93 protein-coding genes and 4 pseudogenes (2 of these 97 cut by a window edge) are annotated in these 115,343 nt (G+C 61.4%); 43 read left to right on the top strand and 54 right to left on the bottom strand.

The genetic code is table 11. The annotated features are described in order from the left end of the window. The 9 genes in view from ACM530_RS07970 to ubiE are tightly spaced (at most 41 nt apart) and all read right to left on the bottom strand, a layout consistent with a single transcriptional unit that may run on beyond the window. Positions 1-654, bottom strand: partial view of a 16S rRNA (uracil(1498)-N(3))-methyltransferase gene (locus tag ACM530_RS07970; protein ID WP_416364549.1) — the 5' portion only. Its footprint begins 54 nt before the window's first position; 654 of the gene's 708 nt are visible here — the first part of the coding sequence; its start codon is at positions 652-654; its stop codon lies beyond the left edge, outside the window. Beyond that, the gene (tatC, locus tag ACM530_RS07965; protein ID WP_106577507.1) at positions 651-1,442 is read right to left on the bottom strand and encodes a twin-arginine translocase subunit TatC; all 792 of its coding nucleotides are present in this window, start codon (positions 1,440-1,442) and stop codon (positions 651-653) included. Before tatC ends, ACM530_RS07970 begins: the two co-directional genes overlap by 4 nt. Continuing rightward, positions 1,439-1,876, bottom strand: a complete 438-nt coding sequence (gene tatB, locus ACM530_RS07960) for a Sec-independent protein translocase protein TatB (protein WP_416364548.1) — start codon at positions 1,874-1,876, stop codon at positions 1,439-1,441. The genes tatC and tatB overlap by 4 nt, the downstream gene beginning before the upstream one ends. 10 nt (positions 1,877-1,886) lie before the next feature. Further along, positions 1,887-2,177, bottom strand: a complete 291-nt coding sequence (locus ACM530_RS07955) for a twin-arginine translocase TatA/TatE family subunit (protein WP_106577509.1) — start codon at positions 2,175-2,177, stop codon at positions 1,887-1,889. A 25-nt stretch (positions 2,178-2,202) separates the two neighbouring features. Further along, positions 2,203-2,535 (bottom strand): phosphoribosyl-ATP diphosphatase, encoded by a 333-nt coding sequence (locus ACM530_RS07950; protein WP_049710425.1) that lies wholly within the window; start codon positions 2,533-2,535, stop codon positions 2,203-2,205. A gap of 2 nt (positions 2,536-2,537) precedes the next feature. Then, on the bottom strand, positions 2,538-2,930 hold the full coding sequence (hisI, locus tag ACM530_RS07945) for a phosphoribosyl-AMP cyclohydrolase (RefSeq protein ID WP_012721796.1): 393 nt from the start codon (positions 2,928-2,930) through the stop codon (positions 2,538-2,540). Between the two features lie 41 nt (positions 2,931-2,971). After that, complete coding sequence (gene ubiB / locus ACM530_RS07940) at positions 2,972-4,576, bottom strand: ubiquinone biosynthesis regulatory protein kinase UbiB (protein ID WP_416364547.1); 1,605 nt, start codon at positions 4,574-4,576, stop codon at positions 2,972-2,974. Then, complete coding sequence (locus ACM530_RS07935; RefSeq protein WP_145159959.1) at positions 4,573-5,196, bottom strand: ubiquinone biosynthesis accessory factor UbiJ; 624 nt, start codon at positions 5,194-5,196, stop codon at positions 4,573-4,575. The genes ubiB and ACM530_RS07935 overlap by 4 nt, the downstream gene beginning before the upstream one ends. Beyond that, positions 5,196-5,966: a bifunctional demethylmenaquinone methyltransferase/2-methoxy-6-polyprenyl-1,4-benzoquinol methylase UbiE gene (gene ubiE / locus ACM530_RS07930; protein WP_106577513.1), complete on the bottom strand. Its 771-nt coding sequence runs from the start codon at positions 5,964-5,966 to the stop codon at positions 5,196-5,198. The genes ACM530_RS07935 and ubiE overlap by 1 nt, the downstream gene beginning before the upstream one ends. 145 nt (positions 5,967-6,111) lie before the next feature. Here ubiE and ACM530_RS07925 point away from each other — a divergent pair, with 145 nt between their 5' ends. The 3 genes from ACM530_RS07925 (at position 6,112) to ACM530_RS07915 (ending at position 7,911) form a co-directional block, all read left to right on the top strand. Continuing rightward, the gene (locus tag ACM530_RS07925; RefSeq protein WP_416364546.1) at positions 6,112-6,387 is read left to right on the top strand and encodes a polyhydroxyalkanoic acid system family protein; all 276 of its coding nucleotides are present in this window, start codon (positions 6,112-6,114) and stop codon (positions 6,385-6,387) included. Positions 6,388-6,492: 105 nt separating this feature from the next. Beyond that, a complete protein-coding gene (locus ACM530_RS07920; RefSeq protein ID WP_416364545.1) occupies positions 6,493-6,915 on the top strand; it encodes a phasin family protein in 423 nt (140 codons plus the stop codon). Positions 6,916-6,927: 12 nt separating this feature from the next. Beyond that, positions 6,928-7,911 carry a phasin family protein gene (locus tag ACM530_RS07915; protein ID WP_242198793.1) on the top strand — a complete coding sequence of 328 codons (984 nt, stop codon included), beginning with the start codon at positions 6,928-6,930 and terminating at the stop codon, positions 7,909-7,911. Between the two features lie 112 nt (positions 7,912-8,023). On the opposite strand, the gene ACM530_RS07910 is transcribed toward ACM530_RS07915, so the two are convergent. The 10 genes from ACM530_RS07910 to ACM530_RS07865 form a co-directional block, all read right to left on the bottom strand. After that, positions 8,024-8,644: a TetR/AcrR family transcriptional regulator gene (locus tag ACM530_RS07910; protein WP_145159967.1), complete on the bottom strand. Its 621-nt coding sequence runs from the start codon at positions 8,642-8,644 to the stop codon at positions 8,024-8,026. Positions 8,645-8,671: 27 nt separating this feature from the next. Next, on the bottom strand, positions 8,672-10,354 hold the full coding sequence (gene phaC, locus ACM530_RS07905; RefSeq protein ID WP_262207982.1) for a class II poly(R)-hydroxyalkanoic acid synthase: 1,683 nt from the start codon (positions 10,352-10,354) through the stop codon (positions 8,672-8,674). Between the two features lie 88 nt (positions 10,355-10,442). Beyond that, the gene (phaZ, locus tag ACM530_RS07900; RefSeq protein ID WP_106577519.1) at positions 10,443-11,288 is read right to left on the bottom strand and encodes a poly(3-hydroxyalkanoate) depolymerase; all 846 of its coding nucleotides are present in this window, start codon (positions 11,286-11,288) and stop codon (positions 10,443-10,445) included. Between the two features lie 152 nt (positions 11,289-11,440). After that, a complete protein-coding gene (phaC, locus tag ACM530_RS07895) occupies positions 11,441-13,120 on the bottom strand; it encodes a class II poly(R)-hydroxyalkanoic acid synthase (protein WP_242198795.1) in 1,680 nt (559 codons plus the stop codon). 249 nt (positions 13,121-13,369) lie between these two features. Further along, entirely contained in the window at positions 13,370-13,747 is a 378-nt protein-coding gene (locus ACM530_RS07890; protein ID WP_416364544.1) for a gamma-butyrobetaine hydroxylase-like domain-containing protein, read from the bottom strand. Between the two features lie 171 nt (positions 13,748-13,918). Beyond that, the gene (hslU, locus tag ACM530_RS07885; protein ID WP_076018085.1) at positions 13,919-15,256 is read right to left on the bottom strand and encodes an ATP-dependent protease ATPase subunit HslU; all 1,338 of its coding nucleotides are present in this window, start codon (positions 15,254-15,256) and stop codon (positions 13,919-13,921) included. Positions 15,257-15,293: 37 nt separating this feature from the next. Continuing rightward, a complete protein-coding gene (gene hslV / locus ACM530_RS07880; RefSeq protein ID WP_010563201.1) occupies positions 15,294-15,824 on the bottom strand; it encodes an ATP-dependent protease subunit HslV in 531 nt (176 codons plus the stop codon). Between the two features lie 258 nt (positions 15,825-16,082). Further along, entirely contained in the window at positions 16,083-16,784 is a 702-nt protein-coding gene (locus ACM530_RS07875; protein WP_053253947.1) for an SPOR domain-containing protein, read from the bottom strand. A gap of 1 nt (position 16,785) precedes the next feature. Beyond that, positions 16,786-18,522, bottom strand: coding sequence for an arginine--tRNA ligase (argS, locus tag ACM530_RS07870; protein ID WP_242198799.1), 1,737 nt, complete (start codon positions 18,520-18,522; stop codon positions 16,786-16,788). A 189-nt stretch (positions 18,523-18,711) separates the two neighbouring features. Beyond that, positions 18,712-20,931, bottom strand: a complete 2,220-nt coding sequence (locus ACM530_RS07865; protein WP_416364543.1) for a primosomal protein N' — start codon at positions 20,929-20,931, stop codon at positions 18,712-18,714. A 438-nt stretch (positions 20,932-21,369) separates the two neighbouring features. Between ACM530_RS07865 and rpmE the strand changes: the two genes are divergently transcribed. Then, positions 21,370-21,600 (top strand): 50S ribosomal protein L31, encoded by a 231-nt coding sequence (gene rpmE, locus ACM530_RS07860; RefSeq protein WP_049710411.1) that lies wholly within the window; start codon positions 21,370-21,372, stop codon positions 21,598-21,600. Between the two features lie 287 nt (positions 21,601-21,887). After that, positions 21,888-23,156, top strand: coding sequence for a malic enzyme-like NAD(P)-binding protein (locus ACM530_RS07855; RefSeq protein WP_056860619.1), 1,269 nt, complete (start codon positions 21,888-21,890; stop codon positions 23,154-23,156). Between the two features lie 149 nt (positions 23,157-23,305). Here ACM530_RS07855 and ACM530_RS07850 read toward each other — a convergent pair whose 3' ends face one another. Next, the gene (locus ACM530_RS07850; protein WP_416365083.1) at positions 23,306-25,771 is read right to left on the bottom strand and encodes a penicillin-binding protein 1A; all 2,466 of its coding nucleotides are present in this window, start codon (positions 25,769-25,771) and stop codon (positions 23,306-23,308) included. Between the two features lie 221 nt (positions 25,772-25,992). On the opposite strand from ACM530_RS07850, the gene pilM reads away from it, so the two are divergent. From pilM to hemE, 10 genes and pseudogenes are all read left to right on the top strand, one after another. After that, a complete protein-coding gene (gene pilM / locus ACM530_RS07845; RefSeq protein WP_145159979.1) occupies positions 25,993-26,646 on the top strand; it encodes a type IV pilus assembly protein PilM in 654 nt (217 codons plus the stop codon). Beyond that, positions 26,646-27,197 carry a PilN domain-containing protein gene (locus ACM530_RS07840; RefSeq protein WP_106577526.1) on the top strand — a complete coding sequence of 184 codons (552 nt, stop codon included), beginning with the start codon at positions 26,646-26,648 and terminating at the stop codon, positions 27,195-27,197. The genes pilM and ACM530_RS07840 overlap by 1 nt, the downstream gene beginning before the upstream one ends. Beyond that, the gene (locus ACM530_RS07835) at positions 27,194-28,165 is read left to right on the top strand and encodes a pilus assembly protein PilP (protein ID WP_242198803.1); all 972 of its coding nucleotides are present in this window, start codon (positions 27,194-27,196) and stop codon (positions 28,163-28,165) included. Before ACM530_RS07840 ends, ACM530_RS07835 begins: the two co-directional genes overlap by 4 nt. A gap of 141 nt (positions 28,166-28,306) precedes the next feature. Further along, positions 28,307-29,560: pseudogene (locus tag ACM530_RS07830) on the top strand (type IV pilus secretin PilQ); the annotation flags it as partial. A gap of 4 nt (positions 29,561-29,564) precedes the next feature. Next, positions 29,565-30,083 (top strand): shikimate kinase AroK, encoded by a 519-nt coding sequence (gene aroK, locus ACM530_RS07825; RefSeq protein ID WP_145159987.1) that lies wholly within the window; start codon positions 29,565-29,567, stop codon positions 30,081-30,083. A 124-nt stretch (positions 30,084-30,207) separates the two neighbouring features. Further along, entirely contained in the window at positions 30,208-31,308 is a 1,101-nt protein-coding gene (gene aroB / locus ACM530_RS07820; protein WP_416364542.1) for a 3-dehydroquinate synthase, read from the top strand. A gap of 10 nt (positions 31,309-31,318) precedes the next feature. Beyond that, complete coding sequence (locus ACM530_RS07815; RefSeq protein ID WP_369301627.1) at positions 31,319-32,893, top strand: SPOR domain-containing protein; 1,575 nt, start codon at positions 31,319-31,321, stop codon at positions 32,891-32,893. Positions 32,894-33,241: 348 nt separating this feature from the next. Next, positions 33,242-37,687: a glutamate synthase large subunit gene (gene gltB, locus ACM530_RS07810; RefSeq protein WP_416364541.1), complete on the top strand. Its 4,446-nt coding sequence runs from the start codon at positions 33,242-33,244 to the stop codon at positions 37,685-37,687. Between the two features lie 32 nt (positions 37,688-37,719). Beyond that, on the top strand, positions 37,720-39,138 hold the full coding sequence (locus ACM530_RS07805) for an FAD-dependent oxidoreductase (RefSeq protein WP_003171228.1): 1,419 nt from the start codon (positions 37,720-37,722) through the stop codon (positions 39,136-39,138). 242 nt (positions 39,139-39,380) lie between these two features. After that, entirely contained in the window at positions 39,381-40,448 is a 1,068-nt protein-coding gene (hemE, locus tag ACM530_RS07800) for a uroporphyrinogen decarboxylase (protein WP_106577532.1), read from the top strand. Positions 40,449-40,505: 57 nt separating this feature from the next. Here the strand turns inward: hemE and ACM530_RS07795 are convergent, their stop codons facing one another. Beyond that, entirely contained in the window at positions 40,506-41,732 is a 1,227-nt protein-coding gene (locus ACM530_RS07795) for an MFS transporter (RefSeq protein WP_277933674.1), read from the bottom strand. Positions 41,733-41,904: 172 nt separating this feature from the next. On the opposite strand from ACM530_RS07795, the gene ACM530_RS07790 reads away from it, so the two are divergent. Next, positions 41,905-42,798: a LysR family transcriptional regulator gene (locus tag ACM530_RS07790; protein WP_242198815.1), complete on the top strand. Its 894-nt coding sequence runs from the start codon at positions 41,905-41,907 to the stop codon at positions 42,796-42,798. Positions 42,799-42,808: 10 nt separating this feature from the next. Continuing rightward, complete coding sequence (locus ACM530_RS07785) at positions 42,809-43,090, top strand: type II toxin-antitoxin system PemK/MazF family toxin (RefSeq protein ID WP_262208246.1); 282 nt, start codon at positions 42,809-42,811, stop codon at positions 43,088-43,090. Between the two features lie 213 nt (positions 43,091-43,303). Here ACM530_RS07785 and ACM530_RS07780 read toward each other — a convergent pair whose 3' ends face one another. From ACM530_RS07780 to ACM530_RS07685, 20 genes are all read right to left on the bottom strand, one after another. Next, the gene (locus ACM530_RS07780; protein WP_145160003.1) at positions 43,304-43,756 is read right to left on the bottom strand and encodes a hypothetical protein; all 453 of its coding nucleotides are present in this window, start codon (positions 43,754-43,756) and stop codon (positions 43,304-43,306) included. Positions 43,757-43,782: 26 nt separating this feature from the next. After that, positions 43,783-45,009, bottom strand: a complete 1,227-nt coding sequence (locus ACM530_RS07775; protein WP_106577537.1) for a beta-ketoacyl-ACP synthase — start codon at positions 45,007-45,009, stop codon at positions 43,783-43,785. Beyond that, positions 45,009-45,737 (bottom strand): 3-oxoacyl-ACP reductase FabG, encoded by a 729-nt coding sequence (gene fabG / locus ACM530_RS07770; protein ID WP_145160005.1) that lies wholly within the window; start codon positions 45,735-45,737, stop codon positions 45,009-45,011. Before fabG ends, ACM530_RS07775 begins: the two co-directional genes overlap by 1 nt. Continuing rightward, entirely contained in the window at positions 45,734-46,195 is a 462-nt protein-coding gene (locus ACM530_RS07765) for a hotdog family protein (protein WP_145160007.1), read from the bottom strand. The genes fabG and ACM530_RS07765 overlap by 4 nt, the downstream gene beginning before the upstream one ends. Next, on the bottom strand, positions 46,192-47,358 hold the full coding sequence (locus tag ACM530_RS07760; RefSeq protein WP_416364540.1) for a beta-ketoacyl-[acyl-carrier-protein] synthase family protein: 1,167 nt from the start codon (positions 47,356-47,358) through the stop codon (positions 46,192-46,194). The genes ACM530_RS07765 and ACM530_RS07760 overlap by 4 nt, the downstream gene beginning before the upstream one ends. After that, positions 47,355-47,837, bottom strand: a complete 483-nt coding sequence (locus ACM530_RS07755; RefSeq protein WP_242198826.1) for a hypothetical protein — start codon at positions 47,835-47,837, stop codon at positions 47,355-47,357. The genes ACM530_RS07760 and ACM530_RS07755 overlap by 4 nt, the downstream gene beginning before the upstream one ends. After that, a complete protein-coding gene (locus ACM530_RS07750) occupies positions 47,834-48,568 on the bottom strand; it encodes a class I SAM-dependent methyltransferase (protein ID WP_242199128.1) in 735 nt (244 codons plus the stop codon). Before ACM530_RS07750 ends, ACM530_RS07755 begins: the two co-directional genes overlap by 4 nt. Positions 48,569-48,579: 11 nt before the next feature. After that, positions 48,580-49,827, bottom strand: coding sequence for an NAD(P)/FAD-dependent oxidoreductase (locus tag ACM530_RS07745; protein WP_242198828.1), 1,248 nt, complete (start codon positions 49,825-49,827; stop codon positions 48,580-48,582). Between the two features lie 33 nt (positions 49,828-49,860). Beyond that, positions 49,861-52,173, bottom strand: a complete 2,313-nt coding sequence (locus ACM530_RS07740; RefSeq protein WP_416364539.1) for an MMPL family transporter — start codon at positions 52,171-52,173, stop codon at positions 49,861-49,863. Further along, positions 52,163-52,861, bottom strand: coding sequence for an outer membrane lipoprotein carrier protein LolA (locus tag ACM530_RS07735; protein WP_242198833.1), 699 nt, complete (start codon positions 52,859-52,861; stop codon positions 52,163-52,165). The genes ACM530_RS07740 and ACM530_RS07735 overlap by 11 nt, the downstream gene beginning before the upstream one ends. Next, positions 52,858-53,283: an acyl-CoA thioesterase gene (locus ACM530_RS07730; protein WP_262207963.1), complete on the bottom strand. Its 426-nt coding sequence runs from the start codon at positions 53,281-53,283 to the stop codon at positions 52,858-52,860. Before ACM530_RS07730 ends, ACM530_RS07735 begins: the two co-directional genes overlap by 4 nt. Continuing rightward, positions 53,276-54,817, bottom strand: a complete 1,542-nt coding sequence (locus ACM530_RS07725; RefSeq protein WP_416364538.1) for an HAL/PAL/TAL family ammonia-lyase — start codon at positions 54,815-54,817, stop codon at positions 53,276-53,278. Before ACM530_RS07725 ends, ACM530_RS07730 begins: the two co-directional genes overlap by 8 nt. Then, complete coding sequence (locus ACM530_RS07720) at positions 54,801-55,736, bottom strand: glycosyl transferase (protein ID WP_145160025.1); 936 nt, start codon at positions 55,734-55,736, stop codon at positions 54,801-54,803. The genes ACM530_RS07725 and ACM530_RS07720 overlap by 17 nt, the downstream gene beginning before the upstream one ends. Then, positions 55,733-56,467, bottom strand: a complete 735-nt coding sequence (locus ACM530_RS07715; protein WP_242198842.1) for a glycosyltransferase family 2 protein — start codon at positions 56,465-56,467, stop codon at positions 55,733-55,735. Before ACM530_RS07715 ends, ACM530_RS07720 begins: the two co-directional genes overlap by 4 nt. Before the next feature lie 206 nt (positions 56,468-56,673). Next, positions 56,674-58,344, bottom strand: coding sequence for an AMP-binding protein (locus tag ACM530_RS07710; RefSeq protein WP_416364537.1), 1,671 nt, complete (start codon positions 58,342-58,344; stop codon positions 56,674-56,676). Then, the gene (locus tag ACM530_RS07705) at positions 58,341-58,886 is read right to left on the bottom strand and encodes a hypothetical protein (RefSeq protein ID WP_416364536.1); all 546 of its coding nucleotides are present in this window, start codon (positions 58,884-58,886) and stop codon (positions 58,341-58,343) included. Before ACM530_RS07705 ends, ACM530_RS07710 begins: the two co-directional genes overlap by 4 nt. After that, on the bottom strand, positions 58,883-59,137 hold the full coding sequence (locus tag ACM530_RS07700; protein WP_106577551.1) for an acyl carrier protein: 255 nt from the start codon (positions 59,135-59,137) through the stop codon (positions 58,883-58,885). The genes ACM530_RS07705 and ACM530_RS07700 overlap by 4 nt, the downstream gene beginning before the upstream one ends. Before the next feature lie 9 nt (positions 59,138-59,146). After that, on the bottom strand, positions 59,147-59,416 hold the full coding sequence (locus ACM530_RS07695) for a phosphopantetheine-binding protein (protein WP_010213712.1): 270 nt from the start codon (positions 59,414-59,416) through the stop codon (positions 59,147-59,149). Then, on the bottom strand, positions 59,394-60,206 hold the full coding sequence (locus ACM530_RS07690) for a lysophospholipid acyltransferase family protein (protein ID WP_242198848.1): 813 nt from the start codon (positions 60,204-60,206) through the stop codon (positions 59,394-59,396). Before ACM530_RS07690 ends, ACM530_RS07695 begins: the two co-directional genes overlap by 23 nt. Continuing rightward, positions 60,182-60,901 carry a beta-ketoacyl synthase chain length factor gene (locus ACM530_RS07685; RefSeq protein ID WP_262207956.1) on the bottom strand — a complete coding sequence of 240 codons (720 nt, stop codon included), beginning with the start codon at positions 60,899-60,901 and terminating at the stop codon, positions 60,182-60,184. The genes ACM530_RS07690 and ACM530_RS07685 overlap by 25 nt, the downstream gene beginning before the upstream one ends. Before the next feature lie 349 nt (positions 60,902-61,250). On the opposite strand from ACM530_RS07685, the gene ACM530_RS07680 reads away from it, so the two are divergent. Together ACM530_RS07680 and ACM530_RS07675 are read left to right on the top strand one after the other, a co-directional pair. After that, entirely contained in the window at positions 61,251-62,021 is a 771-nt protein-coding gene (locus ACM530_RS07680) for a ParA family protein (RefSeq protein ID WP_106577554.1), read from the top strand. Between the two features lie 472 nt (positions 62,022-62,493). After that, on the top strand, positions 62,494-62,715 hold the full coding sequence (locus ACM530_RS07675; RefSeq protein WP_416364535.1) for a DUF6124 family protein: 222 nt from the start codon (positions 62,494-62,496) through the stop codon (positions 62,713-62,715). 125 nt (positions 62,716-62,840) lie between these two features. On the opposite strand, the gene trxC is transcribed toward ACM530_RS07675, so the two are convergent. Then, entirely contained in the window at positions 62,841-63,275 is a 435-nt protein-coding gene (trxC, locus tag ACM530_RS07670; protein ID WP_416364534.1) for a thioredoxin TrxC, read from the bottom strand. Positions 63,276-63,509: 234 nt separating this feature from the next. Here trxC and ACM530_RS07665 point away from each other — a divergent pair, with 234 nt between their 5' ends. After that, positions 63,510-63,749 (top strand): type II toxin-antitoxin system HigB family toxin, encoded by a 240-nt coding sequence (locus tag ACM530_RS07665; protein ID WP_416364533.1) that lies wholly within the window; start codon positions 63,510-63,512, stop codon positions 63,747-63,749. 53 nt (positions 63,750-63,802) lie between these two features. Next, complete coding sequence (locus ACM530_RS07660; RefSeq protein WP_404486520.1) at positions 63,803-64,204, top strand: helix-turn-helix domain-containing protein; 402 nt, start codon at positions 63,803-63,805, stop codon at positions 64,202-64,204. 6 nt (positions 64,205-64,210) lie between these two features. Here the strand turns inward: ACM530_RS07660 and selO are convergent, their stop codons facing one another. From selO to ACM530_RS07635, 5 genes and pseudogenes are all read right to left on the bottom strand, one after another. Continuing rightward, positions 64,211-65,674, bottom strand: a complete 1,464-nt coding sequence (selO, locus tag ACM530_RS07655) for a protein adenylyltransferase SelO (RefSeq protein WP_369301609.1) — start codon at positions 65,672-65,674, stop codon at positions 64,211-64,213. A 48-nt stretch (positions 65,675-65,722) separates the two neighbouring features. Then, positions 65,723-69,061, bottom strand: a complete 3,339-nt coding sequence (gene mscK / locus ACM530_RS07650) for a mechanosensitive channel MscK (protein ID WP_242198854.1) — start codon at positions 69,059-69,061, stop codon at positions 65,723-65,725. A gap of 56 nt (positions 69,062-69,117) precedes the next feature. Next, complete coding sequence (locus ACM530_RS07645; RefSeq protein ID WP_106577559.1) at positions 69,118-70,860, bottom strand: potassium/proton antiporter; 1,743 nt, start codon at positions 70,858-70,860, stop codon at positions 69,118-69,120. A 230-nt stretch (positions 70,861-71,090) separates the two neighbouring features. Then, a pseudogene (locus tag ACM530_RS07640) lies at positions 71,091-71,690 on the bottom strand (methyl-accepting chemotaxis protein); the annotation flags it as partial. Between the two features lie 303 nt (positions 71,691-71,993). Beyond that, positions 71,994-72,650, bottom strand: a pseudogene (locus tag ACM530_RS07635) (MCP four helix bundle domain-containing protein); the annotation flags it as partial. A 343-nt stretch (positions 72,651-72,993) separates the two neighbouring features. Between ACM530_RS07635 and ACM530_RS07630 the strand changes: the two are divergent. Together ACM530_RS07630 and ACM530_RS07625 are read left to right on the top strand one after the other, a co-directional pair. Further along, positions 72,994-73,224 carry a hypothetical protein gene (locus ACM530_RS07630; protein ID WP_038844376.1) on the top strand — a complete coding sequence of 77 codons (231 nt, stop codon included), beginning with the start codon at positions 72,994-72,996 and terminating at the stop codon, positions 73,222-73,224. After that, positions 73,221-73,514, top strand: coding sequence for a cell division protein ZapA (locus ACM530_RS07625; protein ID WP_119738009.1), 294 nt, complete (start codon positions 73,221-73,223; stop codon positions 73,512-73,514). The genes ACM530_RS07630 and ACM530_RS07625 overlap by 4 nt, the downstream gene beginning before the upstream one ends. Here the strand turns inward: ACM530_RS07625 and ACM530_RS07620 are convergent. Both ACM530_RS07620 and putA read right to left on the bottom strand, forming a co-directional pair. Continuing rightward, on the bottom strand, positions 73,511-75,313 hold the full coding sequence (locus ACM530_RS07620) for an acyl-CoA dehydrogenase (RefSeq protein WP_416364532.1): 1,803 nt from the start codon (positions 75,311-75,313) through the stop codon (positions 73,511-73,513). The two genes, ACM530_RS07625 and ACM530_RS07620, sit on opposite strands and share 4 nt — an antisense overlap. Before the next feature lie 228 nt (positions 75,314-75,541). Beyond that, complete coding sequence (gene putA / locus ACM530_RS07615) at positions 75,542-79,495, bottom strand: trifunctional transcriptional regulator/proline dehydrogenase/L-glutamate gamma-semialdehyde dehydrogenase (RefSeq protein ID WP_416364531.1); 3,954 nt, start codon at positions 79,493-79,495, stop codon at positions 75,542-75,544. 463 nt (positions 79,496-79,958) lie between these two features. Between putA and putP the strand changes: the two genes are divergently transcribed. The 6 genes and pseudogenes from putP (at position 79,959) to ACM530_RS07585 (ending at position 87,568) form a co-directional block, all read left to right on the top strand. Further along, complete coding sequence (putP, locus tag ACM530_RS07610; RefSeq protein ID WP_145160050.1) at positions 79,959-81,443, top strand: sodium/proline symporter PutP; 1,485 nt, start codon at positions 79,959-79,961, stop codon at positions 81,441-81,443. A 204-nt stretch (positions 81,444-81,647) separates the two neighbouring features. Next, positions 81,648-83,651 (top strand): annotated as a pseudogene (gene tssI / locus ACM530_RS07605) (type VI secretion system tip protein TssI/VgrG); the annotation flags it as partial. A 379-nt stretch (positions 83,652-84,030) separates the two neighbouring features. Further along, positions 84,031-84,675, top strand: a complete 645-nt coding sequence (locus tag ACM530_RS07600) for a hypothetical protein (protein WP_416364530.1) — start codon at positions 84,031-84,033, stop codon at positions 84,673-84,675. Beyond that, entirely contained in the window at positions 84,672-85,061 is a 390-nt protein-coding gene (locus tag ACM530_RS07595; protein ID WP_416364529.1) for a hypothetical protein, read from the top strand. The genes ACM530_RS07600 and ACM530_RS07595 overlap by 4 nt, the downstream gene beginning before the upstream one ends. A 711-nt stretch (positions 85,062-85,772) precedes the next feature. Next, a complete protein-coding gene (locus ACM530_RS07590) occupies positions 85,773-86,498 on the top strand; it encodes a DUF4123 domain-containing protein (protein ID WP_416364528.1) in 726 nt (241 codons plus the stop codon). A gap of 233 nt (positions 86,499-86,731) precedes the next feature. Next, positions 86,732-87,568 carry a 23S rRNA (adenine(2030)-N(6))-methyltransferase RlmJ gene (locus ACM530_RS07585; RefSeq protein WP_016975658.1) on the top strand — a complete coding sequence of 279 codons (837 nt, stop codon included), beginning with the start codon at positions 86,732-86,734 and terminating at the stop codon, positions 87,566-87,568. Between the two features lie 139 nt (positions 87,569-87,707). Here the strand turns inward: ACM530_RS07585 and msrA are convergent, their stop codons facing one another. From msrA to aceE, 4 genes are all read right to left on the bottom strand, one after another. Then, on the bottom strand, positions 87,708-88,355 hold the full coding sequence (gene msrA / locus ACM530_RS07580) for a peptide-methionine (S)-S-oxide reductase MsrA (RefSeq protein WP_106577569.1): 648 nt from the start codon (positions 88,353-88,355) through the stop codon (positions 87,708-87,710). A gap of 73 nt (positions 88,356-88,428) precedes the next feature. Beyond that, positions 88,429-91,122, bottom strand: a complete 2,694-nt coding sequence (locus ACM530_RS07575; RefSeq protein WP_242198870.1) for a putative bifunctional diguanylate cyclase/phosphodiesterase — start codon at positions 91,120-91,122, stop codon at positions 88,429-88,431. A 318-nt stretch (positions 91,123-91,440) separates the two neighbouring features. After that, positions 91,441-93,105 (bottom strand): dihydrolipoyllysine-residue acetyltransferase, encoded by a 1,665-nt coding sequence (gene aceF, locus ACM530_RS07570; RefSeq protein ID WP_416364527.1) that lies wholly within the window; start codon positions 93,103-93,105, stop codon positions 91,441-91,443. Positions 93,106-93,116: 11 nt separating this feature from the next. Next, on the bottom strand, positions 93,117-95,762 hold the full coding sequence (gene aceE / locus ACM530_RS07565) for a pyruvate dehydrogenase (acetyl-transferring), homodimeric type (RefSeq protein ID WP_124416260.1): 2,646 nt from the start codon (positions 95,760-95,762) through the stop codon (positions 93,117-93,119). 383 nt (positions 95,763-96,145) lie between these two features. Here aceE and glnE point away from each other — a divergent pair, with 383 nt between their 5' ends. From glnE to ACM530_RS07525, 8 genes are all read left to right on the top strand, one after another. Then, positions 96,146-99,085, top strand: coding sequence for a bifunctional [glutamate--ammonia ligase]-adenylyl-L-tyrosine phosphorylase/[glutamate--ammonia-ligase] adenylyltransferase (gene glnE, locus ACM530_RS07560; protein ID WP_416364526.1), 2,940 nt, complete (start codon positions 96,146-96,148; stop codon positions 99,083-99,085). Between the two features lie 219 nt (positions 99,086-99,304). Further along, positions 99,305-100,339: a lipopolysaccharide heptosyltransferase II gene (gene waaF, locus ACM530_RS07555; protein ID WP_404486542.1), complete on the top strand. Its 1,035-nt coding sequence runs from the start codon at positions 99,305-99,307 to the stop codon at positions 100,337-100,339. Between the two features lies 1 nt (position 100,340). Next, complete coding sequence (gene waaC, locus ACM530_RS07550) at positions 100,341-101,402, top strand: lipopolysaccharide heptosyltransferase I (RefSeq protein ID WP_416364525.1); 1,062 nt, start codon at positions 100,341-100,343, stop codon at positions 101,400-101,402. Then, positions 101,402-102,526, top strand: coding sequence for a glycosyltransferase family 4 protein (locus ACM530_RS07545; RefSeq protein WP_242198883.1), 1,125 nt, complete (start codon positions 101,402-101,404; stop codon positions 102,524-102,526). Before waaC ends, ACM530_RS07545 begins: the two co-directional genes overlap by 1 nt. Beyond that, complete coding sequence (rfaP, locus tag ACM530_RS07540) at positions 102,523-103,329, top strand: lipopolysaccharide core heptose(I) kinase RfaP (RefSeq protein ID WP_145160073.1); 807 nt, start codon at positions 102,523-102,525, stop codon at positions 103,327-103,329. The genes ACM530_RS07545 and rfaP overlap by 4 nt, the downstream gene beginning before the upstream one ends. After that, positions 103,329-104,063, top strand: coding sequence for a lipopolysaccharide kinase InaA family protein (locus tag ACM530_RS07535; protein WP_145160075.1), 735 nt, complete (start codon positions 103,329-103,331; stop codon positions 104,061-104,063). The genes rfaP and ACM530_RS07535 overlap by 1 nt, the downstream gene beginning before the upstream one ends. Further along, positions 104,060-104,812: a lipopolysaccharide kinase InaA family protein gene (locus tag ACM530_RS07530; protein ID WP_416364524.1), complete on the top strand. Its 753-nt coding sequence runs from the start codon at positions 104,060-104,062 to the stop codon at positions 104,810-104,812. The genes ACM530_RS07535 and ACM530_RS07530 overlap by 4 nt, the downstream gene beginning before the upstream one ends. Then, positions 104,812-106,263: a lipopolysaccharide kinase InaA family protein gene (locus ACM530_RS07525; protein WP_416364523.1), complete on the top strand. Its 1,452-nt coding sequence runs from the start codon at positions 104,812-104,814 to the stop codon at positions 106,261-106,263. The genes ACM530_RS07530 and ACM530_RS07525 overlap by 1 nt, the downstream gene beginning before the upstream one ends. A gap of 100 nt (positions 106,264-106,363) precedes the next feature. On the opposite strand, the gene ACM530_RS07520 is transcribed toward ACM530_RS07525, so the two are convergent. Beyond that, positions 106,364-108,448 carry a TonB-dependent receptor family protein gene (locus ACM530_RS07520; protein WP_416364522.1) on the bottom strand — a complete coding sequence of 695 codons (2,085 nt, stop codon included), beginning with the start codon at positions 108,446-108,448 and terminating at the stop codon, positions 106,364-106,366. Between the two features lie 179 nt (positions 108,449-108,627). Between ACM530_RS07520 and ACM530_RS07515 the strand changes: the two genes are divergently transcribed. The 6 genes from ACM530_RS07515 to ACM530_RS07490 form a co-directional block, all read left to right on the top strand. Next, positions 108,628-108,957, top strand: a complete 330-nt coding sequence (locus ACM530_RS07515) for a YceK/YidQ family lipoprotein (RefSeq protein ID WP_242198891.1) — start codon at positions 108,628-108,630, stop codon at positions 108,955-108,957. 376 nt (positions 108,958-109,333) lie between these two features. Continuing rightward, entirely contained in the window at positions 109,334-111,091 is a 1,758-nt protein-coding gene (locus tag ACM530_RS07510) for a carbamoyltransferase (RefSeq protein ID WP_119737974.1), read from the top strand. Beyond that, entirely contained in the window at positions 111,075-112,205 is a 1,131-nt protein-coding gene (locus tag ACM530_RS07505; RefSeq protein WP_416364521.1) for a glycosyltransferase, read from the top strand. Before ACM530_RS07510 ends, ACM530_RS07505 begins: the two co-directional genes overlap by 17 nt. Continuing rightward, the gene (locus ACM530_RS07500) at positions 112,205-113,101 is read left to right on the top strand and encodes an antimicrobial resistance protein Mig-14 (RefSeq protein ID WP_145160089.1); all 897 of its coding nucleotides are present in this window, start codon (positions 112,205-112,207) and stop codon (positions 113,099-113,101) included. Before ACM530_RS07505 ends, ACM530_RS07500 begins: the two co-directional genes overlap by 1 nt. Then, a complete protein-coding gene (locus ACM530_RS07495; protein ID WP_416364520.1) occupies positions 113,098-114,513 on the top strand; it encodes a PIG-L family deacetylase in 1,416 nt (471 codons plus the stop codon). The genes ACM530_RS07500 and ACM530_RS07495 overlap by 4 nt, the downstream gene beginning before the upstream one ends. A 58-nt stretch (positions 114,514-114,571) precedes the next feature. Continuing rightward, positions 114,572-115,343, top strand: partial view of a DUF6625 family protein gene (locus tag ACM530_RS07490; RefSeq protein ID WP_242198901.1) — the 5' portion only. Its footprint extends 113 nt past the window's final position; the window shows 772 of its 885 coding nt (coding positions 1-772); its start codon is at positions 114,572-114,574; its stop codon lies beyond the right edge, outside the window.

Raw genomic sequence — 115,343 nt, 5'->3', positions numbered from 1 at the left:
TGCGCCGAGCTGCACGGGTTGCAAGCCGGCTTTGGTCAGCAGGTCCACTTCGTAGGGTATCCAGCCACCTTCCGGGCCGATGGCCAGCGTTACCGGTTCATTCAGCGCACGCGGGCAGGCTGGGTAGTCGCCGGGGTGGCCGATCAGGCCGAGGGTGCCTGCGGTCATGGCTGGCAGGCGATCTTCGACGAACGGCTTGAAGCGCTTTTCGATAACGATCTCGGGCAGCACCGTATCGCGCGCCTGCTCCAGACCCAGAACCAACTGCTCGCGAATCGCCTCGGGCTCAAGGAACGGGGTTTGCCAGAAGCTCTTCTCCACGCGGTAGCTGTTGACCAGCACCACCTTGGGCACGCCCATGGCTGCGACGGTTTGCAGCACTCGGCGCAGCATCTTCGGGCGCGGCAGGGCCAGCAGCAGGGTCAGCGGCAGTTTGGCCGGCGGCTGCAGGTCGAAGCTGACTTGCAGCTCGGCTTCGCCGGGCTCCAGGCGCAGCAGTTGGGCGTTGCCCATCAGCCCGCCAATGCGCCCCACACGCAGGTTGTCACCCACCACAGCGCGGTGGACATCCTGCATATGCACCAGGCGCCGATCACGCAGGATCACCCGGTCGGCCGCGATAAAGTCGGCCTCCTCAAGCAGCAGCAGGTTCACGGCTGGGTCGCTGGCGGCTGATCGTCGTCGGCGGGTTGGTCATCCGGGTGCTCGCCACGTTTGCTGATCAAACTGCCAAACAGGATGCCGATCTCGAAGAGCATCCACATCGGCACAGCCAACAGGGTCTGCGAGAAGATGTCCGGTGGCGTCAGGATCATGCCGACCACAAAGCAACCGATGATCACGTACGGGCGCACTTTCTTCAGGTACTTGACGTCAACCACGCCGATCCATACCAGCAGCACCACGGCGACCGGGATTTCAAAGGCCACGCCAAAGGCGAAGAACAGCGTCATCACGAAGTCGAGGTAACTGGTGATGTCGGTCATCATCTCCACACCGGCCGGGGTGGCGGCGGCGAAAAACTTGAAGATCAGCGGGAACACCAGGAAATAGGCGAAGGCCATGCCGGTGTAGAACAGCAGGATGCTCGACACCAGCAATGGCACCGCGATGCGTTTCTCATGCTTGTACAGGCCCGGCGCGATAAAGCCCCAGATCTGGTGCAGGATCACCGGGATCGCCAGGAACAGCGAAACCATCATGGTCAGCTTCAACGGCGTCAGGAACGGTGACGACACGTCGGTGGCGATCATCGTCGCGCCGGCCGGCAGGTACTGGCGCAGCGGTGTCGAAACGAAGGTGTAGATCTGCTGGGTGAAGGCGAACAGCCCGGCAAAGATGATGAAGATCGCCGCTACGCAACGCAGCAGGCGGGTACGCAGCTCGGTGAGGTGCGAAACCAGCGGCATGTGCTGGTCGTTTTCCGGTTTATCAGCGCTCATGGGGCTCGCGGCGGCAATGTAGGGTCATGGGGAGCGGGCGACGCAACAGGCGTCGGCGCTGGCGCTGGCGCTGTCGGGGCAGGTGCGGTGGGTGCCGGGGTGTGTTCCAACACCGGTGCAGCTTCGGCCACGGGCGGCGGCGCGATGCTGTGCTCGGCCACGGGCTCTGCCGGTTTGCTCGGTTCATTAACCGGCGACAGAATCTTGCGCGCTTCCTGCTCCAGCGAAAGGATATGTTCGTTGTGCAGCTGGCGGCGAATCTCGTCGGCGCCGATTTCCCGTTCAACTTCCTGTTTGATGGCGTTGAAACTGCGTTTCAGGCGCCCGATCCATAGGCCAGCCGTGCGCGCGGCACCGGGCAGGCGTTCCGGCCCCAATACCAGCAGGGCGACGAGGCCGACGAGGAGCAGTTCAGAGAAGCTGATACCAAACATTAGTCAGTGCTCACGAGTCTTTGCGGGTCGGCTCTTGGACTTTTTCAGCCTGCACGTCGAAGGTACGACGTTCGGTGATGGGCTGGGTGGCCTGCGGGTGCACAGGCTGGACCGGCGGCGCTGGGTTAACGACAGGGTTGACCACTGGGTCGGCTGGCTTTTCGTCATCGTTCATGGCTTTGCGAAAGCCCTTGATCGACTCGCCCACGTCAGTGCCCAGGTTTTTTAGTTTCTTGGTGCCGAACACCAGTACCACCACCACCAGAATGACGATCCAGTGTTTCCAGTCAAAAATGCCCATGCTGCAATTCCTCTGTGAAAGTTATTCAGGTGGACGGGCGCGAGGCCTTTTCGGCATGCCCGGACAAGCCGAAGCGACGGTCCAGTTCATCCAGCACTGCCTGCGGATGCTGCCCCAGTTGGGCGAGCATGACCAGGCTATGGAACCATAGGTCAGCGGTTTCGTAGATGACATCGCTGCAGTCGCCGCTGATCTGTGCGTCTTTGGCAGCAATGATGGTTTCGACGGATTCCTCGCCGAGTTTTTCCAGAATCTTGTTCAAACCCTTGTGGTACAGGCTGGCGACATAGGAGCTGTCGGCGTCCGCGCCTTTGCGGTCTTCCAGCACCTGGGCCACGCGGTTGAGGGTATCGCTCATGTCTAGTGTCCTGCCGAGTAAATGGCGTGCGGGTCTTTGAGCACCGGTTCGACCACCTTCCATTCGCCATTCTCGAACACGCGATAGAAGCAGCTGTGACGGCCGGTGTGGCAGGCGATGTCGCCGATCTGCTCGACTTTGAGGATTACCACGTCGGCGTCGCAGTCGATGCGCATCTCGTGCAGGGTTTGCACGTGCCCGGACTCTTCGCCCTTGCGCCACAGTTTGCCACGCGAACGTGACCAGTAAATGGCGCGCTGCTCAGTGGCAGTGAGGCTCAGGGCCTCACGGTTCATCCAGGCCATCATCAGCACGCGCCCGGTCTTGTAGTCCTGGGCAATGGCCGGCACCAGGCCGTCACTGTCCCATTTGATCTCGTCCAGCCAGTCTTTCATGTTCCGCTCCGGCAATTTGCGACAGTGTATAACCGGATCGGCTATCGACGCACGATCAGATAAACACCCACGGCGACCATGATGCCGGCCGGCCAGTGGCCCAGTTGGTTCAACGGCCCACCGATGGCCAGCATTACGCCGCCGACCAGGTGCGCGGCGCCCAGCAGGCGCAGGAACCAATCGTCCTTGCGCTTCTGCCAGGGCGGCGCGGGGTCTTTGGCGTGGGGCTGGGACATGCGCTCGAGCAGGTCGCGCGTCATGTTGGCCAGGTGCGGCAGCTGCTCGACCTGGCTTTGCAGGTTGCCCAGCAAGGTTTTCGGGCTGACGCGCTCACGCATCCAGCGCTCCAGGAACGGCTGCGCGGTGTTCCACAGGTCGAGGTCCGGGTACAGCTGACGGCCCAGGCCTTCGATGTTGAGCAGGGTTTTCTGCAGCAGCACCAGTTGCGGCTGCACTTCCATATTGAAGCGCCGCGCGGTCTGGAACAGGCGCATCAGTACCTGGCCGAATGAAATATCTTTTAACGGTTTTTCAAAGATCGGTTCGCACACGGTGCGGATGGCCGCTTCGAATTCGTTGAGCTTGGTTTCTGCCGGCACCCAGCCCGAATCGATGTGCAGTTGCGCCACGCGGCGGTAGTCACGCTTGAAGAAGGCGAACAGGTTGCGCGCCAGGTAATCCTGGTCTTCCGGGGTCAGGCTGCCGACGATGCCGCAGTCGATCGCAATGTACTGCGGGCTCCACGGGTTGACGGTGCTGACGAAGATGTTGCCCGGGTGCATGTCGGCGTGGAAAAAGCTGTCGCGGAACACCTGGGTGAAGAAGATCTCCACGCCGCGCTCGGCGAGCATTTTCATGTCGGTGCGCTGGTCGGCCAGGGTGGCGAGGTCGGTAACTTGCACGCCGTAGATGCGCTCCATCACCAGCACTTTGGGGCGGCACCAGTCCCAATACACTTGCGGCACGTACAGCAGCTGCGAGCCTTCGAAGTTGCGCTTGAGCTGGCTGGCGTTGGCGGCCTCGCGCAGCAGGTCGAGTTCGTCGTAGATAGTTTTTTCGTAGTCGGCGACCACGTCCACCGGGTGCAGCAGGCGTGCGTCGGCAGAGAAGCGCTCGGCGGCGCGCGCAAGAATGAACAGCCACGCCAGGTCCTGGCCAATGATCGGCTTGAGGCCGGGGCGAATCACCTTCACCACCACTTCTTCGCCAGTCTTGAGCTGCGCGGCGTGCACTTGTGCGACCGAGGCCGAGGCCAGCGGGTCGACGTCGAAACGCCTGAATACTTCGCTGATTTTTTTGCCCAACTGCTCTTCGATCAGCTTCATCGACTGTTGGGAATCAAACGGCGGCACGCGGTCCTGCAGCAGCATCAACTCGTCGGCGATGTCTTCGGGCAACAGGTCGCGGCGGGTGGAGAGGATCTGCCCGAACTTGATAAAAATCGGCCCCAAATCCTGCAACGCCAGGCGCAGGCGCGCGCCACGACTCAGCTCCAGCGGTCTGCGCGGGAGCCAGCGCCATGGCAGCACATAGCGCACCGCCAGCAGAAACCACGGCAAGGGCAGGGCGAACAGCAGGTCATCGAGGCGGTAGCGGATTACGACGCGCTGGATACGAAACAGACGGCGGACGGCGAGCAGCTTCATGCGTTATCGCTTGGATCAAGGGAACGGCTCAGGCGCTCAACGCGCGCCTCGAGGCGTTCCAGGTCGATTTTGGCCTTGTCGAGTTCGCGAAAGCGCGCTTGCGCTTCCCGTTCTCCGACCAGGGTGCGCGATTCTTCGCTCAGGTATTCGGCAAGGTTCTGGTTGAGGGCGGCGAACCCTTGCTGGTACCAGCGCGAGCGGCTGCGCAGGTGCCCGCTGATCAACTGAGTGGCCACGGGGCCGATCCAGCGTGACAGCTCGTATTCCCAGTCCAGTTCCAGGTCTTGCAGCACAGCGGCCAGGTCCATCAGCACCGCGCTGTCGCCTTCCAGTTCCACGTCGGGGCCGTGGAGGATGGCGGTCTTGTTGCGGCTCAGCGCCAGGTGCAACAGGCTCGAGGCGGGCGCACGCAGGGTGCAGTCGGCTTCGGCGGCCCATTGGGTCGCGAGCAGCACGCCTTCATCGCTGGGCAGGATAAACAGCTGCAAGGCGGGGCTCGTGCAGTCGACGGCAATGATTTTGCCGTTCAAGTGCGCGAGCCGCGCCAGGGCGGTGCTGTCCAGGCGCAGCACACGGTTGAGGCCGTGTTCAACGCTGGCGAGAAGGCCTGCGAACAGCATCAGGGTTTGATGCCGCGGTGCAGGGCGACGATGCCCGAGGTCATGTTGTGGTAGGTCACGCGGTCGAAACCGGCGTCTACCATCATCGACTTCAGCGTTTCCTGGTCGGGGTGCATGCGGATCGATTCGGCCAGGTAGCGGTAGCTCTCGGCGTCATTGGTGATCAGCTTGCCCATCAACGGCATGAAGGCGAACGAGTAGGTGTCGTAGACCTTGGACATCAGCGCGTTGGTCGGCTTGGAGAACTCCAGCACCAGCAGGCGGCCACCCGGCTTGAGCACTCGCAGCATCGAGCGGATGGCGTCTTCTTTGTGGGTCACGTTGCGCAGGCCGAAGGCGATGGTCACGCAGTCGAAATGGTTATCCGGGAACGGCAGCTTTTCAGCGTCGGCCTGGACGAATTCGATGTTGCCGGCCACGCCTTTATCCAGCAGGCGATCACGGCCAACCTTGAGCATCGAACCGTTGATATCCGCCAGCACCACCTGGCCGGTCGGGCCGACGAGCTTGGAGAACTTGGCGGCCAGGTCGCCCGTACCGCCGGCAATGTCCAGCACGCGGTTGCCGGTGCGTACACCCGACAACTCGATAGTGAAGCGCTTCCACAGGCGGTGCATGCCGCCCGACAGCACGTCGTTCATCAGGTCGTACTTGGCGGCTACGGAGTGGAACACCTCAGCGACTTTTTCCGCTTTCTGGCTTTCCGGAACGTTCTTGAAGCCGAAGTGAGTGGTGGGTTCGGCATCGCTGCCTTTGCGCTGATCAGTCATATCGCTGTCACCAAAAGAGAATGCGGGACATGATAATCCCCAAGGCTTGCTTTGTCTTGGCAAGGCTGAAGGTAAGATAGACGGTCACCGAGACCTTTTGCCGCATGGCCGGTGTTCTGAGTCGTTATAAAGAGGAGTCATTGCAATGGCCCGTATTACCGTAGAGCGTGCACATTCCCTGGGTAAAGAAGGCGCGCGGGCGAAGGCCGAGAAGTTGGCGCACAAACTCAAAGAGCAATATGGCCTTGAGCCCTCGTGGTCTGGCGACACCCTGATGCTCAAACGGTCCGGGGTTAAAGGCACGGTACTTGTGGCGGATGACTCGCTGCGCATTGATGTGGAACTCGGCCTGTTGATGTCAGCCATGAGTGGCACTATCAAATCCGAAATCGAGAAAGCCGTGGATAAGGCGCTGGCCTGATTCGAGTGCGCTTAGGGTGCCGATTCTAATTTTTCACCCTACTTTGTGCCCAAGCCCTCAACTCCTGTGGGCCGTTCCTCGACCCTGATTTGCGTGAGGTGCACCATGGCCAAAGTTATTTTGAAGAAAAAAATCGACATTCAGCCCACCGCCCTGAGTGACGTTAAAAGCTACGCCCGCAAGATCTGGCTGGCAGGTCTTGGTGCCTACGCCAAGGTCGGCAGTGAAGGCAGCGAGTACTTCAAAGAGCTGGTTAAGACTGGTCAACATGTTGAAAGTAAAGGTAAAAAAGTTGTCGTTGAACAACTTGATGCTGCCAACAGTCAGATTGATCAAGTAAAGAGTAATGTCTCAAGCGTCAAAGGTTTGGTTGAAGTTCAACTGGATAAAGTTGAAAAAGCTTTTGACACGCGTGTTGCCAGTGCCTTGAATCGGATCGGCATTGCGTCTAAACATGACGTTGAGACACTCTCTGCTAAGCTCGAAGAGCTGACGGCATTGCTAGAACGTGTCGCGCGTAAACACTAAGGAGACATCGGGATGGCTGTTAAAAAGACTACTCAGAAAGAAGGCAGCTCGTGGATCGGGGAAGTTGAAAAATATTCCCGTAAGATCTGGCTTGCTGGTTTAGGCGTGTACTCGAAGGTTAGCAGTGACGGCGGTAAGTACTTCGAGACTTTGGTCAAGGACGGCGAAAAGGCCGAGAAGTTGACCAAGACTACAGTCGGTAAGAAAGTAGAAGCGGCAAAGGCGAGTGCGGGTTCTGCCAAGTCGAGCATTTCTGACACGTGGGGCAAGTTGGAAGAAACTTTCGACAAGCGCCTTAACAGTGCCATTTCGCGACTGGGCGTGCCGAGCAAAGCTGAGCTGAAGACGCTGCACGGCAAAGTCGATACGCTGACCCGTCAAATCGAAAAGCTCACGGGCGCAAAAGTGGCCCCGGCTAAAACCGCAGCGGCCAAACCAGCTGCCAAGCCTGCCGCTAAAACGGCTGCGGCAAAACCTGCTGCGAAAGCTGCAGCCAAGCCTCTGGTTAAAGCGGCGGCTAAACCCGCTGCCAAACCTGCGGCCAAGGCTCCAGCCAAAGCCGCGGCTAAACCGGCTGCCAAGCCTGCCGCTAAAACAGCCGCTGCTAAACCTGCCGCCAAGTCTGCTGCTAAACCCGTGGCCGCTAAAGCAACTGCCAAGCCAGCGGCTAAACCTGCTGCCAAGGCGGCTGCGAAACCTGCGGCTAAAACGGCTGCTGCAAAACCCGCTGCCAAGCCTGCCGCGAAATCTGCAGCCAAGCCAGCCGCGGCAAAACCGGCTGCCAAAGCTGTGGCGGCCAAGCCAGCGGCAAAACCAGCCGCCGCCAAGAAGCCTGCTGTAGCGAAAAAACCAGCAGCGGCAAAACCAGCGGTTGCGGCCAAGCCTGCAACGCCGGCGCCGACCGCTTCGACAGCCAACTCGGTGTCCGCACCGACGCACGCTGCTACTGCCCCGACTGCATCGCCGGCAACCCCGACGCCATCCAGTCAGTCCTGATTTTTTCAGGGCACAAAAAACGCCCGGCCTGTGAAGGTCGGGCGTTTTTTATTGGCGATCTTATGACCCACATAGTTCCAATGTGGGAGCGGGCAAGCCCGCTCCCACATTTTCAATCCAGATCATCCAGATATTTCAGGGCAAACTTCTCGGTCGCCTGTCGCGCCGGCAACAACAGATGCGGCGCCACCAGCATCATGATCTGGTACACCACCACGCGCACTTCGCCTTCTCGGTCGAGGATGCGCTGGTAGTCCAGCGAAAACAGCAGCGTCAGGGTGATCTGCTCCACCAATTGCCCCAGTGCCTGGGTATCACTGACCAACTGCCCCGCCGCCTTCAAGCGCGCAAGCAGCGACGCCAGCGTACGCTTGAGCGCCGTGAGCAAGGTGCGAATGCCCTTGGCCAGCTTTGGCAGGCGCCCCGCCAGGTTTGACAGGTCCTGAAACAGGAACCGGTAATGGGCCATGCGCTCGACGATCAAGTGCAGGAACAGCCAGTAATCCTCGGCGCTGAGCTGCGCGTCCGCCGGCGGGTCAAGCAGCGGCGCCAGTTCATTCTGAAAGCGCTCGAACAGCCCGAGCACCAACGGCTCCTTGCCATGGAAGTGGTAGTAGAGGTTGCCGGGGCTGATCCCCATTTCATTGGCTACCTCCATGGTCGACACGTTCGGTTCGCCCTTGTGGTTGAACAACTGCAAGGCACATTCAAGGATACGGTCGCGGGTCTTCATCCAGTCTTCTTAATGTGATCGTTGAGCTCAGCGCACATGCACGTAAGTGCCCGGCGCCGCTTCCATCGGTGGGTAATTCTGGTTGCCCAGGGCGGTCAGGGTTTCGCGCTGCACGCCGGAGCGTTGTTGAATCCACTCCAGCCACTGCGGCCACCAGCTGCCTTCGACGTGGTGGGCGTCGTAGTACCAGGCACGCGGGTCGCTGCTCAGCTTGAGATTTTCGACGTAATTGGCCTTGGGGTTGCCCGGCGGGTTGAGGATGCTCTGCACGTGCCCGCTGTTGGACAGCACGAAGCGCCGCTCACCGCCCAGCAATTGCGTGGAGCGATACACCGCATCCCACGGCGTGATGTGGTCGTTGATGCCAGCCACGCTGAAGCTGTCCACCGTGACCTTCTGCAAATCGATAGGCGTGCCGCACACCTCCAGGCCACCGGGATGGCTCAACGGGTTGTGCTTGAAGAAGTCCAGCAAGTCGCCATGCAGCGCGGCAGGCAGGCGCGTGTTGTCGTTGTTCCAGTACAGGATGTCGAACGCCGGCGGCTCCTTGCCCAGCAGGTAATTGTTGATCCAGTAGTTCCAGATCAGGTCGTTGGGGCGCATCCAGGCAAACACCTTGGCCATGTCCCGGCCGTCGAGCACACCTTGCTGGTAGGAACGGCGCTTGGCGGCTTCCAGGGTCTGCTCATCGGCGAACAGAGTGGCGGGGCTGTCGATCTGGCTGTCCAGCAGGCTCACCAGGTAACTGGCGCTGGAGATGCGTCGCAACTGGCGCTTGGCTTGCAGATGGCCTTGCAGTGCGGCGATGGTCAGGCCACCCGCGCAGGCGCCCATCAGGTTGACTTCGCGGGCCCCGGTAATCGCGCGGCACACGTTCAGCGCTTCCTCCAGCGCGGCGACGTAGGTGGACAGGCCCCATTCACGGTGACGCACATCCGGGTTGCGCCAGCTGACCATAAACGTCTGCAGGCCGTTTTTCAGTGCGTACTGCACAAAGCTGTTGGCTGGGCTGAGGTCAAAAATGTAGTACTTGTTGATTTGCGGCGGCACGATCAGCAGCGGCTTGGCGTACTGTTTTTCGCTCATGGGTTTGTACTGGATCAGCTCCAGCAGCTCGTTGCGAAACACCACCGAGCCGGGTGTGGTCGCCACGGTCTTGCCGACTTCGAACGCATGCTTGCTGACCTGGCGGGGCAGGCCGTTGTTGTGCAGCAAATCATCAACCAGGTTGCTCACGCCGCGCACCACGCTGTTGCCGCCGGAGTTGAGCAGTTCCTTGACGGCCAATGGGTTGAGCAAGGTGTTGGAGGGCGACACCGCATCGTTGAGCAGCGAGAACGCAAAGTGCGCGCGGGCGCGATCGTCAGGGTTGAGGGTGCTGTCGTCGATCCAGTGGCGGGTTTGTTTCTGCCAGCTCAAATAGGCTTGCAGGCTGCGGCGGTACAACGGGTTGAGCTTCCAGGTCGGGTCAATGAAGCGCGCGTCGTTGGGGTTGGGCTCATGCACGGTTTCGCCCAGCAGCACGCGGCCCAGCTGACCACTCAGCGCCAGGGCGTGGCGCGCGGTGTGCACCGGGTTGCGCAAGCCGTGGGCGGCGACGCTGCGCAGGGTCGCCAGCAAATCCCGACCGCGCAGGCCGGTGATTGCATTTTGCGCGTTGATGAACACGGCAGGGGTGGGCGCCGGGTTCGTCACGGGTCTTTCTCGCATGAGCCAACACTCCTTCGTCAAGGCAACAACGGGCACGCCAATTCAGAACCATAGTCGGTTCTCGGCAAGTTGCGCGGCAGTGCGGTCCTTACACGGCCGGTCGCGGGTGAATCACGGCCCGCAGGCGCTCCTCTTCGAGAAACTTCATGATGATCGGCGCCACGGCTTCGGCCCGGGTGATCAGGAACAGGTGGCCGTCATCGATGATGTGCAACTGCGCGTTGGGAATCCGCCAGGCCAGCATGCGCATATTGATCAGCGGAATCAGCGGGTCGTCGTCGCCCGCCAGCACCAGCGTGGGTTGGCGGATCTTGTGCAGCCAGTGAATGCTGGTCCAGCCCAGCCCGGCGAACAGCTGCCAGTAATAGCCGAGCTTGCCGGCCGAGCGCACTTTGCTGGCGTGCTCGGCGGCCAGTTTCGCGTCACGCCGGAACGAGCCGCCATAAATCATCGGCGCGATGCGCACCACGTGGGATGGTTGGATATAGCGCCGTGGGCTTGCCATCAGCCACAGCACCTTGGGCTTGCCCGGCACCATAAATGCACCGGCAGCGGTGGCGGCGAGGATGAGTTTTTTGCAGCGCTCCGGGTAGTCATAGGCGAACTGCTGCGCGAGCGCGCCGCCCCAGGACACACCCACGGCATTCACTTGGCCGTAGTCGAGGTAATCGAGCATGCGCGCGGTGAGTTTGGCCAGGCCAGGAAAGCGATAGGGCCGACTCGGCGTCGAGGAACCACCGACGCCGGGCACATCGAAGGCGATCACTTCCAGGTCCGGGTCCAGCGCCTGGACGAACGGAAACACCAGCTCAAGGTTGGCGCCGATGCCGTTGAAAATCAGCAACGGCGTCAAGTGAGGCTTGCCCGGGCGTACCGCCGTGCGGATGGCTTGGCCATCCAGGTCGATGGTACGGAAGATGAACGGTTGCGGCATGGGCTTACCCTGCAAAATGGCGCTATTTCCCTGCGGGAACACGGTCAATGTGGGAGCTGGCTTGCCTGCGATGCAGGCGCTGCGGTGTATCAGGCCTACCGAGTGGATGCCATCGCAGGCAAGCCAGCTCCCACATTTGATCCCATTCCAGCCTACCTTTCGTGAACGTATGTACCCGGCGCCGCCTCAGCTGCGGCATAGGTTTTGTTACCCAAAATTGTCGGAGCTTTCTTCAACTTGCCCGCGCGCTCTGCCTGCCACACCTGCCAATGCAGCCACCACGAATCAGTATGTTTGGTCGCATTTTCCTGCCATTCCAGCGCCTTGCCCGCCAGGCCATCGCTGGTCTGGTAGCGCGCCTTGGGGTTGCCCGGTGGGTTGAGGATGCTCTGGATATGCCCACTGCTGGACAACACAAACTCGACCTTGCCGCCAAACAACTGCGCCGACTTGTAGCAGGATTGCCACGGCGTGATGTGGTCGTTGGTGCCGGCCAGGGAGTAGATGTCGGCGGTAACCTGCTTGAGGTCGATCGGCGTGCCGCACACTTCCAGAGCGTTGGCACGCACCAGCGGGTTGTTCTTGAACAGTTCGATCAGGTCGCCGTGAAAGGCGGCCGGCAAACGCGTGGTGTCGTTGTTCCAGAAGAGGATGTCGAACACCGGCGGCTCGTTGCCCAGCAGGTAGTTATTGACCCAGTAGTTCCAGATCAGGTCGTTGGGGCGCATCCAGGCGAAGACCTTGGCCATGTCGCGGCCCTCCAGCACGCCGGCCTGGTAGGAGTGGCGCTTGGCTGCCTCCAGGGTCTGTTCGTCGACGAACAGCGCTACCTGGGTGTCCAGCGTGGTGTCCAGCACGCTCACCAGCAAGGTCAGGGCGTTGACCTTCTTCTCCCCCAGCGCCGCGTAGTGGCCCAGCAGTGCGGTGCAGGTGATACCGCCGGAGCAGGCGCCGAGCATGTTGATGTCTTTGCTGCCGGTAATCGCCGTGACCACATCGACCGCTTCCTTGAGCGCCTCGATATAGGTCGACAGGCCCCACTCGCGCTGGGCCTTGGTCGGGTTGCGCCAGCTGACGATAAACGTCTGCTGGCCATTACGCAGGCAGAAGCGCGCCAGGCTCTTTTCCGGGCTCAGGTCGAATACATAGAATTTGTTGATCTGCGGCGGCACCACCAGCAGTGGGCGCTCGTGCACCTGTTCGGTGATCGGCTTGTACTGGATCAGCTCCAGCACGTCGTTGCGAAAGACCACGGCGCCTTCGGTGGTGCCCAGGGTCTTGCCCACTTCGAAGGCACCCATGTTGACCTGGCTCGGCATGCCGCCGTTGTGCACCATGTCCTTGGCCAGATGGGACAAGCCATCGAGCAGGCTTTTGCCGCCGGTTTCAAAGAAGCGTTTGACCGCCGCCGGGTTGGCCGCGCTGTTGGTGGGGGCCATGGCTTCGGTCATCAGGTTGATCACAAAGTGGCCGCGGCTGATGTCTTGATCCGACAGGTTGCTGTCGCCGATCCAGTCGTGCAGTTCCTTGCGCCACGCCAGGTAGGTTTGCAGGTAGCGTTTGTAGAGCGGGTTCTGGCTCCACGCCGGGTCGTTGAAGCGACGGTCATCGCCTTCAGGCACAAGCGCGGATTTGCCGAACATCACGTTCTTCAACTCGACACCGAAATGCGCGACGTGTTTGACGCTGTGTAACGGTTGCTTGATGGCTTGGGTCAGCACCATCTTCGCCGAAGCGAGTAAGTCCTTTTTTCGTAACGCGATGATCGGGTTCAGCCCCAGGGTGTTTTCAGAGGCCTGGCGTTTCAAGTCATCGTTATTCTTGTTACTCATCTACGACGCTCCATTGTCCGAAAGACGAGTACCGGCGATTGCTGCGCACCCAATTTCGATACACGACACCAGCCTGGTACTGCGACTCGGGTGACCGTTGATACCGCATCGTCAAATGCAGGGAACTTGCCAGTTCCATTGGTTACCCGAGTTTAATTTTTTTCGCAAGCGGGCCAATCGTTGACCACGCGACAGGGCATTCAAGCAGATGAAATTAGAAAATGCCCTCTAAAGAGCAAGACGCCTGAGTTAGAGCATCAGCCGCACGACCGACTCGCTCGGGTCGCGGGTTTTGCCGGCTGCTTTGAGCTCAGCAAGATAGTCGGCCCACAGGGCTTCCTGGCGCACGGCCAACTGGTAGAGGTAGTCCCAGGTGAACAGTCCGCTGTCATGGCCGTCGTCGAAGGTCAATTTCAGTGCGTACTGACCGGCCGGTTCTATCTTGATCAGCCTGACGTTGATCTTGCCGAATTGCAGGATGGGTTTGCCGTGGCCCTGGACCTCGGCGGAAGGCGAGTGGGTGCGCAATAGTTCGGCGGGGAGCTGGTAGACCTCGTCGGGCCCGTAGGTGAGGCCGAGGGTGTTGGAGGTTTTGTGCAGGTTTACAGCAGTAGGAAATTTCGACATTGATAATAATCCTGAAGAAACCGGCTCAAAAATGTGGGAGGGCTTCTGTGGGAGCCGGGCTTGCCCGCGATGCAGGCACCTCGGTGTTTCAGAAACACTGAGGTGATGCTATCGCAGGCAAGCCAGCTCCCACAAAAGCCAGGCTCCTACATACGCCTTTTTCTAAAAGGCTTACAGGATATAACGAGACAGGTCTTCGTTCTGCGCCAATTCGCCCAGGTGGCTGTTGACGTAGTCGGCGTCGATCTTGATCGCTTCGCCATTCTGCGCACCGGCCATGTCGCCAGCGCTGAAGGACACTTCCTCGAGCAGGCGCTCAAGCAAGGTGTGCAGACGACGCGCACCGATGTTCTCGGTCTTCTCGTTAACCTGCCAGGCAATCTCTGCCAGGCGCTTGATCCCGTCCGGCAGGAACTCGATCGCCAAGCCTTCGGTTTTCAGCAGCTCACGGTACTGCTCGGTAAGCGAGGCATGCGGCTCGCTGAGGATGCGTTCGAAGTCGCCCGGGGTCAGCGCCTTGAGTTCCACACGAATCGGCAGACGGCCCTGCAGCTCCGGCACCAGATCGCTTGGCTTGCTCAGGTGGAACGCACCGGAGGCGATAAACAGGATGTGGTCGGTCTTGACCATCCCCAGCTTGGTGTTCACGGTGCAGCCTTCGATCAGCGGCAGCAGGTCACGCTGCACGCCTTCGCGGGACACGTCGACGCCACCAGAGTTACCGCGCTTGGCCACCTTGTCGATCTCGTCGATAAACACGATGCCGTGCTGCTCGACCGCTTCCAGCGCCTTGGCCTTGAGTTCTTCCTCATTCACCAGGCGCCCGGCTTCCTCGTCGCGCACCAGTTTCAGCGCTTCTTTCACCTTGAGCTTGCGGCTTTTCTTCTTGCCCTTGCCCATGTTGGCGAACAGGTTCTGCAGCTGGCTGGTCATTTCTTCCATGCCAGGTGGTGCGGAAATATCCACGCCAGACACTTCGGCGACTTCGATCTCGATTTCCTTGTCGTCCAGCTGGCCTTCACGCAGGCGCTTGCGGAACAGCTGACGGGTATTGGAATCGGACGACGGCGCGGCATCTTCGTTAAAGCCCATGCGTGCCGGTGGCAGCAGGGCGTCGAGGATGCGTTCTTCGGCGGCGTCTTCGGCGCGGTGGCTGACTTTGGTCATTTCCTGTTCGCGCAGCAACTTCAGGGCGGCGTCGGCCAAGTCACGGATGATCGACTCGACGTCGCGGCCCACATAGCCCACTTCGGTGAACTTGGTGGCTTCGACCTTGATGAACGGGGCGTTGGCCAGTTTGGCCAGGCGCCGGGCGATTTCGGTTTTACCGACGCCGGTCGGGCCGATCATCAGGATGTTCTTCGGCGTTACTTCAACGCGCAATTCTTCCGGCAATTGCATCCGGCGCCAGCGGTTACGCAGCGCAATGGCAACGGCGCGCTTGGCATCGTCCTGGCCGATGATATGGCGGTTAAGTTCATGGACGATTTCGCGGGGAGTCATGGACATAGTGTTTGGCGGCCTCAAGCGGGAATAAGCCTACGGCTTACTCGGCGAGGTCCTGCTCCTCAATGGTGAAGTTGTGGTTGGTGAACACGCAGATGTCGCCGGCAATGCCCAAGGCAGTCTCGACGATTTCACGGGCCGACAGGTCGGTTTTCTTCAGCAAGGCGCTGGCGGCCGCTTGGGCATAACCACCGCCGGAACCCATGGCGATCAGGCCATGTTCAGGCTCAACCACATCGCCATTACCGGTGATGATCAAGGACGCGTCTTTGTTGGCGACGGCCAACATGGCTTCCAGGCGGCTGAGGGAGCGGTCGGTGCGCCATTCTTTGGCGAGTTCGACAGCGGCGCGAACGAGGTGGCCCTGGTGTTTTTCCAGCTGGCCCTCGAAACGCTCGAAGAGGGTGAAGGCGTCGGCGGTAGCGCCGGCAAAGCCCGCGAGAACCTGCCCGTGGTATAGACGACGCACCTTTTTGGCGTTGCCTTTCATCACGGTGTTGCCAAGGGAAACCTGGCCGTCGCCGCCCATGACGACTTTGCCGTGGCGACGTACTGAAACGATGGTGGTCAAGGGGAGAGTCTCCACGCAGCGGGGCGAAAATGCCCTGATGGAATCTCATATGGGGGTGGCGGGAGGGATTTCAACCGTAGAGGGTTATGGCGGACGGGCGGTGTTTATAGGTCTTACACCTTCTCAAGCGCACCGCAAAACCAAATGTGGGAGGGGGCTTGCCCCCGATGGCGGTGCATCAGTCGCCAAAAATAGTGACTGATCTACCGCTATCGGGGGCAAGTCCCCTCCCACATTTTGATCCGCGTTGACTCTGAATCAGCGGCTCTGGCGTTGTTGTAACAACAGGTTGCTAAACCCTGCGCCGGCCAGTTGCTTCTGCGCTACGGTCAGCTGTTCACGGTTGCTGAACGGCCCCACCAGCACGCGATACCAGGTCGCATCCTTCACCGTGCCGGACTCCACTGTCACCGCCTGGCCCAGCAGGATGATCTGCGCACGCACGCGATCCGCGTCCGCCTGTTTCGGGAACGAGCCCGCTTGCAGGAAGAACTTGGTCACCGGCGCAGCCTTGGTGGTGGCCACGGGCGGCGGTGGCGGCGGGGTGATCCCGGCCAGCGCAGCTTGCGCCCGCGCGGTATCGATTTTCGCCGCTTCCGCTGGCGTCACCGGCGTGGTCGGCACTTGCGGCGTCGGCAGGGTTTTTTCCGGCACGGCGTCGGGCGGCACAATCACTTCCGATTCCGGCAGCAGCGTGTAGAAGTCGTATTTCGGCTTCACCGGTGCAGTCGGGCTTGGCGCCGTCTTGTTGGCTTCGGCCATTTTCGTGGCCTTCTGCTGCTCTTGCTTGACGCGCTTGACGTCATCGCCCTTGCCCGGCTCCAGCTTCATCAGGATCACGACGAACGCACCGACCGCCAGGCCGATGGCCATCCACAACCAGCCCGGAATAGGCTTCTTTGCCGGGGCTTGATAGCGGCTGGCGCCGCGCTTGGGTGCAGGTTTTTTCTTGGCAGCCAACTTACATACGCTCCAGGGTTTCCAGGCCTAACAGTTCCAGGCCTTGCTTGAGGGTCCGTCCAGCCAGTGCGGCGAGGCGCAGGCGACTTTGCTTTTGGGCTTCGTCGTCGGCGGTGAGGATCGGGCAGTTCTCGTAGAAGCTGGAGAACAGGCCGGCGACTTCGTACAAATAGGTGCACAGGATATGTGGCGTGCCTTTCTCACCGACGCTGTTCAGCACTTCGCCGAATTGCGCCAGTTTGGCCGCCAGTTCCTGTTCATGCGCGGCATCCAGCACGATCTGGCCTTCAACTTCGCTGAAGTCCTTGCCCAGCTTGCGGAACACACCGGCGACGCGAGTGTAGGCGTACAGCAGGTACGGCGCGGTGTTGCCTTCAAAGTTGAGCATCAGTTCGAAGTTGAAGCTGTAGTCGCTGGTGCGGTGCTTGGACAGGTCGGCGTATTTCACCGCGCCAATGCCCACCACGCGGGCGATGTTGCGCAGCTCGGCTTCGGCCAGTTCCGGGTTCTTTTCCTTCACCAGGTTGTAGGCACGTTCCTGGGCTTCGTTCAGCAGGTCGATCAGCTTCACGGTGCCGCCGTCGCGGGTCTTGAACGGGCGGCCATCGGCGCCGTTCATGGTGCCGAAGCCCATGTGTTCCATGTGCATCGGGTGGGTGACGAAACCCGCGCGGCGTGCCACTTCAAACACCTGCTGGAAGTGCAGGGCCTGGCGCTGGTCGACGAAATACAGCGCGCGGTCGGCCTTGAGCACGCCGCTGCGGTAGCGCACGGCCGCCAGGTCGGTGGTGGCGTAGAGGTAGCCGCCATCGGCCTTGACGATGATCACCGGCAGCGGCTCGCCGTCGGCGGTCTTGAATTCTTCGAGGAACACGCATTGTGCGCCGTTGCTCTCGACCAGCAGGCCTTTGGCCTTGAGGTCGTTGACCACGTTGATCAGGTCGTCGTTGTAGGCGCTTTCGCCCATCACGTCGGCCATGGTCAGTTTTACGTTGAGCAGCTCGTAGATTTCCTGGCAGTGCGACAGCGAGATCTCGCGGAAGCGGCCCCACAACGCCAGGCATTCCTCGTCACCGGCTTGCAGCTTGACCACCAGGCCACGGGCGCGGTCGGCGAATTCTTCGGATTCGTCGAAACGCTTTTTGGCGGCGCGGTAGAAGTTTTCCAGGTCGGCCAGCTCGTTGCTGGTGATCGGGTTTTCCTGCAGGTAGGCCATCAGCATGCCGAACTGGGTGCCCCAGTCGCCCACGTGGTTCTGACGGATCACGGTGTCGCCGAGGAACTCCAGCACCCGCGCCACGCCGTCGCCGATGATGGTCGAACGCAAGTGGCCGACGTGCATCTCTTTGGCCAGGTTGGGTGCCGACAGGTCGATGGCCACGCGCTGCAGCGGGCCGGCCTTGCGCACGCCGATCCTGGCATCGGCCAGGGCGGCGTCCAGGCGCGAGGCCAGGGCCTGGGTGTTCTGGAAGAAGTTGATGAAGCCTGGGCCGGCGATTTCGGCCTTGGTGACGCTGTCGTCAGCCGGCAGCGCGGCAATGATTTTTTCCGCCAGGTCGCGCGGTTTCATGCCCGCAGGCTTGGACAGCATCATCGCGATGTTGCTGGCGAAGTCACCGTGGGTCTTGTCGCGGGTGTTTTCCACCTGGATCGCCGGCGTCAGGCCTTCAGGCAACACACCTTCGTTGACGAGTTGGGTGAGGGCTTGTTGGATCAGCTGGCGAATGGTGTCTTTCATGGTGTTCTCTTTCGACCGCAAGCGGCGGCGCGCGATGCGCAGGTGGAAAAACTGGGCATTATCCGCGGCGAGGGCGGGCTTGCCAACCGTTCAGACCAGATGGCGGACCTGCGGGCCTCATCGCGGGCAAGCCCGCTCCCACATTTAAAGGTGTTCACATTTCAAATGTGGGCGCTGGCTTGCCTGTGATCAATACAGGTCTACCGGGTCCACATCCAACGACCATCGCACCTGGCGGCCACTGGGCATTTGCTCCAGAGCAAGCAGCCAGCTACTTAATAGCCGATGCAGGGGCGCGCGGGACGTTGCCTGCAAGAGTAGCTGAGCGCGATAACGCCCGGCGCGGCGTTCCATGGGCGCAGGCACCGGGCCGAGCAATTCGATGCCGGTCAGACCCAACTCGCCGAGCAAACGTTCGGCGGCGCTGCACGCCTCATCCAGAAAACCTTCCGCCTGCCCCGGTTTATGGGCTTCGGCCCGCAACAGTGCAAGGTGTGAGAAGGGCGGCAAGCCGGCAGAGCGGCGTTCGCTCAGTGCCTGTTCGGCGAAGGCGAAGTAGCCTTGTTCTGTCAGCTGGATCAGCAGCGGATGGTCGGCCAGGTGCGTCTGGATAATCACTTTGCCCGGTTCTTCAGCGCGCCCGGCGCGGCCTGCGACCTGCACGATCAGCTGCGCCATGCGCTCGCTGGCGCGGAAATCACCAGAGAACAGGCCGCCGTCGGCATCCAGGATCGACACCAGCGTCACCCGTGGAAAGTGGTGCCCTTTGGCAAGCATCTGTGTGCCGATCAGGATGCACGGCTGGCCTTTCTGGATGGTCGCGAACAGCTGGTTCATCGCGTCTTTGCGCGAGGTGCTGTCGCGGTCGACCCGCAGCACCGGGTAGTCCGGAAACAGAATGCCCAGGCGCTCTTCGGCGCGCTCGGTGCCCGCGCCCACTGGGCGCAAATCCACTTTGCCGCACTGCGGGCAGTGGCGCGGCACCCGCTCCACATGGCCGCAGTGATGGCAGCGCAGCTCGCCGTGGCGCTGGTGCACGGTCATGCGCGCATCGCAGCGCTCGCACTCGGACATCCAGCCGCAGTCATGGCACAGCAACGTCGGCGCAAACCCTCGGCGGTTGAGAAACACCAGCACTTGCTGGCCGGCGGCGAGGGTCTGGCCGATGGCTTGCTGCATCGGCCCGGAAATGCCGCTGTCCAGTGGACGGCTTTTTACATCCAGGCGTAGGAAGCGCGGTTGCTTGGCGCCGCCTGCACGCTCATTCAGGCGCAGCAGCCCGTAACGGCCGGTGTAGGCGTTGTGCAGGCTTTCCAGGGACGGCGTGGCCGAGCCCAGCACAATCGGGATGTCTTCCTGGCGTGCGCGCACCAGCGCCAGGTCGCGGGCGTGGTAGCGCAGGCCTTCCTGCTGTTTATAGGAGCCGTCGTGCTCCTCGTCGATGATGATCAGCCCGGGGTTCTTCATCGGCGTGAACAGCGCCGAGCGGGTGCCGATAATAATGTCGGCTTCGCCGTCCCGCGCGGCCAGCCAGGACTCCAGGCGCTCGCGGTCGTTGACCGCCGAATGCACCAGGGCGATGCGCGCGTTGAAGCGCTGCTCGAAACGCGCCAGGGTTTGCGGGCCCAGGTTGATCTCGGGGATCAGCACCAGCGCCTGCTTGCCGGCCTGCAGGGTTTCGCGGATGAGCTGCAGATAGACTTCGGTCTTGCCGCTGCCCGTCACGCCCGCCAGCAGGAACGCGTGGAAGCTGTCGAAGCCTGCGCGAATCGCTTCATAAGCAGCACGTTGCTCGATGTTCAGCGGCAGTTCGGGCTGGGCCAGCCAGTGTTCGTGGCGTGGGTCGGGGGCGTGCTTGCGGATTTCCACCTGCACCAAGCCCTTGGCCAGCAGCAGGTCGAGGCTGTCCTTGCTCAGCATCAGCTTGCTCAATAGCTGATGCGCCACGCCGTGGGGATGCTGCGCCAGCGTGGCCAGGGCTTCACGCTGGCGCGGCGCGCGTGCGATGCGCGGGTCATCGAGGCGCGCGCCGGGCACCATCGACCAGAAGCGCTCCTGGCGTGCCTCGGCCAGCTCGCCCTGACGCAGCAGCACCGGCAGCGCCCAGCTCAAGGTATCGCCCAAACTGTGCTGATAATACTGGGCGGTCCACAGGCACAGCTTGAACAGGGCCGGTGGCAGCGGCGCAGTGGCGTCGAGGATCGCGATGGCCGGCTTGAGCTTTTCTGCGGGTACTTCGCTGTGGTCGGCGACTTCCACCAGAATGCCGATCATTTCCCGGCGCCCGAACGGCACGCGCACGCGCATGCCTGGCTGCAACTGCGCCCGCAGCACGCCGGCGGGGGCTCGGTAGTCGAACAGACGGCGCAGGGGCGAGGGCAGGGCTAGGCGCAAAATGGCGTCGGGCACGCGGGGAGTCTCATATATAGGCAGGCGGTGGCGCAGGGGCGGGAGCCTAGCAGACCTGCGGTAGAGGTGTCCTGTCTCTACTGCACGAGGCAGCGCTTCTGTGGGCGCTGGGCCTTTTGTGGCGAGCAGGCTTGCCCTGCGTTGGGGCGCGCAGCGGCCCCGATGCCCGCAGCAAGTTCCAACTGCAAAATCGCACTAGCCTTATTGGGGCTGCTTCGCGTCCCAGCGCAGGGCAAGCCTGCTCGCCACAACACCACCCGGCTCCCATATTGATCGTGGTGTGTCGGGGGTTTTTCTGATGAAAGGGGCTTATATGTGGGCAATCGGCCGGAAGCGCCGCTTGCGCGTTTAAAAAGGTCTGGTAGAATCCGCGGCCTAATTACGTGCGGTATTCGACAATAGTGTCGAGTGGCGGCACGCTAGCCCGAGGAAGTCACCATGAAAGCCGATATCCATCCAGCGTACGAAACCATCGAAGTAACCTGCAGCTGCGGCAACAAGTTCGAAACACGTTCGAACCTGTGCAAGCCACTGGGTACTGACGTATGCAACGAGTGCCACCCGTTCTACACCGGTAAGCAGAAAACTCTGGACACCGGCGGCCGTGTACAGCGCTTCGCAGATCGCTTTGGTGCTTTCGGCAAGAAGCCTGCTACTCCAGCAGAGTAAGGCTCAAAAGCCCTTCGGGTTTTTGTCAGCTGTTGAAGAAGGCGTCCTTTGGGACGCCTTTTTTGTGCCTGCAATTTGGTCGCGCGTGATTCAAATCAATTTTAATAAAAAAATTGTAGACATTTTTCAATGCGATTGTGAACAGTTGAGCCCTTGTATCCCGTGGCTCTTGGCCAAAAGTCGTAGCGCAGGGCCCTTGACACCTGTGACTGCCCAGTCTTGTAGGGACTTTGCGACACGCGTATCCTCGGCGGTCCGTCGACCAACAGTAAAAGCGGAATGCCGATATGTCTGATTTGAAAACTGCCGCTCTCGAATATCATGCCCATCCTCGTCCAGGAAAGCTGAGTGTAGAGCTCACCAAAGCCACTGCCACCGCCCGCGACCTGTCGCTGGCCTACAGCCCTGGCGTTGCCGAGCCCGTACGTGAAATCGCCCGCGACCCTGAACTGGCGTACAAGTACACCGGCAAAGGCAACCTGGTTGCAGTGATTTCCGATGGCACCGCGATTCTCGGCCTGGGCAACCTTGGCCCATTGGCGTCCAAGCCAGTCATGGAAGGTAAAGGCGTGCTGTTCAAGCGCTTTGCCGGCATCGACGTTTTCGACATCGAAGTCGATTCCGAAAGCCCGCAGGCTTTCATCGACACCGTAAAGCGCATTTCCATCACGTTCGGTGGCATCAACCTGGAAGACATCAAGGCACCTGAGTGCTTCGAGATCGAAAAGGCCCTGATCGAGCAGTGCGACATTCCGGTATTCCACGATGACCAGCACGGCACCGCGATCGTTACCGCGGCCGGCATGATCAACGCCCTGGAAATCGCCGGCAAAACCCTGGCTGACGCGCAAATCGTCTGCCTGGGTGCCGGCGCTGCAGCCATCTCCTGCATGAAATTGCTGGTGAGCATGGGCGCCAAGCTGGAAAACATCTTCATGGTCGACAGCAAGGGCGTTGTTCAGTCCGAGCGTACCGACCTGAACCAGTACAAGGCGATGTTTGCCCACGCCACCGACAAGCGCACTCTGGCTGACGCCCTTGACGGTGCAGACGTGTTCGTCGGCCTGTCTGGCCCGAACCTGCTGAGCGCCGAAGGCCTCAAGTCGATGGCGGCCAACCCTATCGTGTTCGCCTGCTCCAACCCTGATCCGGAAATCTCCCCGGAACTGGCCCACGCCACCCGTAACGACGTGATCATGGCCACTGGCCGTTCGGACTACCCGAACCAGGTCAACAACGTACTGGGCTTCCCGTTCATCTTCCGTGGTGCCCTGGACGTTCGCGCCAAGCGCATCAACGAAGAGATGAAAGTGGCTGCGGCCAATGCTCTGCGTGAACTGGCCAAATTGCCGGTGCCTCAGGATGTATGCGATGCGTACGGTGGTGCTCCACTGGCGTTCGGCCGTGAGTACATCATCCCTAAACCAATGGATAAGCGCCTGATCACCCTGATCTCCGATGCCGTGGCCAAAGCCGCCATCGAGACCGGTGTGGCGACCCTGCCGTATCCGAAGCACTACCCGCTGCAAAGCGTGGATGATGTGTTCAACGGCTAAGTCGTTGTAGCGCCCCAACAAAAAGCCCCGGCTCTTGCGAGTCGGGGCTTTTTATTACCTGCGATTTAACTGGAGCTGTTTAGACATCCAAATGTGGGAGGGGGCTTGCCCCCTCCCACATGTTGCACCTCATCAGCTTGAGGTCGCGATCAGAACAAATCGATCGGCGCCCCTTCATCCGCCGGCAGCGGGCTGCCCGGCGCAACGCCATTGCCCAGTTCGTTGACCGACGGCGGCGTGTCTTCGCTCTTGAACAGCTCGAAGTACGCGTTCGGCGTGCTTGGCGAAGCCGCACGGCCACTCACCGGGTCAATTCGCAGGCTGAGAATGCCTTCAGGCTCAGGCTGGGTGTGCAGCGGCTTGTCCTTCAAGGCCGCGCCCATGTAGCTCATCCAGATCGGCAGCGCGACGGTGCCACCAAACTCGCGGCGACCCAGGCTTTCCGGCTGGTCGTAGCCGGTCCACACAGTGGTCACGTAGTCGGCGTTGTAGCCGGAGAACCAGGCGTCCTTGGAGTCGTTGGTGGTACCGGTCTTGCCGGCGATGTCCGCACGGCCCAGCGCCAGGGCGCGACGGCCGGTGCCTTTCTTGATCACGTCTTCCAGGATGCTGTTGAGGATATACGTGGTGCGGCCATCCACTACGCGTTCAGCGACTGCTGGCGTTTGTGGCTCGTTCGCGGCGGCGGTGTTCGGTGTGGCTGGCGCTGCGTCCGGTGTCGGCTCGATGGTGATGCCGCCGTTGCTCGGCGCCGCGATGCCATCAGGCGCCGCCACGCCGTTGACCACGTCACCCGGCACGCGCGGAGGGTTGGCGGTAAACAGGGTGTCGCCATTGCGGCTTTCGATCTTGTCGATCAGGTACGGTGAGATCTTGTAGCCGCCGTTGGCAAAGGTGCTCCAGCCCGTGGCGATCTCCATCGGCGTGAGAGTCGCGGTGCCCAGCGCCAGGGACAGGTTGGGCGGCAGGTCCGACTTGTTGAAGCCGAAACGCGTCATGTAGTCGATGGTTTTGCCCACGCCCATTGCCTGCAGCAGGCGGATCGACACCAGGTTACGCGACTTGTACAGCGCCTCGCGGATGCGGATCGGGCCGAGGAAGGTGTTGGTGTCGTTCTTCGGGCGCCAGACCTTGTCCAGGTACTCGTCGACAAACACGATCGGGGCGTCGTTGACCAGGCTGGCGGCGGTGTAGCCGTTATCCAGTGCGGCGCTGTAGACGAACGGCTTGAAGCTCGAGCCCGGCTGGCGCTTGGCCTGGATGGCACGGTTGTAGTTGCTCTGCTCGAAGGCAAAACCGCCGACCAGGGCACGGATCGCACCGTTCTGCGGGTCCAGGGACACCAGCGCGCCTTGGGCCACAGGGACCTGGCTGAATTTCAGGCTGTCGTCTTTCTGGCGTTGCACGCGGATCAAATCACCCACCTGCGCCACGTCCGACGGCTGCTTGGGCATCGGGCCCATGCTGTTGGTGTTCAGGAAGGGGCGTGCCCACTTCATACTGTCCCACGCCACATGCGCTTCGCCGGAGCGGGTCAGCACCTGCACGCCATCTTTCTTCACTTGGGTGACGATGGCGGGCTCCAGGCCGCTGATCGGGCGCTGTTTGCCCAGTTCAGTGGTCCAGGCGCTCAACGTCTTGCCTGGCAGGCGGGATTCGGGACCGCGGTAGCCGTGGCGCTGGTCATAGGTGACAAGGCCATCGCGTACCGCGTTGTTGGCAATTTCCTGCAAGTTGCTGGGAACGGTCGTGGTCACGCGGAAGCCTTCGGTGTAGGCCTCGCTGCCGTAACGGCCGACCATCTCGGCGCGCGCCATTTCAGCGATGTACGGTGCGTTCACCTCCGGCGTCGGCACGTGGTAGCTGGCATTCAGCGGTTCGGCCACGGCGCTTTCATAGGCGGCCTGGTCGATCTTGCCCAGCTTGTACATGCGGCCGAGGATCCAGTCGCGGCGCTCTTTGCTGCGCGCCGGGTTGGCCAGCGGGTTAAAGCGCGATGGGGCCTTGGGCAGGCCGGCAATCATTGCCATTTGCGCCAGGCTGGCGTCACGAATCGACTTGCCGTAGTAGACCTGCGACGCCGCCTCGATCCCGTAGGCGCGGTTGCCCAGGTAGATCTTGTTGACGTACAGCTCAAGGATCTCGTCCTTGGTCAGCTGGCGTTCGATCTGCAGGGCCAGCAGGATTTCAGTGGCCTTGCGCGAAAAACTGCGCTCGCTGGTGAGGAAGAAGTTCTTCGCCACCTGCATGGTGATGGTGCTGCCACCGGATTGAATGTGTCCGCTTTTTACCAGCTGGGTAGCCGCACGCACCAGACTGCTGGGGTCAACGCCGTAGTGATTGGCGAAATTATCGTCTTCTGCCGACAGCAGGGCATTGATGAAATTGGGTGGAATGTCGGCGAAACGGATCGGTGTGCGGCGCATCTCGCCGAACTCCGCGATCAGTTTTTCGTCGCTGCTGTAGACCCGCAAAGGAATCTGCAACTGGATACTTCTGAGTGCCTCTACGGAAGGCAAACCCGGACTAAGGTAGAGGTAGGCACCGCTGAGTACGAGCAGCAGCCCGCAGACAATCGCGACAATGGAGTACCCGAAAAACTTCAGCAGACGAATCAAGGCTTTTGGATTTCCAGAGAAAAGAATGAGTTAGGCGTCGGGGCATGCATGGCAAACGATGGATCGACCCGAGCAGCAGATAAATAGCGGGAAAAAACGCTGGGCATTAAAGCATTTTTCGGCTTGGGGCGTCATTCACGCCACTCAAACAAGTCGACCGAATGCACGATGGCCGGCGGCAATCAGGCGGTATGACAGGCAAAGTTTTGGGGAGTTTTATGAGAAAAGGATTTTTCAGGCGCAAAACCGACACCCTGCTGGGCGTCGACATCAATGACACGGGCATCAAGCTGATAGAACTGGGCCATTCGGCCGCGGGTTACCGGGTGCAGGGCTACAGCACCCAGGTGTTGCCGCCGAATGCGATGGTCGACGGCACCTTGTTGGACCTTGAAGAGGCAGGGCGAGCCTTGCACCTGGCGTTATCCCGGCTGCGTACGTCTGCTCGGCAGGCGGCCGTCGCTGTAGCGGGCCCTTCGGTCATCACGCGGGTCATCGACATGGAGGCCGGGCTCAGTGATGAAGAGATGGTCTGGAAGATCCAGATGGAGGCCGATCAGTACATTCCTTACCCGCTGGATGATGTAGCCATCGATTTTCAGGTGCGCGGCCCCTCGGCCCAGGATCCGGCCCGGGTCGAGGTTTTACTGGCTGCCTGCCTGAGGGAGCAGGTCGAGGCGCGCACTGCGGTTTTGGCCCTGGCGGGGCTCGTGACACGGGTGGTGGATGTCGAAGGGTTTGCATTGGAGCGCGCTTGCAGTCAGGATTTCGCCAGCTTCACGCCGGGTCATCAAGTCGATGGCACACAATGGGCCGTGGATGCCCACGGGATGGGAATTGCTTGCGGGTTGGCCCTGAGGAGTTTCGCTTGATGACAAGAATCAACCTTTTGCCCTGGCGCCAAGCCCTGGCGGACCGGCGTCGCAAATACTTTCTGATGTTTTTGCTGGCGTTCGCCTGTGCGGCCTTCGCGGCGTTATGGCTGGCGGACCAGGTGATTGACCAGGCCATCGACCGGCAGGGCGCACGCAATAACCACCTGAGCAAAGAAGTGACTGTCGTCGATTCGCGCATCAAGACCATCGGCGACTTGCAGGAGCAAAGCCAGCAACTGGCCGCGCGCATGAAAGTCGTGCAGGACCTGCATGATGCCCGCTCTTCCAGCGCGCAGATGTTTGATCAACTGGCCCGCGCGGTGCCCGAGGGTGTCCATCTGCATGAAGTGGTGGCGAACGGCGACACCATCAGTGTCAGCGGCAGTGCCGAGTCCAGCCAGGACATTGCTCAGCTGATGCGCCGCCTGGAAGCTTCGCAGGGCACCCACGCCACTCGGCTGCAGCATGTGCGGGCAGAGGGCGAGCGGGGCGGTAACGAATTCCAATTGATGGTGCGCCAGGGGGAATCCACCGAGGCTCAGCCTTGAGCCTGCCCAGGCTCGACTTTTCCACGTTCTCTCACAACGCTTCGAAATGGCCCTTGCCGGGCAAGCTTCTGCTGGGCTGTGCGCTGGCAGGCTTGGTGCTGGCGGTGGGCGATAGCGTTTATTTGAGCCCGTCACGCGAGCGTTTGCACGAGTGGGAGGCGCAGGAAAAGGTCTTAAAACAGCTGCTCGTGCAGAAGGTCGATCTGGCCACCCGCCTTGAGGGCAGCGCCCACCCGGCTCAGGTGATGCAGGAAAAAACCGATGGGGGCTTAGGGCAGTTGTCTGGCGCACCTGACATGCCAGCCCTGCTGGATGAAATGGCGCGGCTGGTGGCTGCCAACGGCGTGGTGGTTGAAGGTGTCACGGTGCTGGACGAGCAAACTCGGCCGTTTTACATCGAGGAGCCGGTGCAGGTCGATGTGTTTGGGGCTTACCACGACCTGGCTACCTTCGTGAGTGCGTTGGGCGGCTTGTCTCGGATTGTTACCGTGCATGACATCACGCTTCGTTCTGAAGGGTCGTTGCTGCGCCTTGGCATGTTGGTGAAGACCTACCGGAGCACGTCGCTGCGCGGCGAACCTGACTCGGTTTTCGAGTCGGCGCCAGCATTTGTCTACGACGCATTTTCCCTGCGTGACCCGTTCCAGCCGGTCGCATTGCAGGTTAATCACCTGCCCGGACGCCCGGTGCTGGCGCCTGACCTTGCCCGGGTCCGCGGCGCCCTGGAAAAGGTCGCCATCGACCAGTTCGAGATGGTCGGTACGCTGTCCCGTGGGGAGCAGAGCTTTGCGCTGTTGCGTGTGGCCTCCACGGTGCACCGGCTGGCCGTTGGCGACTACCTGGGGCCGAACCACGGCAAGGTCACGGCCATTCATGACGGCTACATCGAACTGGCAGAGCTGTTCCCCGATAAACAGGGCGCGTGGCTGGAGCGCCCGCGAACCCTCGTGTTGAAACTCAACTCATAACGGAATCAAACAATGAAATGGACTTTCTCGTCCTTCGGTGTGGCGCTATGGATAGCGTTCACGGCACCGACGGCATTCGCTGTGCCCACTCGTGTGGACCTGATCCAGCTGCCGCCGCCTGGCAGCGCGGCGCCAGGCACCTACCACGGCGCCAAGCTGAACCTCAACTTCCAGAACATCGATGTACGTGCGGTATTGCAGCAGATTGCCGATGTCGCCGGGCTCAACCTGGTTGCCAGCGATGAAGTGCAAGGCTCCATCACCTTGCGGCTCAAGGACGTGCCCTGGGACCAGGCGCTGGACCTGGTATTGCAGACCAAAGGGCTGGATAAGCGGGTGAAGGCCGGCGTTTTGCTGGTGGCACCTGCCGATGAGCTGGCTGCGCGTGAATTGCTCACGCTGGAATCGCGCAGGCAGATGGCTGAGCTGGCGCCTTTGCGCCGGGAGCTGTTGCAGGTCAACTACGCCAAGGCGGCGGACCTGGCCAAGCTGTTCCAGTCGGTGACAGGCCTTGAAGGCGCCGGCGATGAGCGCGGTTCCGTGGCAGTGGATGACCGCACCAATAACATCATTGCCTACCAGACTGGCGAGCGCCTCGAAGAGCTGCGCCGGATTGTGGCGCAACTGGACGTCCCGGTGCGCCAAGTGATGATCGAGGCACGGATCGTCGAGGCCAATGTTGATTACGACAAAAGCCTCGGCGTGCGCTGGGGAGGGCGACTCAACCTTGCCAATTTGGGCGCTGGGGGCATCAGCAAACCCTTGGCCGCCGGTGCCGAGCCACCGCAGAACCCTGTCAGTTCGCCATTTGTCGACATGGGAGCGCTCACCGGTACATCGGGCTTGGGCATCGCCTATATCACCAACAACCTGCTGCTGGACCTTGAACTGACGGCCATGGAGAAAACCGGCAACGGCGAAATCGTCTCACAGCCCAAGGTGGTCACTTCCGACAAGGAAACGGCACGGATCCTCAAGGGCACCGAGATTCCCTATCAGGAATCCAGCTCCAGTGGCGCCACCTCAGTGTCGTTCAAGGAAGCTTCGCTATCGCTGGAGGTGACCCCGCAAATCACCCCTGATGGCTGGGTGATCATGGAGGTCAAGGTCACCAAGGATGAGCCCGACTACCTGAACAAGCTCAACGACGTGCCGCCGATCACGAAAAACGAAGTCAACGCCAAGGTGCTGGTCAAGGATGGCGAGACCATCGTCATCGGTGGCGTTTTCTCCAACACCCAAAGCAAAGTGGTAGATAAAGTGCCATTTTTAGGCGATGTGCCGTATCTTGGCCGCCTTTTCCGGCGCGATGTGATGGCGGAAAGAAAATCCGAGCTGCTGGTATTCCTGACTCCGCGTATTATGAATAACCAGGCGATTGCTGTGAGTCGTTGATTCTGTGCGAAATTTGATTCTTGTAGGACCGATGGGGGCTGGAAAAAGCACCATCGGCCGTTTGCTGGCCAAAGAGCTGCGCCTGCCATTCAAAGATTCCGACAAGGAAATTGAATTGCGCACGGGCGCCAATATCCCATGGATCTTCGATAAAGAAGGCGAACTGGGCTTTCGCGACCGCGAGCAGGCGATGATTGCCGAGCTGTGCGGTTGCGACGGCTTGGTATTGGCCACCGGCGGCGGCGCTGTCATGCGCGATGAAAACCGCCGGGCGCTGCATGCCGGTGGGCGCGTGGTCTACCTGCATGCGTCAGTCGAGCAGCAAGTGGGTCGCACCGCCCGCGACCGGAATCGCCCATTGTTGCGCACCGCTGACCCGGCAAAAACCCTGCGGGATTTGCTGGCGCTGCGCGATCCGCTGTATCGGGAAATTGCCGATCTGGTGGTGGAAACCGATGAGCGGCCGCCGCGAATGGTCGTTCTCGACATTCTCGAGCGTTTACAGCAGCTGCCACCCCGTTAAAGCCAGACCCGAAATGCGCTATTCTCGGCGGCGCGCTAACAGCCTTCGAGGTGTGGCGTAGAGCCATCAGGCAGCGTCAGATCCGAGCGTTGCCGATCGTATATCCATCTTCACGCGGGGACACATGCAGACACTTAAGGTCGATCTAGGCGAGCGCAGCTACCCAATCCATATTGGCGAGGGTTTGTTGGACCTGCCCGAGTTGCTCGCCCCGCATATTGCCGGTCGGCAAGTGGCGATCATCTCCAATGAAACGGTCGCGCCGCTGTATCTTGAGCGCCTGAGCCGCAGCCTTGCGGCGTACTCGGTGATTTCGGTGATCCTGCCTGACGGCGAGGCCCACAAGAACTGGGAAACCCTGCAACTGATCTTTGATGGCCTGCTGACTGCGCGTCATGACCGCCGGACCACGGTAGTCGCCCTGGGCGGCGGTGTGATCGGCGACATGGCCGGCTTTGCGGCGGCCTGCTACCAGCGCGGCGTGGACTTTATCCAGGTGCCGACCACCTTGTTGTCCCAAGTCGATTCGTCGGTAGGTGGCAAGACCGGCATCAACCACCCGCTGGGCAAGAACATGGTGGGTGCGTTCTATCAGCCCCAGGCCGTGCTGATCGACACCGCGACGCTGAACACGTTGCCACCGCGCGAGCTGTCGGCGGGCCTGGCGGAAGTCATCAAGTACGGGCTGATCTGCGACGAGCCGTTCCTGACCTGGCTTGAGGAGCATATGGACGCCCTGCGCGCTCTGGATCAAGTGGCACTTACCGAGGCGATTTCCCGCTCCTGCGCCGCCAAGGCGCTGGTGGTGAATGCCGACGAGCGGGAGTCCGGCGTACGCGCCACTTTGAACCTGGGTCACACCTTCGGCCATGCGATCGAAACGCACATGGGCTATGGTGTGTGGTTGCATGGGGAAGCCGTCGCAGCTGGCACAGTGATGGCGTTGGAGATGTCGCAACGCCTGGGCTGGATCAGTGCCCAGGAGCGGGATCGGGGTATTGACCTGTTCCAGCGCGCCGGTTTGCCGGTAGTTCCTCCTGAGGAGATGACCGAGGCGGATTTCCTCGAACATATGGCAATAGACAAGAAAGTGATCGACGGTCGCCTACGACTGGTGCTGCTGCGCCACATGGGCGAAGCGGTAGTGACCGACGATTATCCGAAAGAGATTTTACAGGCCACGCTGGGAGCGGATTACCGCGCCCTGGCCCAGCTTAAAGGTTAATAAGATCCCGATGACTAGTTTGCATGCCGACGAGGCGTTCCTCGGCCATTACCAGTTAAGCCACGACCCTTTTGCTCCGCGGGTACCTGGCTTCAAATTTTTCCCTGCCCAGCGCAAGCCGGTGCTTGGCCAGTTGCACCATCTGGCGCGCTACAGCCAGCTGTTGCTGGTGGTCACCGGGCCGTTGGGCAGCGGCAAGACCCTGCTGCGCCAGGCACTGGTCGCCAGCACCAACAAGCAATCGGTACAGAGCGTGGTGGTGTCGGCCCGCGGTGCCGGTGACGCGGCGGGCGTATTGCGCCAAGTGGCCCAGGCGCTGAACGTGTCCAATGCCGAGCCGAACGCGATCCTCAAGCAAGTGGTGCAGTTGGGCCTGACCGGCCAGGAAGTCTACTTGCTGGTCGACGACGCCGAGCAGCTCGACGAATCCGCCCTGGAAGCGCTGTTGGCGCTGGCTGCGGGTACGCCTGAAGGCCGCCCGCACGTGTTCCTGTTTGGCGAGTCGTCGTTGATCGCCGATCTGGAACAGATCAGCGGTGATCAGGAGCTGTTTCACGTCATCGAATTGCAGCCGTACGAAGAGGAAGAAACCCGCGAATACCTGGCGCAACGCCTTGAGGGCGCCGGGGCCGGTATCGAACTTTTCTCCGCTGCGCAGATCTCTGATATTCACGAAAGCTCCGACGGCTGGCCTGGCACCATCAACCAGGTTGCCCGGGATGCCTTGATCGAAGCCATGATTGCAAGCCGCTCTGCGGTTAAGCGTCCAAAGATGGGGTTTACTATGCCTAAGAAGCACGTATTGGCTATTTCCGCCGTTGTCGTGGTCGCTGTCGCCGCCGCCTGGTTGATCCCTGGCCGTAGCAAGGCGCCCACCACCGCCGGCGCGCCAACCGAACAGGCGCAGTTGCCACTGGGCAAGCCCACACCAAACGTCGAATTCGCCAACTCCGGCCAACCGACCAACCTGCCGATGGTTGGCCAGCCGGTAATGCGTGGCCCGCTCGCCGAAGAAGCCGGTGGCATTTCCGAAGGCGACGACGGTGTGCCGGTGGAGGGCTCCAGCGCCACGCCGCCGACCGTGACCACTACCGCGCCGCCTGCGGGCGTGCCGGCCGGTCAGCCGGCAGCTCCGGTTGCCAAGCCGACCCCTGCACCGACTGTCGCCACCGCCAAGCCAGCGCCAGCGCCGGTGACCAAGCCTGTTGCACCGGCGCCAGCCGCCAAGCCAGCGCCGGCACCGGCTGCCAAGCCTGCCGAGAAACCTGCGGCGACCGTCGCCAAGGCAGGCGGCGCCGGCAGCAGCTGGTACACCAGCCAGCCAACCGGCAACTTCGTGGTGCAGATCCTCGGCACCAGCTCCGAAGCCAACGCTCAGGCGTTCGTGAAAGAGCAGGGCGGTGAGTACCGTTATTTCAAGAAAGTGCTCAACGGCAAGCCTCTCTACGTGATCACCTACGGCAACTTCTCCAGCCGTGCAGCAGCTGAATCCGCTATCAAGGCCTTGCCAGCGAAGGTTCAGGCTGGTAAACCTTGGCCTCGCACTGTCGCCAGCGTCCAACAGGAACTGGCAACAACTCGCTGAAGATTCGGCGGCCTTACCCAGGCCGCCTCTCCCGGCACCTCAAAAAACTACAAAAGCGTGCAGCCCTGAAGGCCGCGCGCTTTGTGGTGTCTGCGCCCGTTGCTTTTGAGTCGTCGCGGTCAAAATTAAAAAAGTTTTGACTAGCACAGCATATCGCTTTAAACCTTTCATAAATGCGACATAGATTTGCGACATTTCGTCGTTAAATTTGTGAGCGTTCGTGTCGGTGTGTACAATGACCTCCCTTTTGCCCCCGCTAAGCCGGCGTACGTTCGGCGTGGAAGGTAACCGGTTGAATTGAAAAGAAATTTGCCTCGTTATAAGAGGCAGCCTGGTGAGAAAGTGTCTATGAAAGCAGGTCTGTACCAACCCGATGAATTCAAGGATAACTGCGGTTTCGGCCTGATAGCCCACATGCAGGGCGAGCCCAGTCATACCCTTTTGCAAACGGCCATCGAGGCCCTGACCTGCATGACCCACCGCGGTGGGATCAACGCCGACGGCAAGACCGGTGACGGTTGCGGCTTGCTGATTCAAAAGCCCGACCAGTTCCTGCGCGCTGTCGCAAAAGAGCAATTTGCGGTCGACCTGCCCAAGCAGTACGCCGTGGGCATGGTGTTTTTCAACCAGGACCCGGTTAAAGCCGAAGCCGCTCGCGAAAACATGAACCGCGAAATCCTGGCTGCCGGCCTGCAGCTCGTCGGCTGGCGCAAAGTGCCAATCGACACCAGCGTGCTCGGCCGTCTGGCCCTGGAGCGCCTGCCGCAGATCGAGCAAGTGTTCATCGCAGGCGAAGGCCTGAGCGACCAGGACATGGCGATCAAGCTGTTCACCTCGCGTCGTCGTTCGTCGGTGTCCAACGCCGCCGACACCGACCACTACATCTGCAGTTTTTCGCACAAAACCATCATTTATAAAGGCCTGATGATGCCGGCGGACTTGACCGCCTTCTATCCAGACCTGAGCGATGAGCGCCTGCAAACCGCGATCTGCGTGTTCCACCAGCGCTTCTCCACCAACACCCTGCCGAAATGGCCGCTGGCCCAGCCATTCCGCTTCCTCGCCCACAACGGCGAGATCAACACCATCACCGGCAACCGCAACTGGGCCGTCGCCCGTCGCACCAAGTTCGCCAACGATTTGATGGACCTCGAAGAGCTCGGCCCGCTGGTCAACCGTGTGGGTTCGGACTCCTCCAGCATGGACAACATGCTCGAGTTGATGGTCACCGGTGGCATCGACCTGTTCCGTGGCGTGCGCATGATCATTCCGCCTGCGTGGCAGAACGTCGAGACCATGGACCCGGACCTGCGTGCGTTCTACGAGTACAACTCGATGCACATGGAGCCGTGGGACGGCCCGGCCGGCGTGGTCATGACCGACGGCCGCTACGCGGTGTGCCTGCTCGACCGTAACGGTCTGCGCCCGGCGCGTTGGGTCACCACCACCAACGGTTTCATCACCCTGGCGTCGGAAATCGGCGTGTGGGACTACAAGCCTGAAGACGTGATCGCCAAAGGTCGCGTCGGCCCTGGCCAGATCCTGGCCGTGGACACCGAAACCGGGCAGATCCTCGACACCGATGCCATCGACAACCGCTTGAAGTCGCGTCACCCGTACAAGCAATGGCTGCGCAAGAACGCCCTGCGCATCCAGGCGACCATGGAAGACAACGACCACGGCTCGGCTTTCTATGACGTCGACCAGCTCAAGCAATACATGAAGATGTACCAGGTCACGTTCGAAGAGCGCGACCAGGTGCTGCGTCCGCTCGGTGAGCAAGGCTACGAGGCCGTCGGCTCCATGGGCGATGACACGCCGATGGCTGTGCTGTCCCAGCGCGTGCGCACGCCGTACGACTACTTCCGCCAGCAGTTCGCCCAGGTGACCAACCCGCCAATCGACCCGCTGCGTGAAGCCATCGTGATGTCGCTGGAAGTGTGCCTCGGGGCCGAGCGCAACATCTTCCAGGAATCGCCTGAGCACGCCTCGCGTGTGATCCTCAGCTCGCCGGTGGTGTCTCCGGCCAAGTGGCGCTCGTTGATGACCCTGGAGCGCCCAGGCTTCGACCGCCAGATCATCGACCTGAACTACGACGAGAGCCTCGGCCTTGAAGCCGCGGTGCGTAACGTCGCCGATCAGGCCGAAGAAGCCGTGCGCGCCGGCCGTACCCAGATCGTGCTGACCGACCGCCACATCGCCCCTGGCAAGCTGCCGATTCACGCTTCCCTGGCTACCGGTGCGGTGCACCACCGTCTGACCGAAAAAGGCCTGCGTTGCGACTCCAACATCCTCGTCGAAACCGCCACCGCCCGTGACCCGCACCACTTTGCGGTGTTGATCGGTTTCGGCGCCTCGGCGGTGTATCCGTTCCTGGCGTACGAAGTGCTCGGCGATCTGATCCGTACCGGTGAAGTGCTGGGCGACCTCTACGAGGTGTTCAAGAACTACCGCAAAGGCATCACCAAGGGCCTGCTGAAGATCCTGTCGAAGATGGGTATCTCCACCGTCACGTCCTACCGCGGTGCGCAGTTGTTCGAAGCCATCGGCCTGTCCGAAGAAGTCTGCGAGCTGAGCTTCCGTGGCGTGCCGAGCCGCATCAAGGGTGCGCGCTTCGTCGACATCGAAGCCGAGCAGAAGGCCCTGGCAGCCGAAGCCTGGAGCGCGCGCAAGCCGATCCAGCAAGGCGGCCTGCTCAAGTTCGTGCACGGTGGCGAATACCACGCCTACAACCCGGACGTGGTCAGCACCCTGCAAGCCGCCGTGCAGCAGGGCGACTACGCCAAGTTCAAGGAATACACCGCGCTGGTGGATAACCGTCCGGTGTCGATGATCCGCGACCTGTTCAAGGTGAAAACCCTGGACACGCCGCTGTCCATCAGCGAGATCGAGCCGCTGGAATCGATCCTCAAGCGTTTCGACTCCGCCGGTATTTCCCTGGGCGCCTTGTCGCCTGAGGCTCACGAAGCCCTGGCCGAAGCCATGAACCGCCTGGGTGCGCGTTCCAACTCCGGCGAAGGCGGTGAAGACCCGGCGCGCTACGGCACCATCAAGAGCTCGAAAATCAAGCAGGTCGCGACCGGCCGTTTCGGTGTAACCCCGGAATACCTGGTCAACGCCGAAGTGCTGCAGATCAAAGTCGCCCAGGGCGCCAAGCCGGGTGAAGGCGGGCAACTGCCCGGCGGCAAGGTCAACGGCCTGATCGCCAAGCTGCGTTATGCGGTGCCGGGCGTGACCCTGATTTCACCACCGCCGCACCACGACATCTACTCGATTGAAGACTTGTCGCAGCTGATTTTCGACTTGAAACAAGTCAACCCGCAGGCGTTGGTCTCGGTGAAACTGGTCGCGGAAGCCGGCGTGGGCACCATCGCCGCCGGCGTGGCCAAGGCTTATGCCGACCTGATCACCATCTCCGGCTACGACGGCGGCACCGGCGCATCCCCGCTGACCTCCATCAAGTACGCCGGTGCGCCGTGGGAACTGGGCCTGGCGGAAACTCACCAGACCCTGCGCGGCAACGACCTGCGCGGCAAAGTGCGCGTGCAGACCGACGGCGGCCTGAAAACCGGCCTCGACGTGATCAAGGCGGCGATCCTCGGCGCCGAAAGCTTCGGCTTCGGTACCGCGCCAATGATCGCCCTGGGCTGCAAATACCTGCGCATCTGCCACCTGAACAACTGCGCCACCGGCGTGGCGACTCAGAACGAGAAGCTGCGCAAGGATCACTACATCGGCACCGTCGACATGGTGGTGAATTTCTTCACCTACGTCGCCGAAGAAACCCGTGAGTGGCTGGCCAAGCTGGGCGTGCGCTCCCTCGAAGAACTGATCGGGCGTACCGACCTGCTCGACATCCTCGAAGGCCAGACCGCCAAGCAACAACACCTGGACCTGACGCCGCTGCTGGGCAGCGATCACATCCCGGCAGACAAGCCGCAATTCTGCCAGGTGGACCGCAACCCGCCGTTCGACAAAGGCCTGCTGGCCGAGAAGATGGTCGACATGGCCAGCTCCTCGATCAACGACGCCAGCGGTGGCGAATTCGCCCTGGACATCTGCAACTGCGACCGTTCCATCGGCGCACGCATCTCCGGCGAAATCGCGCGCAAGCACGGCAACCAGGGCATGGCCAAGGCGCCGATCACCTTCCGTTTCAAGGGCACTGCGGGCCAGAGCTTCGGCGTGTGGAACGCCGGCGGCCTGCACATGTACCTGGAAGGTGACGCCAACGACTACGTAGGCAAGGGCATGACCGGCGGCAAGCTGGTGATCGTTCCGCCAGTCGGCAGCGTCTACAAGACTCAAGACAGTGCCATCATCGGCAACACCTGCCTGTACGGCGCAACCGGCGGCAAGCTGTTTGCAGCCGGTACGGCCGGTGAGCGTTTCGCGGTGCGTAACTCCGGTGCCCACACCGTGGTGGAAGGCACGGGCGATCACTGCTGCGAGTACATGACCGGTGGTTTTGTCGCGGTGCTGGGCAAGACTGGCTACAACTTCGGCTCGGGCATGACTGGCGGTTTCGCCTACGTGCTCGACCAGGACAACACCTTCGTCGACAAGGTCAACCACGAGTTGGTCGAGATCCAGCGGATCAGCGGCGAAGCGATGGAATCCTATCGCAACCACTTGCAGCATGTGCTGGACGAATATGTCGAGGAAACCAACAGCGAATGGGGTCGTAACCTCGCTGAAAACCTTGATGACTACCTGCGTCGTTTCTGGCTGGTCAAGCCCAAGGCTGCCAACCTGAAATCGTTGCTTTCCAGCATCCGTGCCAACCCGCAGTGATATGCGCCTGAAGAGTTTGATGAGGTTTTAACATGGCTGAACGTCTGAATAACGACTTCCAGTTCATCGATGTCGGGCGCAAAGATCCGAAGAAGAAACTGTTGCGTCAACGCAAGAAAGAGTTCGTGGAAATCTACGAACCCTTCAAACCCCAGCACTCGGCCGACCAGGCCCACCGCTGCCTGGGTTGCGGTAACCCGTATTGCGAATGGAAGTGCCCGGTGCACAACTTCATTCCCAATTGGCTGAAACTTGTGGCCGAGGGCAACATCCTCGCCGCCGCCGAGCTGTCGCACCAGACCAACACCCTGCCGGAAGTGTGCGGCCGGGTGTGCCCGCAGGATCGTCTGTGCGAGGGTGCCTGCACTCTCAACGACGGCTTTGGCGCGGTGACCATCGGTTCGGTGGAGAAGTACATCACCGACACCGCATTCGCCATGGGCTGGCGCCCGGACATGTCCAAGGTCAAACCGACCGGCAAACGTGTTGCGATCATCGGCGCGGGCCCGGCGGGCCTGGGCTGCGCCGACGTGCTGGTGCGTGGTGGCGTGACCCCGGTGGTGTTCGACAAGAACCCGGAAATCGGTGGCCTGCTGACCTTCGGTATTCCCGAGTTCAAGCTGGAAAAAACCGTACTGAGCAACCGTCGTGAAGTGTTCACCGGCATGGGTATCGAGTTCCGCCTCAATACCGAAATCGGCAAAGACATCACCATGGAGCAACTGCTCGCCGAATACGATGCGGTGTTCATGGGTATGGGCACCTACACCTACATGAAAGGCGGCTTTGCCGGTGAGGACCTGCCGGGCGTGTATGACGCGCTCGACTTCCTGATCGCCAACGTCAACCGCAACCTGGGCTTTGAAAAGTCGCCGGAAGATTTCGTCGACATGAAAGGCAAGAAGGTTGTGGTCCTGGGCGGTGGCGACACCGCGATGGACTGCAACCGTACCTCGATCCGCCAGGGCGCCAAGTCGGTGACCTGTGCGTACCGTCGTGACGAAGCCAACATGCCCGGCTCGCGCAAAGAGGTGAAGAACGCCAAGGAAGAGGGCGTGAAATTCCTCTACAACCGCCAGCCGATCGCCATTGTCGGCGAGGACCGTGTTGAAGGCGTGAAAGTGGTCGAGACCCGTCTCGGCGAGCCGGACGCCCGTGGCCGTCGCAGCCCTGAGCCAATCCCGGGTTCCGAAGAAATCATCCCGGCTGACGCCGTGGTCATCGCCTTCGGTTTCCGCCCAAGCCCGGCGCCGTGGTTCGAGCAGTTCGAAATCCAGACCGACAGCCAGGGCCGCGTTGTGGCACCGGAACAAGGCCAGTACAAGCACCAGACCAGCAACCCGAAAATTTTCGCCGGTGGCGATATGGTGCGCGGTTCTGACCTGGTGGTAACCGCGATCTTCGAAGGGCGCAATGCCGCTGAAGGGATCCTGGATTACCTGCAAGTCTGACCCCTGATCCCAGGTTGAAATGGGATCAAAATGTGGGAGGGGGCTTGCCCCCGATAGCGGTGGTTCAGTGACAGAGACTGAAACTGACACACTGCAATCGGGGGCAAGCCCCCTCCCACATTGGTTTTGCAGCGCTTTAATGTCCGCGACAAATTGACCCGATAGACAAAAGGCACGGCTCACTCCGTGCCTTTTGCGTCGCGCTCTGAGAAAATGCCCGCACTTTTTTTGCGGATGCCGACATGACTGCCCTCAAGAACGACCGTTTCCTTCGTGCCCTGCTCAAGCAACCCGTAGACGTCACGCCCGTGTGGATGATGCGTCAGGCCGGTCGCTACCTGCCGGAATACCGCGCCAGTCGCGCCCACGCCGGCGACTTCATGAGCCTGTGCATGAACCCGGAGTTCGCCTGCGAAGTCACGATGCAGCCGCTGGACCGCTACCCACAACTGGACGCGGCCATCCTGTTCTCCGACATCCTGACCATCCCTGACGCCATGGGCCAAGGCCTGTACTTTGAAACCGGCGAAGGCCCGCGTTTCAAGAAAGTCGTCAGCACCCTGGCCGACATCGAAGCCCTGCCGATCCCCGACCCGCACAAAGACCTGGGCTACGTGATGGACGCGGTCAGCACCATCCGCCGCGAGCTCAATGGCCGTGTGCCGCTGATCGGCTTCTCTGGCAGCCCGTGGACCCTGGCCACCTACATGGTCGAAGGCGGCTCGTCGAAAGACTTCCGCAAGACCAAAGCCATGCTCTACGACAACCCACAGGCCATGCACCTGCTGCTGGATAAACTGGCGCAGTCGGTTACCGCCTACCTCAACGGCCAGATCATGGCCGGCGCGCAAGCGGTACAGATTTTCGATACCTGGGGTGGCAACCTGTCGGCGGCGGCGTATCAGGAATTCTCCCTGGCCTACATGCGCAAGATCGTCAGCGGCCTGATCCGTGAACACGAAGGCCGCAAAGTGCCGGTCATCCTGTTCACCAAAGGCGGCGGCCTGTGGCTGGAAAGCATCGCCGACGCGGGCGCCGATGCGCTGGGCCTGGACTGGACCTGCGACATCGGTGAAGCCCGTCGTCGCGTTGGCAACCAAGTCGCGCTGCAAGGCAACATGGACCCGACCGTGCTCTACGCCAAGCCGGAAGCGATCCGCACCGAAGTCGGCCGCATCCTGGCCAGCTACGGCAAGGGCACCGGGCATGTGTTCAACCTCGGCCATGGCATCACCCCGGAAGTGAATCCGGAGCACGCCGGCGCGTTCTTGCGCGCGGTGCACGAGTTGTCCGCCCAGTATCACGAATAAACGCAAAACCAATGTGGGAGGGGGCAAGCCCCCTCCCACATTAAAAGCCAGAAATCTTCAGGCTTTCACATGGCCCAGTGGCGGCAACTTCGCCAACTTCAACGCCACCAACAGCGCACCCATCAACAGCGCCACGATAAACCCGCCAATCCCGTTCCACCCGGCAAAGTGCCAGAAGAACCCGCCCGCCGTCCCCGCAATGCTTGAGCCCACGTAGTAGCAGAACAGGTACAGCGACGACGCCTGCCCCTTGGCCTTGACCGCGCGCCGGCCGATCCAGCTGCTGGCCACCGAGTGCGCGCCGAAGAAGCCGAACGTAAAGATCAGCATGCCCGGCACCACCAGCCACAGCGGGGTGAACAGGGTCAGTAACATGCCCGAAAGCATCAACACGATCGTGCCCCACAACACGCGCCGCCGGCCGAGGCGGTCGGCCAGCGAGCCGATTTTCGCCGAGCTGTAGATGCCCGACAGGTACACCAGCGACAGCAGGCCGACCACGGCCTGGCTCAACGCGTAAGGCGACGCCAGCAGGCGATAGCCGATGTAGTTGAACATCGTCACGAACGCGCCCATCAGCAGGAAGGCTTCGAGAAAAAGCCAGGGCAGGCCGGCGTCCTTGAAGTGCATCACAAAGCCGTCTACCAGGCTGCGCGGCTTGAGGCTGCTGGCGCGGAAGTTGCGCGACTCGGGGAGGATCTTCCAGAACACCGTGGCAGCGATCAACGCCAGGGCGCCGATGATCAGCGTGGCGGTGTGCCAACTGACGAAGTCGATCAACACGCCCATGATCAGGCGCCCGCTCATGCCGCCAATCGCGTTGCCGCCGATGTACAAGCCCATGGCCAGGCCGATGTGTTGCGGGTGGATCTCTTCGCTCAGGTAAGTCATCGCGACGGCTGCCAGGCCGCTCAGGGACAGGCCGACCAGCGCACGCATCAGCAGGATGCCTTCCCAGGACGGCATCAGGCCGCTGGCGATAGTGGCCAGTGCGGCGCAAAACAGCGCGGCGACCATTACCGGTTTGCGCCCGAGGGTGTCGGAAATTGGTCCGGTGATCAGCAGGCCAAACGCGAGCATGGCGGTGGCGACTGACAGGATCAGGCTGCTCTGCGCCGCGTTGATGGAAAACTCGTGGGACAGCGCGGGCATCATAGGTTGCACGCAATACAGCAGGGCAAAGGTGGCAAACCCACCGGAGAAAAGCGCCAGCACGGTGCGCATGAACATTGGCGTGCCTTTTTCGATGAACTGCTCGTTGAGCTGGGCCACCACCTCATCCAGGGCGGTAGGCGGGACTTCTTGAGCAAATGGAGCGACAGCAGATTTCACGGGGACCTCGGCGAGGGAAAGCCTGCCAGAACTGGCAATGCAAAAAAGAATATAGCTGGCTAATGATTCTTTCCAATATATTGTTCGACCTGTTTGATAGCTTTTACGACCTAAAGAGGTTTGCATGGAATTGCGTCACCTGCGGTACTTCATCGCCGTCGCCGAAGAACTGCATTTCGGCCGCGCCGCGCAGGTGCTGGGCATCTCGCAACCGCCGCTGAGCCAGCAGATCCAGGCCCTGGAGCAAGAGGTGGGCGCGCGCTTGTTTGAACGCACCAATCGTCGGGTCGAGCTCAGTGAGGCCGGGCGCTTGTTCCTGCAAGAGGCGCGACTGGTGCTGGCACAGGTCGACAAGGCCGCGGATGTTGCTCGGCGTGCCCAGTTGGGAGAGCTGGGGGAACTGAAGATTGGTTTCACGTCTTCCGCACCCTTCAATTCGAGCATTCCGCAGGCGATCTTTGCGTTTCGCCAGGCCTTCCCGGCGGTGCACTTGAGCCTGCAGGAAATGAGCAGCACCGAAGTGGCCGAATCGTTGGTGGATCAGTCGATCCAGGTCGGCCTGATGCGCCCGCTGCCGTTGCCGGATTCGCTGAGTGTCATCGAGCTGATGCGCGAACCGCTGGTTGCCGTACTGAACGCCGGCCACCCGCTGGCGGAAGGCAGCGAGCGCGGTTTGCACCTGGCGCAACTGGCACAGGAGCCGTTTGTATTCTTCCCGCGCAGCTATGGCAGCGGCCTTTACGCGCAGCTGCTCAACCTGGCCCGTGACGCCGGCTTCAGCCCGCACTTCGCCCAGGAAGCGGGGGAGGCGATGACGATTATCGGGTTGGTGGCGGCGGGCTTGGGCGTGTCGGTGCTGCCGGCGTCTTACCAGCGCATACGCATTGATGGCGTGGTGTATCGCACGTTGCTCGATCAGGAAGCGGTCACGGCGGTGTGGCTGGTGCAGCGCAAGGGTGCGCAGTCGCCGAGGGCGAGGGCGTTTGTAGAGTTGTTGACGCGCAAGGCCGTGGTGTAGGCGAAGTCACATATCAGGTAACGGGACTGGCTTAGTGACGGTTGTGCCTTTGAGCACCACCGCCCCGCAAACGCTGCTGGAGCATCATTTGCAGCTAGACAGTCATCTTCAGGGCGCGAACCCCATCTGCTGGGCGAAGTGCGACATTGTGGCGACCGTAAGCCTGGGGCGACTGGATCGAATCAAAAGCAAAGACCGTCATGGAAAACGAACTTACAAAATCGCGGAGCTCACCAATGATCAGTTTTCAGCGATAAAAGCAGCGGTGCGCAGTGCGCTGGGGTTGCGATGAAGTGGGTAAGGAATAAGCGGCGCTTTGCCACCGATTGCAGGCGAGTTGTTTTCAGGCATACTGGCCGAGTTCCCGAAAGGGGCTTGTGAGACTCTGAGGATCCTGGGCAACCAGCCATCGCAGAGCCAGGCAGGAAGCGGCGATGACAAGCCAACCTGTTTGTGAAGAGGGCGCCGAAAGGCGCCCTTTGTCGTTTCTGACGGACCGCGATCCTCAGTTCTGCTTCGACGCCCCTGTCTGCTCAAACGACTGCGCCGCAGGTCCCGGCGCGTTACCCACGCCATTGCTGCGCAGCGCGGCCATGATGTCGCGATCGAGCATGCTCACCCAGCGGTTGTAGTTGCGATGGATCTTGCCGTCCTTGTAGCCCAGGTCGCGGCTGTCGCGGTAGGTGATGGCGTAGCTGTTGCGGCTGTAACGGATGTCGATGGCCGCGTAGAACTGGTTGCGCACGGTGATCTGGGCCTGTACGAGTTGTGGGCTGAAACGCTGCACGGTCCACTCGCGTTTTTGCAGGGCCGTGACGATGACCTGCTTCATGGTTTCTTCGCTCACCTGAGTGCCGGCCGGCAGCTCGTGCTGGGTGTTGAGCACGGGTTTGCTGGTGCAACCGGCGGCGGTCAGCAAGGCCAGGGTGATCAGGGTGGCGCGTAGCAAGGAAGACATTCCATTTTCTCCAATCAATTAAAAAATCAGGCCCAGCGACGGAAAATCAGCGAGGTGTTGACGCCGCCAAACGCAAAGTTGTTGTTCATCACGTAGTCGTGGTGCATCTCGCGAAAGCCGCCCTGCAGGTAATCCAGCTCGCCACATTGCGGGTCGACCACATCCAGGTTGAAGGTGTGTACGTACTGGTCGCGGTTCATCATTTCGATGCTGAACCACGACTCCAGCGCGCCGCATGCGCCCAGGGTGTGGCCAAGAAAACTCTTCTGCGAACTGATCGGCATGTGGCGGCCGAACAGGCTGCTGGTGGCCAGGGTTTCGGCAATATCACCTTGATCGGTGGCGGTGCCATGGCCGTTGACGTAGCCAATGGCCGACGGCTCCAGCCCGGCATCTTCCAAGGCCAGCTCCATCGCGCGGCGCATGGTTTTCTGCTCCGGGCGGGTGGTGTGCTGGCCGTCGGCGTTGCTGCCGAAACCCACGAGTTCGGCGTGGATGTGCGCACCGCGCGCTAACGCGTGTTCCAGTTCTTCGAGCACCAGCATACCGCCGCCTTCACCGATCACCAGGCCATCACGGCCGCTGTCGTAAGGACGTGGGCTGGTCTGCGGCGCGTCGTTTTTCAGGCTGGTGGCGTAGAGCGCATCAAACACCATGGCTTCGGTGGGGCACAGCTCTTCGGCGCCGCCGGCGAGCATCAACGGCAGGCGTCCGAACTTGATCGCTTCATACGCATAGCCGATGCCCTGGCTGCCGCTGGTGCAGGCGCTGGACGTCGGGATCAGCCGCCCGGTAAGGCCAAAAAAGATGCTGATATTCGCCGCCGTGGTGTGCGGCATCATGCGCACATAGGAGTTGGCGTTCAGCCCCTCGGCCACCGAGTTCAGCAGCATGTTGCCAAATGCCTTGATCTCGTCGGTGCTGCCGGTGGACGAGCCGCAGGCCACGCCCATGCGCCCGTCCTTGATCGACTCGTCGCCGAGCAACCCGGCGTCCTGCAACGCCTGCTCCGCCGCCCACACTGCCAGGCGCGACACGCGGCCCATGCTGCGCAGTTGCTTGCGCGTCCAGTGGGCCGGCACCACGAAATCGTCAATCGGCCCGGCCAGGCGCGTGTTCAGTTCGGTGAAACGGTCCCACTCGTCCATGCGCCGAATGCCACTGCGGTTGGCGCGAAAGTTGGCGGCGATGGTGTCCCAATCGCTGCCCAGGGAGGTCATGCCGGCCATGCCGGTGACGACGACGCGTTTCATCAGCACAGGCCTCCGTTCACGGCCAACACCTGGCGCGTGATGTAGCCGGCTTCGGCCGACATCAGGAAATTCACTGCACCGGCCACTTCTTCCGGGGTGCCCATGCGCTGCGCCGGGATCATTTTCATCAGTTCTTCGACCGGCACGTTTTCATCCAGCATCGCGGTGTCGATCAAGCCGGGGGCTACACAGTTGACGGTGATCTTGCGCTTGCCCAGCTCGATGGCCAGCGCCTTGGCCGCGCCAATCAGACCGGCCTTCGACGCGCTGTAATTGACCTGCCCGCGGTTGCCGATCAGCCCCGACACCGAGGTGATGCACACAATGCGGCCGGCGGCGCGACGACGAATCATCGGCATCATCACCGGGTGCAGCACGTTGTAGAAACCGTCGAGATTGGTGCGCATCACCACGTCCCAATCGTCTTCGGACAAGGCCGGGAACGCGCCGTCACGGGTCAGGCCGGCATTGAGCACCACGCCGTAGTAGGCGCCATGCTGCTCCACGTCGGCTTCAAGGATTTGCTTACAGCTGGCGCGATCGGCCACGTCAAACTGCAGCACGCGCGCCTTGCGGCCCAGGGCTTCAATCTCGACCTGCACCGCGTCCGCTTCCGCGCGACCGCTGCGGCAATGCAGCACGATGTCATGCCCGGCCTGCGCCAGACGCAGGGCAATGGCGCGGCCGATGCCACGGCTGGAGCCGGTGACCAGTACGGATTCAGTCATGGCGTTTCGTCCTTCGATTCATCTAAATAGGTGGCCGCCTGGGGCGGTCGAAATACGTTCAAGCGCGCGCTGGCCTGGATACCGTCGCCGGTGAGGTGGCATTCGAACACACCCATGCCGTTGTCGTCTTCCAGCGAGCGCAGGCCGTGGATACGCAGTTCGGCGCCTGCCGGAAAGTGTTCCACGTTGCACTCGAACTTACGCGTGCCAAGCAGGAAGCCCAGCTCCACTGCTTCGCCGTTCTGGCGCGCGCGGCACCCGGCATACGCGGCGACGCTCTGCGCCATCAGCTCGATGCCAACCCAGGCCGGCAGGCTGCCGTCCGGGCGGTTGAACAGGCCGCCGGGCTTGACGGTAAGGCGCGTGTGAATCTGCTCTTCATCGAACGACAGCACCTGGTCGATCAGGATCATGTCGCCCGCGTGGGGCAGCAATTGGGCGAGTGGCCAATCAATCATGGGGCCTCTGCGATTATCAGGCTGACGTTGTTACCGCCGAAGGCAAACGAGTTGCTCATCAGGTAGCGTTTTTCCAAGGTGTCGCCGGTCTGCGCCCATTGCAGGGCGGGCAGCGCCGGGTCGGCCTGGCCGTCCCACACATGCGGCGGCACGCAGCCGTGGGTCAGGCTCAGCCAGCAGAACGCCGCTTCCAGCGCGCCGGCTGCACCGAGGGTGTGGCCGCTCATGGGTTTGGTCGACGAACAGGCCACGCCGTGGGGAAACAGGTTGGCCACGGCCAGGCTTTCCATGGCGTCGTTGTGCTGGGTGGCGGTGCCGTGCAGGTTCAAGTAACCGATCTGCTCGGGCACCAGCTTCGCGCTGGCCAAGGCCTTGCGCATCGCCTGCAATGCGCCTTTGCCGGTAGGCTCGGGCGCGGAGATATGGTGCGCGTCGCAACTGGCGCCACTGCCCAGCAGGGCAATCGGTGCCGGTTGTTGGGTCATCACAAACAGCACGGCCGCTTCGCCGATATTGATGCCATTGCGGTTCACTGAAAACGGATTGCAGCGCTCGTTGGAGACTGCTTCCAGCGCGGTAAAACCGTTGAGTGTCAGCTTGCACAGGCTGTCGACACCGCCGCAGATCACCGCGTCGCACACGCCCAGGTCCAGCAGGCGTTGGGCGCTCATCAACGCGCGGGCGCTGGAGGTGCAGGCGGTAGAAATCACATAGGCCGGGCCGCTCAGTTGCAGCCAGTCGGCGAGGAAGTTGGCGGGGGCGCTGAGTTCCTGTTGCTGGTAGTCGTAGTCGCCGGGGAACTGCTTGTCGCGCAGGTAATTGGCGATGCCACGGCTAGCCTCGTCGATGCCCGAGGTGCTGGTGCCCAGCACCACACCGACTCGCGAGGCGCCATAGGTGTGAATGGCCTGGCGGATCTCGCCCTCGATCTGCAACGCCGCTTCCAGCAACAACTGGTTGTTGCGGCTGCTTTGCTGGTTCAGTTCAAGCGGAATAGTCACCAGCTCGCTGCGCACGCCGCCGACCGGCAACACGCGTTCCGGCACCCAGCCACTCTCGGCACGCATGCCCGAGCAGTCGCCGGCAAACAGGCTGCGACTGACCTCGGCCTGGCCGCGTCCCAGGGCGCAAATCACGCCCAGCGCATTCAGATAAGCCGTCATCGAGCGACCCCCAGCGGTGTGATGCGATAGCTCAGCGGTTGGCCCGTCATGTTCACGCTGAACACCTCTGAAGACTGATAGACGATTTGCCAATGACCCGGCAGCGTGCGCGTGAGGTCCATGGCCTGGGCGCTCGGGTAAAGTGCGCGCACGTCATCCGATGAAGTCAGGGCAAACAGCAAGGCGGCAAACAGCTCGCGCGCCGCCGGGTTGGGCGGCAGCAGACCATCGGCCTGCCACTGGCCATCGAGTAGTTTTTGCCGCGCCTGGGGAATGCCCAGCGGGTCCATCATCGACCAGCGAAGGGCTGCGCCTTCGCGCTGGATCACCAACAGCCAGTCCTGGCTCTGGCCACCCGAAAGGCGCTGCACATGCAATTGCATCGGCAAGGCCAGCGCCGGGGTTTTTGCGGGCAACGGCGGTTGGCTGGCGCAGGCGCTCAGCAGCAACAGGCAACCGATCAGCAGCAGGCGGATCATGGTGCGGCGCTCGCGAAAGGTTTACGCACCACACAGTTGACCAGCGTCTCTTCGCGCTGGCCCACCGGTGGCGGGTTGCGCAGGCCCCAGCGCTCGAGCAGGCCAAAATCACTGGAGCGGCTCCACCACAAGTACGGGTACGAGACGTTCTGCGGGGCGAATTCAAACCCCTGCTCGCGCAGCATCTCCAGGTATTCGTCGGCGCTTTTCTGCACGTGCATCGGGTGGCGGAACAGCCAGCGAATCACCCAGGTATCGATATAGGCTTCGGTGGACTCGGCAAACAGCAGGTAGCCGCCCGGCTTGAGCACGCGGTAGAACTCCTTCAAGGCGCGATGCTGTTCCACCAGATGGTGGAAGGTCTGGTGGCAGAACAGGATATCGACGCTGGCGTCGGGCACCTCAAGGGTGGCGCAGTCACTGCCGATCAGCTCGACGGCCAGGCCCTGGCGCTCGGCTTCGGCCTTGCTCAGCGCCAGGCTATGCGGGTCGGCATCCACCCCGATCAGGCGCTGCGGCGCGAACACCTGCTGCAAATACCGGAACGACTTGCCCTGGCCGCAACCGGCGTCCAGCAGCACCGGCGCGACTGGCAATGGCTCGGTGAACAAGCTGCGCAAGTCGTTGATCGCCACGCGCAACACGTGGTGCTGCCAAGTGTGGCTGCGCAGGAACCAGAAACCGAACCGGGTTTCTTCGACGTAGTTTTTACTCAGGTAGTTTTTTTCCAGCGCTGGACTGCTCATACCGGCTCACTCGCGCAAATCTCCGACAACATCCGCAACCGCCGCTTGGGCTCGCTGACAAACGGGTTGCGCTCATCCCATGCGTAGCCGGCGAGGATCGAGCTGATCATCCGGCGAATGTCCGGCGAGCTGCCCGGATGGAAAATCACATCCTGGAAGGTGCCGGCGTACCAGCCTTCGACGTAGCAGCGGAAGGTGTCGACGCCGCGTTTCAACGGTTCGGCAAACTCGGTTTGCCAGTCCACTGTTTCGCTTTTGAGTTGGCGATGCAGCAAGCCTGCCGCCATGCTCGCCGAGCGCATGGCGATGGTCACGCCGGACGAAAATACCGGGTCGAGGAATTCCGCCGCGTTGCCCAGCAGCGCAAAGCCCGGACCGTGCAGGGTTTTGACGTTGGCCGAGTAGCCGCCGATGGTGCGCGCAGGTGTGTCCCATACGGCGTTTTGCAGCACGCCGGCCAGGCTCGGCGTTTCAGCGATAAAGCCGCGCAGGCACGCGTCGAGGTCGCTGTCGCGGCCGTCGAAATGCGCCTTCGCTGCGACCACGCCCACCGAGCAGCGGCCGTTGCTGAACGGGATGGTCCAGAACCAGATGTCACGCTGGGTCGGGTGGGTGGTCACGAGGATTTTGGTGCGGTCGAAACCGGGGTGTTCGATGCGGTCCTCGACGTGAGTGAACACCGCCTGGCGCACCGGGAAATTCGATGGCGCCTCAAGGTCCAGCAGGCGCGGCAACACACGGCCATAGCCGCTGGCGTCGAGCACAAATTTGGCCTTGAGGTGGTATTCGCTGCCATTCTCGCGGCGCACGTGCAGGTAGCGGCTGTCACCGGAAAAATCCACACCGACGACGCTTTCGCCGTAGCGAATGTCGACGCCTTGCAAGGCGGCCTGGTCGGCCAGCAATTTGTCGAATTCACCGCGCTGCACCTGGAAGGTGGTGGGTTTGCCGTGGCTGAACGTGTCGCCAAAATCAAACGCGCTGTAGCGCTCGCCCCAGGCAAACGCAGCGCCGGTTTTTACCTGGAAACCCGCCGCCTGCACGGCCTCGAGCATGCCGGCTTCTTCGATAAAATCGATGCAGTGCGACAGCAGGCTTTCGCCAATCGAGAAGCGTGGAAAATGCTGGCGCTCGATAATCAATACATCATGCCCGTTGCGCTTTAACAGCGCGGCGGCGATGGCACCGGACGGGCCGGCACCGATCACCACCACCTGGCGACGTTCCATTTCAACTGTGGGCACGAGGGCTCCTTGCCGCTATGGCGATAATCACATTCATAAGGCGTGCTTCTGATGGCCGGCCCAGGGCGCCAGCATAAAGCTGAAGGCCAGGCCCAGGCTGACCGACAGGCCGAAATTGCTCACGGCCGGTGTGCTCGACACCGCCAGCAGGCCAAACGACAACCAGGTCGTCAGCGCCGCCAGCAGCGTACCTAAAAGACTCACGGCAGGGCCGCCGATCTGTTCGCGCATCAAGATCGCGTAGTCAACACTGATCGCCGTGACCAGCAGCAGGCCGAACAGGCTGAACAAGGTCAGTGGCTGGCCCAGCCAACCCAGGCTGGCCAGGCTGCACAGCGCCGCGAGCAGCGGCAGGGCGACGATGCGCAAGGCGCCGCCAAACCCGAACGGCAGGATCAGCAACAGCACGATCAGCACGCACGACATCAATTTCAATTCAGCGGCGCTGATCTGCGTGTCGGCGAATACCCGGTTCAAGTCGCCCAGACGATCCACCAACTGTACGCCAGGCAGGTCCAGCGCCTGCACCCGCAGCAGCGCCGGGTTGTTCAGGCCTTGCAAGCTGACCATCGCCGCCACGCCGCCGTCCACCGGGCCCAGCCACAGCGTGCGCCAAGGCTCGGCGAGCGGGCCGACCAGCGCCGCATCGATGTCTTCGGTGGGCAAGGCTTGCAGTTGCGCGATTTCGGCGTGCAGGGCGCTGGCGGGCACGCCCAGGTCCAACAGCGGCTGCCAGTGTTGCGGCAATGGGTTGAGCGCGTCGCGCAGCTGTTGCTGCTCGGCGGGCAGGTTGACTAGCTGGTTGAGCGCCAGGTAGCCCTGCAGCTTGTCCATGTTCACCAGTTGATCCAGGCGCTGGCCCAGAGCGGCCTGACGTTCGAGCAACTGCTGCTGATTGTCGGCGCGCACCAGAAAGAACTGGCTGGTGGGCTGGAACCCGGTGATGCGCGCCACGGCCTGGGCTTCCTGCAGCAATTGCGGCGGGGCGCCGATCCATTGGCGGATATCGTTCTTGCTGTTCAGGTGCCACAGGCCACCGGCGCAAAACAGCAGCACCAGCGCCAGGAGCAGCGGGCTCGGTAAGTGTTTGATCAAAGTGGCCCGCAGCAGCCACAGGCCTTCAGCGATGCGCAGCGGCCATTGCGCCGGGCGCAGGTCCACGCCTTTGAGCAGCGCGGGCAACAGGCACACGGCCGACAGGTAGGCACCGACCAGACCGGCGGCAGAGAACACCGCGATCTGGGTGAGCGCCGGGAACGGCGTCCAGGCCAGCGCCAGGTAACCGATGCAGCTGGTCGCCAGGCTCAGGCTCAACCCCGGCAGGGTCAGGCGCAACGCCGGCCAGCTGCGCCACGGCTGCAGGCTCCAGCTTTTGGACAGGTAATGCAGCGGGTAATCCACCGCCACGCCGATCAGGCTGGAGCCGAGCACCAAGGTCATCACATGCATATGGCCGAACAGCGCCACACAGGCCACCGCGCCAAACAGCATGCCCACCAGCACCGGCACAAAGGCGAGCAGCACACGCCAGCGGCGGAAGGCGAGCAACAGCAATAACAAGATGCCCAGCGTGGCGCCGCCGCCTACCCAGGTAATTTCCCGGGTCGCCTGCTGCTGCCCATTGGCCGCGTAGAGCAAACCGCTGGCGGCGAGCAATTGCGCGCCCTGTTCGCCGGCCTGCGCGCGGCTGGCCTGGAGCAGATCCGCCACTTGCAGCGGCAGTTTCATATCAAAGGCATTGCCGGTGGTGCGCGCCCGCAACATCACCCAGCTTTTGCCGTCGGCATCGGCGATCAAGGTGCCACTGCCGATATCCAGTTGCACCGAGCCGTGTTGCGGCTGGCTGTTCTGGATACGCCCGGTGAGGCCCAGCCAGTCGTCCTGGCTCGGCACCAGGCTGAACCCGGTGAAGGGGTCGAACAGTGCTTGCACGCGCTGCTGGATGAAGGCGTCGGGGTGCTCGATCAGTTGTTCGCGGTCCTTGGCCGAGAGCATCGCCAGACGCCCGCGCAGCAATTGCTCGCGCAGGGCCGGCAAGTCGGCTTGCAGGTTCCACTGCACCTTTTCAAACAGCCCGCTGGCCTGCCAGCGCTCGCCCAATTGCTGCGCCACCGCCACGGCTGTTTGCCGATCCGCATGCCCGACCAATACCAGCATTTCGCGGTTCAGCGGCTCCTGCATGCGTTGTTCGGCTTTGAGCTCAAGCGCATCCGGCGTGCTGCCCGGCACCAGCTCCATCAGGTTGGCCGACAGCGGCGCGCCATGGCGCCACTGCCAGCCGGCCAGCGCCAGCACGGCCACCAGCAGGATCAGGAACAGGCGCGGCAGCAGGCGCTCACTGGGCAAAGTCGTGTTGCTCCGCATCGCTTAATGGTTGGGCGGCAGTGCTGTCCTGCATGCGCAGCACGGTGCTGTCGCCTTGGGTTTCCAGCAGTTGGATGGTCTGCACCAATTCGCCGCCGTCGATATTGATCTGGGTGAAGACCTGCTTGAGCAGCAATGAGCGCGGGATCAGCGTCAGCTTCCACTGCTTGGCTTCGCCTTGCAGTTGCAATTCGAAGTCGCGTTGCAGGCCGCTGCTGTCGCCTTGGAGCACGGCGAGGAACAGGCGGTTCTGCTCGGCCCCGGCGCTCTTGTTTGGCAGCAGTTGCCAGCCATTGGCGTCACGGCGCGCGATGCCTTGGGCGCTGATGCGGTAGTCCTGCTGCAGTGGGGTTTTCAACAGCCACAGCAGGCCATGGTCTTTGGCGAGCACGAAGGTGCCTTTGCTGACCAAGGGTTGGGGCAGGGCGCGCAGGTGTTTTTCCTGGATGAAGTTGCCGTGGATCACGGACGGTTTTGCCAACTGATCGCTGAGCTGTTGCAGGTCGAAGGCATGGGCGCTGAAGCTCAGCAACAACCCAATTAATGTGGGAGCGGCGGTGCGACGATTCGACTTGCCCGCGAAGAACCTGAGGGCGCTGCGCAGTGTCAGGCGGTTCGCGTTATCGTTAACGTCCTTCGCGGGCAAGCCCGCTCCCACAGGGAATCTCATTTCAAGGCTCTCTCTACGGCGTCGGTGAAGACGTTGGGGGAGGCCAGCTGCATTTCGCGGCTGGCGATTTCTACCGCCACTTGCACGGTGCTGGCGCGGGTCAGGCGTTCGCCGCTGGCGAGGTCGGTGATCAGGTAATTGACCTTCAAACGGTTCTCCCACTCCACCAAACTGGCGCGCACATTGATCGTCTGGCCGAACACCGCGCCGCGCACGTAGCGCAGCTGCATGTCGATCACTGGCCATGCGTAGCCGGACTCGAGCATTGCCGTGTAGTTATGGCCGATCTTGTCCAGCAGCGCGCAGCGCGCTACTTCCAGGTACTTCACGTAATGCCCGTGCCACACCACGTGCATGGTGTCGATGTCGAAAAACGGCACGAGGATTTCAGTGTCGCAATGCAACACGCCCTGGCTACGCATGCAGCCTCCAGTGTTGCTCGGCAATACGTTTCAGGCACAGGCGCAGCTCGCCTTCCAGCGCACGGTCTTCGATGACCGGCGGGAAGTCCTTGGCCAGTTCTGCATGCATGGCGGCCAAGGCCGGCGGCAGGGCGCGTGCATCTTCAGCCTGGGCGCGCAGCCACACGCCTTGGTTGGCCGCGAGCAGCGTGGCGGCGGCGACTTGCTCGGTCAGCTCCAGCACGCGGATCGCATCGCGGGCGGCGATGGTGCCCATGCTCACTTTGTCCTGGTTATGGCACTCGGTGGAGCGCGAGAACACGCTGGCCGGCATGGTGTTTTTCAACGCTTCGGCGGTCCAGGCGCTGGTGCCGATCTGCACGGCCTTGAAGCCATGGTTGATCATCGCGCGATCGGCCGGCGCGCCGGACAGGTTGCTCGGCAAGCCGTGGTTGTAACGCACGTCCACCAGCAGCGCGAGCTGGCGGTCGAGCAGGTCGGCGACGTTGGCCACCAGGGTCTTGAGGCTGTCCATGGCAAAGGCGATGTGCCCGCCGTAGAAGTGCCCGCCGTGCAGCACGCGCTCTTCTTCGGCGTCGATGATCGGGTTGTCGTTGGCGCTGTTCAGTTCGATTTCGATAAACGAACGCAGCCAGTTCAGGCTGTCGGCCAGCACGCCCAGCACGTGCGGTGCGCAGCGCAGCGAGTAGCGGTCCTGCAGGCGGTGCAGCGGCGCGGTCGGCGCATCAATCGCCAGGTCTTTGCGCAGCCACGCGGCGACTTGCATCTGCCCTGGGTGCGGTTTGGCGGCGAACAGGCGCTCATCGAAGTGTTCCGGGTTGCCTTGCAGCGCCACCACGTTCAGCGCGGTGATGCGCGTGGCCAGTTGCAGCAGGTAGTCGGCGCGGGCGAAGGCCAGGCAGGCCAGGCCGGTCATGACGGCAGTGCCGTTCATCAGGGCCAGGGCTTCCTTGGGGCGCAGCACCAGCGGCTCCCAACCGAGTTCGCGGTGCACGTCAGCCGCCTGGCGACGCTCGCCACGGAACATCACTTCACGCTCGCCGGACAAGGTCGCGGCCACGTACGACAGCGGCGTCAAATCACCGCTGGCGCCTACCGAGCCTTCTTCCGGAATCAGCGGCAGTACGTCGTGTTGCAGAAACGCATGCAGACGCTCGAGCAATTCCACACGCACCCCGGAAACGCCGTGGCACAGCGACTGCAAACGCGCTGCCAGCACGGCGCGGGTGGCTTGTGCGTCGAGCAATTTGCCCAGGCCGCAACCGTGGAAGGTATACAGATGACGCGGCAGCGCCTCGACGTGCTGCAACGGCACCGCCACCACGCACGAGTCGCCGTAGCCGGTGGTCACGCCGTAGATCACGCCTTCCTTGTCCAGCAGCGAGTCGAGGAACTGCGCGCCTTTGGCAATGCGCTGGCGGTACGCGGCGTCGTCCTGCAACTGCGTGGGCGCCTGACGGTTGGCCAAGGCCAGCACGTCTTCAATGCGCAAAGCGCGTTCGCCAAAGGTTACCGGCTCAAGATGCGTCGTCATCGGTTTTCCAGAAAGGGTAAAAGTTGAACCACTGTTGGGGCGCTTCCAGGCAGAACTGGCCCAGGCGTGCGGCGTAGCGCGCGGTCCACAGGGCGATGACCTGCTCGCGGGTGCTGCGCTTCCATTCGATCAATTGCGCGAACGGCTCGATGGTCAGGCGATAGCGACCGTCGTGCTTCAGGCACATCAGCAGGTTGACCGGGCATTTGAGCAGCCCGGCCAGCAGCCACGGGCCTTGCGGGAACGCCGCGTCATGGCCGAGGAAATCCACGCGCACCTTGCGCCCGCCGTGCAGCGGCACGCGGTCGCCGGCAATCGCCAGCCACTCGCCGTCGTCCAGGCGCTGGCTGAGCAGCAGCATGGTCGCCGGGTCCAGTTCGCTGACCTGGATCAGGCGCAAATGCGTGGCCCCGGCTTCGCCCAGCAGGCGGTTGAAACGCTCGGCGTGCTTGGTGTGCACCAGCACGTTCATGGTGACTTGCTCACCGATTTCGGCCAGCGCGCGGCACACTTCGAGGTTGCCCAGGTGCGCGCCCACCAGCATCTGCCCGCGCTCGCCGCGCAGTTGCCCGCGCAATTGCGCCGGGTCGTTGATTTCGATCTGTTCGATGCGCAGCTTGCCGTTCCACACGTCGAGTTTGTCGAGCAGCGAGTCGGCAAACGCCATGAACTGGCCGAAGACTTTTTTATGCGTGGGCCGCAGCTCATCGCGCCCGCTCCAGTCGGCCAGGCGTTGCTGGTATTCCCAGGCGCTGTGGCGCGCGGTGCGGCCGAACAGGAAGAAGTACAGCACGATGCTGTACAGCAACGGGCTCAGCAGGCGACGGCCGAGGACCTTAGCGGCGACGGCAGTGAGCTTCATCAGCCAGAAGCTGCCGCGCTCCTCGCGGTCGGCCCAGTGTTTGGTGCGGTCGCTCATGCCTGCCACCGTCGCCACAGAATCATCGGCGCGCGCACCAACATGCCGAAAAACAGCCGCGTGTGCATGGCCGAGATGCGCACGTTGTCGCGGAACAGGCGGAAGTGCGACAAGCCATCGGCGGGGTAATGCACCTGGGTCGGCAGCCAGCGCATCGGCTGGTTACGCCAGGCCAGGCGCACCAGGATGTCGGAATCGAAATCCATGTGCGTGCCGATGTAGGCCGAGTCCATCAGCGCTAGCGTAGGCGCCAGCGGGTACACGCGAAAGCCGCACATCGAGTCGCGAATCTGCAGCGACAGGGTGTTGATCCACACCCACACGTGGGTCAGGTAGCGCGCGTACAAGCGGCCCTTGGGCACGCTGTCGTCGTATTCGGGGTAGCCGCAGATCACCGCGTCAGGGTGCCTGCGTGAAGTATCGAGAAAACTCTCGACTTCGCGCAGGTCGTGCTGGCCGTCGGCGTCCACTTGCAGCGCATGCGTGAAGCCCCGGCGTGCGGCTTCGCGAAAGCCAGCCATGACCGCGCCGCCTTTGCCTTGGTTGTTGGGCAAGGTCAGCAGGGTGACGTTGTCGAGTGTCGCCAGTTGCGCCAATACCGCCGCGCACGCCGGGCTGCTGCCATCGTCGACCAGCAGGCACGGCAGGCCACTGTTCAACAGGCTGTGCACCACGGCCGGTACGGCGGCTTCGTGGTTGTAGACCGGGATGAGCGCGCAGGGGTTATGCATGGCTGATCCAACTGACTGATAGCGGACTTACTGTGGTGAGCAGGCTTGCCCTGCGTTGGGCTGCGAAGCGGCCCCAAAACCTGCCAACTCGGTATGCCTGACACACCTCGATTACCTTACTGGGGCTGCTTCGCAGCCCAGCGCAGGGCAAGCCTGCTCGCCACAAAAAGTCTGCTGGCCACAGGAAACCCGCCGGCCACAAAAGGTTATGCACTTGGCGCCTCCAACACTATCCGGCCACTGGAGCAAGCGGCGACGCCATTGCGGTAGGCAAAATACAGCTTGCCGCGTTCCTGGTCGAAGCGCAGGTGCAGTTCAACCTGGTCGCCGGGGCGCACCAGTTGCTGGAACTTGAGCACTTCCATGCCGGCAAAAGTCGCGGGCAGGTCGAGCAACTGCTGGCCGAGGTTGAAGGCCCATTCCACCTGCACCACGCCCGGCAACACCGGCGTGACGGGGAAGTGGCCGCTGAAGTAGGCAAGGTCCGGCGGGATGCTCAGTTGCACGGTCCATTCGCCGTTGGCTTGCACTTGCTCGAGCACATCCGGCGCTTTGGGCCGGGGGGCGAGTAACAGCGCTGTGACGTCGGCTTGAGGCAGTTTGCCCTGGGCATTCAACGGCAACTGGCGCAGCAACCGCCAGCGCCGCGGCAGCGCCAGGGCTTCGCAGTGTTGGCTCAGGTGCTGGCGCAGGGTTTGAGTGACGGCGCGGCGGCCTTGATTGCGCAGGGCATGCAGGCCATCGGCGCTCAACACCACCAGCGCGCCGAGCGAGGCGCGGTTTTCCTGCACCACGCCCAGGCGGGTTTCGGCGACCCAGGCGTGGGCCATCAGCGCCTGTTCGAGCATCGGCAGGGAGATGCGTTTCTCTTCCAGCTTGACGATGCGGTCCAGGCGGCCGAGCAACTCGAAGCGCCCGTCGCAGTGGATGCGGGCGGCATCGGCGGTCTGTTCAATGTGCCCAGCCGGTAGATAAGGTGAGGCAATGCGCAGGGCGCCGTCGGCATCCTGGCTCAGTTCGACCTCGGCAAACGGCTGCCACGGCTGCGCGCCTTGGCGCCAGGCAATGCCGCCGGTTTCCGAGCTGCCGAGGATTTCCGTCGGCCATTGCTGCAAACGGTCGTACAGGCTGCCGGCAGCCTCGATGGGCAGCGCGCCACCGGACGAAAACACCCGCGACACGTGGCTCAGGGCGGGCCAGTCGAGGTTGTCGCCCATGCGTTTGAGCAGCGCGGGGCTGGCGACCCAGGCAAATTGTGGGTGTTCACGGCTGGCGCGCTGCAGGTCTTCGGGGAAGGCCAGTTGTTTGCGTACAAAGGTGCGCCCGGCGCACAGCGGCCACAACACCCGGAACAGCAACCCGTAGATGTGCTGGGTGGCGACGCTGCCGATGATGCAGGCGTCTTTAAGGTCCGCGCCCCACAAGGCTTCCAGCGCTTCCACTTCGTTGGCAAGTTGGCGCAGGGTCTTGTCGATGCGCTTGGGCTCGCCGCTGGAGCCGGAGGTGCACAGGCTCAAGTGGCAGGCGTCCAGGTCGAGTGCGGCGGCGCTCAACGGCGGCTGATACAGCGTGTCGAGATCGGCGGCCTCAACCAGCCAGGCGTCCACGGCGTCGTCCCAGCGCTGGCGCGTCTGGGGTTGCAGGTCGGCCGGCAGCAGCACGCTGACCCCGGCCCGCCAGGCGCCCAGCAAGGCAATGGCCAACAGGCCGGCGTCTTCCAGGTGCACGGCCAAACGCCGGATGCCGCGCGCTTGCAGGCCCGCCGCCAGGCTCAGGGAGTGCGCCCACAGTTGGGCATGGTTCATTTCAGGCTCGGTGGTGACCCAGCGCTGTTGCAGCGGCTCAAGTAGCAGGTGCTCAAGTTTCAACCCATTCATACGCGGCCTCGAACCCTTTTTCGTACCAGCCATTCCACGGCAAACAACAACCCCATCAGCCCGTAGGCGATCAGGCCGTTGTACAACGTCCACCAGCCCAGCGGCGCCCACAGGGTGAGGGCGGCGGCGAGCAGGCCATTACACAGAAAAAATACACTCCACACCACGGTGACCTGACGCGTATAGCGGATGGCCTCGGGCGGCAGTTGCGGTTCAGTGATGCGGGCCAGGCGCTCGACCATCGGCGGGCCGTATTTCAGGCTCAAGCCGAACAGCGCCAGCATGAACGCGCTGACCAGGCTGGGGTACCAGCGCAGCAGCTGCGGGTTGTCGAACCAGGCCAGCAGCAGGCAAAACACGATCACCGCCATCGCCATCCAGCGGCTGCCCGGGCGGCGTGCGCCGGTCAGCGCGCGCAGCAACCACAGGCTGCCCAGCAGCAGGCCGAATTGCCACGGCGCAAAGTGCTCGGTGCCGTAATACACCGCAAAAGGGTACAACAGCCCCGCCAGCAACAGGCCAAGGCCGATCAGCCGGCTCATGCGGCAGGTGCGACCAGACGGTACACCGCCTCAACCACGTCGTTCACGGTGCGCACGGCCTTGAATTCTTCGGCGGCGATCTTCTTGCCAGTCTGGCGCTTGATGTGATCGATCAAGTCCACGGCGTCGATGCTGTCGATTTCCAGGTCCTGGTACAGGTTGGCGTCGAGGGTGACGCGCGAAGGCTCCAGTTCAAACAGTTCCACCAAGGCGTCGCGCAGGGTGTTGAAAATATCGTCACGAGTTTGCATGGTCCGGTCTCAAGCTGCCTGTCTGGCCGTGACGAACGCCGCAAGGCTGGCCACGTTGGTGAAGTGATTGCGCGTGTCTTTGGCGTCGGCATCGATCTTGATGCCGTACTTTTTCTGGATCGCCAGGCCCAATTCCAGGGCGTCTACCGAATCCAGGCCCAGGCCTTCGCCGAACAGGGTCTGCTCGCTGCCGATGTCGTCGACGCTGATGTCTTCCAGGCCCAGGGCCTCGATGATCAGCATCTTTATGTCGTGCTCAAGGCGGTGTTGGTCGCTCATCTTCGGCGAGCTCCTTAATGAAATAGTGGTGCAGGTAATCGTTGAGCTTGCGTGAAGCCTGGGGCGCGGGCCCGAGTGCGGCAAAGGTGTGTGGTTCTATATCGGCACCCACGCGCAAACTGAAGTGAAATCGACGTTTGGGAATGCGGTACCAGGGTTCTGCCTTGGTCAATGTGGTAGGGCTGACCTTGATCACCACGGGGGTGATGATTGTCGCACCGCGCAGCGCGATGGCGGCGCCACCGCGATGAAAGGCGGGCGCCGCGCCGGGTGTGGTGCGGGTGCCCTCGGGAAAAATGATCAGGGTCTGGCCCTGGCGCAACGCCTCGGCGGCGGCGTCAAGCATGTCGGCGCTGCCGTCATTGCTGATATAGCCTGCATCGCGCACCGGCCCACGGGTGAACGGGTTCTGAAACAGGCTCTGCTTGACCACGCAGTTGGTCTGGCGCATCAGGCCGATCAGGAACACCACGTCGATCAGCGACGGGTGGTTGGCGATGATCATCTGGCCCGGGCGACCGAGCTTTTCCGCGCCTTCGACGCTGTAGGTCAGCACGCCGGCGCGCTGCATCAGGCGGACGAAGAACCAGAACAGTTTGCTGATGGTGTGGCGGGCGCGGCGCTGATGTTTTTCAGCGCTGCCTGGCAGGCAACTGAGCAGCGGAAACACCAGCAAACGCAGGCACAACCCGCCGACGCCGAAGAAGAAAAAGCTCGCGGCGGTGGCAAACAGGCGCCAGTAATAGGCGTCCCGGGGTTTTTCGGTCAGGGCTTGCGTTGCCAGTTCCATACACGGTTCTTCCAGGCATGTTGGCAGGCAACCTGTTCGGTGAGCAGGGTGCGTAGCAGGTTCAGGGCGTGGGGCCACTGGGTTTGAGTGAGTTGGACAGCGCCGCTGTTTAGTTCCAGTCGCCACTCGTCGCCCGGTGTCAGCAGCAGGCCGAGGGCGTAAGGGAAGGGCACGTCATGAATCCAGCGAGCATAGGCTTCGGGGGGCTGTTCCTCGGTGATCACCAGCAACACCGCCGGGGCACCTTCGTTGAGCAGCGCGGCGGCTTCGAGCATGCCGTGCTCCAGGCCGTCGCCTGCGGCGGCGAGCGCGGTCATTTCGCTGGTTTCATTGCGCAGGATCGACCACAGGCCGATCACCGCGTTATGCACCGATAGGCTGAACTGCGTCGGCGACAGTGGTTGGCCATCGGCCAGATCACTGAGGATGTCGAGGGTGCGCGGGGTTTCGCCGTGCCGGGAAATAAACACCAGCGGCAGGTCTTGCAGGCCTTCGGCCAGCGGCCAGCCGACGCTGAACGCCATGCGTGCCAGGCGACTCAGGCGTCGGCGCTGCATGGCCGGCAAAAAGGACACGTCAGGCCAAGCATCGCTGGCAGGCAGCGCCACTGGGGCCTGGCACCAGGCGTGCCAGTCGTGCGCACTCTCCAGGCCGGGAGCCCAGGCGCGCCATTGGGCGATGTTGAAAGTGATCACTGAGAAGTTATCCCGCCCCTGCGGGCTTCCATGTGCGGCCGTTGGCCCCGAATACCGGGACAGGGAACGCAGGCCGAATGGCGCGCATTATCCCGGTGCTGCGGGCTTCTAGCAAACTTTGGTAAAGAATTGTTCACGGCTGATTACAATTTACTGGGAAAGATTTACAGATTGTCCTTTACGCGAGGACTGACGGGGTTGTCGGAGTATTCCTTTTAGTTTGTCGGCGCTGGATTACGGGTATCGCGCATCCGGCCGTGGAATGCGCCAGTGCATGGATGAACGAGGTAGCTAACAGGCGCTTTTGCCCTCTACACTCGGACATTCATTGATACACGGAGGTTTTTCCATGCGGCGTGTGGTGTTCAATCAGAAAGGCGGCGTTGGCAAGTCCAGCATTGCCTGCAACCTGGCGGCGGTCAGCGCCAGTGAAGGCTATCGAACCCTGTTGGTGGACCTCGATGCGCAAGCCAACTCGACTCAGTACCTCACCGGGCTGACCGGCGACGATATCCCGATGGGCATCGCCGAGTTCTTCAAGCAAACCCTGTCATCCGGGCCGTTTTCCAAGAAAAACCGCGTGGATATCTACGAAACGCCGTTCGACAACCTGCACGTCATCACAGCGACGGCCGAGCTTGCCGACCTGCAGCCCAAGCTTGAGGCCAAGCACAAGATCAACAAGCTGCGAAAGCTGCTCGATGAACTGAGCGAGGACTACGACCGGATTTACCTGGACACGCCGCCCGCGCTGAATTTTTATGCGGTTTCGGCGCTGATTGCTGCTGATCGTGTATTGATTCCGTTCGATTGCGACAGCTTTTCACGCCAGGCGCTGTATGGCCTGCTGGCGGAAATCGAAGAATTGAAGGAAGACCACAACGAAGGCCTGGAAGTGGAAGGCATCGTGGTCAACCAGTTCCAGGCCCGCGCGAGCCTGCCGCAGCAGATGCTCGATGAGCTGATTGCCGAAGGCCTGCCGGTGCTGCCGGTGTACCTGGCCAGCTCCGTGCGCATGCGCGAGTCGCACCAGGAGAGCAAGCCGCTGATCCACCTGGACCCACGGCATAAGCTGACGCAGCAGTTTGTGGAGTTGCATAACTTGCTGGAAAGCGCGTGACCTAACAGCAACACAAATCCCCATGTGGGAGCGGGCTTGCTCGCGAAGGCGGTGGTTCAGTTTGCTGATAAGGCGACTGACACACCGCCTTCGCGAGCAAGCCCGCTCCCACATTTGTTTTTGCATTCCTGCAGGGGGATTTGGATTTGTCCCACAGAGGCTGTAGGACACGTCTGGCAAGCGGGGTTGCGCCTTGTCTCGCGGCCTACAGATAAGCCAGAATCCGCCGGCTTGTGCGTCTGGATGGGCGTCTCTAAGGTTCTCGGGCCGCTGAATGTTCAGCGGTCGGGTTTAGTAGCCCGTGGTGAGACGTACAGCAACGCTTCGGTCAGGGTCTTCCTGAGCGTGATGGTGGCTGTACGGAGGGCGCTTTCGAGCGCGCCGGTTGCGTCTCCCCGGTCTACTAACCTGCGTACAGCTGCCACCCTCCGTTTAGTAGCGGCTGGTTGCGGCTCCTGCTCGGAGACGTTCCATGGTTAACCTTTATACCGTTGCACCCGACCTCCCCACCGAAACCCTCGTGCTCAACAGCTACGAAACCTTCTCTTCCGTGCGCACGCTGTTACTCAAGCTGTCCAACGACCTCACCGGCGAACACCGCGACGTGGCCCTGGCTATCCATCAATTAAGCGAACTCGGCGTACAGCTCGTAGGCCAGATGATGGACCGCGAAGCCCCCGTAGCCCCTGCCTAAAACGCGGTCAGTGTGGGAGCTGGCTTGCCTGCGATGCAGACAACTCGGTCTGTCAGGCAAACCGAGGGGATGCCATCGCAGGCAAGCCAGCTCCCACATTTGACCGCGTTGATGTTGGGTTTGGGTTATACCCCTTGGCCACGCAACCAGCTCATCAACTGTGGCAACGGGAATGCCCCACTCTGGCGCGCCACTTCGCGGCCGTTTTTGAACAGAATCAAGCTGGGGATCGAGCGAATCCCCAACTGCGCCGACAGCTGCTGATTGGCCTCACTGTCCAGCTTGGCCAACCGGCACTGACCTTCCAATTGCCCAGCCGCCTGCTCAAACACCGGCGCAAACGACTTGCACGGCCCGCACCATTCGGCCCACACATCCACCAGCAGCGGCAGATCGCCCTTGATCTGGCTGGCGTAGTCGCCCTGTTTCAACTCAAAGGGCTTGTTCAACAACACCGGCTGTTTACAGCGCCCGCATTTAGGCGCATCACCCAGGCGCTCGCCGGGGATGCGGTTGAGGCCGTTGCAATGGGGGCAGGGAATGACAAGAGGTTCGGACATGGAGGGCTCCTTGGAATTGGCCATTGAGTGAAGTTGGAGTCAGCGACCGGGTTTATCAAGGTGTGGAGCAAACGACTCATCCACTCACAGTTTGCCCAAGCTGATGTGAGATCGCCTATCTAGGCTGTTGGGGCGTGTGTTGTTTTGCGCCATCTGTCTGTTTGCAAATATAGCAAATTGCGATAATTCGACTTCGGGTTTAACCTTCATAGCAAGATGCGATAAGGATGTTGCATGCGAGTGATCAGCGAGAAAAGGATTTGGGAAGCCAAGCAAAAGTGGCCACGTTCAGCCAGTGCTTTAGATGAATGGTACCGCCGGATAAAGCGCAACAGCCCGGCTGACTTCGCGTCAATGAAGGGCATTTTTCCCGCAACGGATAAAGTTGGGCAGTTTCATGTGTTCGACATTGGGGGAAACAAACTGAGGCTAATCGCTTTCGTGCGCTACCAAGCGCAAAGAATTTACATCTAGTACCTGCTCGATCACCGTCAATACGAACAAGACAACTGGAAGGAGAAAATCAGATGAGCGCACTCATCCGGCTCGCTGCTGAACATTGGCAATTTGTTTCACCTTTGCTGCGCAAGCCAAAAAACGAGGCGGATTACGATGTATTGGTCAATGCTCTCGACGAACTGCTGGAGCTGATCGGTGAGGATGAGTCAAATCCGCTGATGAGCTTGGTTGATATTCTCAGTGACTGGATCGAAGCCTACGATCTTGAGCATCGCCCGATGCCTGTGGCCAGTGGTGTCGACGTGCTGCGCGCAATGATGCGCGAGCACGGCTTGAACCAGAGTGATCTGCCAGGCGTAGGCACGCAGTCGGTTGTGTCGGAAGTCCTGAGCGGTAAGCGCAAGCTCAATCTGCGGCAGATTAGGTGGCTGGCCGAGCGATTTGGCGTTTCTGTGGAAACGTTCATCTAGTCGGCTCTACGACGAACAACTAATCTCCAAATGCTTGCCCCAATCCGGCGGCCGCTGGGCGTATTGCTCCATCCCCGCCTGCTCTTCAAAGGGTTTGCTCAGCACTTCATGCAATCGACGTACTTCGCTGTAGTCGCCTGATTCGGCGGCGGCGATGGCGTTTTGTGCAAGGTAGTTGCGCAGGATGTACAGCGGGTTTACCGCGTGCATGCGCTCACGGCGCTGCACTTCGCTGTAGTCCCCGTCTCGCGCAACGCGGGCTTTGTAGCGTTCGGCCCAAGCATCAAACCCTGCGAGGTCGACGAAGTCATCGCGCAGCCGCGCCACAGCTTGCGCTGCGGGCTCATCACCCAAGCGGCGGAAGAACAGCGTGTAATCGACGCCGCTGTTCTGCATCAGCTTGAGCAACTGCTCCACCAGCTTCTGGTCATCGTCTTCGGCGGTGGTCAGCCCAAGCCGGCGGCGCATCAGGTCCAGGTAATGGGCCTGGTACAGCGGCAGGTAAAGGCCAAGCGCCTCTTTCAAGGCGTCAACGCTGATAAACGGCGTGAGCGCCTGGGCCAGCGCGCTGAGGTTCCACTGCCCAATGGGCACCTGATTGCTGAAGGAATAGCGCCCTTCGTGATCGGAGTGGTTGCAGATGAAATGCGCGTCAAAGTCATCGAGGAACGCAAACGGCCCGAAGTCGAAGGTGATGCCCAGGATCGACATGTTGTCGGTGTTCATCACGCCGTGGCAGAAGCCATAGGCCTGCCATTTGGCGATCATTTCGGCATTGCGCTCGACAATTTCGCGGAACATCGCCAGGTACGGCTCGGGCTGCTCGCGGCACTCGGGGTAGTGCAGGTTCAACACGTGTTCGGCCAGTTCAGCCTGCTGCTCGGGCTTTTTGGTGTAGTAAAAATATTCGAAATGCCCGAAGCGGATATGGCTGTGCGCAAGGCGCAGCACCATGGCGCCGCGTTCCTGTTTCTCGCGCCAGACGGGCGTGCTGGAGCCGATCACGCACAGGGCGCGGCTGCTGGGAATGCCCAGCGCATGCAAGGCTTCGGAAGCGAGAAACTCGCGGATCGAAGAGCGCAGCACCGCGCGGCCGTCGCCCATGCGCGAATAAGGCGTCATCCCGGCGCCTTTGAGGTGCAAGTCCCAGTGTTCGCCGGCCTCGTTGTACACCTCGCCCAGCAACAGCCCACGGCCGTCGCCCAGTTGCGGGGTGTAGCCGCCAAACTGGTGGCCGGAATAGACCATCGCCCGCGGCTCCGCTTCGGCCCACAACTTGTGCCCGCTGAACAGCTCGGCAAACACCGGCGTTTCGGCCACCGCCGGGTCGAGGTCGAGCAGCGCCATGGCGGCGTTGCTCGCCACCACAAGGCGCGGCTCATCAAGGGGTTCAGGCAGTACGTGGGTTGAGAACGCGTCGCCCAGGCGTGCGAAGCGGTTGTCGAAGGTCAGTTCGTCGAGGGCTTTCACCGGCCATCTCCAGCAGAATGTCCGAGCATTCTGCTGGGGATAGACGCGTTAGTCGAGTTTGCTCGGCGGTGGTTCTTGCACGCCGCCGTCGTTGGCGGGTTTGGCCGGGGTGTCGACTTCCACCAGTTTGTATTCCTGACCGTGGAGGTTCTTGAGGTAAACCTCCATCTGGCGGAACGAGATGTTGATGTGGTGGTTCTTGAACTCGCGGTTGATAAAGCGGTTCACCTCGTCGATCACCGGGTTGCGGTCACCGAGGTCGCGCACGTGCATGCGCAGTTCGTGGTCGAGGGTGCTTTCGCCGAAGTTGAGGAAGTACACGTGGGGTTCCGGCTCTTTCAACACACGCGGGTTTTCTCGCGCCGCCTTGAGTAAGAGTTCCTTCACCAGGTCCAGGTCGGAGCCGTAGTCCACGCCCAGTTTCAGGGTCACGCGGGTGATGGTGTCGGTCAGCGACCAGTTGATCAGTTGCCCGGTAATAAACGTCTTGTTCGGGACAATGATGTCTTTGCGGTCAAAGTCGGTGATGGTCGTCGCACGGATGCGGATCTTGCTGACCGTGCCCGACAGGTTGCCGATGGTGATGGTGTCGCCGATACGCACCGGGCGTTCGAACAGGATCATGATGCCGGAGATAAAGTTGGCGAAGATCTCCTGCATCCCGAAGCCCAACCCCACCGACAGCGCTGCCACCAGCCATTGCAACTTGTCCCAGCTCACCCCGAGCGTGGACAGGGTGGAGACAAAGCCGACGCCTGCAATCACATACGACAGCAAGGTGGTTGTGGCGTAGGCGCTGCCTTGAGCCAGGTCCAGCTTGGACAGCACCAGCACTTCCAGCAAACCCGGCAAGTTGCGCGCCAGGGCGAAGGTGATGCCGATGATGATCGACGCACCCAGCAGGTCGCCGAAGCTGATCGGCACCATGCTGATGTTTGCGCCGGTGCCGCTGGTGTATTCGTACAGGGTGATGTTGTCCAGGTAGGAGAACACGGTGATCAGGTCTTTCCACACCCAGTACAGCGCCGCGATAAAGCCGCCGAGCAGGGCCAGGCGGATCAGGCGCATGGACTGTTCGTTGACCTGTTCGATGTCCAGGGTCGGTTCTTCGATCACCGCTTCGCCATCCCCGGCTTCCTTGGCTGCCTGGCGTTTGGCCAGTGCTCGCGCGTAGGCCAGGCGCCGTGCGGCGACGCCCAGGCCGCGCACGAAGGTGGCTTCGATCACCAGCCAGAACATCAGCAGGTACAGGGTATTGATCAAGCGGTCGCTGAGTTTGAGCGCGGTGTAGTAATAGCCAAAGCACACCGCCAGAAACAGGGCGACGGGCAGGGCGGTGAACACCAGGCCCACGGCTTTACGAAACAGTGAGGCTTTCTCGTGGGTCGGGCTGTTCAGCAGCAGGCGGCCCAGCAACCAGGCCATCAGCGCGTAGCACGTCAGCACCACACCGATGCCCAGTACGTCGTCGGCCAGCGCCTCGGGTTGGTGCTCGGCGATGGCCACGACGGCCACCAGTGCCAGCACTACCAGGCCAAGTTTGCGCACCCAGCCTTGCAGGAATTCAACCTGGGGTTTCTCCCAACGAAAGTGCAGTTCCGCCACGCCGCCCGGCGCCAGGATGCGGTAGGCGGTGTAGAACACCAGCCACGCTTGGGCGATCTGCAGCAGTGCATCGCCCAGGTTGGCGTTTTGCCCGCGGGCGTCGATCTGCAGCGCGTAGCCGCACAGCGCCAGGCCCAGGGACACCGGCATCGCCAACAGAATGTTGATCAGGATGGCCTGCGGCGTGTGCCACTGGCTGTCGCGCTTGAAGTGGCCGATGTCCAGGTGAACCTTGTTCAGCCGTTGGTACAGCGCTTTACGCCGCCACAACAATGCACCGATCAACAGCAGCAGTGGCAGGAACAACAGCGGGCGCTGGGTCAGGCCGTCGTACAGTTCGCTGACGCTGGAGGCCCACGGCAGAGTGGTGATCTGTTTGTTCAGGTGCGCCGGTACGGTTTCCAGCCACTCGGTGTCCAGCGGCTTATTGCTGGGGATCCAGAACATTTGCTCATCCAGCGTCGCGCGCAGGGTGGTGGCGGTGCTGAGCAGTTGTTTCTGGTTCAGTTGCAGGGTGATCGATTCGTTCAGCAGTGCGCTCAGCTCACGGCTCAGGCGCTCGAGCAAGTCGCTGCGGGTGATCGCCAATTCCAGCAAGGTGCGGCGCAGTTGCGGCGTCACGTCTTCCGGTGGCTGGTTGGCCAGCAAGTTATCCACATAGGCACTGGGTGAGTTGATCTGCTCACGTTGCTGGTTGATCTCGAACTGGTACAGGCGAATGTTGGCGATATCGTCCGCCAGGTCGCGGTCGACCGTGAGACGGGGCAGCGCCTGTTTCTGCTTGTAGAGGATCTTGGAGAGCAGCAGGCTGCCCTTGAGCACGTTGATTTGCTCGTCCAGGGCCGAGTCGCTTTGCGTCACTGCGTCCAGTTGCTGCTTGGTCTTGAGGTTGGCCTGGGTCAGCTCGTTAAGGCGGTCGGTACTCTTGAGCAGGTAGTCGGACAGCTTGAGGTTGGCCGCGCTTTCCGAGGCCAGCAAGCTGCTGCCCCCGGCTTTCTGCGCTTCGATGGACTGTTGGGTCACGGTCTGCTGGGACTGGGCCAGGCGTTTCTGGTTGATCAGCGTTTGCAGGTCCTGGATTTCCTGCTCCAGGCGGCTGGTTTTCTCGGTCGCCAGGTCGCGCTGGCTATTGCCCAGGTCTTGCAGTTGGCTGTTGCCGGCCAGTTCCTGGCGGCGCAGTGGAATCAGGGCATTGAGGGCGGCCAGTTCGGCATTCAGTTGGTTGCGCTGGTCGCCGGTGAGGGTCTTGCCGTTGTCTTTGCCCGCCTTGAGGATCGAATTGATCTGCTGGATGCGGGTCTGGCTGTTGCTGATTTCTGTCTGGGCGCGTTCGGGGCGGGTCTGGGCGGCGACGGACATGCTGTTGGCGTCGGCCACGGTTTTTTGCAGATCGCCTTGCTGAGTGGTGCGTTGCACCAGCAATTGCTCAAGCTGCGGCACCGGCAGGGTGGCGTAGCGCTGCGCCACCGGGATGATTTTAGTGGCCTTGAGCCGCACCAGTTCGCGCTGGTTTTCAGTGGTTTGGCGCGGGGCGTCTTCGAGCTGGCGCTTGAGGTCGACAAGGCGCTGCTCGTAATCCTGCTTGTTGCCCAGGTAGGTCAGGGTCTGTTGCAGGATGGTTTGCAGCGCCTTCATGTCGGCGTCGGGCAGCTTGCGGTCGGGCAGTTTGTCCAGGGTTTGCTGGATGGACTCGGCGCTGGGCGGGTCGGCGGCGTAAACGCTGCCGACACAGAGGGTCAGGCCCAGCAGGGCAGTGGCTAAAAAGGTGCGCAGAGTTGTCATGGATACCGGTCGAGCAAGGTAAAGAAGGTGGGGGCGTGGCGCCATAGCCCCGCAGTTTAGAGGAAGAGTCCAGGGCCTGGACGACTTCCTTCGGGGAATTTGACGCCGACTTTTCCGATTCTGTTCCCGTCCATGACCGCGACGGTCCACAGCGTGTTGTTCCATTCCACTTGGTCGCCCACCACTGGCGCGCCGCCGACCTTCTGGGTGATGAAGCGACTCAGCGGCATATCCGGGTCGATACCCTCAAGCTTGAGGCCGTACAGCGCCGACACCGCGCCCAGCTGGGCGTCGCCTTCGAGCACAAAGTCGCCGAAGAAGCGCAGGTCGAGACCGCGTTGCGGCGCCTGGCTGAACAGTTTGCCCAGGGCCGGCAGGTTGTGCTCGTGGCCGATCACACAGAGCAAATCGTCGACTTCAAGCACCGTACTGCCCGACGGATGGAGCAGTTGCTGGCCACGGAACAGCGCGGCGATCCGCGTGCCTTCGGGCATTTTCAGTTCGCGCAGGGCCGCGCCGATGCACCATTTTTCTGCGCCCAGGCGGTAGACGAACAGCTCCCACTCGCTGGTAACGTGCACTTCCAGGGCGGCGCGGGAGATCGGCGCAGGGTCGGGCGGTACGGTCACTTTCAGCAGCTTGGCCACCCACGGCAGGCTCGTGCCCTGCACCAGCAGCGAGACCAGCACGATAAAGAACGCCAGGTTGAAATACAGCTGCGCGTGCGGCAGGCCGGCCATCAGCGGGAACACCGCCAGAATGATCGGTACCGCGCCGCGCAGGCCGACCCAGGCGATAAAGGCTTTCTCGCGCCCGTGGAACGCCTTGAACGGCAGCAGGCCGACCATCACCGACAGCGGCCGCGCAAACAGGATCATCCACAGCGCCAGGCCCAGGGCGGGCAGGGCGATGGGCAGCAAGTCATGCGGCGTGACCAGCAGGCCCAGCACCAGGAACATGCCGATTTGTGCTAGCCACGCCATGCCGTCAAGCATATGCAAAATGCCATGGCGGCTGCGCACCGGGCGGTTGCCGATTACCAGGCCGCACAGGTACACGGCGAGGAAGCCGCTGCCGTGCAGGGCGTTGGTCAGGGCGAACACCACCAGGCCACCGGCGATCACCAGGATCGGGTACAGGCCGGTGGCCAGGTTGATGCGGTTGACCATCTGCAGCATCAGCCAGCCGCCGCCCAAACCGACGATGCCGCCGATGCCGAACTCGCGAATCAGGTGGGTCAGCAGGCTCCAGTGCAGGCCGGTCTGGCCGGTGGCGAGCATGTCGATCAGGGTCACGGTGAGAAACACCGCCATCGGGTCGTTGCTGCCGGACTCGATTTCCAGGCTGGCGGTCACCCGTTCGTTCAGGCCTTTGCCGCCCAACAGGGAGAACACCGCGGCGGCGTCGGTTGAGCCGACAATCGCGCCGATCAGCAAGCCTTGAATGATATTGAGGTTGAATAGCCAGGCCGCGGCCATGCCGGTGAGGCCGGTGGTGATCAACACCCCGACCGTGGCCAGCGACAACGCTGGCCAGAGTGCCACGCGAAAACTCGCCACCCGTGTTCGCAAGCCGCCGTCGAGCAGGATCACTGCCAAGGCAAGGTTGCCCACCAGGTAGGCGGTCGGGTAATTGTCGAAGATGATGCCGCCGCCATCGACGCCGGCGATCATGCCCACGGCCAGGATGATCACCAGAATCGGGATCCCCAGGCGGGACGAAAGAGAACTCACCAGAATGCTCGCACCCACCAGCAACGCGCCGATCAAGAACAGGCTGTTGATGGTCGTCGCATTCAAAGGCAGTACTCCAGAACTGGGAAGACAGGGCGCAAACTGACCATGCAGTCTGCGTGCCAGCGATTCTAACCTGTTGAATTGCTGTGCTGTCAAAAAGCTTTTTCTGAATCGCACAGATCCAAATGTGGGAGCTGGCTTGCCTGCGATTGCGGTGTGTCAGTCACTGGGGTATCGACTGTTAGATTGCTATCGCAGGCAAGCCAGCTCCCACAAAGGATCACCGCAGTCAGTTACAGGCGAAAGCGCCCCACCATCCCGTTCAAATCCACTGCCAGGCGCGACAACTCGCTGCTTGCTGCACTGGTTTGGCTGGCGCCGGTGGCCGATTGCACCGACAGATCACGAATGTTCACCAGGTTGCGGTCCACTTCCCGCGCCACCTGTGCCTGTTCTTCTGCCGCGCTGGCGATCACCAGGTTGCGCTCGTTGATCTCGACAATCGCGGTATTGATGGTGTCCAGCGACAGGCCCGCGCCTTTGGCGATGTTCAATGTCGATTCCGCGCGTTCGGTGCTGTTACGCATCGAATCCACCGCGTGTTCGGTGCCGGCCTGAATGCTGCCAATCATCCGCTCGATCTCGCTGGTCGACTGCTGGGTGCGATGGGCCAGGGCACGCACTTCATCAGCCACCACGGCAAACCCGCGCCCGGCTTCACCGGCACGTGCGGCTTCAATTGCGGCGTTCAGCGCCAGCAGGTTGGTCTGGTCGGCCAGGCCGCGAATCACGTCCAGCACCTTGCCGATGTCACGCGATTCATTGGCCAGGTCGCCAATCAGCGTGGCGGTGGCCTGCACATCACCGCTCATGCGCTCGATGGCGCTGACGGTTTCCTGCACCAGATCACGGCCATCACCGGCAGAGGTGGTGGCGTTGCGCGAGGCTTCTGAAGTGCTGACCGCATTGCGCGCGACTTCTTCCACGGCGCTGGTCATCTCGTTCACCGCTGTGGCGGCTTGTTCGATTTCATTGTTTTGCTGGGTCAGGCCGCGAGCGCTTTCGTCGGTAACGGCGTTCAGCTCTTCGGCGGCGGAGGCCAGCTGCGTGGCGGAACCGGCAATGCGCTGCAGCGTGTCGCGCAATTTTTCCTGCATCTTGGCCATCGCCGCCAGCAGGCGTCCGGCCTCGTCGTTGCCGTCGACCTTGATCGGGCGGGTCAGGTTGCCTTCGGCCACTTCTTCCGCTGCTTCCAATGCCTGGGAAATGGGCAGGGTGATGCTGCGGGTCAGCAGCCAGGCGAACAACAGGGTCAGCAGGGTAGCGATCACCAACAGGCTCACCACCATATTGAAGGCCATGTTGTATTGGTCCTCGGCGTCCTTATTGGTGGTCAGGGCCATTTTGTTGTTGAGCTCCAGCAGGCGCGTGAGCACGGCATTGACCTGCTCGGAGTTGCTGAGCAATTCGGTGTTGAGCAATTTGCGCAGATCGTCGACTTGATTGGCCTGGGAGAAGCTCTTCATGCGCTCTTCAATCTGATGGTATTGACCGAGCAAGCGCACGTACTCGTCGTAGGCCGAACGCTCTTCAGCACCCTCGATGAGTTTTTCGTAGACAGCCTGGGCGGTGCGGATCTGCTGATTACGCAGCTCAAAAGCTTCCAGGGTTTTTTGCTGGATCTCCGGCTCGCGGTTGGTCAGCAGGCGGTACGACAATACCCGCAGGCGCAGGGTCAGTTGGGTGAACTCGTCGAGGGCGCGAATGCTCGGCACGCTGGCCAGGGTGATGTCTTCCGTGGCAGCACGGATCTTGCTCATTTGGTTCAGGGCGAACACACCGAGAAACAACATCAACGCGCCAATCAACGCAAAGCCGAGAAAGGCCCTCGGAGCGATATTCATATTACGAAGCGACATGCGGGAATCCTGGGGGAGCGCGCGATCCGTGCGGCCATGAGACGGTCAGTCCCCCTCTATCGGTCGTAGGACTAAAGTCTAAAGGGGCCTGTGCGTTTTTGTCGCATCTGACGAGGGGTTGGGCGGATTCAGGAACCAGATCGGGTAAATGCAGTCACTAAGGCTCGAAAGTGCGGCCCGGCCCTTAAATATCGGGCTGCGCGCCTGGGATAACCCTGGCATCCGAGGTGAATTTTCTTTATCGTCACCGCCCTTTGAAAAAGCCCGAGAAATCAAAATGTTAGAAGCATCCCTCAGCCAACTGGAACAACTGGTCAGCGACCTGGTACAGCAGAATCAGGACCTACTGGGCAGCAACGAATCCCTCAAGGCCGAACTGGCCCGCGCCAAGGATGAAAACGACAGCCTGCAACTGAACCTGATGGAACAGGAAGAAAAGCACGGCGCTACCGCCGCACGCATCCAGGCCCTGGTTGAGCGTGTGAGCGCAGGTCCTGTCGGCGCATGAATGAAGGGATAAAGGTCGTTTCGATTCTCGGAGAGGATTACTCGATCAAGGCGCCGGACGGGGAAGATCAAACCCTGATGCACGCCGTGACCATGCTCAAGGCCTCCCTGGCCACCACCAAGAAAAAGTACCCGACCCTGATCGGTGACAAATTATTGGTACTGGCTGCGCTGAACCTGTGCGCCGAGCAGATCGAAATGCAAAAGCACCACCAGCAGGAACTCGACCGTTACCAAGAGCAAGTCAGCGCCACGGTCGAAGTGATTTCCAAGGCGATCGGAACGCCTTAGAACCACGCATCCTGCATCCCCAGGCACGTGTCATCGCGTGCCTCCAGAATCGCCAGTTCATGATGGCAGCTCGGCACTTCCCAGGTCAGGAAGTACCGAGCAGCCTGGAGCTTGCCTTTATAGAAGGCAGCATCCGCCGCATTGCCTTTGGCCAGGCCTTCCTCGGCGCGAATCGCCTGCTCCAGCCAGCGCCAGCCAATCACCGTGTGCCCGAACACCTTCAAATACAGTGCCGAATTTGCCAGGCTGCTGTTGACCTTGCCTTGGGCGAGATCGGTCAGCAGGCCAATTGTCACGCTTTGCAGGCGGCTGACCAATTGCTCCAGCGGTTCGCGCAGGGCCGTCAGTGAGGCGTATTGCTGTGCTCGAGCGCCTGTCTCGGCGATCAGGCGGATCAGTTGCTTGAGGCCCGCGCCGCCATTCTGCGCGAGCTTGCGCCCGAGCAAATCCAGGGACTGGATGCCGTGGGTGCCTTCGTGGATCGGGTTCAGGCGGTTGTCGCGGTAGTACTGCTCCACCGGGTATTCGCGGGTGTAGCCGTGGCCGCCGAGAATCTGGATCGCCAGCTCGTTGGCCTTGAGGCAGAACTCCGACGGCCAGGATTTGACGATGGGCGTGAGCAGGTCGAGCAGTTCGTGGGCTTGCTTGCGCTCGCTTTCGGTTTCCAGCGTGGTGGTGTCATCGAACAACCGCGCGGCATACAGGCCGAGGTCGAAGGCGCCTTCGACGTAGGCTTTTTGTGTCAGCAGCATGCGCTTGATATCGGCGTGCTGGATGATCGAAACCGGCGCGGTGCCTGGGTCTTTGCTGTCGGGCAGGCGACCTTGTGGGCGTTCGCGGGCGTATTCCAGCGAGTAGAGGTAGCCGGCGTAACCGAGCATGACTGCGCCCATGCCCACGCCGATGCGCGCCTCGTTCATCATCTGGAACATGCAGCTCAGACCCTGATGCGGCTTGCCGACCAGATAGCCGACGCAATTGCCGTTATCGCCGAAGTTAAGCGCCGTTGACGTGGTGCCGCGCCAGCCCATCTTGTGGAACAACCCGGCCAGCAGCACATCGTTGCGCGCGCCCAGGCTGCCATCCTCGTTGACCAGGAACTTGGGCACGATAAACAGCGAAATACCCTTCACCCCGGCCGGCGCATCCGGCAGCTTGGCCAGCACCATGTGCACGATGTTTTCCGACAGCGAATGGTCGCCGCCGGAGATGAAGATCTTGTTGCCCTTGAGGCGATAACTGCCGTCAGCCGCTGGCTCCGCGCGTGTACGAATATCCGACAGGGATGAACCGGCATGCGGCTCGGTCAGTGCCATGGTGCCGAAAAAGCGGCCCTCGATCATTGGCTGCAGGAAGCGCTGCTTCTGTGCCTCGGTGCCAAAGCTTTCGATCAGGTTGGCGGCGCCCATGGTCAGGAACGGGTAGGAGGTCGAGGCCGCGTTGGCCGACTGGAAGTGCGCAAAACAGGCTTGCGATAGCAGGGTCGGCAACTGCATGCCGCCGGCTTCGAAGCTGCGCGCGGCGTTGAGAAAGCCGGCTTCGAGGAACGCGTCCACGGCGGGTTTGACGTCCGGGATCAGGATCGCCTTGCCGTCTTCATAGCGCGGTTCGTTTTCGTCGTTTTTGCGGTTGTGCGGCGCGAAGTACTTTTCGGCAATGCTGCGCGCGGTGCTGATGGCGGCATCGAACGTTTCGCGGTTGTGCTCGGCAAACCGCTCGCGCTGGGTCAGGCCCTCGGCATCGAGGACTTCGTACAGCTCGAAAGCCAGATTGCGGGAACTGAGCAGCGTCTCGGACATGGCGGCTTACCTTTTAAGGGAATGGCCGGAGTCTAAGTGCGCAAATAGAGGCTGGATAGCAAGATTGATTTGCGTGATGCAGAGGCAGAACGCGAGAAGGGCGTTGCGAACGCGGTCAATGTGGGAGCTGGCTTGCCTGCGATGAGGCAGTGCCAGCCGACATCTTCGTCACTGACCCGCCGCTATCGCAGGCAAGCCAGCTCCCACATTTTGACCGCGTTTCGTCAGTTAGCCGATAGTCATCAGGCTGGCGTTACCGCCCGCCGCAGCGGTGTTAACACTCAACGCCCGCTCAATTACCAGACGCTCCAGCGCAATCGCCGTCTCGCCCTGTGACAAGCCATGCACCCCGACAATCGCCCCACCACGCTGCGCCACTTGCTGGCACACCGCACGCAATTGATCGGAATCACCGTGGTGCAGGACCGCGTCGAATACCACCTCATCCTTGGTCCAGTCAGCCACGCGCTTGATCTTCGCCTGAACTTCCCTCGGCAGGCGTGGGAACAACGCTTTAGTCAGGTCAGTTTCCGGCCATACCGCCGAACCGCCGACGGCTAATACCGCCGCCAGTTGCGTCAGCAGATCACCTTCCACGTCCGCCAGACACAGCACGTGCTCGCGGGGCAGGATCGCGTAGCTGTTGCGCTCGCCGGTCGGGCCGGCCAGCTGGCGAGTAATACCGCTTTGCGACTGCGCGGCGAACTGGTTGCACAGGGCGCTCAGTTCGCTGAACTTGTGGCCCTCGGCCCAGGTTTTCAGGGCGGTCAGCGGTTGGCTCATGGCATCGCGCAGACGCACGTCCGGCGCGGCCAGCTTGTCGCCACGCACGAAGGACTGTTCGATCGCATCGGTAGGACGAGTCGACAGCAGACGGTACAGGTACAGCGGCCCACCGGCTTTCGGGCCAGTGCCCGACAGGCCTTCGCCGCCGAAGGGCTGCACGCCAACCACCGCGCCCACGATGTTGCGGTTCACATAGACGTTACCGGCGTGAACATTGTCGATCACCTTGGCGATGGTCTCGTCAATGCGGGTGTGCACGCCCAGCGTCAGGCCGTAGCCGGAGGCATTGATCTGCGCGATGAGCTGGTCGATCTCTTTGCGCTTGTAACGCACCACGTGCAGCACCGGGCCGAAGATCTCGCGTTGCAGTTCGTCGAAGCTTTCCAGCTCGATCAGGGTGGGCATCACGAAGGTGCCGCGCTTGATCTCCTCGCCATCGGCAATCGCCACCTGGTACACGTTGCGACCTTTGTCACGCATGGCCTGGATGTGTTTCTCGATGCCAGCCTTGGCTTCGGCGTCGATCACCGGGCCGATGTCTACCGACAGGCGCTCCGGGTTGCCCAGACGGCATTCAGCCATGGCACCCTTGAGCATTTCGATCACACGGTCTGCCGAATCTTCCTGCAGGCACAGAACGCGCAGGGCCGAGCAGCGCTGGCCGGCGCTGTCGAAGGCCGAGGACACAACGTCGATGACCACTTGCTCGGTCAGCGCCGAAGAGTCGACGATCATTGCGTTCTGGCCACCGGTTTCGGCGATCAGCGGAATCGGGCGGCCCTGGGCATCCAGGCGGCCCGCAACGCTGCGTTGCAGCAGGCGCGCCACTTCGGTGGAGCCGGTGAACATCACGCCTTTGACGCGATCATCTCCCACCAGGCGGGCACCGACGCTTTCGCCCTGGCCCGGCAGCAGTTGCAGCACGCCTTGCGGAATGCCGGCTTCGAGCAAAATGCGCACAGCTTGTGCCGCCACCAGCGGGGTTTGCTCGGCAGGCTTGGCCAATACCGGGTTACCGGCAGCCAGTGCGGCAGCCACTTGGCCGCTGAAGATCGCCAGCGGGAAGTTCCACGGGCTGATGCACACCACTGGGCCCAATGGGCGGTGGGCGTCGTTGGTGAAATCGTTACGGGCCTGTACCGCGTAGTAGCGCAGGAAATCCACGGCTTCGCGCACTTCGGCGATGGCGTTGGCGAAAGTCTTGCCGGCCTCGCGGGCCAGCAGGCCCATCAACGGCTGGATCTCACCTTCCATCAAGTCGGCGGCACGCTCCAGGATCGCGGCGCGCTCGGCGGGCGGGGTGGCCTGCCAGATCGGGCCGGCATTGATCGCGCATTGAGTGGCGTTGTCGACGTCTTCGACGGTGGCTTCCTGTACATGGCCCACCACGTCACGCAGGTCGGAGGGGTTCAGCACAGGTGCGGCCGGCTCATTGCTGGAGGCGCAACCCAGCATCGGCGCGGCTTTCCAGTCGTTATGCGCGGTAGCCAGCAAGGCGCAGGACAACGACGCCAGGCGGTGTTCGTTCGCCAGGTCGATACCGGCCGAGTTGGCGCGGTCGCTGCCATACAGGTCACGCGGCAGTGGAATACGCGGGTGCGGCAGGCCGAAGCCGCCTTCCAGCGTGGCCATCTGCTCGATGCTGGCCACTGGGTCGGCCACCAGTTCCTGAATCGAAATAGTGTGGTCCGCAATACGGTTGACGAACGAGGTGTTGGCGCCGTTTTCCAGCAGGCGACGCACCAGGTAGGCCAGCAGTGTTTCGTGGGTACCGACCGGTGCGTACACGCGGCACGGACGGTTCAGCTTGCCCTCGGAAACCTTGCCTACAACCTGCTCGTACAGCGGTTCACCCATGCCGTGCAGGCATTGGAACTCGTACTGGCCGGGGTAATAGTTCTGACCGGCGATGTGGTAAATGGCCGACAGGGTGTGGGCGTTGTGCGTGGCGAACTGTGGGTAGATGGCTTCCGGCACCGACAGCAGTTTGCGTGCGCAGGCAATGTAGGAAACGTCGGTGTACACCTTGCGGGTGTACACCGGGTAGCCTTCCAGGCCTTCAACTTGGGCGCGCTTGATCTCGCTGTCCCAGTACGCGCCTTTTACCAGGCGGATCATCAGGCGATGGCGGCTGCGGCGTGCCAGGTCGATGACGTAGTCGATCACATACGGGCAGCGTTTCTGGTAGGCCTGGATCACGAAGCCGATGCCGTTCCAGCCGGTCAGTTGCGGCTCGAAGCACAGGCGTTCGAGCAGGTCGAGCGACAGCTCCAGACGGTCGGCTTCTTCGGCGTCGATGTTCAGGCCAATGTCGTAGTGCTTGGCCAGCAACGTCAGCGACAGCAGGCGCGGGTACAGCTCGTCCATCACACGCTCGTACTGAGCACGGCTGTAACGCGGGTGCAGCGCCGAGAGCTTGATGGAAATGCCCGGGCCTTCATAAATCCCACGGCCGTGAGAGGCTTTGCCGATGGAGTGAATGGCTTGTTCGTACGAGGCCAGGTACTTCTGGGCGTCGTGTTCGGTCAGCGCGGCTTCGCCGAGCATGTCGTAGGAATAGCGGAAGCCCTTGGCTTCGAACTTGCTCGCATTGGCCAGGGCTTCGGCGATGGTTTCGCCGGTGACGAACTGCTCGCCCATCAGGCGCATGGCCATGTCGACGCCCTTGCGAATCATCGGCTCGCCGCTCTTGCCTATAATGCGGCTCAGGGACGAGGTCAAACCCGCTTCGTTGTGCGTGGCGACCAGTTTGCCGGTCAGCAGCAGGCCCCAAGTGGCGGCGTTGACGAACAGCGACGGGCTGTTGCCCAGGTGCGGTTGCCAGTTGCCGGTGCTGATTTTGTCGCGGATCAGTGCGTCGCGCGTGCCCTTGTCCGGGATGCGCAGCAGCGCTTCGGCCAGGCACATCAGGGCCACGCCTTCCTGGGACGACAGGGAAAATTCTTGCAGCAGGCCTTGAACAATACCGGCACGGCCGCCGGCGCTCTTCTGATTGCGCAACTTCTCGGCAATCGAGGCGGCCAGCTTATTGGTGGCTTCGGCCATCTGCTGCGGCAGGCGCGCCTGCTCGATCAGCATCGGCACCACTTCCGGTTCCGGGCGGCGGTAGGCGGCGGTGATCGAGGCGCGCAGTACCGATTGCGGCAGGATGCTTTCGGCGAACTCCAGGAAGCACTGGTGGGCGTGGTCAGGCTGAACCTCGCCAGCGTCCTCCGCGTCCTTGCTGCCCAAGCCATTGAGCTCGTTCAGGGTTGCACCACCCTCCAGTTTCTCCAGGTAATTGAAAATCGCCTGCTTGATCAGCCAGTGAGGCGTGCGATCAATGGAGGTCGCGGCGGCCTTGAGGCGTTCGCGGGTCGGGTCGTCGAGTTTGACCCCAAGGGTGGTCGTTGCCATCTTTTTATCCTCATGGGTGCCACTACTGCGTGGCATCTGCTGGCGGCAAGATTAGCTTTGCCCATGCAGAGGTGCAACCGGGTGCAACCCAAATTGTTCAGGAAATTTTTGATCGTGATCGGGAAAAAATCCGGCCTTCAGCAAAATCTGCTTTCCCTTGGTGCGTTTACTTCTGAGGTCGGCTGTTCTTGCTCCGAAAAGGAGCAAAAAACCATGGGTTTGGCCTAAACATGTCTAGGTGCAACTTATTCTCAAGAAACTGGTTGCACCTTATTTGCTTTGTTGAATAGCATTCGCGCCCAAGGTGCAACCGCCTGCAAGGTTCGGTTCATCGGCTGGCGGCTTTCCTGGGGAAACGCCAGTCATAAATGCACGGCACGCAGTCTCGTCTATCCGCTTATCAACGGGTGGCCGTCTGACACAGACCGTCGCTACATAAAAACAAAGCCAGGGCGTCACTCTTATGAGCGTAAGTAATCCTACCCTGATCACATTTGTGATCTACATCGCAGCAATGGTGTTGATCGGCTTCATGGCCTATCGCTCCACCAACAACCTCTCTGACTACATCCTCGGCGGTCGCAGCCTCGGCAGCGTGGTCACCGCGTTGTCCGCCGGTGCTTCCGATATGAGCGGCTGGTTGTTGATGGGCCTGCCGGGCGCCATCTACATGTCCGGTCTGTCGGAAAGCTGGATCGCCATCGGCCTGATCGTCGGCGCGTACCTGAATTGGTTGTTCGTGGCCGGCCGCCTGCGGGTGCAGACCGAGCACAACGGCGACGCCCTGACGCTGCCGGATTACTTCTCCAGCCGTTTCGAAGACAAAAGCGGCCTGCTGCGAATCATCTCTGCGGTGGTGATTCTGGTGTTCTTCACCATTTATTGCGCTTCCGGCATCGTGGCCGGCGCCCGTCTGTTTGAAAGCACTTTCGGCATGTCCTACGAGACCGCGCTGTGGGCCGGTGCTGCCGCGACAATTGCCTACACCTTCGTCGGTGGTTTCCTGGCAGTCAGTTGGACAGATACCGTACAAGCCACGCTGATGATCTTCGCGCTGATCCTGACGCCGATCATTGTGTTGCTGGCCACCGGTGGCATCGACACCACGTTCCTGGCGATCGAAGCCAAGAACCCCGACAACTTCAACATGCTGAAAAACACCACCTTCATCGGCATCATTTCGCTGATGGGCTGGGGCCTGGGTTACTTCGGCCAGCCGCACATCCTCGCGCGTTTCATGGCGGCGGATTCGGTGAAGTCGATTGCCAAGGCGCGTCGCATCTCCATGACCTGGATGATCCTGTGCCTGGGCGGCACCGTGGCGGTGGGCTTCTTCGGTATCGCTTACTTCTCGGCGCACCCGGAAGTGGCCGGCCCGGTCAACGAGAACCACGAACGTGTGTTCATCGAACTGGCCAAGCTGCTGTTCAACCCGTGGATCGCCGGCGTGCTGTTGTCGGCCATTCTGGCTGCGGTCATGAGTACCCTGAGCTGCCAGTTGCTGGTGTGCTCGAGCGCGCTGACCGAAGACTTCTACAAAACTTTCCTGCGCAAAAACGCCTCCCAGGTTGAGCTGGTGTGGGTCGGCCGCGCGATGGTGCTGCTGGTTGCCCTGATCGCGATTGCCATGGCAGCCAACCCGAACAACCGCGTGCTGGGCTTGGTGAGCTACGCCTGGGCCGGTTTTGGCGCCGCGTTCGGGCCTGTGGTGCTGATCTCGGTGATCTGGAAACAGATGACCCGCAACGGCGCACTGGCCGGCATCCTGGTCGGCGCGGTCACTGTGATTGTGTGGAAGCACTTCGAGCTGCTGGGCCTGTACGAAATCATCCCGGGCTTTATCTTCGCCAGCCTGGCGATCTACGTCGTCAGCAAGCTGGGCGCACCGACTGCCGGTATGGTCGAGCGTTTTGACGCGGCGGAAAAAGACTACAACCTCAACAAGTAATTCGTCGGGTGTTAAGCGCCCGTTGAATTGGAAAAAAGGCCCGCGTCCTACGGATTGCGGGCCTTTTTTTGCGTGTGATTTGGGTTGGTCCGAAGAACTTTCTGATGCGCGCGCGTAGGGATTTACTGATTTGTCTGGGGCGTGCTCAGCAGGGCGCACCCGTAGTGCAGAATCGGCCGCCTACCCTTCGCAGAGAAACACCGGATGTTCGCTCCTGCCAATCAAAGTGCGTTTAACCTGACCCTGGATGGGGTTGCCAGCGACCTCAAGGTCTACAGCTTCCAGGGTGAGGAGGCGCTGAGTCAGCCTTACTGTATCGACCTTGAACTGGTCAGCGAACAGCCCGATCTCGATTTGGAAAGCCTGCTGCATCGCCAGGCCTATCTGGGGTTCGATGAGCTGGGGCATGGGGTGCATGGCCTGGTCTATCGAGTCGGGCAGGGCGAGTCGGGGCGGCGCCTGACGCGTTATCAGATCCGTCTTGTGCCGCATCTTAAGTACCTGGCGCACAGCAGTCATCAGCGTATTTTTCAGCACAAGAGTGTGCCGCAGATTGTGGCGCTGGTGTTGGTCGGGCAAGGCATCCTGAGCGACCGCTTTGAGTTTCGCCTGAGCGGTACTTATCCACTGCGCGAGTATTGCGTGCAGTTCGGCGAGACTGATCTGGCGTTCATTCAACGTCTGTGCGCCGAGGTGGGCATCCACTACCACTTCCAGCATTCGCCCGATGGGCACCTGCTGGTATTCGGTGATGACCAGACGGTGTTCGCCCAGGCCGAACACCCCACTCCCTACAGCCCCGGTTCCGGGATGGTGGCGGCAACACCGGCGATCAAGCGCTTTGCGATGCAACTGGAAACCCGCACAACAGGGGTAAACCTGCGCGATTATGATTTTCGTAAGCCGCGCCTGACGCTGGAAAGTGCCGTGGCTGGCGAACAGCTTCCGCGCCTTGAAATGCAGCAGTATCCCGGCCACTTTTCCGATCGCCCCCATGGAAAATACCTTGCGCAGCGAGGCTTGGAGCGCCTGCGCAGAGACTCAAGAGCCGCCCAGGGTGAAGGCGATGATCCCGCCTTGGGCAGTGGCCGGTTCCTCAGGCTTGGCGGGCACCCGCGAGAAAGCTGGAATGATTTGTGGCTGGTCACCCAGGTTTCCCATCAGGGCAAACAACCCCAGGTGCTGGAAGAGGCTGTTACTGAGGCTTCAGGTGAGGGTTTACGTCAGGGTTATCACAACACGTTTATCGCCGTGCCATGGGATGTGATTTTCCGCCCACCCTTGCCTGAACTGCCGCGACCGAGCATCGGCGGTTATCAACACGCGGTGGTTACCGGGCCTGCCGACAGTGAAATCCATTGCGACGAATACGGCCGGGTCAAGGTGCAACTGGCCTGGGACCGTGACGGGGAACACAACGAGCACTCCAGCTGCTGGCTGCGTGTCGCCAGTGGCTGGGCGCATGATCGTTACGGCTCGGTGCTGATACCCAGGGTCGGTATGGAAGTGCTGGTGGGGTTCGCCAATGGTGACCTGGACATGCCGCTGGTGATGGGCTGCCTGCCCAACGCGGCGAACCCTCCGCCCCTTGACCTGCCGGCAGACAAGACCCGCAGCATCTTTCGCAGCCAGAGCAGCCCGGGGGGTGGCGGTTACAACGAGCTGCGCATCGAAGACCGCAAAGGCGCCGAGGAAATCTACCTGCGCGCCCAGCGCGATTGGACTCAGCATGTGCTGCATGACCAGCAAGTGCAGGTGGATAACCAGCGCCGGGTGAAAGTGGGCGGCGAGTCGCACCATGAACTGCAAGGCGAAGAGCAGCGCATTACCCATGGCAACCGCCTGACTGAACTCAAGCAGGACGATCATTTGGTGGTCGGTGGCTCGCAGCAGATGCGTGCAGGTCGCACCATCCAGATCGGAGCGGGGCAGAGCATCGTCATCGACGCCGGTGCGAGCGTGACAATCCAGGCCGGAGGGCAGTCGATCACGCTGTCGGCGGGTGGGATTTTCAGCAGCGTGCCGATCCAGCTTGGCGGCGCGCCGGCTGCCGCGACTGCGCCGTTAATGCCGGGGATAAAGGAAAAGCTGCTGGCGGTTGTTCCTGCCCCGTTAAGCCGCGTGCAAGTGGCCAGCCTGAAACGTAGCGCACCTTTTTGCGAAGAGTGCGAGCGCTGCAAGAACGGCCAGTGTGACCTCCCGCAGCATGGGAATAAAGGTCCGGGACCCTCTGCCGGGAAAGCTGCTGGCGTCGAGCCGGGGTTTCATATCGTGCAGCGCGCAATGTCTCGGGATGCCTTGGAAAAGTCGCTGTTCGAATCGCCCAGTGCGATCGTGCTGGAGCGGTTTCGCGGCCTCAATCCACAACTCACGCAGTACGCCAGGCCGGGGCAAATGCTCGTCCTCAGCGACCCGCTTAACAGCCAATGCACGCGTGAAGAGGCATTGCTGATGGAGGCGGCGAAAGAAGTGAACGATGCACTGACGCCGATGAGCGATGACGAGGCGGCGTTTATGGTTGAGCACCAGCAAGAGGTTGGTGCTTTTTTTGGCGCAGAGTTCGATGGCGTTGGGGGTGGGATCCAGCATGGTGGAAAATCATTTAACGCGGACCAAGTCCGTCCTCGTAGATCTTGAAAAGTTGCACGTCAAAACCTTTCAGGCTCAGGGCAATTTGCAAGGTGCAGAATTTTTCGCCAAACGTCAGAAGCTGTTAACTCAACTGGATAACAGCCTCGGGCCTCTGGTACGCAAAGGAGTTGGCATTGCCGATCACCCAAAGCTCAAAAAAGCATTGGGGATTTCCAGTCGTAGTTTGGTTCATCATTGGAGCAAAGCGGGTGTGTCAGGGGGGATTCCTGGATATGCGACGCATATTCAAAGTGTGGCGCGGGCGAGCCAGTATATGAAGGTCGGCGGGTTTGTCGGTATTGGGCTAGGGGGGGCAGCGTCCGCATTGAAGGTGAAGGAAACGTGTCGAGTTGGAAGCAGGGATGAGTGTCAGCAGGTCAAGTTCACCGAAAGTGGGGCATTCGTTGGAATGGTAACTGGTGGGGTGGTTGGTGCTATGGGAAGTGGGGCCATATGTGTCGGTATTGGCGTTGCTACCGTCGGGGTGGGTGGAGCGGTTTGCGCTGTTGTAGTCGCGGGGTTGGGATCTGCTGTAGGGGGTAACGCATTTTCTAAAGTGGGTGAAACTATTGGGGAAGTTGTTTATAAGGTTGTCCGATGATAAATGACTCGGAAATCATTTTTTTGATGTCCTCCTTAGGCTTGTTTTTGTCCGGTATTTTTATTATTGGTATTTGGTTTTATATGGTTTTTTTTAGAATGTCAGAAATTGTCAGATGTTTGGGGCGGTCATTAGTTGTTCAAAATAGGAGCTCCCTTTTGAGCGCTGGGCTGGTCGGTAAGTTTTATATTCTAAGTGGTGTCTCGGGTGTGTTGGTTTTTCCTCAAAAATCAATTGAAAGAGGTGAGCTTGACCCAGATGACTATAGGCGGTTTCCGAAGCCCTTAAATTTTTGGATTGTATCCTCTGCGACAGCAGCAATTGTGCTCACATTAGGTGGTGTGGTGATGGCCTTGGCAATTAATTTTCTAGGGTGGCCTACCTAGAGTACTTAAGATTTTATCGCGTAGCGATAAAATTTACTGAGTCAATTGAATAACTGTCTCGGACCTCTGGTGCGTAAAGGCGTTGGCAAGTGTAAGTGCATTGTCTGGCAATAGGGGCGAAAAGTTAGGCGAAAATATCTATGAGGTTGTACATTGACCCATGGGGTGTTGTGACATGTTTAGCTTTGTTGCCTCAACTTTGTCCTTTGAAGATGCAAGGATTATTTACTGGAGCTTAATGGTTGCGTGTTTTTTATTTATTTTGATTGTTCCTGTATGGGCTTTGTATCTTCTTATTTTAAGATCGAAAAGATACGGAAGAACTTCAGGCGTAGTTGGTATGTTATAAGTTCGGGTGGAAGTATCGGTTGGGATCCTATAAGTAGATCGTGGGCGATAAGGGCTGTGATCGGTGCTTTCGCCTTCCCCGCACACTCTATAAAACACGGATGTCTTAGTGCTGAGGACTACGCTGAGTTTCCGAAGATGCTCAAATTTATTTTGAAAAGTCTAGGTGTCTGTTCAGTGGCCTCCGGCCTTGGTATTTTTATTTTGCTTGTAATAGGAGAGCTTGTGGGATGGGAGGATGTTGATTGGTTTTAGATTAGGCGAGAGCTTTTCAAAATGTAATTGTTGACGCTTTGTTTGTGACAGCAATTGTTATGAAAAACGAATCATTGCTTGCGTCCTCCTTTGAATGGAATGTACCTAATGCCGAATCAGTTGTTACCAGAAACTTGGTTAACCCATTGTCCCCTTCAGACGACTGAGAATGCCTTCGTCATTCTCAGTAACGCCAGCGACGCAAAGCCGGTAGATGTCTGGCGAAAAATGGCAGCTGGTATGCCGCCCCAGCCCATCTGGGCAAGCACGGCCTATGCTGAGTGGACTGAGGTCATGCCTTACGTCGCCATCATCGAGCCCGAAAGCCTATTCCTCGACTGGATAGCAACCACCGAATCTACGGACTGGGGTTGGCTGGCCGTATCGTCCAGCCCACTGGAAACAGTGGTCGCGCACCTGCAAAGCTTGACCAAGGTGCTGTTGCCCGAGGGGCAGGAAGTATTTTTGCGCTTCTGGGATGGCGGTCAATTTCTGGCGATTGTGCAAAACATCGGCGATGAGGCGGGGAAGGTGTTGCCGGTATTTCAACGTTACCTGATCAACGGCCAACCGCTAACGGTTGCGACTGGCCCGGTCACTGCCGCCAAAACCAGCCCATGGTGGCAAGTGCCTGCCTCGTTGCTGGAGCATCTGGCAGAGCAATCACCCCACGTGCTGATCGACAACTTGCTGCAATGGCTCGAAGAGCAGCGCCCCGACCTGCATACCGCTTTCAAGCCTGCGATCTTGCGCCACAAGGTCGCCTGCTTTGCGCGCGGGGCGGATGTCAGCCAGGGGGCGCTGGCCGACTATCTGGCCTCAGAGTTGAGTTGACGCAGCGCCTGCTGAAAATAGCCATCAGTGTGAGGGGTTGTTGTGGCGAGCAGGCTTGCCCTGCGTCGGGCTGCGTAGCGGCCCCAAAACCTGCCACTGAGTTCTGGCAAAAAAAAGAACGCGGTGACCGTTTCAGGGCTGCTGCGCAGCCCAACGCGGGGTGAGCCCGCTCGCCACACTCTGCCCCTTTGCTCCTGTAGAAGGTAAACTTCGCCCCCTGCGCAGGAGCAACCATGAATTATCGTCACGCCTTTCACGCCGGCAACCACGCCGATGTCTTCAAACACCTGACCTTGACCCGCCTCATCGCTCTGATGTCGCGCAAGGAGCAGCCGTTCGCCTACCTCGACACCCACGCCGGGATCGGGCTGTACGACCTGCAAGGTGATCAGGCCAACCGCACCGGTGAATACCTGGAAGGCATCGCCCGCTTGTGGGGCGAGAGCGACCTGCCGCCGCTGACCGCCGACTACATGCGCGTGTTGCATGAGATGAACCCGGATGGCCAGTTGCGCTACTACCCGGGCTCGCCAGAACTGGCGCGCCGCCTCACGCGGCCTCAGGATCGTGTGCTGCTGAATGAAAAACACCCGGAAGACGGCGTGCTGCTCAAGGACAACATGAAGGGCGATCGCCGCGTCAAAGTGCACTTGGGCGAAGGCTGGCATGTGCCGCGTGCCTTGCTGCCGGTGCCGGAAAAGCGCGCGTTGATGCTGATCGATCCGCCGTTTGAAAAGCTCGACGAAATGCAGCGCTGCGCGGCGTCCCTCAAGGAAGCGGTCAGCCGCATGCGCCAGACCGTTGCGGCGATCTGGTACCCGGTGAAAGACCAGCGCATGTTGCGCCGCTTCTACCAGGACCTGGCCGGCACCGGTGCGCCGAAGTTGCTGCGGGTGGAGTTGCTGGTGCATCCGCTGGACACGCCCAACACCCTGACCGGCTCGGGCCTGGCGATTGCCAACCCGCCGTGGGGTTTGGAGGAGGAGTTGCGTGAGCTGCTGCCGTGGTTGTCCAAGAAACTTGGCCAGACCCAGGGTGGGTGGCAGATGGATTGGCTTATCGCTGAGTAATCAGATCTCAAGCCAAGCACAAGACTAAATGTGGGAGCGGGCTTGCTCGCGAAAGCGGAGTGTCAGTTAACAGATATGTCGACTGATATACCGCATTCGCGAGCAAGCCCGCTCCCACATTTTTTGATCTGCGTTGTGCTTAGATCGGGCAGGTCACGCCCGTGCCGCCGATCCCGCAATAGCCCTGTGGGTTCTTCGCCAGATATTGCTGGTGATACGCCTCGGCGAAGTACACCGTCGGTGCTTCTTCGATTTCTGTGGTGATGGTGCCCAGGCCGGCCTTGGTCAGCTCGCCCTGATACGCCTCGGCGCTGGCTTTGGCCGCTTCCAGATGCTCAGGCTTCACGGCGTAGATCACCGAACGGTACTGGCTGCCGATGTCGTTGCCCTGGCGCATGCCTTGGGTCGGATTGTGCAGCTCCCAGAACATTTTCAGCAGCTCTTCGTAGCTGATCTTGTCTTGGTCGAACACCACCAGTACCACTTCGCTATGGCCGGTCAGGCCCGAGCAGACTTCTTCGTAAGTGGGGTTCGGCGTGTAGCCGCCGGCGTAGCCGACCACGGTGCTGACCACACCGTCGCGCTGCCAGAACCGGCGTTCGGCACCCCAGAAACAACCGAGGCCGAAGATCGCGAACTCGACGTTGTCGACAAAGGGGCCGAGCAGCGGGTTGCCGTTGACGAAATGCGTCTCTGGCAGTGCCATCGGGGTTTCACGGCCAGGCAAAGCTTGTTCTTGAGTGGGCAACACGTTTTTGTTCACCAGAATTTCCGAGCGCAAGACCATGAGCAGTCCTCTCGTCAGGTTGAGTTAGCGGTAAAGATTCAGACAGCCAGTGTGCCCGAGTGTTACAGCGCTGTCAGGCGATTGGCCCGCGCGGGTAGCGTTTAAGCTTCTCGAGCAGCTCTGCACCGGGGATCGGCCGGTCGAACAAATAGCCCTGGCCCACATCGCAACGATGCCGGCGCAGGAAGGCCAGTTGCTCGGAGGTTTCGATGCCCTCGGCCACCACTTTGAGCTTGAGGTTGTGGGCCATGGCGATCACTGCCGAGGTGATTTCCATGTCGTCCTGGTTGTCCGGGATTTCGTGGATAAAGCTGCGATCGATCTTGATGATGTCGATGGGGAATTTCTTCAGGTAGCTCAGCGACGAATAGCCGGTACCGAAGTCATCCATGGCCAGGGTCAGGCCAAAGCTCTTCAGCTGGTCCAGTTGAAGGCGCGTGTCTTCGGTGGCTTCCAGCAGCAAACCTTCGGTCAGCTCCAGCTCCAGCAGTTTCGCGGGTAACTGTTCTTCCTTGAGGATGGTGGCAATCGAGGCCACCAGATCCGGGTCGGAGAATTGCTTGGGCGACAGGTTGATCGCCACCTGCAAGTTGCCCATGCCGGCGGCGCTCAATTGCTTGCTCATGCGGCAGGCCTGGCGCGCGATCCATTTGCCGATGGGGATGATCAGCCCGGTTTCTTCCGCCACGCTGATGAACTGGTCGGGACGGATCATGCCCTTTTCCGGGTGGTTCCAGCGCAACAGCGCTTCCATGCCCAGCAGCCGGCCGCTGCGCAGGCACAGCTTGGGCTGGTAGAACACGTCCAGCTCGTTTTGGGTCAGGGCGCGGCGCAGGTTGTTTTCCACAAACAGTTTGTAACTGGCCTCGGCGTTCAGCGCCTCGGTAAACACCTGTACCTGGTGTTTACCATTGGCCTTGGCCTTGTGCAGGGCCAGCCCGGCGTTACGCATCAGGGTTTGCGGGTCGCGGCCGTGCAACGGCGCGCAGGCCAGGCCCACGGAGCCGGTGACACTGATCAGTTGGTTGTCGACGAACATCGGTTTGTCGAGGGTTGCCAGCAACTGGCTGGCGACCTGTTGGCCACTCTCCAGGTCGGTGTCGTCGAGCAACACCGCGAACTCGTTACTGGCAAACCGCGCCAGGCTGCCGCTGGCACTCAGGCTGTTGCGCAGGCGCCGGGCCAGGCTGATCAGCAACTTGTCGCCGGTCTGGTGGCCGAGGCTGTCGTTGATCCGCTTGAAATTGTCGATGTCCACCAGCAACAGGCTGATCGGGCTGTCGCTGTCGCGCGCGAAGCGCTCATCCAGGTTGCGGATAAACGCCGGGCGGTTGCCCAGGTTAGTCAGGTTGTCGGTGTAGGCCAGCCGCTCGATGCGCTGCTGGGCCAGCTTGGTCTGGGTGATGTCTTCGTAGATGCCGATGTAGTGGGTCAACTCACGGTTGTCGCCATACACCTTGGAAATCGACAGCTGGCCCCAGTAGGGTTCGAGGTTTTTGCGTCGGCTCTTGAACTCACCTTGCCAGCTGTTGCTCTTGGCCAGGCTCGACGGTGCGTCGAAGAGCATTTCGCTGAGGTTTTCCAGGGCCGGCAACTGCGCCAGTCGATGGCCATGGACTTCTTCGGCGCTGTACTGGGTGATCGCGGTAAAGCTTGGGTTGACGTACTCGACCACGCCGTCGCAATTGACCAGCAGAAACGCGTTGGCGCTTTGCTCCACAGCCCGCTGGAACAAGTGCAGCGCGCTGGTGGCGGCGCGCCGGTTGTGGTTGTTGATCACTTGTGCGAACTGGTCCGCCAGCTCGCCGGCGAAGGCGATCTCATCAGCCTGCCAGGCACGCGAGCTGCCGCTTTGTTCCAGGCACAGCACGCCGATGACTTGGCCATCCACACGGATGCTCGCGTCGAGCATCGCGTGCACGTCCTTGGCGCGCAGGCTTTCGGCCATTTCCCGGGTGCGCGGGTCACGCAACGCATGGGTGGCGTCGATGGCGCGGCTCGAGTGCAGGGCTTCCAGGTAGTCCGGGAAGCCGCTGGCGTCGATCGCTTCAGGCAAGTGGTGCTGTTGGTTGTCGCGGTGGTACGCCGAGATCGGCACCAGGCGTTGGCCTTCCAGGTTCCAGATGCTCGCGCAATCGATCTGGTAGATGTCGCACGCGCTGCGGGTGATCAGCTCGGCGGCTTCCTGCAGCGAGTTGGGCGTGGTGTAGCGCTGGCGAGCCAGCAGCAGGATCAGCTCCTGTTGGGCGCGCACGCGCTCCAGGTGCTGCAACTGTTCCTGCTGGGCACGCTGGTTGAGTTCCAGGGCGATCTGCAGGCGGCTGTTCTGGTTTTCCAGGTCTGCGGTCGGGACGGCAGTGGGGATTTCGCTAAACAGTCCGTCGACCACCATCAGGTAGCCGCGCAGCAGGTGGCGATTGTGCTGTTTGTAGGTCTCGCCCATTTCCAGCAGGCTCAAAGGCCCGTCGCTGGTGTGCAAGGTGTAGCGCACCAGGTAATGCGGGCTCTGGGTCAGTTGTTGCTGGATGGCGTCGTGCAGTTGGTAGCGCGCCTGCGGTTCCATCAAGCTGGCGTAGGGCGTGCCGACCAGGGCGCACAGTTCGACCGCCGGCAGACCAAACTGGCGCTCGCAATTGGGGTCGAGGTACAGCAGCGCCCAGCTTGCCTCATTAAGCCGTTCGAAACGCAGCATGCCGAGGCGCGAAGGCACCGGTAACTGCGTCACTACCTCGGCCGCCATATGGGCGGCATCGGGTTGGCTTTTCATGGGGAAACTCGCTTGGAAAAATGCGCACGGCGCCGGGCTCACGCCCTCTTTACTGTCGCCTGCGGCAAGGTTGCATCATGCGGCACGCACTGACAAGAGAGGATGAAGGCTAAGTGCTATATGGCTGTTATCGGCCGCGGGAGCGGTTTCTACAATCCAGGTGATGGGTGGCGAGTTGACGCACGCGCTACAGCCCTTACCCCGACAAAAAAGCAGGCCAAAAAAAGCCCCGCCAAGTGGCGGGGTTGAGGTACGAGCGTGGCGCTCGGAAATCGGTGCAGCCAGGCCTCCCCGGTGAAAGGGAGGCCCGTTTGCGGCTTACAGCAGGATGGTGCGGATGTCGTTCAGCAGTTGGCTCAGACGCTGCGTGAAGCGTGCAGCGGCGGCGCCGTTGATCACACGGTGATCGTAGGACAACGACAGCGGCAGCATCAGCTTCGGTTGGAACGCTTTACCGTCCCACACAGGCTGGATAGTGGCCTTGGACACACCCAGGATCGCCACTTCCGGCGCGTTGACGATCGGCGTGAAGCCAGTGCCGCCAATGTGCCCGAGGCTGGAGATGGTGAAGCACGCGCCTTGCATGTCGTCTGCAGTCAGCTTCTTGTCACGGGCCTTGGCGGCCAGTGCAGCCGCTTCAGCAGCCAGTTGCAGCAGGCTCTTCTGATCAACGTTCTTGATCACAGGCACCAGCAGGCCGTCCGGGGTATCAACTGCAAAACCGATGTGCACGTATTTCTTGCGAATGATCGCTTTACCGCTTGGCGCCAGCGAACTGTTGAAGTCCGGCAGTTCCTTGAGCAGGTGCGCGCAGGCCTTGAGCAGCAGTGGCAGCACGGTCAGTTTTACGCCAGCCTTCTCGGCCACGGCTTTCTGCGCAACGCGGAAAGCTTCCAGGTCGGTGATGTCGGCCTGGTCGAACTGGGTCACGTGCGGAATGTTCAGCCAGCTGCGGTGCAGGCTCGACGCGCCGATTTGCATCAGGCGGGTCATCGGCACTTCTTCGGTTTCGCCGAAGCGGCTGAAGTCCACGACCGGAATCGGCGGAATACCAGCGCCACCGGTAGCAGCGCCGGCAGCCGGAGCTTCCTTGGCCTTCTGCATCATGGCCTTGACGTAAACCTGCACGTCTTCTTTCAGCACACGACCGTGCGGGCCAGTGGCCGACACAGCATTGAGCTCAACACCGAACTCACGGGCCAGCTGACGCACGGCTGGGCCGGCGTGAACCTTGGCACCGCGTGGCGCAGGTGCGGCAGCCGCAGGAGCCGGTGCAGCCTCGGCTTTCGCAGCCGGTGCAGGGGCGGCAGCAGCCGGAGCCGGAGCCGCTTCAGCTTTTGCAGCAGGTGCAGCCGCAGCCGGTGCTGGAGCAGCAGCCGGCGCAGCGCCTTGTACTTTGAGCTTGAGGATGAAGTCGCCAGTGCCGACTTCGTCTTCGAGCTTGACCGCGATGCTTTCCACCACGCCGGCAGCCGGCGATGGGATTTCCATGGAGGCCTTGTCGGACTCCAGGGTGATCAGCGACTGGTCGGCTTCGACGGTGTCGCCGACCTTGACCAGCAGCTCGATGATCTTGGCCTTGCCCGACGAACCGATGTCCGGGACGTGAATGTCCTGAACAGAGGCCTCAGCCGGAGCTGCGGCCGGGGCTGCAGGCGCCTCGGCAGCGGCGGCAGGCTTTTCAGCAGCCGGTGCAGGTGCAGCAGCAGGAGCCGCCGCAGGGGCCGCCGCAGGGGCCGCGTCTGCGGCGCCTTCGATTTCCAGTTCCAGCAGTTCGTCGCCTTCTTTCAGGCGGTCGCCCAGCTTCACTTTCAGGCTTTTGACCACGCCGGCCTTGGGAGCAGGGATTTCCATGCTCGCCTTGTCCGATTCCAGGGTCAGGATGCTCTGGTCGGCTTCGACGGTGTCGCCGACTTTCACAAACAGCTCGATTACTTCACCTTCACCGCTGCCGATGTCAGGTACGCGAATGAGTTCGCTCACAAAAAATCTCCTCAGCAGTCCAGTGGGTTGCGTTTTTCCGGGTTGATCCCGAACTTGACGATAGCGTCAGCCACCACCTTAGGTTCGATCTCACCACGGTCAGCCAAGGCTTCCAGGGCTGCCAACACCACGAAGTGACGGTCAACTTCGAAGAAGTGACGCAGCTTCTTGCGGCTGTCACTGCGGCCGAAACCGTCGGTGCCCAGGACTTTGAATTCCTTGGACGGGACCCACTGGCGAATCTGTTCAGCAAACAGCTTCATGTAGTCGGTAGAGGCAATGACTGGACCTTTACGGCCGGCCAGGCACTCTTCAACGTAGCTTTTCGCTGGCTTCTGACCTGGGTGCAGGCGGTTGTTACGCTCCACTGCCAGGCCGTCGCGACGCAGTTCGTTGAAGCTGGTAACGCTCCACACGTCAGCGCCGACGTTGAACTCTTCACGCAGGATCTTGGCCGCTTCACGCACTTCGCGCAGGATGGTGCCGGAGCCCATCAGCTGTACGTGGTGCGCCGCTTCCTTGGTGTCTTCTTCGAGCAGGTACATGCCCTTGATGATGCCTTCCTCGACACCGGCCGGCATGGCTGGCTGCTGGTAGGACTCGTTCATCACGGTGATGTAGTAGAAAACGTCCTGCTGCTCTTCGGTCATCTTCTTCATGCCGTCCTGGATGATCACCGCCAGCTCATAGCCGTAGGTTGGATCAAAGGTGCGGCAGTTCGGGATGGTGGCAGCCAGGATGTGGCTGTGACCGTCTTCGTGTTGCAGGCCTTCGCCGTTCAGCGTGGTCCGGCCGGCGGTACCGCCGATCAGGAAGCCACGGGTACGGCTGTCGCCTGCTGCCCACGCCAGGTCGCCGATACGCTGGAAGCCGAACATCGAGTAGAAGATGTAGAACGGCAGCATCGGCTGGTTGTGGCTGGAGTACGAAGTACCGGCAGCGATGAAGGAGCTCATGGCGCCCGCTTCGTTGATACCTTCTTCGAGGATCTGGCCCTTTTTGTCTTCCTTGTAGAACATCACCTGGTCTTTATCGACTGGCTCGTAGAGCTGGCCGACGGAGGAGTAGATGCCCAACTGACGGAACATGCCTTCCATACCGAAGGTACGGGCTTCGTCCGGGATGATCGGGACGATACGCGAACCGATTTCCTTGTCCTTGACCAGCTGCGCGAGGATCCGCACGAAGGCCATGGTGGTGGAGATTTCACGGTCGCCCGAGCCGTCCAGGATAGCCTTGAGGGTATCGAGTGGCGGTGTCGGGATGTTGAAGCTCTTGGCGCGGCGCTGTGGCACGAAACCGCCCAGTGCAGTGCGACGCTCGCTGAGGTAGCGGGCTTCGGCGCTGTTTGGCTCTGGCTTGAAGAACGGCAGGTTCTCCAGCTCTTCGTCCTTGACCGGGATGTCGAAGCGGTCGCGGAACAGCTTCAGGCTTTCAACATCAACCTTCTTGGTGTTGTGCGCAGTGTTCTTCGCTTCGCCGGCACCGGTGCCATAACCCTTGATGGTCTTGGCCAGGATGACGGTCGGTTGTTCTTTGTGGTTGACCGCTTCGTGGTACGCCGCGTAGACCTTGTACGGGTCGTGGCCGCCACGGTTGAGTTTCCAGATCTCGTCGTCGGACAGGTCTGCAACCATTGCCTTGAGTTCAGGCGTGTTGAAGAAGTGTTCACGTACGAACGCGCCGTCTTTGGCTTTGTAGTTCTGGTACTCGCCGTCGATGACTTCGTCCATGCGACGTTGCAGGATACCGTCGACGTCTTTGGCCAGCAGTGGGTCCCAGAAACGGCCCCAGATGACTTTGGTCACGTTCCACTGAGCACCGCGGAACACGCCTTCGAGTTCCTGGATGATCTTGCCGTTGCCGCGAACCGGGCCGTCGAGGCGCTGCAGGTTGCAGTTGATGACGAAGATCAGGTTGTCGAGCTTCTCGCGGCCGGCCAGAGAGATGGCGCCCAGGGATTCCGGCTCGTCACACTCGCCGTCGCCCAGGAAGCACCAGACTTTCTGCTTGCCTTCAGGGATGAAGCCACGCGCTTCCAGGTACTTCATGAAGCGTGCCTGGTAGATCGCCTGGATCGGGCCCAAGCCCATGGATACAGTCGGGAACTGCCAGAAATCAGGCATCAGCCAAGGGTGCGGGTACGACGACAGGCCGTTACCGTCCACTTCCTGGCGGAAGTTGTTCATGTGTTCTTCGGTGATGCGGCCTTCCATGAACGCACGGGCGTAAACGCCTGGAGAAGTGTGGCCCTGGAAGTAGATCAGGTCGCCGCCGTGTTCGTCGGTCGGGGCCTGGAAGAAGTAGTTGAAGCCGATGTCATACAGGGTTGCGCTGGAAGCGAAGCTGGAGATGTGACCGCCCAGGTCAGAATCTTTCAAGTTCGTGCGCATTACCATCGCCATGGCGTTCCAGCGTACCAACGAGCGAATGCGGCGTTCCATGAACAGGTCGCCAGGCATGCGTGCTTCGTGGGTAACGGGGATGGTGTTGCGGTATGGCGTGGTGATGGCGTAAGGCAATTGCGAGCCGCTGCGGGTCGCGAGTTCGCCCATACGGGTCATCAGGTAGTGAGCACGGTCTTCGCCTTCTTTGTCGAGAACCGATTCCAGGGCGTCCAGCCATTCCTGGGTTTCGACGGGATCGAGGTCTTGCATGGCTTGCTCCAGGGCGGAAAGGCTACCAGAATCGGTTGCCTGAAGTTTGCGACTGGCCTTGTGGGCAGACGACATAAATTCTTGGATGGCCGAAGGTTGCTTCGGCGTCCTGTAGTTTTACTACAAATCGTCGGCCATTTCAGCCTTTCGAATGTATATACGAGTAGTAAAACTACACAAGACCGAGTGGATTGCTCGGTCTGGCTGGTGAGCATAATCGTTATTGTTGATCTTTTGCGAACAAGAAAAGGTGAAAGTTTGATGTTGCCTGCCAAGATTAATTTAATTTCAGCTATTTATAACCTTTGTTCGACAGTCCTTCACCGAGCGTGGTTCTTGCGTTCACAGCAACAAGCCTTTTACGCGCCGATCAAGGATAGACCATGAGCCTTCCAACGCTGGCCCCATTACCGGCCATTCTCTTGCCTTTTGCCCAGCGGGCCGAGCAGTCATTTCGTGACGCAGTGGCCGCGCTGGACGACGATCATGGACTTTCTGCCTGGACGCCGCAACGGTGGGCTGACTTCGCCCGCGTGTGCGCCGCCAGTGATTTTGTCATTGAACAGAGCTTGCGTGACCCTTTGATGTTGCTCGAGCTGGTGGCCTGGGGCGAGCTGGACCGCGGCTTTGCGCCCGGCGAGCTGTGCAGCCAGATCGCCGGCGCCGTGCAACAGGCCGAAACAGAAGATGAGCTGGGTCGCGTGCTGCGTCGCCAGCGCACTCGCCAGCAAGTGCGCATCATCTGGCGCGACCTGACGCGCCAGGCCGACCTGGTGCAAACCTGTCGCGACCTTTCCGACATGGCCGACGCCAGCATCGACCAAGCCTACCAATGGCTGTACCAGCGCCATTGCGTGCAATTCGGCACCCCCACCGGCCGACGCAGCGGCGAAGCCCAGCACATGGTCATCCTCGGCATGGGCAAGCTCGGCGCCGTGGAGCTGAACCTGTCTTCTGATATCGACCTGATCTTCGCCTACCCCGAGGGTGGCGAAACGGTGGGCGTGAAGCGCGCGCTGGACAACCAGGAATTTTTCATCCGGCTTGGTCAAAAACTGATCAAGGCGCTCGACCCGATGACGGTCGACGGGTTTGTGTTCCGCGTCGACATGCGCCTGCGCCCCTACGGTTCGGCTGGCGCCCTGGTGCTCAGCTTCAACGCGCTGGAACAGTACTATCAGGACCAGGGCCGCGACTGGGAACGCTACGCCATGATCAAGGCGCGCGTGGTTGCCGGTGACCAGGTGGCCGGTGCGCAACTGCTGGATATGCTGCGCCCGTTCGTCTATCGGCGTTACCTGGACTTTTCGGCCATCGAAGCGCTGCGCACCATGAAGCAGCTGATCCAGCAGGAAGTGCGGCGCAAAGGCATGGCCGACAACATCAAGCTGGGCTCGGGTGGCATCCGCGAGGTGGAATTTATCGCCCAGGCGTTCCAGCTGATCCACGGCGGCCGCGACCTGAGCCTGCAACAACGGCCATTGCTCAAGGTGCTCGGCACGCTCGAAGGGCAGGGCTATTTGCCTGCGGCAGTCATTGCCGAGTTGCGCAACGGCTACGAATTCTTGCGTTACACCGAGCATGCGATTCAGGCGATCGCCGACCGTCAGACGCAAATGCTCCCGGACACCCCGGAAGATCAGGCGCGTATCGCCTTTATGCTGGGCTTTGCCGATTGGTCCACGTTCCATGAGCGCCTGATGTACTGGCGTGGTCGGGTGGACTGGCACTTCCGCCAAGTCATCGCCGACCCTGACGAAGAGGAAGGCGCAGAGAGTGAGTTGGTCGTAGGCGGCGAGTGGCTGCCATTGTGGGAAGAGTCTCAGGACGAAGACGCCGCTCGCCTGCAATTGCAGGAAGGTGGTTTTACCGACGCGCCCAAAGCCCTCAAAGCCCTGGCCGGCTTGCGCGGCAGCCCGCAATTGCGTGCCATGCAGCGCCTGGGGCGGGAGCGGCTGGATGCCTTTATTCCGCGTCTGCTGGCCCAGGCCGTCGAGCACGCCAACCCGGATTTGGTGCTTGAACGTGTACTGCCGCTGGTCGAAGCCGTCGCCCGCCGTTCCGCTTATCTGGTGCTGCTCACCGAAAACCCTGACGCGTTGCGCCGTCTGCTCACACTGTGCGCCGCCAGCCCGTGGATTGCCGAACAGATCACGCGCTTCCCGTTGTTGCTCGACGAATTGCTCAACGAAGGCCGCCTGTTCAAGCCGCCGTTGGCGCCGGAACTTGCCGCCGAGCTGCGCGAGCGCCTCACGCGCATTCCCGAGGATGACCTTGAGCAGCAGATGGAGGCGCTGCGCCACTTCAAGCTGGCTCACCGTCTGCGCGTGGCCGCTTCGGAAATCGCCGGCAGCCTGCCGCTGATGAAAGTCAGCGACTACCTGACCTGGCTCGCCGAAGCCATTCTCGAACAAGTACTGGCCCTGGCGTGGCGCCAGACCGTGGCCCGCCACGGCTCGCCGCAGCGGCTTGACGGTACGCTGTGCGACCCGGGGTTCATCATTGTTGGTTATGGCAAAGTCGGCGGCATCGAGCTGGGGCATGGTTCCGACCTAGACCTGGTGTTTATCCACGACGGTGATCCGCAGGCCGAGACTGACGGCGCCAAGCCGATCGACGGCGCGCAGTTCTTCACGCGCCTGGGCCAGCGCATCATCCACTTGCTGACCACCCAGACCAACTCCGGCCAGCTGTATGAGGTCGACATGCGCCTGCGCCCATCCGGCGCGTCGGGTTTGCTGGTGAGTTCACTGGGAGCCTTCGAGCGCTATCAGCAAAATGAGGCCTGGACCTGGGAACATCAGGCGCTGATCCGCGCGCGGGTGCTGTTGGGCAGTCAGGATGTGGGCCAGGCGTTCGAGCAGGTCCGCGCTAAAGTACTCGGGCGTGAGCGCGACCTGGTCAAGCTGCGCCAGGAGGTCAGCGAGATGCGCGCCAAGATGCGCGACAACCTGGGCACCCGGTCTACGGCGGCCGGCACCGGCGCCAATGCCTTTGAGCCCACGGTGGTGTTCGACCTCAAGCAGGACGCCGGAGGTATCGTCGATATTGAATTTATGGTGCAATACGCGGCTTTGGCGTGGTCTGCGCAACATCCATCGTTGCTGCGCTACACCGACAATATCCGCATTCTGGAGGGCCTGGAGCAGGTCGGGCTGATGCCCGCCGCCGATGCCCATCTGCTGCGCGAGGTGTATAAAGCCTACCGTTCCGCCGCGCACCGCCAGGCCTTGCAAAATGAGGCTGGCACGGTAGCCGGGGATCAGTTCGCCGACGAACGGCGCCAGGTGATGCGAATCTGGCAGGCGCTGGGGTTAAGCTGATACTCGATTAATTGAGCGATGCCTATCTAATGTGGAAACCAGCCTTGTGTGGGAGCGGGCTTGCTCGCGAAGCAGGCGCTGCGGTCTGTCTGGCGGACCGCGGTGATGCTTTCGCGAGCAAGCCCGCTCCCACACAAAGCGGTTCCGTGGCTACCGCAACCTAGGATAATTGTCGATGCGGGGAGGCATAAGCCTCCCCGCATCGTTTGTGGAAACTACATGAATATTCTGATCGTTGGGCCCAGTTGGGTCGGTGACATGGTGATGGCGCAGACACTGTTCCAGTGCCTGAAACAGCGTCATCCCGACTGCCAAATCGACGTGCTCGCCCCCGAGTGGAGCCGGCCGATCCTCGAGCGTATGCCCCAGGTGCGCAAGGCCTTGAGCTTCCCGCTCGGCCACGGTGCCCTCGAATTGGCGACGCGCCGGCGCATCGGCAAATCCATGGTCGGCCAGTACGACCAGGCGATCCTGCTGCCCAACTCGCTCAAGTCGGCGCTGGTGCCGTATTTCGCCGGCATCCCCAAACGCACCGGCTGGCGCGGGGAATTTCGCTACGTATTGCTCAACGATGTGCGCACCCTCGACAAAGCACGCTACCCGCTGATGATCGAGCGCTTCATGGCCCTGGCCTACGAGCCTGGTGCCGAGCTGCCGATGCCGTACCCGCGCCCCAGCTTGCAGATCGACCCAGTGACCCGTGACGCGGCCCTGGCCAAGTTCGGCCTGATGCTCGACCGTCCGGTGCTGGCGCTGTGCCCAGGCGCGGAGTTTGGCGAGTCCAAGCGCTGGCCGTCGGAGCATTACGCCAAAGTCGCCGAGATGAAGATTCGCGAAGGCTGGCAGGTGTGGTTGTTCGGCTCGAAAAACGATCACTCGGTGGGCGAGGACATCCGCCAGCGCCTGATCCCTGGGCTGCGCGAAGAAGCGGTGAACCTCAGTGGCGACACGTCACTGGCCGAAGCCATCGACCTGCTGTCCTGCGCCGACTCGGTGGTGTCCAACGACTCCGGCCTGATGCACGTGGCTGCCGCGTTGAACCGCCCACTGGTGGCGGTGTACGGCTCGACCTCGCCTGGCTTCACACCGCCGTTGGCCGACAAGGTCGAAGTGGTGCGCCTGGGTCTGGATTGCAGTCCGTGTTTTGAGCGTACCTGCCGTTTCGGCCACTACAATTGCCTGCGCCAGCTGCTGCCGCAACCGGTCAGCGACGCGTTGCAGCGGTTGCAGGGCTCCGTGGTCGAGGTCCGTTAGTTTGCGAGTACTGGTAGTCAAGACCTCATCCCTGGGCGACGTGATTCACGCCTTGCCGGCACTGACCGACGCGGCGCGGGCGATCCCCGGCATTCGCTTTGACTGGGTGGTGGAAGAAGGCTTTGCCGAGATCCCCACCTGGCACCCGGCGGTGGACCAGGTGATCCCGGTGGCAATTCGTCGCTGGCGCAAAAACATCTGGCAAACCATCAAGAGCGGCGAGTGGCGACGGTTCAAGCAGCGTGTTCAGTCGACCAAGTATGACTTGGTGATTGATGCCCAAGGCCTGCTGAAAAGCGCCTGGCTGACGCGCTACGTGCGCGCTCCGGTCGCGGGTTTCGACAAGCATTCTGCACGCGAACCCATCGCTGCGCGTTTCTACTCACGCCGTTTGGCCGTGGCCCGTGGGCAGCATGCGGTGGAGCGTTTGCGCCAGCTGTTCGCCGTTGCGCTGGGCTACGACCTGCCCAAAGGGCTGGGCGACTACGGCCTGAGCACTGACAAGCTGCTCGGCCTGCCGCCGAAAAAACCATTTGTGCTGCTGCTGCACGGCACCACCTGGGACACCAAGCATTGGCCCGAAGCCTATTGGCGCGAGCTGGCCGAGCGCATGGGCCGCCTGGGTGTGGACGTGAAGTTGCCGTGGGGCAATGCCGACGAAAAGGCCCGTGCCGAGCGCCTGGCCCATGGCCTGCAACACGCCGAAGTGCTGCCCAAGCTCAACCTGGCCGGCGTGGCCCGCGTGCTGGCCGGCGCCCGTGCCTGCGTGGCGGTGGACACGGGCCTGGGTCATCTGGCCGCAGCGTTGGACGTGCCGACCATTTCCCTGTTCGGCCCCACCAACCCCGGCCTGACCGGCGCCTATGGCAAGGGCCAGATTCACCTGGCCAGCGACTTCCCGTGCGCGCCGTGCCTGCAAAAACACTGTACCTATCAACCAACGGCCGACGACCTGCGTCGGTTCGACATCAAGCGCGAGTCGCCCCTGTGCTTCACGCGCCTGAACCCTGAGCGTGTGGCAAGCCGACTGAGCACGTTGTTACTGGCTGAGGAGCTGCACTGATGCAACTGGCTTTTGTTCTGTACAAATATTTCCCCTTCGGTGGCCTGCAGCGCGACTTCATGCGTATCGCCCTGGAGTGCCAGCAGCGCGGCCATCAGATTCGTGTCTACACGCTGATCTGGGAAGGCGACATTCCGCCCGGCTTCGAAGTGCTGGTGGCGCCGGTCAAGGCGTTCTTCAACCATCGGCGCAATGAAAAGCTCAGCGCCTGGATGGAAGCCGACCTGGCCAAACGCCCGGTGGACCGTCTGATCGGCTTCAACAAAATGCCCGGCCTGGACGTGTACTACGCCGCCGATGGCTGCTTTGAAGACAAGGCGCAAAACCTGCGTCATTCGCTGTACAAACGCTTTGGCCGTTACCGCCACTTTGCCGAGTACGAGCGCGCGGTGTTCGCCAGGGACGCCAAGACTGAAATCCTGATGATCTCTGAAGTGCAGCAACCGCTGTTCATCAAGCATTACGACACCCCGTTGGAGCGTTTCCACCTGCTGCCGCCGGGCATCGCCCAGGACCGCCGCGCGCCGCCGAATGCCGCCGAGATCCGCGAAGGTTTCCGCCAGGAATTCAACCTCGCCGGCGACGACTTGCTGCTGGTGCAAATCGGTTCCGGCTTCAAGACCAAGGGCGTCGACCGCAGCCTCAAGGCCGTGGCCGCCTTACCGGCGGAACTGAAAAAACGCACGCGTCTGTTTGTAATTGGCCAGGACGACCCCAAAGTATTCCAATTGCAGAGTGCTACGTTGGGGCTGGGCGATAACGTGCAGTTCCTCAAAGGGCGCAGCGATATTCCGCGTTTCCTGCTGGGCGCCGACCTGTTGATCCACCCGGCGTACAACGAAAACACCGGCACCGTGTTGCTCGAAGCGCTGGTGGCCGGTTTGCCGGTGCTGGTCTCGGCGGTGTGTGGTTACGCCCATTACATCAGCGAGGCCGACAGTGGGTTGGTGCTGGACGAGCCGTTCGATCAAACGCAGCTCAACCACTACCTGACACGCATGCTCACCGACACTGCACAGCGCGCGGCCTGGGGCCGCAATGGGTTGGCGTACGCCGAGACGGCCGACCTCTACAGCATGCCGCAGCACGCGGCGGATGTGATTCTGGCGGAGCCAAAACGATGAAGTTGATGCTTGCCGAACCGTTCAAGACCCTCTGGGCCGGGCGTGATGCCTTCGCCGAAGTCGAGCGGCTGGAAGGCGAGGTGTACCGTGAACTTGAAGCCCGGCGCACCTTGCGCACCGAGGTGGATGGGCGTGGCTATTTCGTGAAGATCCACCGTGGCATCGGCTGGGGCGAGATCGTCAAGAATCTGGTCACCGCCAAGCTGCCGGTGCTCGGTGCTGGCCAGGAGTGGCAGGCCATCCAGCGCCTGCAGCAGATCGGCGTGCCGACCATGACCGCCGTGGCGTACGGCGAGCGCGGCAGCAACCCGGCCGACCAGCACTCGTTCATCATCACTGAAGAACTGGCGCCGACTGTCAGCCTGGAAGACTTCAGCATCGACTGGCTCAAGCAGCCGCCCGCGCCGCGCCTCAAGCGCGCGCTGATCGCCGAGGTGGCGCGCATGACTGGCATGATGCATCGCGGTGGGGTCAACCACCGCGATTGCTACATCTGCCACTTCCTGTTGCACACCGATACGCCGGTGACGGCTGATAACTTCAAGTTGTCGGTGATCGACCTGCACCGCGCCCAGACCCGCGACAAAATCAGTCATCGCTGGCGCGACAAAGACCTGGCCGCGTTGTACTTCTCGGCGCTGGACATCGGCCTGACGCGTCGTGACAAGTTGCGCTTCCTCAAAGGCTACTTCCAGCAGCCGTTGCGCCAGATCCTCGCTGAAGAAAATGCCTTGTTGCAGTGGCTGCAAACCAAGGCCGACAAGCTTTATGCACGTAAACAACGCTACGGGGATGCGCTCTGATGGCGGGTTGGAACCTGGAACCTGCTTACGCCGCCCTGGCGGATGATTTCGGCAGCCTCGAAGCGGTATTCGCCCTGCAAGGCGAGCGCCTGACCCGCGACCCGTTGTCGGAAGTGATTCGGGTGGCGCGCGGCGGGATCAATTACTACGTCAAGCGCTACGTCGGCGCCGGCAAGGGCCTGCGCCGCTACTTGGGCAAACCTCGGGTGAAGTCCGAATGGCAGAACCTCAAGCGTTTCGCCAAGTGGGGCATTCCCACCGCCGACGTGGTGGCCTGGGGGCTGGAACGCAAAGGCCTGGCCTACGCGCGGGGCGCGATGATCACCCGCGAGCTGCCCAAGACTGAAGACCTGTCGATGCTGGCTGATCGCAAAGATCCGCGCTTGAAAGACCCCAAGTGGGTCAGCGTGATCAGTCGCCAGCTCGCCGAATACACGCGCACCATGCATGAGCACCGCTTCACCCATAACGATTTGAAGTGGCGCAACCTGCTGGTCGACGACCAGCAGACCCTGTACCTCATCGATTGCCCCAACGGTGATTTCTGGCGCGGTTTCTGGCTCAAGTACCGAATTACCAAGGACCTGGCCTGCCTGGACAAGGTCGCCAAGTATCACTTGTCGGCCACGCAGCGCCTGCGCTTCTACATGCAATACCGCCAACGCACGCACCTGACAGCGTCAGACAAACAGCGAATTCGCCACGTGGTGAAGTTTTTCGAGGGACGCGAATGAGTGATTTCCTGGCGGCCGAAGACCGCGCTCTGCTGGAGCGCCATGGTCTGGCAACCTTCGACGCCCTGTGGGCCAGGCAACTGGACGCGGTGGACGAGCCCAATACCAGCAAGGGTGGATGGAGCAGCGTGTTTCGCCTGGAGCTTGAAGGGCAGGGTTACTACCTCAAGCGCCAGAGCAACTACCTGACACGCACGCTGCACAAGCCGTTTGGCGAGCCCACCTTTGCGCGCGAATTCCGCAATATCAGCCGTTATCAGAAACTCGGTATTCCGGCGTTGCAGGCCGCGTTTTTCGGTGAGCGCAAGGTCGACGGCGAGCACCGCGCGATGTTGCTGACCCGTGCCCTGGACGGTTGGAACGACCTGGATTCGTTGCTGGAACAGTGGCCGCAACTGACCGATGCCCAGCACCGCGCGATTCTGCTGGCCTGCGGTCAGTTGGCCCGTCATCTGCACAGCGTAGGCCAGGTGCATGGCTGTTTTTATCCCAAGCATATTTTTCTGCAGACCCTGGGCGACGGTTACGCCGCGCAGCTGATCGACCTGGAGAAAACCCGCCCGCTGTTGTTCGGCCAACGTGACAGGGTCAAAGACCTGGAGCCGCTGCTGCGCCGCGCGCCGCAGTGGACGGACGCGCAAGTGCGACAGTTGCTGGCGGCCTACCTGGCAGAGCCTGAAAACAGCGCAAAGGTGGGCGCCTGGTTTGAACGGCTGACGGCGCGTCGCAGCCACAAGGAGAACCGCTGATGCGTTTGTCCGAGCTGAAAAAAGCCGGCCGCACGCCCAGCCTGCCGCTGACCATTGAACTGGCGGATGCCGCCGGCCCAGGGCAGCTGCAATTGCTCAGTCTGCTGCGTGTGTTGCCGGGCGAGCGTTATGTGGGCGCCGGCGTCTGGCGCGGGCGCACGGTGCTGGCCAAGTTATTGGTGGGCAGCAAGGCGGCACGTCATTTTCAGCGCGAGCTCAGCGGCGTACGCCTGCTTGCCGAGCAAGGCCTGACCACGCCGCAGCTGTTGGCCGATGGCTTGCAGGAAGGCGAGGGCGGCTGGCTGCTGTTCGAATTCATTGAGGGCGCCGAGAGCCTCGCCGATGCCTGGCAGGCAGTTGAAGGCTTGCCGCCGCTGGCGGACGAACAAACAGCCGTGCTCGCCGAGGCGCTGGGGGCGATTGCCCACATGCATACCAAAGGGCTGTGGCAGGAAGACCTGCACCTGGACAACCTGTTGCGCCAGGACGGCAAGCTGTACCTGATTGACGGCGCCGGCATTCGTGTCGAAGCCGCGGGCAAGCCGCTGTCGCGCAACCGGGTACTGGAAAACCTCGGGGTGTTTTTTGCGCAATTGCCGAAAAACCTCGAACCCTTTACCGAAGAATTACTGGTCTATTACCTGCTGAGCAATGGCGAGCACGCCGTGCCGCTGGAAGCGCTCGAAAAACAGGTGCGCAAGGTCAGCGCCTGGCGCTTGAAGGACTTTTTGAACAAGGTTGGCCGCGACTGCACGCTGTTCAGCGTCGTGCGTGGCGCCTTTGCCTTGCGCGCGATTCGCCGTGAGGAAGAGGCCGCCATGCTGCCGGTGCTGGAGCAGGCCGATGCATTGCTGGATCAGGGCCACCTGTACAAAACCGGCGGGGCCGCCAGCGTGGGCAAGGTCGAGGTGGCCGGTCGGCCGCTGGTGATCAAGCGCTACAACATCAAGGGATTTGCCCATTGGCTCAAGCGCTTCTGGCGCCCGAGCCGCGCCTGGCATTCGTGGCGCGAAGGCAACCGCCTGGCGTTTCTGGGGATTGCGACGCCCAAGCCGCTGGCGGTGTTGGAGAGGCGGTTTTTGTGGCTGCGCAGCCGGGCGTACCTGGTGACTGAATACTTGCCGGGGCCGGACATCATTGAGCGTTTTGCGCCGTACGTTGAGCGCGGTGACGCGCCAGAAAATGAGCTGCTGGCGCTGGATCATCTGTTTGCCGAGCTGATTCGCGAGCGCATCAGTCATGGTGACTTCAAAGGCCACAACCTGTTCTGGCACGCAGACCGCTGGGCGTTGATCGACCTGGACGCCATGTGTCAGCACAGCTCACTCGCCAGCTTCGCGCCGGCGTTTGCCAAGGACCGCGCGCGGTTTATGCGCAACTGGCCCGAGAGCAGCGCGCTGTATCAGCTGATCGATCAGCGTTTGCCCAAAGAGATCGGCGCCGCCGGTTAAGACGGGTCTTCGGCTCTATCGCGGGCAAGCATGCTCCCACAGGTGAATGTGGGAGCGGGCTTGCCCGCGATGACGGTCGCCCAGACGCTGCGCTGGCTGATCAAAACTGATATTCGGCCCCCGCCCCCGCGTACCACGACCTTCCCGGCGCCGCTTCGTAATAGCGGAAGTTGCCGTCCCCGACGATCACCGAACCCACGTACTGGCGATCCAGCAAGTTATCCAGGCGCAGGGTCTGGTGGAAGGTCCAGTGCTCGACCTTCTGCTCGAAGCGCGCACGCCAGTTGAACACGCTGTAGGCCGGCGCGGCGCGTTGCTGGTTGGTGTCTTCCACGTAGACTTTGCTGCGGTACATGCCTTCGAGGGCAGTGCTGACCCAGTCGCGTGGTTTCCAGTTCAGCTCGGCGAAGAGCGTGGTCTGGGGCACGCCGGGCAGGTAGTTGCCTTTGTCGATCGCTGTGCTGGCGCCGCTGACAAAGTCGCTGTCATAGGTGGCGTGCAGGCGGGTGTAGGCGAGGTGGGTGCTCCACTGTTCGGTCAATTGGCTTTCCAGGCTCAGTTCGAAGCCACGGCGCAAGGTGCGACCGGCGTTCTGGTAGGTGGTGCGACCGCCGCTGGATTGCTGCACGACCAGTTCGTCATCGGTGGTGATCTGGAACACCGCAGCATTCACGCGTGTGTCTTGGCCAACCCGGGCCTTGAGCCCCACTTCATACTGCCTGCTGACCGACGGCTTGAGCGCGAAATTGAAGCCGTTTGAGCTGCTGGAATACGCCGACTCCGCCTGGGTCGGGGTTTCAAACCCTTTGCCCGCGCTCACATAGCCATGCAGGTCCGGCGTGAAGGCATACATCACGCTCACTGAGGGCGTGTTCTTCTGGTAGGTCTTGTTGCCGCTGTCGTTGCCATCGCTGAGGAAGTGGTCGTCCACGTCCATCTTCATGGTGCTGTGACGCAGGCCGGCTTGCAGGGTCCAGTCGCCCAGCAGCCAGTTGGCCTGCACGAACGGGTCGAGGCTGGTGGCGGTGTCGATTTCATCGCGGCCCAGCGCGCCTTTGACGCCGTGCACGCCGTTGAGGGTGTTGGAGTAGCCTTGGCGATCATCCTGGCTGCGGTCGTAGTCGAGGCCGGTGATCAGGGTCAGGTCGCCAGGGGCGCTGGTGATGGGCTGCAGCCAGTGGACGGAGCCGCCGTAGAACTTGCGGTCGAAGTCCACCACGCCACCGCGCTTGTCTGACGGCGTACCGCCGGGAATCGACAAATACTGAATCACACTGCGCCGTCCCGTATACGCATTCACCTGCAGCGTCGCATCGCCGATATAGCGCTCGTAATTCACGCCCAATTGCTGATGATCGATGCTTTTTCGCGTGTTGTACTGCAGCGCGGCCGGCGCCACCGAGCGCGGGTCCGCCTTGTACGCGGCCCAGGTCTGGCCCAACGGGTCTTGCGTGCCGTTTTGCTCCAGGCTGCTGTAGATCAGTGCCAGTTTGCTGTCGTCATCCGGCTGGACATTCAGTTTGGCAAAGGTCTGGTCACGACGGGCGCTGCTGTGGTCGCGGTAACCGTCGGTGTCCATGCGCGAGGCGTCGAGTACAAAACCGGCGCCATTTGCCGCGCCTTCGGCCGTCAGGTGGTTCTTGTTCAGGCCGTCGCTGCCCACCAGCGTTTCGGCGCCGATGCGCGGCGGGCCTTCGCCATCGCGCGAGAACATCTGGATCACGCCGCCGGCATTGCTGCCATACAGCGTGGCGGCCGGGCCGCGCAGCACTTCGATGCGTTCGGCGGTGTCGAGGTTGAACGTGGCGGCCTGGCCCTGGCCATCCGGAGTGCTGGCGGGGATGCCGTCGGCGATCAGCTTGATGCCGCGCACGCCAAACGCCGAGCGCGCACCGAAGCCGCGTGAGGAAATCTGCAGGTCCTGCGCGTAGTTCTGACGGTTCTGCACCACCAGGCCAGGCACGCGGGACAGGGCTTCAGAGGCATTGATGCCCAGTTGGCCGTCGTTGATCTGCTCACGGCTGATGCTGTCGACCGAATACGGAAGGTCGAACGTCGGGCTGGCGCTGCGTGAACCGGTCACCACACTGGGGTCGAGGATCAGGGCTGCGTCTTCAGCCTGGGCGGTGTCGCACAAGGTGAACAGGCTTGGCAGCAATAGGGTGAGGCGAGCGAGGGTTTTCATGGGGCAGCCCGAATCCGTGGCGCATAAGACATAAACGCGCAAAAGGCCGCGAGTTTAGTGAAATGCTGAGTTTTTACCATTTCGGATTTTTCGTACGCAATTTGGCGATGCGCTTGGGTGGGGGGGCCGACATTTCGCTGATAGCGTGGCCGGCCGTTGGCGATCACAGGACAATCACAATGAAAATCACGGCTGCAATGGGCATTGCCGCACTGCTGGTGGGCGGTTGTGGGACCGTCAACAGCGTCATCCGCAAAGACGGTGACACCGCGCGTGAGCTGCGGCTTATCAAAACGTACTGCCAGTCCATACCTCGCGTTTACAGTGGCGTGGCCTTTGATTTCTGCGCGCTGCACGCGGCTCCCGATCCGACCGGCGTACTGATACCCTTCGTGCTGCTGGACATTGCAGCGTCCGGCGTTGCCGATACCGTTGTGTTGCCGTACACGATTTATCGCCAGGCAAATGACGGCAACATCAGCGTCTATTGGCGCCCTGGCGGTTCTTGAGCGAGGCTGTGCATGCGCCGGCCATGACAAATGGAGTTGTCTATGAATCGTGGTTTCAACCTTCTATGGGTGCTGACGCTCGCAGTGCTCACCGGCTGCGGCACGATCAATAACGACCCAACCTTTCCCCGCGCGAAAGCAATGCGTTCCCGATCATCGCCATTGAGGCGATTGCCTCCGGTGTGGCGGACACGCTGGTGCTGCCCTACACGATCTACCGCTAGGCGCAGTGACAACCGGTCGCCACATTCCCTAGATCATCACGTGGCGTGTTTACGCTATAATCCCGCCCTTTAGCTGTTTCTCGTCCAGGCGAGAGGCACACTTTTTTCAGGCGCACCCCGCCTGCATGCAGACTAAAAGAGGCTAGACCCCTGTGGCATTGACGATTCTTGGCCTGTCCGGCGCCCTTAGCCATGATCCTTCCGCAGCCTTGTATATCGACGGCAAGCTGATCGCGGCCGCCGAAGAAGAGCGCTTCGTACGCGACAAACATGCAAAGAACCGCATGCCCTACGAGTCGGCGAAGTTCTGCCTGGAACAAGCCGGTATCAAGCCCTCCGACGTTGATGTGGTGGCGATTCCGTTCGCCCCGATCAGCCTGTTCGGTGAGGCGCGCTGGCACTATGCCAAGCGTTACTGGTACGCCCCGGACCGCGCTCTTGACGCGATCCTGATGGGCAACCGTCGCTACAAGCGCTACCGCAACAAGATCGTCTGGTGCCTGGAACAACTGGGCTTCGACCCGAAGAAAATCAAGATCGAACCGGTTGAGCACCACCTGGCCCACGCCTCCAGCGCTTACCACTGCTCCGGCTTCCAGGAGAAAACCGCGATCCTGGGGATCGACGGCAAGGGCGAGTACGCCACCACCTTTTTCGGCTACGGCGAAAACGGCAAGATTCACAAGATCAAGGAATTCTACGACCCGGATTCCCTCGGCGGCCTGTATGGCGCGATCACCGAGTTCCTCGGTTTCGAGATGCTCGACGGCGAGTTCAAGGTCATGGGCATGGCGCCGTATGGCGATGCCAGCAAGTACGATTTCTCGCGCCTGGCCTCGTTTGAGAACGGCGAGCTGGTGATCAACACCGACTACGCCAACGTCATCGGCCTGCGTCGCTACAAAGAGAAGGGCAAGGGGTTCTACTTCTCGCCAAAACTGATCGAGTGGCTGGGTCCCAAGCGCGAAGGCGATATCGCCGACGAGCCGTACATCCACTACGCGGCCAGCATGCAAGCGCTGTTCGAGAAGCTGGCCCTGCAGATGATCGACCACTACCTGGGCGATATCCTCAAAGACACCGGCAAGCTGGCCTTCGCCGGCGGCTGCGCGCTGAACGTTAAGCTCAACCAGAAGATCATTGCTCGCGATGACGTCAAGGAGCTGTTCGTGCAGCCGGCGTCCGGCGATGCCGGCACCGCGGTGGGTGCCGCCGCCTACGTGTCCCACGCCCGTGGTGTACCGGTCGAGAAGATGGAACACGTCTACCTCGGCCCGTCCTACAGCAACGAAGACGTGATCGCCGCGTGCGCCAAGCACGCAAGCAAGCCGGTGTGGCGCAAGATCGAGAACATGCCCAAGCGCATCGCCAAGATCATGGTCGACGGCAACCCGGTGGCCTGGTTCCAGGGCCGCATGGAGTTTGGCCCGCGCGCGTTGGGCGGTCGTTCGATCATTGGTTGCCCAAGCGCCACCGGCGTGGCGGATCGCATTAACCACCAGATCAAGTTCCGCGAGCGCTGGAGGCCTTTCTGCCCGTCGATGCTCGACACCGTTGCGCCACAGATGATCAAGGTCGATCACCCGGCGCCGTTCATGACCTTCACCTTTGAAGTGTCGGAAGAGTGGAAAACCCGCGTGCCGGAAGTGGTCCATGAAGATGGAACCTCCCGTGCCCAGGTGCTCAAGCGCGAATACAACCCGCGCTACTACGACATGATGAAAGAGCTGGAAGTACTCACCGGCAACGGCGTGTCGCTGAACACCTCGCTCAACCGTCGTGGCGAAGCAATGATCTGCTCGCCGACCGACGCGCTGAACATGTTCTTTGGCTCGGACCTGCAGTACCTGATCATGGAAGACATCCTGGTCGTCAAAGACGGCGTGGACCCTTATGACTCGGTCGGCTGATCGCCACGTCCTGCAGTTCTGCCACGGCTATGACGGGCCGTTCCTCGATTGCGCGCGGCAGTACGCCAGCCTGTTCGCAGGCTCGGGCTACAAGGTGACCACGGTGTTTCTCACCGGGGTCGCCGACCCCGATGTGGCGGCCGGTTGTGCCTCTGATGAAGTGTTGTTCATGGAATTCAGCTCCAAGGCCATTCGTGGTCTGAAGCTGGGCGCCATCGGTGAGCTGCGCAAGATCGCGGCGTCACGCAATTTCAGTTTCTGCATTGCTCACCGGTTCAAGCCGATCTATATCGCCTTGCTCGGCACGCGCTTGCCGGTGATCGGTGTGCATCATGCGTTTGGTGACTATGGGCGCCGCAGCCGCAAGCTGTTTGCGTCGATTTTCCGCAAGCGTTTGAGCCTGATTGGTGTGTCCGATGCGGTGCGTGATGACATGCGCCGTTGCTTGCCGGCCTGGCCGGCAGCGCGGATTCAAACGCTGTACAACCGCATCGATGTCGACGCCATGCAGGCTCTGCAGGTTCCGGCCGAAGCGGCGCGCGATGCGCTGGGGCTGTCGCCGGATGAGTGGGTGGTCGGCAACGTTGGCCGCCTGCACCCGGACAAGGACCAGGCGACCTTGCTCAAGGGGTTTGCCCTGGCGCTGCCGCATTTGCCGGCACAAAGTCGTCTGGCCATCCTCGGCACCGGCCGCTTGGAGAAAGACCTCAAGGCCTTGGCCCGGGAGCTTGGGATTGCCGAACAGGTGCTGTTCCTCGGCCAGGTGCCGGATGCGCGCCGTTACTTCCTAGCCTTCGACGCCTTTGCTCTGAGTTCCGATCACGAACCTTTCGGCATGGTACTGCTGGAGGCCATGGCCGCCGGCGTGCCGCTGTTGGCAACAGCGTGCGGTGGCGCCCGGGAAGTGGTCGAAGGCGTGGGGATCCTGTTTCCCTTTGGCGATGCCGAACACTTGGGCCAGGGGCTTCGGCACCTGGCGGCAATGGATCGTCAGCAGCACGCGCAATGCGCCCAGATGATGCTCGAGCGCTTGCACGAGCAGTTCTCGGACCAGGCGGTTCGCGCTGCCTTCTGGCGGCTGCCGCACGTTACTGAACTGACCGCGAGGGCGTGATGCTCAATCGATTCCAAGGCTGGCGCGAGCGTGGCTGGTCCGTCGTTGACGCGTCCACCTACAGCGACGCCTGGCAGCGTTACGGTGGCAGTGTTGCCACCCATCCGCAGGTGGTTGAGCGTCTTGCCGGGCTGGCCGAGATTCCTGTGCGCTACCTGGCGTGGGAGCAAGGCGGCGAGCTCAAGGCCTGTATTGCGACCTGGGGCCAGGACTTGGCGTTATCCAAGGATGTGCTCAAGCGCAAAGGCAAGAAGGGCTTGTTCGACTTGGGCAATGCCGAGTTGATTCTGCCTGCCGCCGCCGATGCCCAAGCCCCGTTGCGTCATCGCGCGCGCTACCTGTCGGCGTTGAACGAAGGGCGTTTTGCCGGCATCCAGCTGCAGACCGAGCAGTTGGCCATGGCGCGTACCCCGGAAGAACTGTCGAAGAAATTTCGCTATAACCAGCGCCGCGAGTTGCGCCTGCTGGAAGAGGCGGGCGGTGTGGTGCGTGCGGTCCAGACATTCACCAGTGCCGAGCTGGCGGCAATTTACTGTGATTTGTTCCAGCGCCGCTGGGGCTTTCCCGCCACCGGCGCCGAGCGCATGGCGCAGGTGATCGAGCTGTTGCGTGAATGGTTGATCGGTTCGGTGATTTTCCTCAACGATGCGCCGATCGCCATTCAACTGGTTTACCGCGTTGAGGCGCCAGAGTGGGTCAGCGTTGAATACGTCAATGGCGGCGTAGACCCGCAGACGCGTGAGTTCAGCCCCGGTAGCGTACTGAGTTTCCTCAATACGCAAAGTGCCTGGGAACAGGCGCGGGAAGCCGGCAAGCCGCTGCGATTTTCGTTTGGCCGGGCAGACCGCGAGTACAAAGACCGTTGGTGCAACCCGGTGCCGGTGTTCAAGGTATGAGTGATTCTCCCAGCCGCAAGCAAGCCCTGCTCAAACGCCATCGCCGCAACAAGCGCGTGGCGCTGCTGGTCGGTTTGCTGGTGTTGATCGGCGTCGGCATGGCGGTGGCCTGGTGGCTGCCGCTGCTGTTGGCAATCCTGGCCTGGGTGGCCCATGAAGCCTGGTTTGCCGACCATCTGTTTTACTCGCCCGGCGATGACTATCAGTACGCCTTTGCGGCCGAGACCGAGCAACCCAAGGTTGTTCTGGATAACGGCCGATTGCTGCTGGAGCAGGCGCTGGAGCTGTCGGGCGACGAGACGCTGATCCTTGCGCTACGGCTCAAAAGCGGCTTGCTGGGGCGCTTTATTGATCCGTTTATCGCCTTGCCACAGGGTGATCGGCAGGTGTTCGAGCGCGGCGTCAACGGCTTGCGCTACTTGAATCTCACCGGCCAGGCGCAAGCGCTGCTCGCTGGGCAACTGCGCCTGAGTGGCCGGTTCTGCCGTGTGCAAGGTACGCCGGTGTTGTCGGTATTTCGCCAGCCCGACGTGCGTCAGCAGCGGGTGATGGTGATTGCGCCCCATGCCGATGATGCCGAGCTTGCCGCCTTTGGCCTGTACAGTCAGGCGGCGCAGCCCTGGATCGTGACGTTGACGGCCGGCGAAATCGAAGCCGAGCATTATCAACAGATGGGCCTGGGCAAGCCCGAGGCTGCACGCCTCAAGGGCCGGTTGCGCGCCTGGGACAGTATCGCCGTGCCGCGTTGGGCGGGTGTGCCACAGGAACATTGCGTGCAGCTGGGGTATTTCTGCCTGCAGCTGGCGGCGATGCGGGCCGAGCCTGATCGCGCCGTGGCGTCCCGAGAGGCCGAGTTGAGCGACATTCGCGTGTTTCGCCAATTCAACCCGTTCCCATTGCCTGCGGATGCCGATGGCCGGCCGACCTGGAATAATCTGCTGGCAGATTTGCGGGCGGTGCTGCTGATGGCGCGTCCTGACGTTATCGTGCTGCCGCATCCGGTGCTCGACCCGCACCCTGACCATGTCTGCGCACAGCAGGCCGTGCTGCAAGCCCTGCAAGGGCTGGAGTGGCAGCCGACTACGCTGCTCGGTTACGCCAATCACCTGCATGACAATGACCGCTGGCCGATGGGCGATTCGGGCAACGGCATCGCGTTGCCACCCTGTTTTGATTCGAGCATCACCTTGCAGCCTTTTTGCGTGCCGGTGTCTGCCGAACAACAGCGTGACAAGGCCATGTCGCTGGGCATGATGCATGACTTGCAGCCCAGGATGCCGTTCAAGCGGCGCGTGCGGCGTGCGATCCAACGGTTGCTGGCCGCAAGGGCCATTTCACCCTGGGGGGAAAATGAGTTTTACCGCAAGGCTGTAAGGCGACATGAACTTTTTTGGTTCATCAAGCACAAGTAAGGTTACGTAACGTGGAGGGGCGCAGCGCGCTCCCGTAAAAAATGACAGTGAGTCCGTTTTGATCAATCAGTGCCCCCGCATCCTCTTCCTCATTCCGTACTTTGGCCGCTGGCCATTCTGGATGCCGTTTTTTCTCGAAAGCTGCCGACACAATGCAGATATTGACTGGCTGTTGTTCAGCGACTGCCCGATACCGAGCAACGTTCCGGACAACGTCAGGATTGAAAGCATTACCTTTGCTGATTACTGCGCGTTGGTTTCGCAACGGTTGAACATCCCGTTTGCCCCGCAAGCGGCCTATAAGTTGTGTGACATCAAGCCTGCGCTGGGGCATATCCATGCCGATCGCCTCGAGGGGTATGACTTTTGGGCGTTCGGCGACCTGGACCTTATTTACGGCGACCTGCGCCGCTATTTCACGCCCGATCGACTGGCTGGCTATGATTTGTTCTCGACCCACGAACGACGGGTCGCCGGCCATTTGTGCCTGATGCGCAATACCGCCAGAAAGCGCCAGGTGTTCATGCAGATCAAGGATTGGGAAGCGCGTTTCACCGATCAGGCGCATCATGCGCTGGATGAAGGCGCGTTCAGCAGGATTTTCCTGTGGCGCAAGAATTTTCCGAAACCGTTGTTCGAGTTGGTCGGCAAGCTCAATCCCTGGCGCCGCCGCAGTGAGTTCACCGAGGCGTTCAGTACGCCGGGCGGTGTGATCAAATGGCACGACGGCAGTGATCGCTTCCCGCATCAGTGGTTCTGGAATAACGGTCGCCTCACCAATGACCTGGACGGCGAGCGCGAATTTCCCTATTTCCATTTTGTCTGCTGGA

Origin of the sequence: Pseudomonas sp. NFX183, assembly GCF_047943075.1 — a bacterium.
GTDB lineage: Bacteria > Pseudomonadota > Gammaproteobacteria > Pseudomonadales > Pseudomonadaceae > Aquipseudomonas.
Note: the sequence above shows the minus strand (reverse complement) of the source record. Positions and strands in the feature narration are given on the sequence as shown.

What these genes read in the sequence shown, in the direction of transcription:
- tatC (WP_106577507.1), bottom strand. Translation starts at nt 1,442, where the DNA reads ATGAGCGCTGATAAACCGGAAAACGACCAGCACATGCCGCTGGTTTCG.
- tatB (WP_416364548.1), bottom strand. Translation starts at nt 1,876, where the DNA reads ATGTTTGGTATCAGCTTCTCTGAACTGCTCCTCGTCGGCCTCGTCGCC.
- ACM530_RS07955 (WP_106577509.1), bottom strand. Translation starts at nt 2,177, where the DNA reads ATGGGCATTTTTGACTGGAAACACTGGATCGTCATTCTGGTGGTGGTG.
- ACM530_RS07950 (WP_049710425.1), bottom strand. Translation starts at nt 2,535, where the DNA reads ATGAGCGATACCCTCAACCGCGTGGCCCAGGTGCTGGAAGACCGCAAA.
- hisI (WP_012721796.1), bottom strand. Translation starts at nt 2,930, where the DNA reads ATGAAAGACTGGCTGGACGAGATCAAATGGGACAGTGACGGCCTGGTG.
- ubiB (WP_416364547.1), bottom strand. Translation starts at nt 4,576, where the DNA reads ATGAAGCTGCTCGCCGTCCGCCGTCTGTTTCGTATCCAGCGCGTCGTA.
- ACM530_RS07935 (WP_145159959.1), bottom strand. Translation starts at nt 5,196, where the DNA reads ATGCTGTTCGCAGGCCTTCTCGCCAGCGTTGAACACGGCCTCAACCGT.
- ubiE (WP_106577513.1), bottom strand. Translation starts at nt 5,966, where the DNA reads ATGACTGATCAGCGCAAAGGCAGCGATGCCGAACCCACCACTCACTTC.
- ACM530_RS07925 (WP_416364546.1), top strand. Translation starts at nt 6,112, where the DNA reads ATGGCCCGTATTACCGTAGAGCGTGCACATTCCCTGGGTAAAGAAGGC.
- ACM530_RS07920 (WP_416364545.1), top strand. Translation starts at nt 6,493, where the DNA reads ATGGCCAAAGTTATTTTGAAGAAAAAAATCGACATTCAGCCCACCGCC.
- ACM530_RS07915 (WP_242198793.1), top strand. Translation starts at nt 6,928, where the DNA reads ATGGCTGTTAAAAAGACTACTCAGAAAGAAGGCAGCTCGTGGATCGGG.
- ACM530_RS07910 (WP_145159967.1), bottom strand. Translation starts at nt 8,644, where the DNA reads ATGAAGACCCGCGACCGTATCCTTGAATGTGCCTTGCAGTTGTTCAAC.
- phaC (WP_262207982.1), bottom strand. Translation starts at nt 10,354, where the DNA reads ATGCGAGAAAGACCCGTGACGAACCCGGCGCCCACCCCTGCCGTGTTC.
- phaZ (WP_106577519.1), bottom strand. Translation starts at nt 11,288, where the DNA reads ATGCCGCAACCGTTCATCTTCCGTACCATCGACCTGGATGGCCAAGCC.
- phaC (WP_242198795.1), bottom strand. Translation starts at nt 13,120, where the DNA reads ATGAGTAACAAGAATAACGATGACTTGAAACGCCAGGCCTCTGAAAAC.
- ACM530_RS07890 (WP_416364544.1), bottom strand. Translation starts at nt 13,747, where the DNA reads ATGTCGAAATTTCCTACTGCTGTAAACCTGCACAAAACCTCCAACACC.
- hslU (WP_076018085.1), bottom strand. Translation starts at nt 15,256, where the DNA reads ATGTCCATGACTCCCCGCGAAATCGTCCATGAACTTAACCGCCATATC.
- argS (WP_242198799.1), bottom strand. Translation starts at nt 18,522, where the DNA reads ATGAAAGACACCATTCGCCAGCTGATCCAACAAGCCCTCACCCAACTC.
- rpmE (WP_049710411.1), top strand. Translation starts at nt 21,370, where the DNA reads ATGAAAGCCGATATCCATCCAGCGTACGAAACCATCGAAGTAACCTGC.
- ACM530_RS07855 (WP_056860619.1), top strand. Translation starts at nt 21,888, where the DNA reads ATGTCTGATTTGAAAACTGCCGCTCTCGAATATCATGCCCATCCTCGT.
- pilM (WP_145159979.1), top strand. Translation starts at nt 25,993, where the DNA reads ATGAGAAAAGGATTTTTCAGGCGCAAAACCGACACCCTGCTGGGCGTC.
- ACM530_RS07840 (WP_106577526.1), top strand. Translation starts at nt 26,646, where the DNA reads ATGACAAGAATCAACCTTTTGCCCTGGCGCCAAGCCCTGGCGGACCGG.
- aroB (WP_416364542.1), top strand. Translation starts at nt 30,208, where the DNA reads ATGCAGACACTTAAGGTCGATCTAGGCGAGCGCAGCTACCCAATCCAT.
- ACM530_RS07815 (WP_369301627.1), top strand. Translation starts at nt 31,319, where the DNA reads ATGACTAGTTTGCATGCCGACGAGGCGTTCCTCGGCCATTACCAGTTA.
- gltB (WP_416364541.1), top strand. Translation starts at nt 33,242, where the DNA reads ATGAAAGCAGGTCTGTACCAACCCGATGAATTCAAGGATAACTGCGGT.
- ACM530_RS07805 (WP_003171228.1), top strand. Translation starts at nt 37,720, where the DNA reads ATGGCTGAACGTCTGAATAACGACTTCCAGTTCATCGATGTCGGGCGC.
- hemE (WP_106577532.1), top strand. Translation starts at nt 39,381, where the DNA reads ATGACTGCCCTCAAGAACGACCGTTTCCTTCGTGCCCTGCTCAAGCAA.
- ACM530_RS07790 (WP_242198815.1), top strand. Translation starts at nt 41,905, where the DNA reads ATGGAATTGCGTCACCTGCGGTACTTCATCGCCGTCGCCGAAGAACTG.
- ACM530_RS07780 (WP_145160003.1), bottom strand. Translation starts at nt 43,756, where the DNA reads ATGTCTTCCTTGCTACGCGCCACCCTGATCACCCTGGCCTTGCTGACC.
- ACM530_RS07775 (WP_106577537.1), bottom strand. Translation starts at nt 45,009, where the DNA reads ATGAAACGCGTCGTCGTCACCGGCATGGCCGGCATGACCTCCCTGGGC.
- fabG (WP_145160005.1), bottom strand. Translation starts at nt 45,737, where the DNA reads ATGACTGAATCCGTACTGGTCACCGGCTCCAGCCGTGGCATCGGCCGC.
- ACM530_RS07765 (WP_145160007.1), bottom strand. Translation starts at nt 46,195, where the DNA reads ATGATTGATTGGCCACTCGCCCAATTGCTGCCCCACGCGGGCGACATG.
- ACM530_RS07760 (WP_416364540.1), bottom strand. Translation starts at nt 47,358, where the DNA reads ATGACGGCTTATCTGAATGCGCTGGGCGTGATTTGCGCCCTGGGACGC.
- ACM530_RS07755 (WP_242198826.1), bottom strand. Translation starts at nt 47,837, where the DNA reads ATGATCCGCCTGCTGCTGATCGGTTGCCTGTTGCTGCTGAGCGCCTGC.
- ACM530_RS07735 (WP_242198833.1), bottom strand. Translation starts at nt 52,861, where the DNA reads ATGAGATTCCCTGTGGGAGCGGGCTTGCCCGCGAAGGACGTTAACGAT.
- ACM530_RS07730 (WP_262207963.1), bottom strand. Translation starts at nt 53,283, where the DNA reads ATGCGTAGCCAGGGCGTGTTGCATTGCGACACTGAAATCCTCGTGCCG.
- ACM530_RS07725 (WP_416364538.1), bottom strand. Translation starts at nt 54,817, where the DNA reads ATGACGACGCATCTTGAGCCGGTAACCTTTGGCGAACGCGCTTTGCGC.
- ACM530_RS07720 (WP_145160025.1), bottom strand. Translation starts at nt 55,736, where the DNA reads ATGAGCGACCGCACCAAACACTGGGCCGACCGCGAGGAGCGCGGCAGC.
- ACM530_RS07715 (WP_242198842.1), bottom strand. Translation starts at nt 56,467, where the DNA reads ATGCATAACCCCTGCGCGCTCATCCCGGTCTACAACCACGAAGCCGCC.
- ACM530_RS07710 (WP_416364537.1), bottom strand. Translation starts at nt 58,344, where the DNA reads ATGAATGGGTTGAAACTTGAGCACCTGCTACTTGAGCCGCTGCAACAG.
- ACM530_RS07705 (WP_416364536.1), bottom strand. Translation starts at nt 58,886, where the DNA reads ATGAGCCGGCTGATCGGCCTTGGCCTGTTGCTGGCGGGGCTGTTGTAC.
- ACM530_RS07700 (WP_106577551.1), bottom strand. Translation starts at nt 59,137, where the DNA reads ATGCAAACTCGTGACGATATTTTCAACACCCTGCGCGACGCCTTGGTG.
- ACM530_RS07695 (WP_010213712.1), bottom strand. Translation starts at nt 59,416, where the DNA reads ATGAGCGACCAACACCGCCTTGAGCACGACATAAAGATGCTGATCATC.
- ACM530_RS07690 (WP_242198848.1), bottom strand. Translation starts at nt 60,206, where the DNA reads ATGGAACTGGCAACGCAAGCCCTGACCGAAAAACCCCGGGACGCCTAT.
- ACM530_RS07680 (WP_106577554.1), top strand. Translation starts at nt 61,251, where the DNA reads ATGCGGCGTGTGGTGTTCAATCAGAAAGGCGGCGTTGGCAAGTCCAGC.
- ACM530_RS07675 (WP_416364535.1), top strand. Translation starts at nt 62,494, where the DNA reads ATGGTTAACCTTTATACCGTTGCACCCGACCTCCCCACCGAAACCCTC.
- trxC (WP_416364534.1), bottom strand. Translation starts at nt 63,275, where the DNA reads ATGTCCGAACCTCTTGTCATTCCCTGCCCCCATTGCAACGGCCTCAAC.
- ACM530_RS07665 (WP_416364533.1), top strand. Translation starts at nt 63,510, where the DNA reads ATGCGAGTGATCAGCGAGAAAAGGATTTGGGAAGCCAAGCAAAAGTGG.
- ACM530_RS07660 (WP_404486520.1), top strand. Translation starts at nt 63,803, where the DNA reads ATGAGCGCACTCATCCGGCTCGCTGCTGAACATTGGCAATTTGTTTCA.
- mscK (WP_242198854.1), bottom strand. Translation starts at nt 69,061, where the DNA reads ATGACAACTCTGCGCACCTTTTTAGCCACTGCCCTGCTGGGCCTGACC.
- ACM530_RS07630 (WP_038844376.1), top strand. Translation starts at nt 72,994, where the DNA reads ATGTTAGAAGCATCCCTCAGCCAACTGGAACAACTGGTCAGCGACCTG.
- ACM530_RS07625 (WP_119738009.1), top strand. Translation starts at nt 73,221, where the DNA reads ATGAATGAAGGGATAAAGGTCGTTTCGATTCTCGGAGAGGATTACTCG.
- ACM530_RS07620 (WP_416364532.1), bottom strand. Translation starts at nt 75,313, where the DNA reads ATGTCCGAGACGCTGCTCAGTTCCCGCAATCTGGCTTTCGAGCTGTAC.
- putA (WP_416364531.1), bottom strand. Translation starts at nt 79,495, where the DNA reads ATGGCAACGACCACCCTTGGGGTCAAACTCGACGACCCGACCCGCGAA.
- putP (WP_145160050.1), top strand. Translation starts at nt 79,959, where the DNA reads ATGAGCGTAAGTAATCCTACCCTGATCACATTTGTGATCTACATCGCA.
- ACM530_RS07600 (WP_416364530.1), top strand. Translation starts at nt 84,031, where the DNA reads ATGGTGGAAAATCATTTAACGCGGACCAAGTCCGTCCTCGTAGATCTT.
- ACM530_RS07595 (WP_416364529.1), top strand. Translation starts at nt 84,672, where the DNA reads ATGATAAATGACTCGGAAATCATTTTTTTGATGTCCTCCTTAGGCTTG.
- ACM530_RS07590 (WP_416364528.1), top strand. Translation starts at nt 85,773, where the DNA reads ATGCCGAATCAGTTGTTACCAGAAACTTGGTTAACCCATTGTCCCCTT.
- ACM530_RS07585 (WP_016975658.1), top strand. Translation starts at nt 86,732, where the DNA reads ATGAATTATCGTCACGCCTTTCACGCCGGCAACCACGCCGATGTCTTC.
- msrA (WP_106577569.1), bottom strand. Translation starts at nt 88,355, where the DNA reads ATGGTCTTGCGCTCGGAAATTCTGGTGAACAAAAACGTGTTGCCCACT.
- ACM530_RS07575 (WP_242198870.1), bottom strand. Translation starts at nt 91,122, where the DNA reads ATGAAAAGCCAACCCGATGCCGCCCATATGGCGGCCGAGGTAGTGACG.
- aceE (WP_124416260.1), bottom strand. Translation starts at nt 95,762, where the DNA reads ATGCAAGACCTCGATCCCGTCGAAACCCAGGAATGGCTGGACGCCCTG.
- glnE (WP_416364526.1), top strand. Translation starts at nt 96,146, where the DNA reads ATGAGCCTTCCAACGCTGGCCCCATTACCGGCCATTCTCTTGCCTTTT.
- waaF (WP_404486542.1), top strand. Translation starts at nt 99,305, where the DNA reads ATGAATATTCTGATCGTTGGGCCCAGTTGGGTCGGTGACATGGTGATG.
- ACM530_RS07545 (WP_242198883.1), top strand. Translation starts at nt 101,402, where the DNA reads ATGCAACTGGCTTTTGTTCTGTACAAATATTTCCCCTTCGGTGGCCTG.
- rfaP (WP_145160073.1), top strand. Translation starts at nt 102,523, where the DNA reads ATGAAGTTGATGCTTGCCGAACCGTTCAAGACCCTCTGGGCCGGGCGT.
- ACM530_RS07535 (WP_145160075.1), top strand. Translation starts at nt 103,329, where the DNA reads ATGGCGGGTTGGAACCTGGAACCTGCTTACGCCGCCCTGGCGGATGAT.
- ACM530_RS07530 (WP_416364524.1), top strand. Translation starts at nt 104,060, where the DNA reads ATGAGTGATTTCCTGGCGGCCGAAGACCGCGCTCTGCTGGAGCGCCAT.
- ACM530_RS07525 (WP_416364523.1), top strand. Translation starts at nt 104,812, where the DNA reads ATGCGTTTGTCCGAGCTGAAAAAAGCCGGCCGCACGCCCAGCCTGCCG.
- ACM530_RS07520 (WP_416364522.1), bottom strand. Translation starts at nt 108,448, where the DNA reads ATGAAAACCCTCGCTCGCCTCACCCTATTGCTGCCAAGCCTGTTCACC.
- ACM530_RS07515 (WP_242198891.1), top strand. Translation starts at nt 108,628, where the DNA reads ATGAAAATCACGGCTGCAATGGGCATTGCCGCACTGCTGGTGGGCGGT.
- ACM530_RS07505 (WP_416364521.1), top strand. Translation starts at nt 111,075, where the DNA reads ATGACTCGGTCGGCTGATCGCCACGTCCTGCAGTTCTGCCACGGCTAT.
- ACM530_RS07500 (WP_145160089.1), top strand. Translation starts at nt 112,205, where the DNA reads ATGCTCAATCGATTCCAAGGCTGGCGCGAGCGTGGCTGGTCCGTCGTT.
- ACM530_RS07495 (WP_416364520.1), top strand. Translation starts at nt 113,098, where the DNA reads ATGAGTGATTCTCCCAGCCGCAAGCAAGCCCTGCTCAAACGCCATCGC.